The organism is Nocardia donostiensis (genome assembly GCF_002081715.1).
In the GTDB taxonomy this organism is placed as follows: domain Bacteria; phylum Actinomycetota; class Actinomycetes; order Mycobacteriales; family Mycobacteriaceae; genus Nocardia; species Nocardia donostiensis.
Genome location: NZ_MUKP01000021.1, coordinates 1 through 98,756, shown reverse-complemented (window position 1 = coordinate 98,756; position 98,756 = coordinate 1). Strand labels below are relative to the sequence as shown.

The following is a 98,756-nucleotide window of genomic DNA, read 5'->3' as shown; positions in this document are numbered from 1 at the left end:
GGCCGGTCGGCACGCCCCGGACGGCAGGCAGGGCTCGCCGGAGGCAATGGGTCACCGGGGCGGTTCCCGGCCGCAACCGAACAGCGGGTCGCTTCCCGCGGCTCCCGGTTCCGGCCGCGCCCCCGCGGGCCGGCCGCGGCAGCCGGAGACCGGTCCGGAAACCGTTGCTGTCGATACTTCCGCCAAGACCCGTCAACCCGCCCCGGAAGCGTCCCGGGCCGAATCCGCACAACATTCCGGCAGACCCGCGAAACGGTCCACTGAACGCAACCGGCAACCGGACAGCACACGGCGCGGGCGCACCTCCGGGCGGAAAACCGGAGCTTCCTCGTCGGCCGCCCCGGCCATCCCGCCAGCTGCCGCGGATCCGCGCGATATCGCCGAATCCCCGGATGCGGTCACCGATGTGCTCGCCCCGGTACACGATGCACCGCCGAAGGTCAGCGGAAAAACCAACACCAGCGGCTGGCCGACAACAGAGCCGGTTGCGGCGGAGCCGGCAGGCAAGACCCGCCGGACCCGGCTCGAGCAAAGTAAATCCCGGCGTAACCGCAGGCTGCGGGTGGCCGGGCGGGTGACGCTTGCCATATTCGCGGTGATCGCGCTGCTGATCACCGGCGGCGCCTGGAGCTACCTGCAGGCCACGAACAACGGATTCACCCAGGTCTCGGCACTGGACGATACGAGCGAGGACGTGATCGACGCGCACGCTCAGCTCGGTGACGAGAACTACCTGATCGTCGGCACCGACACCAGGGCGGGCGCGAACGGCGAAATCGGTGCGGGCACCGTCGAGGACGCCGAGGGCGCTCGCGCCGATACCACCATGCTGGTGCACATCCCGCAGAACCGGCAGCGCGTGGTCGTGGTGTCGTTCCCGCGCGACCTGGACGTGACCCGGCCCGAATGTAACGGCTGGGACAACCAGAAACCCGGTTATACCGAGGAGGTCTATCCCTCGGCGATGGGCGGCAAGCTCAACGCCGTCTACGCGTTGGGCGGGCCGAAATGCCTGGTTTCGACCATTCAGCGGCTCACCGGCAGCACGATCAACCACTTCATCGGTATCGATTTCGCCGGATTCGAGCAGATGGTCGACCAGGTCGGCGGCGTCGAGGTGTGCGCGACCAAACCGATTATCGACGGTGTGCTCGGCCCGGTGGTGGAACAGCCTGGCAGGCATCGGCTCAACGGCGCGACCGCGTTGAACTATGTGCGCGCCCGGCACGTCTACGGCGAGGAGCGCAGCGACTACGACCGGATCGCCCGGCAGCAGCGTTTTCTGGCGTCGCTGCTGCGCGGCGCGCTGTCCGGCAAGGTCCTGCTGGACCCGGGCAAGTTGAACGGCTTCATCAAGGCCTTCACCCAAGCCACCTTCGTCGACCGGGTCACCCCGAACGATCTGCTCATGCTCGGTCGTTCGCTGCAGGACGTGGATGCGGGCGCGGTCACCTTCCTGACCATTCCCACCGCGGGAACAACCTCCTACGGCAACGAGATCCCGCGCGAATCCGATATCAAGGCGATCTTCCGAGCGATCCGCGACGATCAGCCGCTACCCGGCGAAAAGACCGCCCCCGCTCCGACGGCGACATCGACACCGCCCCCACCGCCGCGGTACACCGCGGTCGATCCAGGCACGCTGTCCCTGCTGGTTTCCAACGGCTCCGGTATCAGCGGTCTGGCCGGGCGGACGGCCACCGAACTGGGCAGTGTGGGCTTCGGCATCTACAACACCGGCAACTACACCGAAGGCTCCGCTCCCGAGACGATGATCCGGTACGCGAGCGGCTACGAGAACGAGGCGGCGACTGTGGCGTCAGCCATCCCCGGCGCAACCATGCAGCTCGACGACGAGCTCGGCAGCATCGTCGAAGTCGTGCTGGGCGAGAACTATCAGGGGATAGTGAACAACCCGACTCCGGTCGGCGACGCGATCACCGATGTGGCCGCCGCAAGCACGGCGCCGGTGGAACTGCCGTCGGATCTGGAGCACGTCAACGCGGCCGAAGACCCCTGCGCGTAGCCGGTACTGCAATTCACCCGCTGTTCGTGACTTGGACAGCGGCGGGAACTAGTGTCGGGTCTCATGCGTGTCATCTACAACGAGCAAATGGCCGATCTCGCACACCTGTTGGGCGAGATGGCCGGTCTCGCGGGTTCGGCCATGGATCAGGCCACTCAATCGTTGCTCCAAGCCGACCTTGGGCTGGCCGAACAGGTGATCAGTGAACACGACCGGATCGCCGAGATGATCGCCGACGCCGAGGAGAAGGCATTCGCGCTGCTGGCTCTGCAGGCCCCGGTCGCGGGCGATCTGCGCCAGGTGGTGAGCGCGATCCAGATCGTCAACGACGTCAACCGGATGGGCACTCTCGCCCTGCACGTCGCCAAGGTGGCGCGCAGGCGTCACCCCAATCCCGCACTGCCTGATTCGGTCAACGGCTATTTCGCGGAGATGGGCCGGATCGCGGTGAGCATGGGCGCGGGCGCCAAAGAGGTTCTCGAAACCCGCGACCCGGAACGCGCGGCGCAGCTCAACCAGGACGACGAGGCGATGGATGATCTGCACCGTCACCTGTTCACCCTGCTGATGGATCGCGAATGGAAGCACGGTGTCGCCGCGGCCGTCGACGTCACGCTGCTCGGCCGCTACTACGAGCGGTTCGCCGACCACGCCGTCGAAATCGGCCGTAGGGTGATCTTCCTGGTCACCGGTGTGCTTCCGCCGGACCCGGATTCCGACTCCTGAATTGCACCGGGGTCGCGGTGCATCGCGAGCAGACGACAGAAAGACCCGCGGGATTCCGCGGGTCTTTTCGGTTTCTCGCCGGGGCCTGTCCGCTCAGCCGAAGCGGCCGGAAATATAGTCCTCGGTGGCCTTCTGCGCCGGGTTGGAGAAGATCTTCTCGGTATCGTCGATTTCCACCAGCCGGCCCGGTTTGCCCTGGGCCTCCAGGTTGAAGAAACCGGTCTGGTCGCTCACCCGTGCCGCCTGCTGCATATTGTGCGTGACGATGACGATCGTGTATTCCTTCTTCAACTCGGTGATCAAATCCTCGATCGCCAGGGTGGAGATCGGATCCAGCGCCGAGCACGGCTCGTCCATCAGCAACACATCGGGGGATACCGCGATGGCGCGGGCGATACACAGACGCTGCTGCTGACCGCCGGAAAGCCCGCCGCCCGGCTTGTCCAGCCGGTCCTTGACCTCGTTCCACAGGTTGGCGCCGCGCAGCGAGCGCTCGGCCACCTCATCGAGCTCGGATTTGCTGCGGACGCCCTGCAGTTTCAGCCCGGCCACCACATTGTCGCGAATGGACATAGTGGGGAATGGGTTCGGGCGCTGGAACACCATGCCGATGGTGCGGCGCACACCCACCGGATCCACCTGGGTGCCGTAGATGTCCTCGCCGTCGAGCATTACCGCACCCTCGACACGGGCGCCTGGGGTCACCTCATGCATGCGGTTGAGCGAACGCAGCACGGTGGACTTACCGCAACCGGACGGACCGATGAACGCGGTGACGCTGCGCGGCAGAACCGTCAGCGACACATCGGAGATCGCCTGGAATTTTCCGTAATAGATATTGAGGTCTTTGACGTCGATCCGCTTGGCCATATAAGTTTCCGTTTCGGTTTATCGGTTCCGCGTGAGCAGCCGGTTGACCAGGGCCGCGGCCAGATACAGCAGGGCGATGATCAGAATGAGCGTCAGCGCCGCGCCCCAGACACGCAGCTGGCCTGCGGCCTCGGGGTTGCTGAACTCCTGGTAGATCAACAGCGGCAGCGAAGCCATATTGCCGTCGAACATGTCGAAGTTGATCGACCGGCTGTAGCCGACCAGCACCAGCACCGGCGCGGTCTCCCCCATCACGCGGGCAACGGCGAGCAGGATGCCGCTGATCATGCCGGGCAGCGCCGTCGGCACCACGATCCGCAGGATCGTCTTCCATTTCGGGATACCGAGCGCATAGGAGGCTTCACGCAGCTCGTCGGGTACGAGCTTGAGCATTTCCTCCGTGCTGCGCACCACCACCGGCAGCATCAGCAGCACCAGCGCGAACGATACGGCCAGACCGCTCTGCGGCATGCCAAAGGTGGAGATCCACGCCGCGAAAACGAACAGCGCGGCCACGATCGAGGGCACACCGGCGAGGATGTCGACCATGAACGTTGTGGTGCGAGCCAGCCAGCCCCGGCCGTATTCGACCAGGTAGATGGCCGCCATCACCCCGAGCGGCACCGAGATGAGGGCCGCGATAGCCGCCTGGACCAGGGTGCCGTAGATCGCGTGGTACACACCACCTGCGACTTGTTCGGGCAGCACGCCGTTGAGCGACTTACCCCACCAGTCGGCCGAAACAATCGCTTCGAAGCCGCGGGCGAGCACCACCCACAGCACCCAGATCAGCGGCACCAGCGCGATGGCGAAGCACACCCAGACGACGCCGGTGGCGAGATGATTCTTCACCCGCCGGGCGGTGCTCACATGACGGAAGGTGGGTGCCTTGATCGGCCTGTCGAATTTCGTCGCGGTGGTCATCCTCCGCTGACCCTTCCTCCGGAGGCGGCGCGCGCCGCAGCGTTGACCACGAAGGTCAGGACGAAGAGCACGAAGCCTGCGGCGATATAGGCGCCGGTCGGCAACGGCTGACTGAATTCATGGGCGGCCGAAGCGATCTTGGACGCGAAGGTGTAGCCGCCGTCGAACAGCGACCAGGTGCCCGGGTCCGCCGCGGTCCGCAGCACGAGGAGCACGGCGATCGTCTCGCCGAGTGCCCGGCCGAGGCCGAGCATGGAACCGGCGATCATGCCGCTGCGCCCGTAGGGCAGCACCGTCATCCGCACGACTTCCCATTTGGTCGCGCCGAGTGCCTGGGCTGCCTCGATCTGCATCCGGGGGGTCAGATTGAAGACCTCGCGGGTAACCGAGGTGATGATCGGCAGGATCATCACGGCGAGCACGATGCCCGCGGTGAAGATGGTTCCGCCACCGGTGAGCGAGACGTTGCCGTCGTCGAACAGGAAGAACCAGCCGAGGTTGTCGTTGAGGAAGGTCGCCACCGGCTCCAATGTGGGAGCCAGCACGTAGATACCCCACAGACCGAACACGATCGACGGAACCGCCGCCAAGAGATCGATGAGCACCGCGAACGGTCTGGACAGTGCTTTCGGTGCGTAATGCGTCAGGAACAACGCGATACCGATACCGATCGGCACCGCGATGAGCAGCGCCAGCAGCGAGCTCAGCACCGTCACCATGAGCAGGTCGCGGATGCCGAACTGTAGGTGGTCGGCGTCCCCGGTCGAGAAGTCCGTGCTGGTCAGGAAGTTCGCCTCGTTGGCTGCCAGCGAGGGAACCGCCCGGATCAACAGGAACAGCCCGATCAGCGCGATCGCCGCCACGATGGTGGCGCCGGCCGCGGTGGCCAACGAACGGAAAATCGTCTCGGCCCGGTTGCTGTGCACACGGCTCCTCAGCGATTCGGGCTTCTGTTTCCTGACACCCGGTTCGATGCTGGTGGTGCGGGGCATCTGCGCAGTATCTCCGGCCGCGCGCTGGGCAGTCGACTCCGACTGCCCAGCGGTGGTCACATCATCGTGCAAAGTCATGAGGCCGCTATCAGGAGATGGCGTCGATCGCGGTGGTCAGCTTGGTCTTGAACTGCTCGGGGATCGGGATGTACCCGGCGTCCTCCAGTCCCGTCTGACCGTTGCTGATGGCCGAGTGCAGGAACGCCTTCACCGCGGTCGCGGTGGCGCCGTCCTTGTACTTCGAGCACACGATCTCGTAGGTGGGCAGGATGATCGGGTACGCGCCCGGGGTGGTCGGGTTGTAGAACGAGGTGGTGTCGAGGACCAGGTCGTTGCCCTCGCCCTTGATCTCGACGCCGTCGATGGCCTTACCGGCCGAGGCAACCGACAACTCGACCGGCTCCGGGCCCGCCGAGGTGACGATGCGCGCAATGCCGAGCTGCTGCTGCTTGGCGAACGACCACTCGTTGTAGGTGATCGAGTTCTTGGTGCTCTTCACCGCGGCCGAGGTGCCCTCGTTCCCCTTGGCGCCCTCGCCGACACCGCCGTTGAAGATTTTGCCCGCGCCCTTGCCCCAGGCGCCTTCGGAGGCTGCGTCCAGGTAGAGCTGGAAGTTGTCGGTGGTGCCCGACTCGTCACTGCGGAAGATCACGTTGATCGGTTCGGCTGGCAGCTGCGCGTCCGGGTTGAGCTCCTTGATCTCCGGCGCGTCCCAGGTCTTGATGGTGCCGTTGAAGATCTTGGCGATCGTGGGGCCGTCCAACGCGAGGTCGGCGATGCCGTCCAGGTTGTAGGTGACGGCGATCGGCCCGAAGACGGTGGGCAGGTTCCAGGCCGGGGCGCTGGCGCAGCGTTCGGTCGCGCGGGCGGCTTCCTCGGGCTTCAGCGGGGAGTCGGAGCCACCGAAATCGGTCTGGCCGCCGAGGAATTCCTTCACGCCCGCTCCGGAACCGCTGGAGGTGTAGTCGAGCTTCGCGTTTTCGCAGTTGGTCTGATAGGCGTTGATGAACCGGGTCATCGCGTTGGCCTGGGCAGACGAGCCGCTGGCTTTGAGGGCTTCCTTGCCGCCGCACTGCACGTCGGCGTTGGGGGTGATGTTTGTTGCGGACGTGTTGTCGTCGCTACCACACGCGGCGAGCGTCATGGCACCGGCGGCCAGCACACCAACGAGGGCGCTGCTGCGCACGAGCTTCACTAATTCCTCCGGGGTACGTCCTACTCACCCGGTCCCTCACCGGCCCGGGCGCATATTGTGGTGGCCGTTCGCGGGGGAACTCGCACACCAGGCGGACCAGCACCGCCCGTAATCAAACTAGGGGGGCTCGGTTGACAGCCGGACCTGAGAGAGTGAACGGAAAGTGAACAGCCCGGCGCGATTGCGTGGTCGTCAGGCCGCGCTGTAGGCCACGTCGATATGAGCGGGCGTGAAACCGAGCCGGGTATAGGTATGCACCGCGGCGGTGTTGTCGGCTTCGGTGTAGAGCAGGACCTCGCCCAAACCCCGGTCGCGGAGATGATGCAGCCCGGCCAGAGTCAGCAGGCGGCCGAGACCGCGACCCTGCGCGGCCGGATCGATACCTACTACATAAACCTCTCCGACCGGCGGGTTCTGGTCGGTGTGCACCTTGGTCCAGTGGAAGCCGAGCAGCCGGCCGGGGTCGTTGCGGTCGAAAGCAAGGAACAAACCCGCGGGGTCGAACCACGACTCGGCACGCCGTTGCTCCAGTTCACGTTCGGTCCAGCCGCCCTGTTCCGGGTGCCAGTCGAACGCGGCGTTGTTGACCCGCAGGAGTTCGGCATCGTCGGCCGGGCCCGCATAGGTGCGGACGACGAGTTCGGGCGACACCACCGGTTCGGGTAGCTCAGTTGATGCGCGACGCATCTGCCACAGCTCCCGCGCAACGGTGAGACCGAGCTTCGCCGCGACCGATCGGGCAGCGGGCAGGTTCCCGTGCGCCCACACCCGCGCACCGGTCCCGCCCTCGGCGAGCGCCGCTCGGACGAGTTCGGTTCCGATACCGTCACCCCTGGCCTCGGGATCGACGGCCGCCTCCGCCATCGCCGGATGTTCCCCATGTGCCGCAGCGAAGTTCGCGTAACCGCTCACAGTATCACCGCGGACCGCGAGCAGATGACGTGCGTCCCCGGTATCGCCCAGCGACAGCACGGCCTGTTCCGATACCGCCGCCACACCGTCGACGGACGCGGCCCGCTCCAGCAGCGCTCGCACGCGCCGCGCGGTGTCCGCGTCGAGTTCGTCCGCCCACCGCAATACCGAACCGGTCACGCCTACTCCTCTTGACTTCCTCCCCGTCTGAAGGACGGGGATTTCCTGCCTCGCGACAGGGTATTCCTGTTTCGTCGCTGCTTGCCTCCCTACATCAACTGTGAGGAGGTCTCACACCATCCCTACAGGTCAGGCTGCCAGCCCAGCGGCCGTAGGTTCTTCGCCGGATGCACATACCGCGAACATCGTGCACCGTGAGGCCGAACTCGAAGTTCGCCTATTCACTGGGCGGTGCCGTTGGCCGGGGCCAGCGACGTGTCGCCCGAACCACCGGCGGCACCGCCCTCCCCTGCATCATCGGCGGGCGCCACCTGCTCCCCCTTCGGTTGTGTTCGCGCGGGGCGCACAGCCTTGTAGCCGACATTGCGCACGGTTCCGATCAGCGATTCGTATTCGCTGCCCAGCTTGGCGCGCAACCGCCGCACGTGCACATCGACCGTCCTGGTGCCGCCGAAGAAGTCGTAGCCCCACACCTCCTGCAACAGTTGGGCACGGGTGAAAACCCGCCCCGCATGCTGGGCGAGATATTTCAGCAGCTCGAATTCCTTGTAGGTCAGATCGAGCGGGCGGCCCCGCAACCGGGCCGTATAGGTGCCCTCGTCGATGACCAGTTCACCGAGCGTGATCTTGTCGGTGTGCTCCGGGCCCGCGGTCCCGCCGTTGCGGCCCACCAGCAGCCGCAGCCGGGCGTCCAGCTCGGCGGGGCCGGTGCTGGGCAGCAGAATGTCATCGAGCCCCCAGTCTGCGTTCACCGCGACCAGCCCGCCCTCGGTGAGCACGGCAACGACCGGCACCGACGAGCCGGTACTGCCGAGCAGCCTGCACAGCCCGCGGGCAGCAGCCAGATCGGTGCGCGCGTCCACCAGCGCGATATCCGCGTTACCCGCCTCGAGCAGCGACGCCACCTCGGTCGGTGCGGGGCGCACGGTGTGCGCGAGCAACGCCAGCGAGGGCAGCACTGATTCGGGGTTGGGGTCGGAGGTAAGCAGGAGTAGCTCCACAAGCACTCCTCCCATCTCGTAGCGCCGCGGGGCAACAGCACACCGCTGCAGCCACGTCGCCAGTCACAGGTAATCGGATGCAAGATTAGCGCGTGAAAGCCGATGACCTCCGATTCCGCGTGCACCGGCCCCGGGCGGACCTTCGATATCGGCCGCCGGGCTCGGAGATAGGGTGCATCGCATGCGCAAGCTGATCATCGGGCTGCTCTGCCTCGCGGGATTGGCGGTGGTCATCGATTTCGGTGCCGCCGCCTATTCGGAGTACCGCGTATCCCGGTCACTGCGCGCGGGCGCCGACCTCAGCGCCGACCCCGAAGTGACCTTCCACGGCTTCCCGTTCCTCCGGCAGGCATTCAACGGCCGCTACGACAACATCGAGATCAATGCGCGTGGGATGCGCCCGGATATCCCCGGCGAAATCGCACTGGAGGCGACCCTGGTCGGGATGACGTTACCGCTGGGGCATCTGGTCGACGGCAGCGTGCGCAGCGTGCCGGTGGATTATGTCGACGTCCGGATGCGCGTGGAACCCACCGAACTGGGCCGCCTGTTCGATATCCCCGATCTGCAGGTTCACTCCCGCCCCGCGGACAAATCCGACGGGACCGGCGGCTCCGGAGGCTCAGGGATGACGACCGCGGGCGCGCTGGTATTGACCGGCACCGTGCCGACCACCCCGTTGGGCCAGCACAGCGCCCTTCAGCTGGGCGGGGAGCGGGTGAGCGTGCAGGCCGACCTGATCCTGGACGGCGACCAGGTGCGGATCGTGGCCACCGGCTTCTATCAGGGGCCGGGGCACGACACCCCCACCCCGAACATCTCCGTCGCCGAGCAGACCGCGGTACTGGCCAGGTTCACCCGTACCATCGATACGAAGGAACTACCGTTCGGTATCCAGCCCACGGAGGTCTCCGCACTCGGCGGGCAGATCGTCGTCGAGGGCCAGGGCCGGAACGTGACGATCGATTTGGACAGATTGCGCCGCCGATGATCGAAATCACCATTCTGCTGGTGGTACTGCTCGCCGGGTTCGCCGCCGGGGTGTACCTGCGCCGCCGGGAAGGCAGGGTGCGGGCCGCCGCGCCGACGCTCGACGCCGGTGCTGCCGAACGTGCCGAACTGCTCGCCGCCGCCGGTGTCACCGGCGCGGGCCCAGCAGTACTGCACTTCTCCGCCGAATGGTGCGGTCCGTGCGCCGCGGTGCGCCGGGTGGTGGCCGATGTCACCGGGGATCTGGCCGATTCGCCGCAACCGCCGGTAGACGTCGAGATCGATATCGATGCCGATCCCGCGCTGGCCAAGGCTCTGAACGTGCTGTCGCTGCCGACCACCTTCGTCTTCGATACCGAAGGTAGAGAATGGTTCCGGATCTCCGGCGTACCCAAGACCGGCGACCTGCGCAGCGCGCTCAGCCCGCTTACCGTCTGAGGACCGAAACCGGGCCCCGTCGTAGGGCCTACACCAGGCCCTACGGTGCCCTTCCCCACCCAGGGTCCTATTTCCCGGCCGCGTTGGGTAAACTACCCAACGTGCAAAACCACCGCGAGCTGATGCTCACCCGTCGTCGCACAGTTGACCTGTGTCGGCTCGGTGGTTGTTGCTGCCTGTGCCGCTGAGCGGTCGGCCTCTCCCTTTTTCTGACGCCGACCTGTGTTCGTCCGCGTGAGCGATCTGTAGATCCCCCGGCGAACCGGCAGATTTCCCGCTGCCCAGCACCTCGAGCGCAGGAGTTTCGCATCATGTCCACCAATACCCACAGCAGCCAGGCAGGCGACGTCGTCGATGTCCGGGGCCCGCGGTTCGTCGCATGGGCCACCACCGGCGTCCTCGTGCTGGTGCTGATCGCCGCCGCGTTTTCTACCGGCACCGCCACCGTGCTCATCGCGCTGCAGGCGCTGGTCTTCGGCGCAGGCGCGGCACTCGGCCCCCGACACCACCCCTACGGCCGGATCTACGCCGCGCTGGTCGCGCCACGACTGGGCCCGGTCACCGAGACCGAGCCGGTGGCGCCGCTGCGGTTCGCGCAGCTGCTCGGACTGGTTTTCGCCGCGATGAGCCTGCTCGGCTTCGCATTCGGCGCCACCCTGGCCGGCGCGGTATTCGCCGGCTTCGCACTGTTCGCGGCGCTGCTCAACGCCGCGTTCGGCATCTGCTTGGGTTGCCAGCTGTATCCGCTGGTCACCCGCCTACGGGCCGGACACCCGCACGCCGGGACACCGGTAACGAACTGAATCTGTAAGAGTCACCACCGAAAGGAACACAATGGGCCGCTCCGATGTCCTGGTCTCCGTTGACTGGGCTGAAGAAAACCTCGAAACCCCCGGCGTCGTCTTCGTCGAGGTCGACGAGGACACCTCCGCTTACGACAACGGGCACATCCAAGGCGCCGTCCGGCTCGACTGGAAGAAGGACCTACAGGATCCGGTTCGTCGCGACTTCGTGAACCAGGAGCAGTTCTCCGATCTGCTCTCGGCGCGCGGTATCAGCAACGACGACGAGGTCGTCCTCTACGGCGGCAACAACAACTGGTTCGCCGCATACGCCTACTGGTACTTCAAGCTGTACGGCCACAACAACGTGAAGCTGATGGACGGCGGCCGCAAGAAGTGGGAGCTCGACGGCCGTCCGCTGTCCACCGAACCGGTCAACCGGCCTGCCACCCAATACAAGGCGTCCGCGCCCGACCTGTCCATCCGTGCGTTCCGTGACGAAGTCATCGCGGCCATCGGCACCAAGAACCTGGTCGACGTCCGCTCGCCCGACGAGTTCACCGGCAAGATCCTGGCTCCCGCGCACCTGCCGCAGGAGCAGAGCCAGCGTCCCGGCCATATCCCCACCGCCATCAACGTCCCGTGGAGCAAGGCCGCGAACGAAGACGGCACCTTCAAGTCCGATGAAGAGCTGGCCAAGATCTACGGCGACGCGGGCCTGGACGGCGCCAAGGAAACCATCGCCTACTGCCGGATCGGTGAGCGTTCCTCGCACACCTGGTTCGTGCTGCAGGAACTGCTCGGACACCAGAATGTCAAGAACTACGACGGCAGCTGGACCGAATACGGTTCGCTGATCGGCGCTCCGATCGAGTTGGGAGAGTAAAAATATGTGCTCAGCACCTACCCAAGGTCAGGCCATCCCCGCCGGGGTCGACGTGGAGAAGGAAACGGTCATCACCGGCCGGGTCCTGAGCATCGACGGGCAGCCCGTCGGTGGCGCATTCGTCCGGCTTCTCGACGGCAACGGTGATTTCACCGCCGAGGTCGTCGCCTCCGGGACCGGAGATTTCCGGTTCTTCGCGGCGCCGGGTTCGTGGACGCTGCGGGCGCTGTCGTCGTCCGGTAACGGCTCGGCGGAGATCCGTCCGGAAGGCACAGGCATCCACAACGTGGACGTCGCCGTCGCCAAATAAGGCGCGATAAGGCAGGGCACGAGCGAACGGCCCCGGAAACCACTCCCGGCAAGGATCGGTCCGGGGCCGTTTGCGTGCCGGAGACCAGGCATCGTTAGACTCGAAGACGTGGTCCTCTTCTTCGAGATTCTGCTGGTGGCCGTGTCCATCCTGATCGGCTGGTTCGGTCTGTACGTCTTCTACCGGCTGTTCACCGAGTCATGAGCGAACTCGCGAGCGAAGGTTCCGATCCGGCCGAGCGAGCGAGCGAAAACATGAACGGAGACGCTCCGGCTGACCGGCGTACCCCCAGCGGCGACCAAGCGGTGGCCGATGCGGCCGAACGGGCGAAAACGACCGGCGGCCGCAATATCCCGGTGCTGCCGGACCTACCGCTGCCCGACGATACGGCGAATCTGCGCCTCGGCCCGGACCTGAGCTCGGCCATGCTGGCGCTGCTGCCGATGGTCGGTGTATGGCGCGGTACCGGTGAGGGCAACGACCCGGAGCGCGGCGACTACCACTTCGGCCAGCAGATCGTGGTGTCACACGACGGCGGGGACTATCTGGCCTGGGAGTCGCGGTCCTGGGTGATCGAATCCGACGGCAGCTACGGCGGCCCGGATCTGCGGGAGACCGGCTATTGGCGCGTCGGCACCGACGGCGACGACGAGGTCATCGAACTACTGCTCACCCACAGCTCGGGCGTTGTCGAGCTGTTCTACGGGCAGGCCCTCACTCAGGCATCGTGGGAATTGGCCACCGATGTGGTGATCCGCAGCCAGTCCGGCGCGGTGGTCGGCGGCGCCAAACGGCTCTACGGGATCGTCGAGGGGGGCGACCTGGCGTATGTGGAAGAGCGGGTTGTCGCTGACGGGCCGCTGCAGCCGCGCCTGTCCGCTCGTCTGCAGCGCTATATCGGCTGATTCGTTCCCCTCTGGAACCCGCCCGGTTTTCCCCGGAAACAGGACGACCCCCGAGCCGTAACGATGCGGGCTTACCTGCACCGATCTCGATCGGACAAGACCGAGGACTCGGGGGCCGGGTGACTGCCTGGGATTCGCTACGCGCTCCGCGAACGGAATCTCCAGCAGCGGTGGCGCTAGCGGACAGCCACCTCACGTGTCCTATAGGCGTAACAGCCATTCATATCTTGGACCACCTCCTTCCTTGTGTACTCACGAACTTAGTCAGCGGCAGCGCCGGTCGGCAACGGAATTTCCTGCACCGTCACGCCCACTGCCGATGGCTGCGGAAAGAAGGCCCTGACCTGGCCTGATCCGTCGACACGGAGGACCATGTCCGCCTTGTGGTTCACCGGGAGCTGATGGGTGACCACCACCACCTGCCGCTCCGGAGCGACCATGCCGCTGTCCGCGTCCAACAGAGCGCGCAGCAGCACCGCGCCCGTATCGGCCTCGAGATGTTCGGTGGGCTCGTCCAGCAGCAGCACCCGCGCAGGTGAAATCAGCGCCCGTGCGAGCAGGATCCGCCGCCGCTGCCCGCCGGACACCGCGGCCGCCCCGCCCACCAGATCGGTATGCACACCGTCGGGCAGCGAATCCAGCCACGCCCCCAGCCCCACCGCGCGCAGCGCCTGTTCGGCCTCCGCGGCGCCGAGGTCGCCGCGCGCGACCCGCAGGTTCTCCAGCACACTGGTGCCGAACAGGTGCGCGTCCTCGGCGAAGAACGTCACCCCGGGGACAGGTCGGTCGAACAGCCCAGCCCACGCCATCAGCAGGGTCGTCTTACCCGCACCACTCGGGCCGACGATCACGATGCGACGGGCGTCGGGCAGTTCCGGAATGCGCCATGGGCCCGAACCGACATTGCCGATGAGCGCCCCGTCGACGAGTGTGTCCGCCGTCCGCGGCACCGCGGGGACAGCATCAGGGCGGGGGTTCTCCGGCTCGACCTCATGCGCCGAGCGCGCGTCCGATGACACGGCATGGGTACGGGCGCCGTCTCGTTGGGTGTCGCGGGTCGGATGTGCGTCTGTTGACGAACGAAGCTCCGTCATGTTGTCCGCTGGGGCCTGGACCTCCTCGATGCGGTGCAGTGCGGCACGGGCGGTGGTGAGGGTTTGGGCGGCGGCGGGCAAGGTGCCGACTGCCTCGAAGGCCGAGAGCGGCAACAGCACCAGGACCGCCAAGGCCATCGGCGACATCGCGCCCGGATCGCCGCCGCTGGGGCCATACAGGGTGATCCCGATGAGCAGCGCGCCGAGCACGCTCGCCCCGATCGATAGCGGGATCGCGGCGGCCGAGGAGGCGCTGCGTGCGGCCGCGGCGTCCTCGGCGACGACAGCGCGGCGTCCGGCCGCAGCGGCAGCGACCAAGGCGCCGTCGAGCCTGCCCGCAACCCGTAGTTCCGCGGCATGGTCGAGCACGGTCATCGCCTGCGCGGTGAATTCGGCGCGGTCGGCGCGCACCGCGCGTTCGGCGTCGGCGGCGGCGCGCGCCGACAGCCAGGGCGCGGCGATACCGGAAACCGCGAGCGCCGCGGCGAGAATCACCGCCGCCGCGGGTGAGATAACGGCCAGCAGGGCAACCGCGGCCACCGCCAGCACCACCGCTACCGCGATCGGCACGAACGCGCGCACCACCACCGCACCGAGATCATCGATATCGCTGCCCATCCGCACCAGCACATCGCCGCGACGCAACCGCGCGGCATCGCTTGCCGACTCGTGCGGGGATGTTCCGTCGGCCGTATCAGAATGCCGGTCCCGCCGCGGCAGCCACAGCGGGGACCGGGCGAGCGCACGATAGGTCGAGGCGCGGGCCTCGGTCATCGCCCGCAGCGCGACATCATGGGTGGCGAGCCGCTCCAGATACCGGCACAGCCCGCGCGAAATACCCAGCGCCCGCACCGCCACTACGGCCACGGTCAGGTCCAGCACGGGCGGCATCTGCCAGGCCCGCGCGATCAACCACGCCGCGAGCGCGGCCAAACCGAGACCGCTGCCCAGCGCGAGCACACCCCAGCCGACCGACACTGCGACCCGCCATCTCGACAGCCGCAGCAAACGCCACATGCGGCCGATATCGGAAGTCATGGCCTTGCCTCCGTGGGGAGGGTTGCTCGGACGGTGACGACATGGTCGGCGGTGACCAGCAGGGACGGGCGGTGGGCTACGACGATCACGGTTGCGCCCGCTTTGGCGCGAGCGGTCAACGCGGAGGTGACCGCGAGCTCGCTGGCGGGGTCCAGGTGAGCGGTGGGTTCGTCCAGCAGCAGGATCGGACGGTCTGCGGCGAGCACCCGGGTCAAGGCCAATCGCTGGCGCTGACCGAGGGAAAGCCCCGCCCCACCCGGACCGACGACGGTGTCCCACCGGTCAGGTAGGGCGTCGAGCACCGCATCGAAGCCTGTGGCGGCGCACGCTTCCTCGAGTTCACTCAATACCCGGGCCGCACCACGCGCAGCGGGTCCGGACACCCGTGCACCGAGCAGCTCCAGATTTTCCCGCAGCGTCCCGGGAACCAGCACCGGCCGCTGCGGCAGCCACGCCACCCGCGACCACCACTGCTGCGAATCCAGTTCGCGCACATCGACGCCATCGACCCGCACCGAGCCCCCGTCCGGCTCGAGCAAACCCAAGATCGCCTGCAGCACCGTCGACTTCCCGCTGCCGTTGGGTCCGGTGAGCATCGTCACCGTGCCCGGACGCAGCACCGCCGACAAACCGTCCGGGGCGAAACCGTCCCTGGCGGCGAGCGTGAGATTCCGCAATTCGATCGTGCCGATGGCAGGTGTACCGGGTGCCGGAACCGCTCGCACGCTGTCGTCGTGCCCGTACCCAGCTCGCGGTTCCCGAGCCGGCGCTGCGACATCTGATCGCCGCACGCCGGGAGCGGTGCCGTTCACAGCGGTCTTATCAGGGAGCTCCACTCGGCTGCGGCTCCGCGCCCCTTCCGCGCTCGCGTTCTCCAGTCCTGTGAGGCCCAGCTCTTCCGCCGCGTCGTCATCAGCCGAACCTGTGCCGCCCTGAGCGAGCCCGGTGGCAGAGCCGGGAACACCGGCCGTGCGCCGCGGCGGATCCAGGACGGCGAAAGCCTTGTCGGCCGCCGCCATACCGTCTTCGGCAGCGTGGAAACGTTCGCCGACGGTTCGCAGCGGCAGGTACACCTCCGGTGCCAGCACCAGCGCGACGATGCCCGCGTACAGGCTCATCTCACCGAACACCAGCCGCAGGCCGATCGATACGGCGACCAGCGCGACCGACAGGGTCGCCAGCAGTTCCAGCACCATCGAGGACAGGAACGCGATCCGCAGCGCGCTCATGGTGCGCTCGCGCAGGGTGTCGCTGAGTTCGCGTACCCGTCCCTGCATGGTCGAGGTCGTCGAACCCAGGGTGGGGTCGGCGGATTCCCGGCCGAGGGCGCGCAGGGTCGGCATACCGGCGAAGAGGTCGAGCAGCTGATCCGATAGGCGGGTGGTGGCGTCGAGAGTTGCGCGGGCGCGGCCTTCGGTGAGCAGGCCGATCAGGATCATGAAGATCGGGATCAGCGGCAATGTGATGACGACGATGATGCCGGAGGTCAGGTCGTGCACCGCGATAACGGCCAGCACCACCGGCGGCACCGCGACCGCGAGCAGCAGCGCGGGCAGATACCCGGTGAGGTAGCCGCGCAGTCCGCTCAACCCGGTGCCCACCACGACCGCGAGTTCGGTACGGCGGCTGTCCAACTCTCGTGGCGGTAGTTGCGCGCCCGCCGCGAGCACCGACTGTTCCAGCTCGGCGACCACCGTCGCGCCCGCGCGGTGGGCGATTCTGGATTGCGTCCACGTGGCGAGGACGCGAATACCGATCGCGAGCGTGAGCACGATCAGCTCGACTGTCCAGGCGCTGATCTCGCGTCGAGACGGGTCGGTGATCACCCCGGCCAGCACCCGCCCGAGCGCTATTGCCGCGACGACGATCGCGACCGTGATGATCAGCGAAAGACCGACGCTGCCCACCAGATAGCGACGGGCCGAACGCGCATACCGCCACAGACGCGGGTCGACGGGCGGGCGGGCCATGGTGCTACTCCTCGACAGGACGGGGTGTAGGGCTGGGGCTGAGACCGATACCGGGCGGGATGTGGTCGACGGTAATGCGTTTACGGAACACCCAGTACGTCCAGCCCTGGTACCCGAGCACTACGGGTGTCACCAGCAGCGCAGCCCAGCTCATCACCTTCAGGGTGTAGGGCGTGGACGAGGCATTGGCGACGGTCAGGCTGAACGCCGCGTCGATCGTGGACGGCAGTACGTCCGGGAACAGCGAACCGAACAGCAGCGTCGATGCGGCGGCCACGGTCAGCGCGGTACCGGTGAACGCCCAGCCGTCCCGGTGTGCGAGGCAAGCCGCCGCGCCACCGACCAGACCGAGCACGGCGAGACCGAGCGGGATCCAGGTCCAGTCGGTGCCGTAGGCCAGCTGGGTCCACAACCCGAACCCGCCGACGACCAGCGCGGTCGGAGCCAGCAGCAGCCGTGCGGCGCGGTGTGCGTCGGCACGCACTTCGCCGCCGGTCTTCAAGCTCACGAATACTGCACCGTGCAGGACGAACAGCAGACCTGTTGTGAGCGCGCCGAGCAATGCGTACGGGCTGAGCAGATCCAGCACCGAGCCGACGATCTGTTTGTCTTCGTTCAACGGCACCCCGCGCACCAGGTTGGCGAATACCCAACCCCAAGCCATGGCGGGCACCCAGGAGCCGATACCGATACCGAGATCGCAGCGGGCCCGCCACACCGGGTCGTCGATCTTGCCCCGGTATTCGATGGCACACACCCGCAGGATCAACGCCACCAGCAGGATCAGCAGTGCGAAATAAAGCCCGGAGAACATGCTCGCGTACCACTCCGGGAAGGCGGCGAACATGGCACCGGCCGCGGTGATCAGCCACACCTCGTTGCCGTCCCATACCGGTCCGATGGTGTTGATGAGCACGCGCCGCCGGACGTCGGAACCCCTGCCGAGGATCGGCATCAGCATGCCGACGCCGAAGTCGAAGCCCTCCAGCACGAAGTAGCCGGTGAACAGGACGCCGATCAGAACGAACCAGAACTCTTGCAGATTCATCGTCGGCTCCTAGTAGGCGAACGAGAGTTGTTCGACGGCAGGCTTTTCCGCGCGGTTTTCGGTTCCGGGATCGTCATCCGGCCCGCGGTCGGGCACCGGTTCGGGTGGCCGCTCCGGTCCTTCGATCGTGTAGCGGCGGATCAGGTAGAACCAGACCACCGCGAGCAGGCCGTACACCACCGTGAAGGTGATCAGCGAGGCCACCACGGTTCCGGTCGCGTGATCGGAGACACCCTCCTGCACGGTGAGCCGCAGATTCGGGTCGCCGGTGGGATTGGGCACGACAACCCAGGGTTGGCGTCCCATTTCGGTGAACACCCAGCCCGCAGCATTGGCCAGGAACGGTGTCGGGATGGCGAGCAGGCTCAGCCATTGGAACCACCGCTGGTGCGGGACCCGGCCGCGGCGGGTCAGCCACAGTCCGATGAAGACCAGCAGTGCGGAACCGCCTGCCAGGCCGATCATCGCGCGGAACGACCAATAGGTGACGAACAGGTTGGGCCGGTAGTCTCCCGGCCCGAATTTCTCGTTGAACGCGGCCTGCAGATCGACCACGCCGTCGAGGGTGACATCGGTGAATTTGCCTTCGGCCAGCCACGGCAGTACGAACGGCACCTCGATCAGATGGGTGACGCTGTCGCAGTTGTTGTGGGTGCCGACGGTGAGCACCGAGAAACTGGGGTCGGTTGCGGTGTGGCACAGCGATTCCGCCGACGCCATCTTCATCGGCTGTTGTTCGAACATCAGCTTGCCCTGGACGTCGCCGGTGTAGACCAGGGCGAGCCCGGCGAGCACACAGATCAGCAGCGAGACCCGGGCGACCGGACGCCATACGGTGCGCGCCTCGGCGAGTTTCGCCTCGTCACCGCTGCGCGCGTTACGCACCATCCACCAGCCTGCGATACCGGCGACGAAGGTGGCCGCTGTGAGGAACGACCCCGCCACGACGTGCGGGAACGCCACGAGCGCTGTGTTGTTGGTGAGCAGTTCGACGATGCTGGTCAGCTCGGCGCGACCGGTTTCCGGGTTGTATCTGGCCCCGACCGGATGCTGCATGAACGAGTTGGCGGCGACGATGAAGTACGCCGAGGCGTTCACCCCGAGCGCGACTATCCAGATCGTGGCCAGATGCACCAGTTTCGGGAGTCTGGTCCAGCCGAAGATCCACAGTCCGATGAACGTCGACTCCATGAAGAAGGCGACCAGGCCCTCCAGGGCGAGTGGTGCACCGAACACGTCGCCGACGAAGCGGGAGTATTCGCTCCAGTTCATCCCGAACTGGAATTCCTGGACGATGCCGGTCGCGACGCCGAGGGCGAAGTTGATCAGGAACAGTTTGCCGAAGAATTTGGTCAGCCGGTACCAATGGTCCTTGCCGGTGACCACCCAGGCGGTCTGCATACCGGCAACCAGCGGCGCCAAACCGATCGTGAGCGGCACGAACAAGAAGTGGTAGACGGTCGTGATGCCGAACTGCCATCGCGAGACGTCCAAGGCGCTCACACCGACCTCCTGGGGATCTACGACGTATCGTAGTAAAGCCTACGCGGCCAGGGAGGACGGTCAACGTGTCGCGCGACACGAGACGCTCGGTCTCTTACCAGGATTCAGTTATGGGCGCGAGAACACAGCACACTCACCAGTCGCCGATAGCGCCTGCTCGCTCAATACCTCGATCAACCAGTTCGACGATCTCCTCGGCATTGTCCGGGGCCGACATCCGCAACCCGTCCAACGAGTTCACCCGCGCCGCCAGTGTGACGCTCGACAACATCCAGATGCTGTCACAGGTGAGCAGATCGGCGGTGAACAGCGGCTCGTACTTACAGTCGTAACCCGCCCGCTCCGCCTCGGCGAACAGAGCACGCTGGGTGACACCGGGCAGCACGCCGTTCTTGGCAGGCGGGGTGATCAGCTGCTTGTCCCGGGCGATGACCACCGTCGAACGCGGTCCCTCCAGTACCCGGTTCTCGGTGCTGGTGAAGATCACATCCTGGGCACCCATCCTGGCCGCGAAACGCAACGCCGCCATATTGGTCGCATATGACAGCGTCTTCGCGCCGAGCAACTGCCACGGCGCCGCCTGCGCGAGATCGATCGAGATACCGCGCGCGAGCGTCACCACCGAAATGCCCTCGGCCCTGGCCTTGGCCACCCGCTCGGACACGCCGGAGACCAGCACATATGAGGTCGGCACCGGCACGGTGTCGGACAGTTCGCCGGAGGTCACCGCCGAGCGCGGGTTGTCGGTCGCGGGTTCGCGGCCGCGGGTGAGCACCAGCCGCATCATGCCCTCGCGTTCGGCGCCCCATTCCTGCGCCGCCTGCTCGACGGCGTTGCGCCAGCGCCCCAGTTCGGGCTCGGGTAGATCGAGCGCCTGCGCGGAGCGGCGTAGCCGGGCCAGATGAAATTCGAGCGCGCATACCGTACCGTCGCGCACCAGCACCGTCTCGAAAACGCCGTCGCCGCGCAACACGCCGATATCGTCGGCAAACAACAACGGCGCGTCCGGGTTTCGGACCGTGCCGTCGAGTGTGACAAGAACTCGATCTACCATGCGTTTGAGACTAGGCCAACACGACGGTCGATGAAGGGCTACAACCCGCCCAGTTGTGGACAATCCCGCCCCCGCCCGTCGATACAGTCGAACCGTGGCGCGACGAACGACGATCGACCCGGGCGAGTTGCGGGCAGCGGTGTCAGCCCTGACCGAATGGCTACATGACGAAACGGCCCCCGCCCCGACCCGGACAGAACTCGCCGCCGCGGTGCGCGGCACGGCGCGGGCATTTGCCGCCGCGGCGCCCGGGCATTCGGTGGAGGTGCGGATACCACCGTTCGTTGCAGTGCAGTGCATAGCCGGTCCTCGCCATACCCGCGGCAACCCGCCCAACGTCGTCGAAACCGATCCGCGCACCTGGCTGCTGCTGGCAACCGGCCTGCTGGATTTTCCCACGGCCCACGAACGCGGCACGCTCACCGCATCAGGTAACCGGGCAGGTGATATCGCACGCTGGTTGCCGGTGCTGCGGGTTGACCCCGCTCACGAGGACTGAGCAGGCGCCTCCGCCGACTCGGCGGCCGAGTTCCGGCCCTGCCGGTACAGTCCCTTGCGGTCGTAGAACCGGGTGATCACCGCCCCGAACACCAGTCCGATCGCCAGGCCGAGCAATGCCATCCAGGTGCCGCGCCCGAGCCCGGCGTCGAACCCCGCATCGAAATACAGGATCGACCTGACACCGAGGAAAACCTGGTGCATCGGCTCGAACACGGCCAGCCAGTGGAAGTAGGCGGGCGTCGCCTCGATGGGCACCGTACCGCCCGATGACGGCAGGCCGAGCACGATGAACAGGATCAGGTTCACCAGCAGCCCGGCCGTACCGATGGCGGCGAGCACCGACAGCCCGGTCACACCCACCGCGATTATCGCCAGCGCGCTGTAGAGGAACAGCGCCGTCGGATGCGCAACCGGCATATTCAACAGTTTCGCCACCCCGAGGAATACCAGCGAAACGATATTCGCGCTGACCACCATCACACCCCACTTGATCAGCAAGGTACGAAACCGGGAGATCGGCGTCGGCGGGAAATGCACGTACCACGGCCCGTACTCGGTGGGCACGAAACCGAGCGCGGCATCGACCATGGTGTGGATCACCATCGCGCCGATCATGCCCGCCAATAGCAGCAACAGCGCGTAGAAGAAGGCGCTCAACCCTTGCCCGGTGCCGCCGGGCAGCGGGCGGTACTGGCTGACGACCACCTCGACCGGTTCGGCGAGCGCCAGCCGGGCCGCGCCACTCGGCTCCGGACTCGGCGCTGCCCCTGGCTCCGGCGCCAGCTGCTTGTTCACCTGATCGGTGAGCTGCCTGCCGACCTGCTTGTTCACCTCGTCCATCGCTTCGTCGGCGATCCGCAGCACGATCTGCGTCCCGTAGGTGCCCGCTCGTGGGTTGGTCTGCACGGTGATGATCGGGCGTTCGATATCTCCGGGTATGACGCTGCCCACTCCGAGGATGCCGAGACGTTTGCTGAAATCGCTCGGAATGATGATGGTGCCGTACACCTGACCGGTGCGCATCTGCCGCTCGGCCTCGTTGATGCCCACCAGCCGCAGATCGACCTTGCCCTCGGGCAGCCCATCAGCCAGCGCGTCGGCGAGCTGTGTGCCGTAGTTCACCTGTTCGCGAGCGTCCGGGGGGCCGGTGACGTCACCCACATCCTGATTGACCAGCGCAATCGGGAAATCGCGCAGGTTCTTCTCCGGATCGGCGACGTAATCGAGATACATCACCCCGAACAAGGCGGTGAGCAAGGTGAGTACGCCGACCGGGAGCCAGATACGTAACCGCAGGTGGCGCTGCGGCCCGCCTTTCACGGCACTATCGGTACTCGTCACGAAACGCACGGTAACAGCAGCGACGGCCTGTTCGGCCGCACCGACATGTGATTGCTGTCCGGATGCGGCAGCGGTGTTCGCTGCGGCGTCGGCACCCGTAGAATGGCTGCAGCCCCCAGCCCGCCCGATCAGGGAGCACACGGTGACCAACGCCGACCAACCGGTTGTCAGCATTCCCACCCCAATTCCCGCTAATTCCGACCTTCCGGCTTTCCCGAGCACCACGGATTCCGTCGAGAACGAACCACGCGAAGAGTGTGGCGTCTTCGGTGTCTGGGCCCCAGGGGAGGACGTGGCAAAGCTCACCTACTACGGCCTGTACGCACTGCAGCATCGCGGCCAGGAAGCCGCGGGCATCGCGGTCGCCGACGGTTCACAGGTACTGGTGTTCAAGGATCTCGGGCTGGTCAGCCAGGTCTTCGACGAGCAGACCCTCGCCGCGATGCCGGGCCATGTCGCCATCGGCCATTGCCGCTACTCCACCACCGGCGCCACCACGTGGGAGAACGCGCAGCCGATCTTCCGCACCACCGCCGTGGGTTCCGGACTCGCCCTCGGGCACAACGGGAACCTGGTCAACGCCGCCGAATTAGCCAACCGGGCAAGCGAACTCGGCCTGCTCAGCGGCCTGGCGCGGGAAGGAAGGCCCGGACCGGTCGCAGCGACCTCGGATTCGGATGTGATGACCGCGCTGCTGGCGCACGCCGCCGCCGATTCGAGTATCGAGCAGGCCGCGATGCAGCTGCTGCCCACCCTGCGGGGTGCGTTCTGCCTCACCTTCATGGACGAGCACACCCTCTATGCCGCGCGCGACCCGCACGGAGTCCGGCCGCTGTGCCTGGGCAGGCTGGACCGGGGCTGGGTGGTTGCCAGCGAAACCGCCGCGCTCGATATCGTCGGCGCCTCCTTCGTCCGGGAGATCGAGCCTGGTGAGCTGCTGGCCATCGACGCCGACGGCGTACGGTCGCTGCGGTTCGCCAACCCGGAGCCGAAGGGCTGTGTTTTCGAGTACGTGTACCTGGCCCGTCCGGACAGCACCATTTCCGGGCGTTCGGTACACGCCACCCGCGTCGAGATCGGCCGCAGGCTCGCCGACGAGCATCCCGTGGACGCCGACCTGGTGATCCCGGTACCGGAGTCTGGCACGCCCGCCGCCGTCGGTTACGCGCAGGGCTCCGGTGTGCCCTACGGCCAGGGCCTGATGAAAAACGCCTACGTCGGCCGCACCTTCATCCAGCCGAGTCAGACCATCCGCCAGCTGGGCATCCGCCTCAAACTCAACCCGCTGCGCGAGGTGATCCGCGGTAAACGGCTCATCGTGGTCGACGACTCCATCGTGCGCGGCAACACCCAGCGCGCGCTGATCCGGATGCTGCGCGAAGCAGGCGCGCTGGAAATCCATGTGCGCATCGCCTCACCTCCGGTGAAATGGCCGTGCTTCTACGGGATCGACTTCGCCTCCCGCGCCGAGTTGATCGCCAACGGCACGGGCTCCGACACCGACGAAACCGATCCGGATTCGCCCGCGGTACGGGAGATGGTGGAGGGTGTGCGCCGCTCGATCGGCGCCGACACCCTCGGCTATATCTCGATCGACGGCATGATCGCAGCCACCGAACAGCCGCGGACCCGGTTGTGCTGCGCCTGTTTCGACGGCAACTACCCCATCCCGCTCCCGTCGGAAACCGCGATCGGCAAGAACGTGCTGGAGGGGATGCTGCGTGGACGTTCCGAAGCCCAACTGCTGAGCGAGAACGCCAATGCCAGCGCGCTGAGCCGTCCCTGACCCACGGCCCGCCCCGGTCGGCCGCACGCCGCACCAGGTACCGGTGATAGCGAATCGGCACCGGTGTGTAGTCGTAATCCGGCTCCGGTAGCGTGATCAGGCAATCTATCCGCCGATTCGGTTTGGAGCTATCCCCGAAAATGACTGAGCAGACCCCCAGTGGCGCCGGTGCCTCGTATGCCGAGGCCGGCGTGGACATCGAGGCCGGTGACCGGGCAGTCGAATTGTTCGCCCCACTGGCACGCAAGGCCAGCCGTCCGGAGGTCCAGGGTGGGCTGGGCGGTTTCGCCGGGTTGTTCGCGTTGAAGGGGAACTACCGGGAGCCGCTGCTCGCCTCGTCCACCGACGGCGTCGGCACCAAGATCGCGGTCGCTCAGGCGCTGGACAAACACGACACCATCGGGCTGGACCTGGTCGCCATGGTCGTCGACGATCTCGTCGTATGCGGCGCCGAGCCACTGTTCCTGCAGGACTACATCGCGGTCGGCAAAGTTGTCCCGGAGCGAGTCGCCGAACTGGTCTCCGGTATCGCCGACGGCTGTGTGCAGGCGGGCTGCGCCCTGCTGGGCGGGGAAACCGCCGAACATCCAGGTCTCATGGACCCGGACAACTACGACCTGTCTGCGACGGGTATCGGCGTCGTCGAAGCCGAAGAAGTGCTCGGCCCCGATCGGGTGCGCCCCGGTGACGTGGTGATCGCCATGGGTTCCTCCGGCCTGCACTCCAATGGCTACAGCCTCGCCCGCAAAGTGCTGCTCGAGATCGACCGGATGTCGCTCACCGGGCATGTCGAGGAGTTCGGCCGCACCCTCGGCGAGGAACTGCTCGAACCCACCCGCATCTACGCCAAGGACTGCTTGGCGCTGGTCGCCGAAACCGATGTGCGCACCTTCGCCCATATCACCGGCGGCGGGTTGGCCTCGAACCTGGCGCGGGTACTGCCCGCGGGCCTGGTCGCCGAACTCGACCGGGGCACCTGGAACCCGGCGCCGGTGTTCAAGATGATCGCCCAGCGCGGCCGCGTCGAACGCGCCGAAATGGAGAAGACGTTCAACATGGGGGTCGGCATGGTTGCCGTGGTGGCGCCGGAGGACGTCGACCGGGCGCTGGCGGTGCTCACCGCCCGGCATATCGAATGCTGGACCCTCGGCAGCGTGAAGAAGGCCAAGGACGCGGGTGCCGAGCGGGTGTTACTGGTGGGCGACCACCCGCGATTCTGACGGGTAACGGGATTGTCGGCGGTCGAGCCTTCCGGGCTCGGCCGCCGAGTCCGTATCCGTGCGCTGACGACGGATTTCGATCGAAGAACAGATACCGGCCACCCGGCGTATCCGAGATACCGGCCCGGTGTCGGACACACAGCCGAAGATACGGTTACCGCCCTTAGTCTCGCCGACCCTCAGCACGGGTTCCCGCGATAAGCATCGGTTCGTCAGGCTTGCCGAACGCGGTCTACAGTCGGTTGATCGCACCGAACCTAGGACCGATCGGCAATAGCGAACACCAATCACAGGGCGGGGAGCGTCGCCCTGCCCGCTGCCGTCGAACGGCGGCGGCGCAGCGGCTGGGCACCCGGCCCGCAACGGCAACCGAGCACCGACCCGCACCCGATCACACCCACCGCTGCTACAGGCGGATGAGCCCGGGGACAGGTGGAGAACGGTAGGTACGCGAAGAGCGCCGATCATCGATCGGCGCTCGTCGCTTCTGCGAACCTCGCCGCCCGGCAGTGCAAACCCGGTGTACGAAGGAAGGGGGAGGCCGACGGCCTCCCCCTTCGACGTGTGTACACCGAGTCAGCGGCGCCAGTCGTCGTAGTCTTCGTCCTCGTTCCAGCGGGACAAAGAGTCGTCTGCGTCGTGCTCATCCGACAGAACGCCACTCCGTCGGGAGTTGGCGCTGCCGGACAGCTCGCGCTGAAGGCTCGCGAAGTCGGTCGTCGGCGAGCTGTACTTCAGCTCGCGAGCAACCTTGGTCTGCTTTGCCTTAGCCCGGCCACGACCCATGGCTGACCCCCTCGCGTCACAGCGGGGCGGCCTGGGGATTGGTGGCGGCCCCGTTCGAATTAATACTCTTCCTGACAGACACTCTAGCGCGTGTCGCGCAGTCGTGCCTCCAGGAGTCCTCGATCGGATACCGAAGCGAGGCCGTTTGCCGGTGTTTCGCCATGACCCTACCGTCCTACACCACCCCAGGTATGGCGCGTATCACACCAACGCGGGCGCCACCGCCCAGTACCGGGGGTGCCGCGAGGGCCGCAAGGGAATCGTTCCAATCCACCCCCATTCGATGCAGAATCGCCAGTGTCAACGGCATTCTCGCGCGCTCGGCGCCGTCGTCGATCTTGTACGCGAACGCCGTTCCGTCCGGCAGTGCTCCCGCGTGCACACCATCGGCGCCGATTTTGCAGACCAAACCCGGCACCGCGTCCATAGTCAGCAGGTCCACGCCATTCGTGCCCGAAATCACTCGCGGATGCGCCCGGATGGCGTCCGCGACTCGACGTGGCGGTGTCCCTGGTTCCGCGGTGGCCAGCAACGCGAAGGAACGAGCCAGGTTGACCAGGGCAACCGGGATGATGGGCAGCCCACATCCGTCGATCCCCAGATCGGTTTCCGGTTCCCCGGTGAGCTCGGCCACCGTCGCGCACACCGCCTGCTGCAAGGGGTGCGCACTGTCCAGATAACCGGACACCGGCCAACCGTTGATGGCGCAAGTGGCCAACATCGCCGCGTGTTTGCCCGAGCAGTTCATGTAGACCCGGCGCGGCTGCTGTTGCCGGTGCAGCGCCGCGGCCCGCGCTCGTTCGTCGGTCGGCAGATCCGGCGGGCAGCCCAGATCGTCTTCGGTAAATCCGAACCGGTCGAGCAACCGCTGAACCAGGGCGATATGGTCCGGCTCACCCGCATGAGAGGCGGTGGCGATGGCCAGTTCGGCGTCGTCGACAGGTTCGAAGCCGTGCCGCAGCAGGGTGAGCGCCTGCATCGGTTTGTTCGCCGAACGCGGATAGATCGGGAGGTGCACTTCGCCGACCTCGAACATGGGTTCACCGCCGGCGCCGATGATCACCACCGATCCGCGGTGCACGCATTCCCGGAAACCCGACCGCACCACCTCGACCAGTTCGACGCTCATGACTGCGCTCCCCGCGACGATTCCTCGGCCGGGACCGACCGACGGCTGCGGTGCCGGTCGATCAGTATCCGGATGGTGTCGGAGATAGTCGGCTCGTCGGTGAGCAGGCGCGTCAGCCGCTCGGAGTCGGCGCCGGTGAACACGTCACGGACGGTGACCCGGTGTTCCGGCACGTACACCACCTCGGCGGTGTCGCCTGCCGCGATCGTTCCCTCGGTGCGGACCCGGAAATAACATCCGGTGTTCGCGCGCAGGGTGAAGCGTTTCACCCACTGCCGTTCCCCTGACCAGTGCCCGAACGTGGCGCACGGCACCCGCGGCCCGCTCACCTCCAGCACGGTATCGCCGATGGCCAGCCGTGCACCGAGCACCGCGTCACTGATCGGCAGCCCTGCGATGCGCAGGTTCTCCCCGAACCACCCGTTCGCCAGCTCACGACCCAGTTCCCCGGTCCAGCGGCGCGCGTCTTCCTCGGCATAGGCGTAGACCGCCTGATTCACCCCGCCATGATATTTCGTATCGCAGACGTAATCGCCGTCGAGCCCGAGCCTGCCAACCCGCACCCGCCCAGCGACCGGCCGCTTATCGATCGCGGTACGCCCGACCCGCCCAGGAACCGTCAACTCCTCGTGCACCGTGCACACAGCCAGGACCCGACCGGTATCACCTACTCGCATCTACTGCCCTCCCACTCGATGTCCATAAGCGCACGGCCGGAGCGAAGACAGATGCCTGTCCCGGGGCGCAGGCGCAGGTACGCAAGCCACACGCCCAGAGCAAAGGCGGTAGCTAGGTAGACCCCGCCCAGCCGCACAAATACGGGAGGTACACATAAAAGCGCATGGCCGGAGCGAAGGCGGAGGTACGCGTACGCGCATGCGTCAGCGGCCGCGCAGGCGTTCGACGGCGAGACGACCGGCCTGCGGGGTGTCGTCGTGCTGATCGGAGTCTGGATCGATAGCGGCAGCCATGGGGCCCGCCTCGAGCTTCGCGTCGGCGGGTACGGCACGCTTGACCAGGGCCAGAGCAATCGGGCCGAGCTCGTAGTGGTCGATGATGGTGCCGAGCCTGCCGACCGCCCGGCCGCCCGCGGTGATCGGGTCGCCGGTAACGGGACGGTCGTCGGCGGAACCGTCGAGGTGCAGCAAGACCAGCCGGCGGGGCGGTTTACCGAGGTTGTGCACGCGGGCGACGGTTTCCTGGCCGCGGTAGCAGCCCTTGTCCAAATGAACCGCGCCGTGCTCGGCTGGTCCGCCGATCCAGCGGGCCTCATGTGGGATGGTGCGCTCGTCGGTGTCCATACCGATCCGAGGCCGCAGCGCGGCAACACGCAACGCTTCGAACGCCCACAATCCGGCGGCCTCAGCGCCCGCCTCGGTCAGCGCCGTCCACCAGCGCAGCAAATCGGCGCGCGGAACGATCAGATCGAACGAATCGGGGGTCGGCCACGGCATCCGGCGCAGGAATCCGCCGCCGGGCAGCGCGACCGCGCCATAGGTGTCCGGCAGCGCCTCGATCCCCAGGGCGGGCAGCAGCGTATCCGTCCGGGGGCCCAGCAGGCTCAGCACGGCGTAATCGGTGGCCTCCTGAGGTTTGGCATCGGCCCAGAAGACCATCTTGGTGAGGAAGTCCAGCAGCGCGGACCCACGATCGGCCTCGGTATCGACCCATACCGTGCCGTCCAACTCGGTGAGCACGAAATGGTGCTGCACCCGGCCGTTCAGATCGAGGTCCAGATTCTCCGCCGACTCGCCGTCGGCCAGCGCGGCCACATGCTGGCTGGAAACGGTGTGCAACCAGCTGAGCCGTTCCGCGCCGCTAATGGTGAACACGAAACGGTGCGACCGATCCACAATCGCAACCCGCTCCACCGCGGCCCGCTGTTCGGCAAAAGGATCACCGTAATGCCAGGCGACAGCGGCGTCGGGGGATTCGGGTACTGCGGCGACAGCTCCCGGAACACCAAGGACAGGACTGGGTGCAGCGACCACGGACACACCTCCACTGTAAGCGTGTCCACCGACAATCACCGGAACCGGGTTGCTGTGTTCATGGCCGCGACTCCATCACGGCGGGGTTTGCGACCCCCTTGTGGCTCGCGTTTCAGCCCTCACGACTCGCGCCCGCTGTGTTGATCGGCGTGCTGGCTCGCGCGGCGATGACGCCGCCCGCGTTTACGGCCCAGTGCAGGAGCGCGGGAGCGGTTGCGCTGTCGGTGTGTCTGCGCAACCAGCCGAACAGCAGGCCCGTGCAAGAGGTGAACGCGATGGTGGCTGTGACGCTGTCACCCGCGACCCGGGCGGGGTGGATATGCCACAAACCGAAGGCGACCGCGCCGGTCACCATGCCGAGCCGGGGGCCGAAGGCGCTGATCAGCAAGGGGTTCAGGGTGCCGCGGAAGATCAGTTCCTCGGAGTAGACGGTGCCGACGGGTATGTGCAGCGCGATCCATTCCGCGGCGCCGACCTCGGGCGCGCGGTTACCGAAGCCGCTGATGATGCGTCTGGTCGTCGGAAACGCCACCGCGGCCCCGTACCCGACGGCCACCGCACTGGCGCAGCCGAGCCCGTAGCGCAGCCCGCGTACTGATATCCAGTTCGGCCGAGCAGCGAAGGCGAACGCGTATACCGTTGCGGCGGACGCGTTCGCGACAGTGCGCCCGCGCACATCCAACCCGAGCCGCGGCAGTAATCCATTGCTCCACAGCAGCGGCGTGCCCAGCGCGGCGGCGACTCGGAGTGCGCGATTCACTTGACCTCTCGTTCGTATGCTTCGGACGCCTCGATCTCCAACCGGATACGTTCGCGCAGTTCGGCGTTCCAGTCCGGCGGCGGCGCGATGGCGGCCCAGCCGTCGAGCACCAGGCTGCCGTACCGGTGCCCGTGTCCGTCGTTGACTCCTTGGGCGTTGGTCAGATCGGCGGTCACCTGCCAGAACGTGACGAACGGCGCCCAGCGCATCTGCGGGGACACATCGGAGCCGCGCGGTTCGGACAGCCAATCCGGTTGGGAGAAGATCAGATCGGGCGACCACCAGACGATCGGATCAGAGGGATGTTGCAGGTAGGCGATCCGCGGGGCCCGCCATTCCGGGCCGGGATACGCGAGATCGGCCTTATCGGCGGCGAACCGGACCACCAGGCCGTCAGCGTACACCGGCTGCACCTCGCGGGAGCCCGGATCGCGGCGGGTGACGAACTGACGCCACAGCCGGTTCGAATTGGGCGGGCCAACCCATAGCGCGCCGTCCACTTCGGAACGCAGTTCGGCGAGCCCGTCGAACGCTGCCTCCGAACCCTGTGACCCGAGGCTTTCGCCGTACACGAGCAGTTTCGGCCGCTGCTGCGGCAGGCGCGCCGACCAGTGCCGGTGCACCGCGTCGAACAACTCCTTGCCCGCGGCCGCTGCCTTGCCGCGGTCGGCCAGGAACGACAGCACACTGGGCAGATACGAGTACTGGGTGGCGACGATCGCCGTATCGCCGCCGTACATGTATTCGATCGCGCCTGCCGCCATCCCGTTGACCCAACCGGTTCCGGTGGTGGTGACCACCACGAGCACTTTTCGGTCGAACGCGCCCGCGCGCTCCAATTCGGCGACGGCGAGTTCGGCCTGGGTCTGATCGCCCTTCGCCGATTCCAACCCGACATATGCGCGGATCGGTTCTACCGCGGGTTTCCCGGTGACCCAGGCGATACGTTCCGCGTCGGGGCCGTGCGAAACGAACCAGCGCCCCTCGAACCCGAGCGTGTCCCATTTCGCCAGTGACTCCGGGCTGCCCGACTTCTCCGGAAGCGTGGGCTGCACCGCGAACTCAGAGGTGTGGTCGTTGCGCACACTGAACGCTGAATTGGCCACGGCGAAGAACGCGCGCGAGGCCACACCGTTGAACAGTGTCACGACCAGCAGCACCAGCACCAGGAACCCGGCCGAGGGTGCGAGCTCACGTGGCACCCGCACCCAGCGGTTGAGCTGCCGGGCCAAGAACCGGACGATTTCGCGCACCGTCCGGTATCCGGCCACCACCAGAACACCGACAGCCAGGCTCAGCCCGCCGGTGCGCAGATAGGCAGGCGTCGTGGTGCCCTCCATGCCCATCAGCGTGGTGATCGCCCGCTGCCAGCGCGCCGACTGCACCAGCATGTAGGCGGCGCCGACCACAACGGTGAGCAGGATGGCGCTTTTGACCGCGTAGCGAGCCCAGGTGGGCGGCGCCGGGATACGGGTCAGCCGTGGACGGATCCACAGCCGGAACAACCATTCCAGCACGCATCCGACGCCGTAGCCGATCGCCGCGTTGATCCCACTGATCAGGCCCTGGAACATCCAGTCTCGCGGTACCAGCGACGGTGTCACCGACAGGACGAAGAACACCGTGGCGACCACGAGCCCGACATAGTTCAGGTCGATGATCTCCTCGGCCCGCCGCACCACGGCGACGCCGCGTTTACGCAGCCTCGTCAAGGTATCGGCGGTTTCCAGCATTACGACAGTATGGCCGTCGCAGCCGAACTGCGGGGGCGGCGGTGTTCGCGGTGCAGGTCCAGCGGTTCAGGCGGACACGTCGCCGAACAGCTTCGGCAAAGCGCCCTCATGGGCGGCGCGCAGTTCATCCAGGGGAACGGAGAACTGGCCCTGCACCTCGATCGAATCGGCGCCCTGGTCCACCACGCCGATCCTCACCCAGGGCAGCTCCCGAGCCGAGCACATGCGGGTGAACCGGGTCTCTTCCGACCGGGGCACCGCGACCAGCACCCGCCCTGCGGACTCGGAGAACAGCATCACGAACGGATCGCTGTCCTCGGGGAGCAGGATGCGGCAACCTGTTTCGCCGGCCAGCGCGGCTTCGACCACGGCTTGGGCGAGCCCGCCCTCGGACAGGTCGTGCGCCGCGTTGATCATGCCGTCGCGCGAACCTGCGGTGAGCACATCGGCGAGCAGCTTCTCCCGCTGGAAATCGACTTTCGGCGGTGTACCGCCGAGATGATCATGGGCGACCTGCGACCAGATCGAGCCGCCGAATTCGGCGGCGGTGTCGCCGAGCAGGATCAGCGTCTCGCCCGGTTCCAGCCCGAAACCGGTCGGGATGCGCCGGTGCACATCGTCGATGACGCCGAGCACGCCGACCACCGGGGTGGGCAGGATGGCGTCCTGTCCGGTCTGGTTGTAGAAGCTGACGTTACCGCCGGTCACCGGGATGCCCAGCGCCACACAGCCGTCGGCGAGACCGCGCACGGCCTGCTGGAACTGCCACATGACGCCCGGGTCTTCGGGGGAACCGAAGTTGAGGCAGTTGGTGACGGCCTTGGGAGTAGCGCCGGTGGTGGCAACGTTGCGGTAGGCCTCGGCCAGCGCCAGCTGCGCGCCGGTGTACGGGTCGAGTTTGGTGTAGCGGCCCGACGCGTCGGTGGCCAGCGCGATACCGCGGCCGGTCGCCTCGTCGATCCGGATGACGCCCGCGTCCGCGTATTCGGCGAGCACCGTGTTGCCGCGCACGTACCGGTCGTACTGCTCGGTGATCCATTTGCGGCTGCACAGCTGCGGGCTCGACACCATCGTCAGCAGCGTCTCGCGCAGTTCGTCAGCTGTTTTCGGCCGGGGCAGCCGGTCCGGGGTGTCCGCGATCAGCGCGTCCTGCTCTTCGGGGCGGCGTACGGGCCGCTCGTAGACCGGGCCCTCGTGCGCGACGGTGCGCGGCGGTACGTCCACCACGGTTTCGTCGTGCCACCGGATGATCAGCCGGTCGCCGTCGGTGACCTCACCGATCACGGTGGCCAGCACATCCCATTTACGGCAGACCTCGAGGAACGCGTCCACGTTGTCCGGGGTGACGACCGCGCACATACGTTCCTGCGATTCGCTGGCCAGTACCTCGGCGGGGGTCATGTTCGCGGCGCGCAGTGGTACCTGGTCCAGGTCGATGCGCATACCGCCGTCACCGGCGGCGGCGAGCTCGGAGGTGGCGCAGGCCAGGCCCGCGCCACCGAGGTCCTGGATGCCGACGACCAGCCCGGCCGAATACAGCTCCAAGCAGCATTCGATCAGCACCTTCTCGGTGAAGGGGTCGCCGACCTGCACGCTGGGCAGCTTTTTGCGGCCCGCGCCGGATTCGTCGCCGTCGAAGGTCTCCGACGCCAGCACGGAGACACCACCGATACCGTCCAGACCGGTGCGCGCCCCGAACAGGATGATCTTGTTACCGGCACCGGACGCGAACGCCAGATGCAGGTCCTCCACCCGCATTACACCCGCACACAGCGCATTGACCAGCGGGTTGCCCTGATATGAGGCGTCGAACACGGTTTCGCCGCCGATATTGGGCAGGCCGAGCGAATTTCCGTAACCGCCGATCCCGCGCACCACACCGTCGACCACGCGCCGGGTGTCCGGATGGTCGGGGGCGCCGAAGCGCAGCTGGTCCATCACCGCGATCGGTCGCGCGCCCATCGCCATGATGTCGCGCACGATACCGCCGACACCGGTGGCAGCGCCCTGATACGGCTCCACATAGGACGGATGGTTGTGGCTTTCCACCTTGAAGGTGACCGCCCAGCCGTCGCCTACATCGACCACGCCCGCGTTCTCGCCGATACCGGCCAGCATCGACGAACGCATCTCGTCGGTGGTCGTCTGGCCGAAATAGCGCAGATGCACCTTCGACGATTTATACGAGCAGTGCTCGCTCCACATCACCGAGTACATGGCCAGCTCGGCGTCGGTTGGCCTGCGCCCGAGGATCTCCTTGATCCGGGCGTACTCGTCGTCCTTGAGGCCGAGCTCCTTATACGGCTGCGACGTATCCGGAGTGGCTGCGGCGGTGGCGACCGTGTCGAGGAGCTCAGTCACGGGATTACCAGGGTCCTTTCGGCCAGGCATGCGAAGACAACCTGCGTAACCGGGCAGCGATGCGCCGGTGTTGCTGGATTGCCGCGAGATACGGCGGCAAGTCTACTGCCGGGGAAAACCCGGTCGCCCCTGGGCCGGGCAAGCACCGCTAATCTGTCCCGGTGGAAGATCGATCGGGGGTTTCGGAGTCGGCGCAGCAGCCGGTCATCGGCGCGGACCCGCGACCGGTCCCGCCGGACCCGGCTCTTGCCCGCCGCGGGGGCTGGCTTGCGGGCGCACTCGCCCTGTTCCTGGTGTCGGCCCTGGTCTCTTTCCTGGCCAACTGGTGGAACGGCTATATCGACCTACAGGTCTACCGAAACGGCGCCCAGGTGTGGCTGGACGGCGGCGAACTGTACGGGCCGATGCCGGAGGTCTTCGGTATCGGGCTGCCGTTCACCTATCCCCCGCTGGCCGCGCTGTTCTTCGCCCCGCTCGCGCTGATACCGCTCGGCCTGGCCGAGGCGGTGGTACTGGCTAGTTCGGTGCTCAGCCTCGGCATCACGCTGTGGCTGGTGCTCGCCCGACTGCGTCCCCAACTGGACCGCACCACGGTGCTGCCGCTGGTGATCGCGGCCGTCGCGCTGGCGCAGGTGTTCGAACCCGTGCGCCAGACCTTCGGATTCGGTCAGGTCAACCTGGTGCTGATGGCCGTGGTCGCCCTGGACTGCCTGGTCGCCAAACCATTCTGGCCACGCGGTCTGCTGATCGGCATCGCGGTGTCGGTGAAACTGATCCCCGCCGGATATCTGCTCTTCTTCCTGCTGCGCCGGGACTGGAAGGCGGCGGGCACGCTGGTCGCCGCCGCGTTCGGCGCGATCGGGCTGGGGTTCGTGCTGTTTCCGAGCGATTCGACCGAATACTGGTTCCACACACTGCCCGATACCGGCCGTATCGGGCCGCCGTATTACGCGGGCAACCAGTCCATCAAGGGCCTGGCGTTCCGCCTCGGTGTCTCCGATTCCCTGGCGACCATGATCTGGATTTCGCTCTCGCTGGTCGCGCTCGCGCTGGCAGCGGTGTGGATGCACCGGCTGCTCGCGGCGGACGCCACCGTCTCCGCGCTGCTGGTGAATGCGGCCGCGATCCTGCTGGTGTCGCCGGTGTCCTGGTCGCATCACTGGGTGTGGGTGGCCCCGATGTTGCTGGTGGCCGCCGAGGCGATCGCCACCGGGCGCCGCAACCGGCTGTTCGTCGGCTCGGTCGCGGCGCTGGGCATCATGTTCCTGATCGGCCCGCATTGGCTGCTGCCGCACCAGCGCGACCGGGAACTCGACTGGTCGTGGTGGGAGCAGATCGTCGGCAGCAGCTATGTGATCGCCACGTTCGCGGTGCTGGTGATCGCGGTAATCGCCTACCGACCGGCAGTTTCCGGGGTGAGGAACGCGGCGAGCGCGGCCGCGTAGTCGGCGATATCGGCAACACCCATCAGCTCGCGCGCCGAATGCATCGCCAGCTGCGGCGCGCCGACATCGACGGTCGGTATACCGGTGCGGGCGGCGGTCATCGGGCCGACGGTCGACCCGCACGGCAGATCCGCCCGGTGCACATAACGCTGCAGCCGCACCCCGGCCTGATCACAGGCAAGGGCGAACGCGCCCGCCCCGGTGGCGTCGGTGGCGTAGCGCAGATTCTGGTTCACCTTCAGCACCGGCCCACCGTTGATCTGAATGTGATGCGCGGGTTCGTGCCGGTCCGGATAGTTGGGGTGGGTCGCATGCGCCATATCGCCGGAGGCGCAGACCGAACCCGCCAGCGCGGCCAGGTAGTCGGCGCGGCCGCCGCCGCGGGCCAGCACGATCCGCTCCAGCACGGTCGGCAGCAGCTCGGATTGGGCGCCGCGGTCGGACTGGCTGCCCACTTCCTCATGGTCGAACATGGCCAGCACCGGCACCGCCGCGCCCGGGGTGTCGACGGCAGCCAGGAAGGCCCGCAGCCCTGCATAGCAGGTGCCCTGATTGTCCAGCCGGGGTGCACTGACCAGGTCCCGGTCGCGGCCGATGATGTGGCTGGGGGACAGATCGTGGGTCATCAGTTCCCAGCCGAGCACGCTGTCCGGGTCGATACCGGCATGTTCGGCGACGAACGCCAGGAATGAGCGCGGTTCGTCACCGACTCCCCAGATCGCATTGACATGCCGTTGCGGGTCCGGGCTGACCCCGCGCCGGTCCTCCGACAGGTGGATCGCGAGCTGCGGCACCCGCAGGATCGGCTCGTTGATCCGCACCAACCGCTCGCTGACGGTATCGCCCGCACGCACGCTGAGCCGCCCGGAGATGCCCAGGTCACGATCGAGCCAGGAGTTCAGCCAGGCACCGCCATAGGGTTCCAGCCCGACCAGCTGCCAGCCCGCCGACACCAGATCCGGGTGCTGTTTGACCCGCAGATTGGGGCTGTCGGTATGCGCCCCGACCACCCGGAACGGGGTGGCGCGATGAGCGTCGGCCCACGCCACCAGTGAGCCGCCGCGCACCACGTAATGCCTGCCGCGCCCGTTCTGCGGCCACGGCTGGGTCTCGTCGAGCCGGGTGAAACCGTGCTCGTCCAAGTCCTGCGCCACGGTGTGGCACACATGGAACGGTGACGGGGATTCATCGATGAACGCGCACAGCCCGACAGCGGAGGCCGCGGTGACAGAAACCGACATACCCCGATCCTAGGCAGCAGTACCCATCCGCCAGCCGACCCTCGCCGGACGGAATACGTCGCGGACCGGCTGAGGCTTCCTCGCTACCGCGATACACGAAAACCTGTTCTGGATGGCGAAACGACCGCCGGCACCGAGGTGGTGTCCATAACGCCCACGCACTGCGACGCGGTGCCCGGCGGGCGTGCTCCAGCGAGAATTGTTCGGCCCAGGGTTGCCCGGCCGGCGAACGTAAGTTTGCGGACGGGCTCGTGTCAGGCGGTTACGAGGGTGTCCAGCACCGAAAGGAACAGGCCGAGCCCGTCGTCGCTGGGACCGGTGAGCGGCTCGGTGGCGTGCTCCGGATGCGGCATCAGGCCGACGACGCGCCCGTTGGCGGAGGCGATACCGGCGATACCGCGCTGCGAGCCGTTGGGGTTGTCGCTTGCGTAGCGGAACACCACCCGGCCTTCGCTTTCCAGTTCGTCGAGCACCCGTTCGGACGCCTGGTAGCGGCCCTCACCGGATTTCAACGGCACCAGAATCTGGGCGCCGGGCTCATAACGCGACGTCCACGCGGTGCCCACCGACTCCACCCGCAGCCATTCGTCGCGACAGATGAAATGCAGGCCCTCATTGCGGGTGAGCGCACCCGGCAGCAGCCCTGCCTCACACAACACCTGGAATCCGTTGCAGATACCGAGCACCGGCATACCGTTGTCGGCGGCCCGCACGACCTCGCCCATCACGGGCGCGAAACGCGCGATCGCACCGGCGCGCAGATAGTCGCCGTAGGAGAAGCCTCCGGGCACGATCACCGCGTCGACTTTCTTCAGGTCGGCGTCGGCATGCCACAGGTTCACCGCTTCGGCGCCGGCCAGCCGCACCGCACGCGCGGCGTCCACGTCGTCGAGCGTGCCGGGAAAGGTGATGACCCCGATTCGTGCGCTCATGGGAGGCGAACCACCTTCCATTCCTCGATGACGGTGTTGGCCAGCAGCGATTCGGCAATCTGCTCTAGTTCGGCGTCGCTGATGTCTTCGGCGACCTCGAGCTCGAACCGCTTGCCCTGCCGCACGTCCGAGATGCCCTGGAATCCCAGGCGCGGCAGCGCGCCGACAATGGCCTGCCCCTGCGGATCCAGGATCTCGGCCTTCGGCATCACCTCGACCACGACTCGTGCCACGCTTTGCTCCTCATAAGGGTGAGCCGCGACGGACGCAGATGGCGTCCGAGCGTTGATGGGGGGTACCTGAGCAGCCTAGTCGGCGCGCGAGAACCACAAGAACACACCCCCGCGGCTAGCGTTGGCATATGCGCATAGCCCACTTCGGTCACTCCTGCATCCTGGTCGAATTGAACGGTGTCGAGGTCTTGTTCGACCCCGGCGTCTTCTCGCACGGTTTCGAGGGCATCACCGGGCTGGATGCGATCGCGATCACCCACCAGCATCCCGATCACATCGATCCCGGACGCATCGACGCCCTGATCGAGGCCAACCCGAACGCCAGACTGCTCAGCGATCCGCAGACCGCCCAGCAGCGCGGCGGCCGCTGGGAGGCGGTGCACGCGGGCAACGTCCTCGACATCGACGGCCTCCGCGTCACCGGTGGCGGTGGCAGGCACGCGGTGATCCACCCGGATATTCCGGTGATCGACAACACAGTCTTCCAGCTGGGCACCGCCGACCACCCCGCCCAGCTGGTGCACCCCGGCGATTCGCTCTGGGTACCGCCAACGCCGGTGGACGTCCTCGCCATTCCGGCCGTCGCACCGTGGATGAAGATCAGCGAAGCCGTCGACTACCTACGCGCGGTCGCCCCACGCACTGCCGTCCCGATCCATTACGGCATCGTCGCCGAGCAGGCGCGCGGGATCTACTTCGGCCGTCTGGACGAGATGGGCCCGGAAAATACCGAGTTCAGGGTGATCGAACCCGAGCAGCAGGCCGAGCTCTGAGGCGTTCTCATGCCGCCCGCGTGGGGGCGAACGGTTCCCAGCGGTACACCTCGCTACGCGCACCGTGGTAGCGGGCGAGGTCGATGGCGTCGAGCACGGCTCGACGCGGGCCGGGGCGGCTCAGCTGCACTCCGGAGACCGCCAGGCGCAGCATCCCGCCGCGGCGGGCGGTGCGGGCCGCGCCCATTACCAGGGCACGGCACCACCAGGGTTCGGCGCGGAAACCCTCCCCGATCCCATATACCCGCGCCTTCTGCGCGGTATCACGTTCCAGGTCGAGGATGGTGGTCAGACCGAGCGAGAGCCGGAAACCCGCCTCCGGCAGGGCGGTGAGCGCCCCGGCGGAGGCGTCCCAGCGGGGCGCGGCGAACAGCCGGGTGCGCAGGCCGACCTGTTCGAGCACTCGATCGGCGGCGGTGAGCCGCAGCAGTGCCTCATGCTTGGGCAGCGCCGAGAATTCGGCGCGCCGCCGTTTGGTCGCCGCCTGGTCGTAGCCGTGCAGCACGATGGCGTCGCCGTTGCTGCGCCTGCCGCGCAGCCACGCCTGCGTCGCCGGGTCATCGACCAGCCGGTATTTCCCTTTCAGCCGTGGCGCCACCAGCAGCGATAGCCGCACACCACGCTGATCCATCTGCTGGGCGAAGTCGATCACCGCATCCCGCGTGGTGTCCCGGATCCCGGAAACCGACACGATCAGCTCAGCGTTCATGCATCCACGTTCTCAGCCGCAGGTGTCTTCACCGTTCCATGCCGATGGCCACGCGCCGAACTCCGGCTAACGTCCGCCCAGCCCGACGGTGTCGAGAACCCAGGCGTACTCGAACGCCACTTCTTTCCACTTCTCGTAGCGTCCGCTGACACCACCGTGGCCCGCGCTCATCTCGGTTTTCAACAGCAGCGGGGCGTCGCCGGTTTTGGTGGCGCGCAGTTTCGCCACCCATTTGGCGGGTTCGACATAGAGCACCCGAGTGTCGTTGATGCTGGTGATGGCCAGGATCGCCGGATAGTCCTGTGCCGTGACGTTCTCGTACGGCGAATAGGATTTCATGTACTGGTAGACGTCCTTGTCTTCCAGCGGGTTCCCCCATTCGTCCCATTCGATAACCGTCAACGGCAGCGACGGGTCGAGGATCGAGGTGAGCGGGTCGACGAACGGGACATTGGCCAGGATGCCTGCGAACAGTTCCGGCGCGATATTGGCGACCGCGCCGACCAGCAGACCACCCGCGCTGCCGCCGTCGGCGATCATCCGATCCGGTGCGGTGACGCCGGTATCGACCAGATGCCGGGCGCAAGCGACGAAATCGGTGAAGGTGTTCTTCTTGGTGAGAGTTTTGCCGTTCTCATACCAGAGGCGACCCATCTCACCGCCGCCACGCACATGCGCCACCGCGAAAACCATGCCGCGGTCGAGCAGCGACAACCGCGACACCGAGAACCCGGGATCCACGCTGGCCTCATAGGAGCCGTAACCATAGAGCAGCAGCGGTTTCGGGCTGTCGGTGCCGTCGTCGCGGCGCTTGATCAGTGAGATCGGGATGCGGGTGCCGTCCTCGGCGACCGCCCAAACACGGTGCTGCTCATAATCGTTGGGGTCGTAGCCGCCGAGCACCGGTTGTTCCTTGCGCAGCAGCAGCGCACCGGTTTCCGGTACGTAGTCGAAAATCTGCATCGGCGTGATGAACGAGGTGAGGCCAAGCCGCAACGTCGGCTGCTCCCATTCGGGGCTCGAACCCACCCCGACGGCGAACAGCTCCAGGTCGAATTCCAGTTCGCGCAGTTCGCCGTAACCGTCGTCGCCGAGCGGCCAGACCGCGATCCTGGGCAGTGCCTCGCGCCGGTAGCTGAGCACCAGGTGGCCGGCGAACGCGTCGATATCCTCCAAGCGGACGTTGTCGCGGTGTCCGATCAGGATGGTCATATTCGCCGGGTCCGCGGCGGGCGCCTCGGCGAGGACGAAGTTCTGCGCCTTCACCCCGTCGACGACATCGTTGTGCAGGATGAGGAACCGGTCTTCACCGGCGACCACCGCATGCTCGGCGGCGTACTCGACACCCTCGCGGCGCGGCAGCAGCACCCGGAACTCACCCTCCGGGTTATCCGATTCCAGTACCCAGCCCTCGCTGGTGATCTTGGAGCCGACCCAGATCATCAGGTACTTCTCCGAGCGGGTAGCGCCGACACTCACCCAGTACCGTTCATCGGGCTCATGGAATACCCGCACGTCATCGGCTGCGGCAGTGCCGAGCCGATGCCGCCACACGGTATCGGGCCGCCAGGATTCGTCGACGGTCTGATAGAAGACGTGGGTTCCGTCCAGCGACCAGGTCGCGCCAGGCGCGGTGCGCGGGATCTCGTCGCCGAGCAACTCCCCGGTATTCAGATTCTTGAACCGCAGCGTGTAGCGCTCATCACCCGCCGTGTCCACCGAGTAGGCGAGCATATCGCCGTCGTGGCTGATCGAGAATGCGCCGAGGGCGAAGAAGTCGTGCCCTTCGGCGAGGGCGTTGCTGTCCAGCAGCACCTGTTCGCCGGGGATCTCGGTATCGGCTTCGAGCTGCGGCGGGGTCCAGGCGTCGATACCGTCGGCGGCCGCATCGATCGGGCAGCGGCAGTGCACACCGTACTGTTTGCCCTCGAAGCTGCGCGAGTAGTACCAGTAGTCGCCGAGCCGGGTGGGCACCGACAGATCGGTTTCCTGGGTGCGGGATTTGATCTCGTCGAAAATCTTGTCCCGCAGCGGCTGCAGCTGGGCGGTATGGGCCTCGGTATAGGCGTTCTCCGCCTCCAGGTATTCGATGACCTCCGGGTTCTCCTTATCCCGTAGCCACTCGTATTCATCGACGAATACCTCACCGTGGTGCATGCGCTCGAACGGCACGGTCCTCGCGACCGGCGGCGCAACCACAGTGTTCTCTGTTGTCCCGGTACCACCATCAGCAGCCATGCGCTCCACGGTAGCCGGGACCGGGGACCGCACCGCATTCCCCGGTCGCTCAGGCTCCGCTTACTCGCCCCAGGATGGTTTCAGCGTTCGAGTGCCCCGCGAATCGATCCGGCTAAATAGTCGAGGTCGGCCCGCGGGGGTGTGGTCGGCCTGCCACGCAGCCCGAAACCGTCGCCCGCCGTCCGCGGGATCACGTGTAGGTGCACGTGAAACACTTCCTGTCCCGCCGTCACCCCGTCGGCCAGGAAGAAGTTCACCCCGTCGCAGCCGACCTCACTGGCCCGCAGCGCCGCCGCCAGCCGCTGCCCCACCTGGAACAGCTTCCCGCCGATCGCGGGATCGAGCTCCGCCAGGTTCCGCGCCGCGACCTTCGGCACCACCAGCAGATGCCCCGGTGTCATGGGACGGATATCCATGAAGGCGAGCACATCGTCGTCTTCATACACCTTGCTGGCGGGTGCGCGGCCCGCGATGATATCGGCGAAAATCGTGTAGGGGTTCACGGATAACCACTATCGCGGCACTGCACCCCGGAAATCCAACTTCTGCTCCGCCAAGCTGTCGCCGTATCCGCCAGCACAGGTACCGGTGCCAGCCGCGCGGATAGACGGCGGCCGTGACCGCTGGGCGGCGGAGCAGAACCGGAAGGCTTCGAGCTCGCCGCTTCTCTACGCTGCGCAACCCCGCGACAACGGTCAACCGATGTGACAGCCCCAGCTGGTATTGCGGCTACAAGATCGGCGAAGGCGTATAGCGAGCGGCTTCGGGGTAGTCGGCGACGAGCTTGTCCACCTGGGCGACGACATCGCCCACTTGAGCAGCGGCGGCCCCGACGAACACCGACTTGTCCGCAAGCGCCTCGTCGAGGGCGGCCCGGTCCAGCGGGAGCCGGGAATCGACGGCGAGACGGTCCAGCAGATCGGGTTCGCGTCCCTGCTCGCGCATGGCGAGCGCGACGGCGACCGCATGCTCCTTGATCACCTCGTGCGCAGTTTCCCGCCCGACACCGGCGCGGACCGCCGCCATCAGGATCCGGGTGGTGGCCAGGAACGGCAGATAACGGTCGAGTTCGCGGGAGATGACAGCGGGGTAGGCGCCGAATTCGGCGAGCACCGTCAGGAAGGTCTCCATCATGCCGTCGATGGCGAAGAAAGCGTCCGGCAGCGCGACACGGCGTACCACCGAACAGAACACGTCACCCTCGTTCCACTGGGCGCCTGCGAGTTCGGCCGCCATCGATGCGTAACCGCGCAACACCACCTGCAGGCCGTTGACCCGTTCACAGGACCGGGTGTTCATCTTGTGCGGCATGGCCGAACTACCCACCTGCCCCGGCTGGAAGCCCTCGGTGACCAGCTCGTGCCCGGCCATCAGTCGGATGGTATGCGCCAGCGACGACATACCCGCACCCACCTGAACCAGCGCCGAAAGCACATCATGGTCCAGCGAACGCGGGTACACCTGCCCGACGCTGGTGAGCACATTCGCGAAACCCAGATGGCGAGCCACCTGCTGTTCCAGCTCGGCCAGCTTCGCGGCGTCCCCGCCGAGCAGATCCAGCATGTCCTGGGCGGTGCCCATCGGCCCCTTGATACCGCGCAGCGGGTAGCGGTCGATCAGCTCACGCAGGCGGGACAACGCGATGACCAGCTCGTCGGCGGCGGAGGCAAAACGTTTGCCCAGCGTGGTGGCCTGGGCGGCGACATTGTGCGAACGGCCCGCCATCACCAGCGTCTGGTATTCGGCGGCGCGTTCGGCGAGCCGGGCCGCGACGGCGACACCGTGGGCATGCACATGATCCAGCGACAGCCGGATCTGCAGCTGTTCCACATTTTCGGTGAGGTCGCGACTGGTCATGCCCTTGTGCACATGTTCATGCCCGGCCAGCGCGTTGAATTCCTCGATGCGGGCCTTCACGTCGTGGCGGGTGATGCGCTCGCGTTCGGCGATGGCGCTCAGATGCACCTGACCCAGTACCCGTTCGTAGTCGGCGATCACGCCGTCGGGTACGTCGATACCGAGCTCGGCCTGGGCCCGCAACACTTCCAGCCACAGCTTGCGCTCGAGCACGACCTTGTGTTCGGGCGACCACAGGTGCACCAACTGTGGGCTGGCATACCGGGTGGCGAGGACGTTGGGGATCTGGGCGGGAGCGGGGCTCGATCCATCAGGACTCACGTCCGGTCAGTCTAGTGACCGGAACCTGTCGAGGTGCTGCGGTGTCGCCGGAGCGACGATATCGATGACTTCCAGCAGTGCGCCGCGCGCCATCCGGCGTGGTTGGGGATCGGAATCGCTCAACGCGGCCACTACAGCGCCGTCGACCACCGCGACCAATCTGCGCAGCTGTTCCGGGCGCACCAGCCGATCGGAGCGGCGCAAGACATCGGCCAGTAGCTCGTCCAACTGCGCGCGTAGTCGTAGCTGGACCTCGCGTAGCTCGGGGTGCCGGGCGGAGGCGACGGTGCGCTCATAGCGGGCGATCAGCTGCCCCCGCGCGACCTCGTCCGGACCGTCGGAGCCGATCAGCAGGTCGAGCACCAGATCGACCGTCGCCTCGGCGCCGCGCCGCCGGTGACTGACCTCACTGATCCGGTCACGCATCGCCGCCAGCTCCGCGTTACCGCTGAACTCGACCGCACGCGCGATCAGATCCTCCAGCGATTCGAAGTAGTAGGTGGTCGACGCCAGCGGCAGCTCGGCCCGGGTGGCGACCGAACGGTGCCGCACCGCATCGAAACCGCCTTCGAGCAACAGCTCAGCGGCCGCGGCCACCAGAGCCTGGCGACGCCGTTCGCCTTTCGGGGTCGTCGCGGTTATCACCGTGCCATCGTGCCAGTCGTCATCAGTTCATCGGGATGGAATCAGAGAAAGAGAGCAGCCATCGATGTTTTTACCGTATCCGCGCTGCGCTGGTGACAGTCTGGGGCAAAGTTGTTGTGTGACAGCATGTTCAGTCACTCCGGCCGCTGTCGAGATAATCCCGCAGACGCACCAGCGCCTCTTCGAGTTCGGCCGTCACCCCGGCGAAGGAGAAACGGACGGTCCGGTGCCCGGCGGCGGTGTCGAAATCCAGGCCGGGCGCCAGCGCCACCCCGGTATGGGCGAGCACATCCGCACACCAGGTCAGCGAGTCGCTGGTGAGGTGCCCGATATCGGCGTAGGCGTAGAACGCGCCGTCGGCCGGAGCCAGATCGGTGATGCCGAGCGTGGGCAATCCGTCCAGCAGGATCCGCCGGTTCACCGCGTAACGGCGCACATGCCCGTCCAGCTCGGCTTTTGCCTCGTCATCGAAGGCGTGTATCGCCGCGTACTGGGAGATCGCGGGCGGGCAAACGGTCATATTGGACGCCAGCCGTTGCAATGCGGGACGGATACCGCGTGGCGCGAGCATCCAGCCCAACCGCCAGCCGGTCATGGAGAAGTACTTCGACACCGAACCGATCACCACCGTCTCGCGGGAGGTCTCCCACGCCGAGGCCGTGCGCTCACCGCCGTAGGTGATGCCGTGGTAGATCTCGTCGGAGATGAGCAGGGTGCCGTTGGTTTCGCACCAGCGCGCCAACGCGGCCAGCTCGTCCGGGTCGATCATGGTGCCGGTCGGATTCGCCGGACTCGCCACCACCAGACCACGCGGCGGTTCGGGGAGTTCCTCTAGCATCGCCACCGTCGGCTGGAAGCGGGTTTCGGACCGGCAGTCGAGTTCGACGACGCGGCAGCCGAGCGCGGTGAGGGTATTGCGGTAAGCCGGATAGCCGGGACGGGCAACCACGACCGTGTCGCCTGGGTCGAAAGCGGCAAGGAAGATCAGCGTGAACGCGCCGGACGAGCCGGTCGTCACCACCACATCGTCGGGTTCGACCGGGCAGCCGTAGGTACGGCGGTGATAGTCGGCGATCGTCTCACGTAAGGCGGACAGACCGAACGTTTCGGTGTAGCCGAACAGCTCGGAGTCGAGCGCGGCTCTGGTGGCGCGCAGCACCGGCGCGGGCGCTGGAGTCGATGGTTGCCCGGCGGCCAGCACCAGCACATCACCGTGTGTTCGGGCGCGTTCCGCAGCGGCTTTCCATACGTCCATAACGTAGAAAGGTGGAATGGTCGAGCGCCTGGATTCTGTGGACACCCGTCCGACGGTAGAGCACCCACTGCCGCCGGCCGGGCGATATGGTCGGCGCTGATGCTCGAGAAGGCCAGCCGGTCGGCCGCCGACCCGCAGCACACCGCAGCAGAGCCCCTCACCGAAAGCGTTCACCGCCACGGAGCCGGGCTCGACCAGCGCACAGACACCAATTGCCCGCGAGCCGACCATCTCCCCGCAGACCAGCCGAAACACGAACAACCCGAATCCGGACACACCGACCCCGGGGACCGCGCAATCGACCGGGCATCGACGCCGACGACCGAGCACTCGACACCCCATCTCGTCGCTGGCTCGCGCGCCGAATCCAGCGCCAACGGGCAGGCGACCGGAACCGCTGCGGGCACCGACGACGCCCTGCATCTCGACGCCACGACTTCGGCGCCAACCACCATCGCGGACGACGCGGCAGACGAGCGGGACGCGGCCACCCCTGCTGACAGGCCCGGAACGGACGGCGTTGCCGACGCGAGTATCGGCGAGTCACCCAGACTTGATGCTGGAACGCCGACCAGCGCCCTGGCCAGGGCGGGACGAGCAGGCGGGCTGATCATTGCACCGGGTTGGCGTGAGCGAGAAGCGCAGCGAAATACCGCAGCGGATGCGCGAGTCGCACTGCTCACCGGCGCGGCGGCCCTGCGTACGGTCGTGCGCAACCGGCCGACAGTCCACGATCTGCGTGCCGTACTCCACCGGCGGCCGAGCGCCGAAGAACTGGGCGCGCTACTGCGCAGGCACCGGCTGCTGATCGGCGGGCTGGCGGTGACGCTGCTGTTGTCGGCGGCCGACACCCAGTTCGGTTCGCTGATCACCGAGCGACCGCCGTGGCCAGGAGAGCAGCAGCGGGTGGCGGCCGCGTATCCGCTGCAGTTGCAGACACCGACACCGTCGGTGCGCCGCTACCTCGACGCCGTGGAAAACGGTGAGCGGCTCCGCGAGCAGGCGGTGGTCGCCGCCGCGGCCCGTGCCACCCTGCAACGCGCGAAGGCCGAGGCCGCGGCCGTGGTCGCCGGGGAACGGCTGCCGTGGATCGGGAGCATGCCCGCGCCGGTGCCGGTGCCGCCGGGTTCGATCACCCCGCATATCAGCGGCTATGTACTGCCCGCGCTCGGCGTCTTCACCTCCGGTTTCGGCCAGCGCTGGGGCACCTTCCACAACGGTATCGATATCGCGGGACCGATCGGCAGCCCGATCTACGCGGTCGCCGACGGAACCGTTATCGACGCGGGCCCGGCCTCCGGTTTCGGCCTGTGGGTTCGTATCAGGCACGACGACGGCACCGTCTCGGTGTACGGCCATATGTACGACTTCGTCGTCTCCCGCGGCGAACGTATCCGCGCGGGTATGCAGATCGCCCGCATGGGCAACCGCGGCGATTCCACCGGCCCGCACCTGCATTTCGAAATCATCGTCGGCGGCAGGCATATCGACCCGCAACGCTGGCTCGCTCTGCGCGGATTGACCTTCGAGAATTAGCTCTCACATCGCACCGGCCGAAACCGCATTGCCGGTACACAACGAAAACCGTTACCTCAGACGCTGATCCGGCTTTCGACGGCAGCCAGGCCGATATCGGTGCGGTAATGGCTGCCGGGGAGTTTGATGCCCCCGATGCGTTCGTAGGCGGCGGCTCGGGCTGCGGCCAGATCAGGGCCGACGCCGACGACATTCAGCACCCGTCCACCCGCCGACACCAGGGCGCCGTCGGCGCGGGTCGAGGTTCCGGCGTGCAGCACCGTCGCGGCTGTTTCGGTCTTGTCGGTCGCGCCCTCGCCCGCACCGGTGATGACATCGCCGACCCGCGGCCTGCCCGGATAGTTCTCGGCGGCAACCACCACAGTGACAGCGGACCCATCGCGCCAGCGCGGTTTCGCCACCTCGGCGAGGGTCCCGGTGGCGGTGGCGTACAGCAGTTCCGACAGCGGGCTGTCCAGCAGCGCGAGCACCGCCTGCGTCTCCGGGTCACCGAACCGGCAGTTGAACTCGACCACCGCGGGCCCTTCCGCGCCGATGGCGAGCCCCGCATACAGCAGGCCGGTGAACCCGCTGCCGCGGCGCACCAGCTCGGCGGCGACCGGTTCCACCACATCGGTGACGATTGCGTCCGCGGTCGATTCCGGCAGCCAGGGCAGCGGTGTGTAGGCGCCCATACCGCCGGTGTTGGGGCCGGTGTCGCCGTCACCGACGCGTTTATGGTCCTGCGCGGGCAGCAGCGGCACCACGGTCTCACCGTCCACCAGGCAGAACAGCGAAACCTCCGGCCCATCCAGGAACGACTCCATCAGCACCGGATGCCCCTGTTCCAGCAGGTCCGCGGCGTGCGTGCGAGCGGCGGCGCGGTCGGCGGTCACCACAACGCCCTTGCCCGCGGCGAGCCCGTCGTCCTTGACCACCCAGGTAGGTCCGAACCGGCCCAGGGCAGCATCGAGCTCGGCCGGGTTGTCGACGACCTCGCTGTGCGCGGTACGCACCCCGGCAGCGGCCATCACATCTTTGGCGAACGCCTTGGAACCCTCGATCCGCGCTGCGGCGGCCGAGGGACCGAAACAGGCGATACCGGCGGCCCGCACCGCATCGGCGATGCCGAGCACCAACGGCACTTCCGGACCGATCACCACCAGGTCGGCGGACATGTCCGCGGCCAGCGCGACCACCGCTTCGCCGGAGGTCGGATCAACCGGCCTGATCTGCGCATGCTGTGCGATACCCGCATTGCCCGGTGCGGCGACGATCGCGCTCACCGCCGGATCGCGGCGCAGGGCAAGGACGAGGGCGTGTTCACGGGCTCCGGAACCGATGACGAGTACTCGCACGGACACAGCTTATAGGTGCTGTTCCCCTCTCCGGCGGGCCAGGTTGGGCCCCGCATGGAACCTGTGGACCAGCGTGTCCGGCCACAACAGACGGTCCGGTCTGCGCGCGTTGTGGATGATGGATGGGACAACCGAACGGGGCAACCGGCCCTGCGTGAACTACCCGGAGGATGTGCGGCAATGGGTCTGATGGACGGAATCATGGGCAACGCCGGACGCCTCGATCCGGCCCAGGCGCAACAGGAGTACGGACGGCTCCTCGGCAACGGCGAACAAATCTATGCCGCCTATATCCTGGTCCGCGACGCGATGCTGTTCACCAACCGACGCCTGATACTGGTCGACAAACAGGGCCTGTCCGGACGCAAGGTGAGCTACCACAGCATCCCGTACCGTTCCATCACACATTTCTCGGTGGAGACCGCGGGCACTTTCGACCTGGACGCCGAGCTCGACATCTGGATCTCCGGCAACGACGAGCCGGTGCGGCAGAAGTTCAACCGGCAGGTCGATATCTACGAGGTGCAGGGCATTCTTTCCCACTTCGTCGCCGTGTAGGCGACAAATCACAGCCGTGTAGGCGACAAATCACAGCCGTGTAGGCGACAAAACACAACCGTGTAGGTGGCGTGCGCTGCTGCACCGGGCGCGTAACCTGCCCAGCATGGCTTCTGTTTTCAGTGCGATCATCGCCGGTGAGCTCCCGGGTCGGTTCGTCTGGGAAGACGACGAATTCGTCGGTTTCCTCACCATCGCCCCGGTGACCCCCGGCCACACCCTGGTGGTGCCGCGCAAGGAAATCGACCAGTGGCAAGACATCGATCCCGACACCTTCGCCCGCATCACCGGCGTCGCCCAGAAGATCGGCCGCGCCGTCCGCGCCGCCTGGGACGCCCCCCGCGCCGGTCTGCTCATCGCCGGCCTGGAAGTCCCCCACCTGCACGTCCACGTATTCCCCGCCTTCACCATGGGCAATTTCGATATCTCCGGCGCCGACCCCAACCCCTCCCCCGAGTCCCTCGACGAAGCGCAAGCCAAGATCAAGCAGGCGCTACGCGAGCTGGGTTACGGCGCGAACGTGCCCGAATAGTCCCCGTTCCGGGCCGCGCCACCTCTGGGCCCCGGAGCCAGGCCCGCTGCCCGGATTACACGCCGCCGTTCTCTACGACAACGAAGCGTTCAACGCGCTGATACTGAACGACGCCAGGTTCACCGATATCGACATCCACCACGCCGACTCGTTCAACAGCTATTACATGGCGCGCGAGGACTTAGTGGTCCATTGATCGCCGGAACAGACTTGGGCGACCTGTTCGACCACAACGGCGATCGCGACCGTGACGAGCACGATCAACGCGACGAACAGCTGCGGATCCAAGCCGAGGATCGGCGGGTTGCCTGCCCGATGCTCGGGGTCCTGGGCGGCGGTGCCGGGGAACAGCAGGGCGCCGAACATACCCACCCAGGTGATCGCGGCCAGCGCTGCCGCCCAGCGGAACTGGGCGCGCAGGTCACCGGCCCGGCGGCGGAGTATGACGGAACCGGTGAGGCCGAGCAGCGCCGACATCACGAGGTATTGGGCGTCGTGGAATTTGGCGTGCGGCGGCCAGGCCGGATTGTGCAGGTGCATTGCGGCGATATCCGGGATCACGAGATCGGCCAGCAGCGGTACGAACATCGTGACGAGCAGGACGAGCTGCACCAGGATCCGCGGAATCGTCCAGTGCCGGGCCGAGGTTGTCACGATGCTTCCTTTCGAGGTCCGGCGATCGAATCCGCTGTCCAGCCGACGATCGGGGCGAGGGATCTGGCCATGACCGATCGCGGCGCCAAGTTCATGGCCGCATCGCGAACCGGTGCGAACAGTGGGGTGAAGCCCCGCGCCATGGCCCCGATGCGTCGTGATCGGCGAACGACCATTTGTGTCCGCGGCCTGCGGACCCGGTCGTAGACTTCGAGCCCGGCGGGAACGGTGGCGTCTTCCACCGCCCCAGCCAGCACCACCGCGTCCTCCAGTGCCTGGCCCGCGCCCTGCCCGAGGTTGGGCGTCATCGCATGGGCGGCGTCACCGAGCAGCGCTACCCGGCCGGATACATACGTGCGCAGCTCCGGCAGTTCGAAGGTGTCGTGGTAGAGAGCCGTTGTTTCGTCGGCATCGGCGAGCAGGGCAGGAATCGGTGCGTGCCAATCCGTCAGGCTGCGGCGTAATTCGGCGAGGCTGCCGCGGTCGCCTTGTGCCGCGTCCACCATGATGTAGCAGTACACCCGGCCGTCTGGAAGTGGCGCGTACCCGAATCGGGCACGGCGGCCCCAGGTTTCGACACTTCCGTCCACTGCCCGCGGTGCGACGATCAGGCGCCAGGTGCCGAAACCGGCGTAGCGCGGTCCCGGCTCGTCCGGCCACAGGGACCGGCGGGTGACGCTGCGCAACCCGTCCGCACCGACCACGAGATCCGCCTGCGATATTCCGCCCGAATGGACGACGGTGCCGTCGGCGGACACTTCGGTCACTTCGATACTCGGCCGCAGGACCTCGGACGGTAATGCCGCCCGTAGCAGATCCAGCAGTTCCGTGCGCGGCAACATGATCCATTGGCCGTAGCGGCGACGCAGCTCCGGTAGATCGTTGCGAATGAGCCACCGGCCGCTCGCAGTGCGGATGCCGACGGGCGGGTCGGTCAGCCCACGATCCCGGACAGCGTCTCCGAGACCCAGGTGCTCCAGTGCGCTCAAAGCGTTGGGTTGGAGCGCCAACCCGGCGCCGACCTCGGCGAACTCGGGAGCTCGTTCCAGTACTTCGACTCCCCAACCACGCCGGTACAACGCCAGCGCCGCGGCGAGGCCGCCGATTCCCCCGCCGATGACAACTGCTTGACGTCCCATCTTGGCCCCCTAGAGGCTGTAGGTTTATTTATACCCTATAAGTATCCCTACGATGCCTATACTGTCAATCGGGTCAGAGAACAAAGGAGAGTGATGGCGGCACGCACCGGTGATCGACGAGCCATGCTGCGTCAGGCCACGATTGCCGAAATCCGGGCAACCGCACGCAGGCTGCTGGTCGACAAAGGCCCCGCCGCGGTGACGATCAACGCCATCGCCGCCCAGATGGGCATGAGCGGCCCCGCTGTGTACCACTACTTCGCCGGTCACGACGCCCTGGTCGGCGCGATGACCGCGGATTTCTTCGAGGAACTCGCCGCCGAAATAGAACGCGCACGGCAGACCGCCGCCGACACCCCCAGCCAGCGCCTCCTGGCCATCTGCCGCGCCATGCACAACTGGGCGACCGCGCATCCCGTCGAATGCCGCTGGATATTCGCGAGCCCCATCGCCCTACCGAACCGCGACCCCGAATCCCCCCGCCATCAGGCAGGCCGCCGCTTCGAACAGATCTTCCTTGAAGAATTCGCAGCCCTGTGGGAGACGCACCAATTCCCGACCCCAGACCTGAACGAGCTGTCCCCGAACCACCAGCAACAGCTCCGCAACTACGCCGCCACGACCCAACCCTCGCTACCCCCAGAAGTCGCACACGTCTTCCTGACCTGCTGGATCAGACTGCACGGCCTGTTGTGCCTGGAAGCACTACACCAACTCGACTTCGCCTACACCGACCTCACCCCGGTTTTCGAAGACTGCCTACGCGATATCTGGACCACGCTCGACCTCCCCTACGAACCACCGAACACCTGACCGAGGTTGTCGTGACGCTTCCTGGTATCGACACCAGTCACCCAGCCAACCAGTGTGCGGCGGGCTGAGGTGACCCCTAGCCTTGGGGTATGGACCTCGGGGAGCGGCTCCAAGCAGTTCGGAAGCGGCGCGGGCTCACTCAGCGAGAGCTAGCGGAGTTGTCCGGCGTCTCGCTGTCCCTGATGCGCAAGATCGAGCAGGGCGAGCGCGACGACACCCGCATGGACACCCTTCGCCGATTCGCTGTCGCGCTCAGGTGCCCCTTGACCGCGCTCCTCGGCCCCAACCCGAGCCCGCCGGACGATGACGGAAACGGCGAGCTGTGGCTACCGACCCGGGAAGCGCTCGCGTCGCTGCAGGACGCGGAAACATCCGAGCCGGTTCCCGCGCGCAGCCTCGAGGCTGCCCTGGCCCACGCAACGCGGCTCTATCACGACAACGAGTACGAACGCCTCGCCCGACTGCTACCCCGCCTGATCGAGGACGGAAACTCGGCCCCACCGCTGCTACGTTCGCGTGTCCTGCAACTCGCGGGTTCGGTGATGGTGCAGACCCGCCAGCTCGAGCCCGCGCGTGCTGCGCTGAATCAGTCCCTCGCCGATGCGGAGACGAACGGGAACATCCTCGATGCGGCCTCGGCGGTAGTCACGCTGTGCTGGCTGCTGATCGTCGAGCGGCAGTTCGAAACGGTGCGCCACCTCGCTACCGAGTGGGCCGACCGTGTCGAGCCACGCCTGTCTGTCGCGACCACCCGCGAGATATCCGCCTGGGGGTGGTTGCTGCTGCGCGGCTCGGCGGCGGCCGTGCGCGACAACCGGCCGGATGAGGCCGACAACATGATGCGGCTCGCCGCCGCCGGCGCGGTCGCAGTTCGGCAGCAGCCCGGCCCCTACCACCAGTATTGGACGACATTCGACCCCGCGACCGTCGCCATGAAGCGCGTCGAAAACGCCGTGATCGATGACCGGCCCGACCTCGCGTTGCGCCTCGCCCGCGATATCCCGCCAGACCTTCGACCGACATCGGACAACCGGAACCGCCATTTGCTCGACGTCGTCGCCGCGCATCTGGAACTACGCCGGTACGACGCCGCTTTCGACATATTGTCGAAGTTGTCGCGTGAGGCGCTGCCGTGGTTGGTCGAACAACGGTTGGCGCGCGATCTGCTCGGCCGCATCATTGCGAAGCGGCGGACGCTCACCGTTGAAATGCGGGAGCTGGCCGACGTGATTCGGCTCGAATACTAAGGCGCACCACGTTTATCGCTGTGGCACTTCAATGCCTGTGCGCTATGAAGTGCCATTGTCGGTGACCCTTGCCCGCTGTGAGGCTCAGTGCCAGCCCCGCCGCCGGGTGGACGACCGACGCCGATAACGTCCCCGGCGGCGGATGCTCACCACGAACCGAAACAACAGTGGCAGTGGATCATCCATGAGCACGGGGACAACGGGATATCGGCGGCCGAACGCAATCGGCCTGATAAGACGAGATATCCGCGGCGGCGAGCATACCGACCTGCACGCCCTGGCAGAACGGCACGGCTACCGGCTGGTGTTCACCCTCGCGGTGGACGTGCGCCCCTTCATCACCGCACTAGCGGTAACACAGCACCTGGCCGAACACGCAGCCACAGCCGTAGTGGTGCCCTGCTATGAACACGCGGAGGCAGTGCAGATCCCCATCACCGAACGCGCCGCCCTGATCACACCGGTACGGATCTATCCGCGCGGCTATCGGTGGCCCGTGATCGAAATCGATAACCGGCGGCGGTCATGAATGACGGTGCGGTGCTTATCGTCGTGGTGGTGGCGCTGCTCGGCCTGACGGCCTGGTTGTATCGACCGGAGCGCGACGAACAGCCGCCGACGGCCGAGGGCAGAAACCACGACCACGATCCGTAGGAGAGACCCAGACAGGGCGATCCGACGGCGGACACCGACGTTCCCGCCGTCAATCTGCCGACGATTCCGCCGTCCCTGTCGATGTTTGTAGGCCAGGAGCGCGGGAGACGGCGCCGAGGGTGGACACAGAAAATACTGCCCTGATTACACCAGGTGCGGGGTTCAACGGCGCGGCTTCCGGTGGGCGAAGACCGATGACAACCGACGGTAGATGAGTCGCGACGTCAGCGAGCCCCCACCGAGGGCAGTGACACGGCGAACAAGCCGCGCCAGTGGCGGCTGGAAACTGGAGCCCCCTGTCAGGATTGAACTGACGACCGCTCGCTTACAAGGCGAGTGCTCTACCACTGAGCTAAGGAGGCGGAAAGCGGAGTCATCATAACCGGGAATGCGCGCTGGGCGACACCGGGTTGTGGTGGCGCCCAGCGGCAGGTCGGTTATGGATGCTTCGCGGGGTGCGTCAGGATTGGCCCTGGCGCGCGGCTTCGTCGGCGGCCATGGCGTCGCGCAGGCTCTTGGGACGCATATCGGTCCAGTTCTTTTCGACGTATTCGACGCAGGCGGCGCGGCTGTCTTCGCCGAACACGACTCGCCACCCTGCCGGTACCTCCGCGAAGGCAGGCCACAGGGAGTGCTGTTCTTCGTCGTTGACCAGGACGAAGAAGCGGCCGTCTTCGTCGTCGAACGGGTTGGTGCTCATTTCACCTCACTGGATAGCTGGCGCGTGTAGGGGATGCAGCCGGGTCGGCCGGTGCCGCGTCACGCTCACCGCGGGCCGCCGGAATCCCGAGCGTTACTTCGACCCTAGCAAGGCATTCGTTACGTGCGGGGAGATACCTCAGGCGGCGAAGAAGTCGAGCAGGATCTTGTTGACCGCTTCCGGGCGTTCCAGATAGCCGTAGTGACCGGCATCGGGAACCTCCTGGTAACGCGCGCCGGGAATGACTTCGGCCACTTCACGCGACAGATAGGGCGGGATCATCCGGTCGTCGGCGAAGCCGACGGCCAGGCAGGGCACGGTAATGTCACGGTAGGCCTGGACCCGGTCGAAGTCGTGGTCCATCCGGCGCTGGGCACGGATTCCTGGGGTGACGGGTCCACCGGTGAATTCGAACAGATCGAGCCAGTCGCGGGCAGAATTGGCGTCGGCCATGGTGGCCGGCGAGAGGTTCATCACGGCCGTGATGGCGGCCTCGTATTTCGGCGGCAGCTTCGTTCCTGCGGTGTCGAGTTCGTGTTCGCCCAGCGACAGAGTCTTCTGGAACTGGTCGAGCCTGCCGTGCCCGGCGAGGAAGACGGCTTTGCGCACCAGTTCGGGTCGGGCGAGCGCCAACTCCTGGGCGACGCGCGCGCCCATCGAGGTGCCCGCGACGAGGGCGGGACCTTCGTCGAGCAGTTCGATCAGGCCGGCGGTGTCGGCAACCAGGTCGTCGATGGTCATCCCGGCGGCGGACTCGGACGACGGTGTGATTCCGCGGTTGTCGAAGGTGCATACCCGGTAGCCTGCGGCGACGAGGGCGGGCACCTGGTGCAGTTCCCAGACCCGGCCGGGGCTGCCGGTGCCCATGATCAGCACGACGAGCGGGCCCGCACCCTTGACATCGGTGCCTTTGGCCCGGTCGCCCTTGACCTGGTAGTTGAGTGAAATTCCGTTCACCGTGGCCAATGGCATCGGTCGTCCCTTTCCTTGTTTGTCCTGCGCTGACCACCGTATAGGCCTCACCTGCGGCCGGGTGCATCGATTGGTCTGCGGGCCGCACCGGGTGTCGCGCCGGGCAGATACCATTGACTATTCGCACGCACGAGCGCAACTTGCCGGGAGGACTGAAGATGGCCGCGAAAAGCAGCGCCAACGGTATCGCTGACGACGAACTGGAACCACTGGCCGACGAAACCGCTCGTCAGGCCCAGCGCGTCGTCGCCGCCTACGCCACCGACGCCGACGAATGCCGGATGCTGCTGTCGATGCTCGGGATCGGGCCGGGCGCCAGAGGCGAGTAAACGCCCGCCGGCGCCAACGGCGACGTCGGCGGGTATCGGACAACTACAGCGCAGAACAGCGACGCGCAAAGGATGCGTGAGTGGACCAGATGACTGATACGCCGTCCAACGATTCCGACCACGCCCTATCGGACCGAGACCTGCCGCGCGCTGCCGCCGCGGGGCCGGGCAACGCATCGGTGCCGGAAGAAACGACGGGCGCCCCGATCGATCCACCGGTGGCCGAGCCGGAGCCGGTCGACCCCCAGCCGATCGAGTACGGCAGCGCGGGCTCCGGATTCGTCGTCGTCGCCAACCGGCTGCCGGTCGACCTGGAACGCCTACCCGACGGCACCACCCGCTGGAAGCGCAGCCCGGGCGGGCTGGTCACCGCGCTGGAACCGGTGTTGCGCAACAACAAGGGGGCGTGGGTCGGCTGGGCCGGTGTGCCCGATGTCGAGGTCGACCCGATCAACGAGGACGGGCTGGAGTTGTATCCGGTGCCGTTGTCGACACAGGAGGTCACCGACTACTACGAGGGCTTCTCCAACGGCACACTGTGGCCGCTGTATCACGATGTGATCGTGCGCCCGGTGTACGACCGGAAATGGTGGGCCGCCTATGTGCAGGTGAACCGGCGTTTCGCGGAGGAGACCGCGAAAGTCGCCGCCGAGGGCGCCACCGTCTGGGTGCAGGACTACCAGTTGCAGTTGGTGCCGAAGATGCTGCGGATGCTGCGCCCGGACCTGACCATCGGTTTCTTCCTGCACATCCCGTTCCCGCCGGTCGAGTTGTTCATGCAGATGCCGTGGCGGACCGAGATCGTGGAGGGGCTGCTCGGCGCGGATCTGATCGGTTTCCACCTGCCCGGCGGCGCGCAGAACTTCCTGTATCTGGCCCGTCGTCTGGCCGGGCAACCCACCTCGCGCGGCACGGTGGGTGTGCGGTCGAAGATGGGTGTGGTGCAGGTGGGGTTCCGCAGCGTACGGGTCGGTGCGTTCCCCATTTCGATTACCTCCGCCGAACTCGACGAGCTGTCGCGCCGCCGGTCGGTGCGCGAACGCGCCGCCAATATCCGGGCCGAACTGGGCAGTCCGAAGAACATCCTGCTCGGCGTCGACCGGCTCGACTACACCAAGGGCATCGATATCCGGCTGAATGCGCTGGAGGAGCTGCTCGAGGAGAAACGGATCGATCCCGCCGAAACGGTGATGATCCAGTTGGCCACCCCGAGCCGGGAGCGGGTGCAAAGCTATATCCAGATGCGTGGCGATATCGAACGCCAGGTGGGCCGCATCAACGGCGAGTTCGCCCGGGTCGGCTATCCGGTGGTGCACTATCTGCACCGGCCGATCGTGCGGGAGGAGCTGATCTCGTTCTTCGTCGCGGCCGATGTCATGCTGGTGACGCCGCTGCGGGACGGGATGAACCTGGTCGCCAAGGAGTACGTGGCCTGCCACAGCGGTCTCAACGGCGCGCTGGTGCTGAGCGAGTTCACCGGCGCGGCGGCCGAGCTACGACAGTCGTATCTGTGCAACCCGCACGATCTGGACAGCGTGAAGGATGCGATCATCTCGGCGCTGTCCGACGACCGCGACACCCGCCGCCGCCGGATGCGTTCGCTGCGCCGCCAGGTGCTGGCCCATGACGTGGACCGCTGGGCGCGCGCCTTCCTCGATGCCCTGGCTCAGGGGCAGGTATCGGGCAGCGCGCTGGTCAGCGGGGACCAGGAGTACAACGAACCGCATCGCTGAGCCCGCGCCGGATACGGGAGTTCACCGCCCCGGCGGTCAGATCGGGGTGACCGAGGCGACCAGCCAACGGTCGTCGCTCTTGTCCAAGGTCACCCGGACACGGCTGCCGGTGGTGGTACCTTCCGGTTTTTCCTTGCTGGTGGTCACCTGGTTCAGGAACAGCAGCACCACCGCGTGCGCGCGGTCGGCGGAGACCACACCGCCCGCCTGGGTGGTCGCCTGCACCGACAGCTGTTTTTCTTTGGCGCCGGGAGCGATCGCCTTCTCGATGAGTTCGAGGTAGTCGCTGCGGAAGTCCGGGGCCAGATTGTCGGCGGTTTTCGGCAGTTCGGTGTCCACGGTCTGAAAGTCGTAACTGAACATTGCGGACACGGTGCGGGTCGCAGCGGCGACCGCGGCGGCGCGGGACTGTTCGGAGCGTTTGTCGTCCCAGTACCGGTAGCCGTTGATACCCGCGACGACCGCGGCCACGACCACGACGACGACGGTGATACCGAGCAGGATCTTGGTGCGCATCTGCTTCAGATTCATGCCACGAACTCCACGTCGGATACGGACAGGCTACCGTCGTCGGTGCGGGTCACCGTGACCCGGAAACGGTAGTACCGCTGCTGCGGCTCCTCCTGGCCCGCATTGGTCAGGGTCTGTTTGGCGGCGACCAGGATCTGGGCCGAATTCTCGTGCTCGTTCTCGATCGCGGCCTCGATGACCTCGCCGTTGGACACCACGTTGGCTTGTTTGATGATTTCGGTGAACGGGTCGACCCGGCCGTCGAATTCGGTTTTGAACTCACCGGAAGCCATGGTGAGGATGCGGTCGATATCCTCTTCGGCGCTGTCGGCGCGGATGGTGGTCAAGTTGATGATGGTCTGCCGCGCCGTCTGCAGGTATTCGGCCCGGTGGGCATCGCGCTCCTCGGCCGACTGCACCGCGAATACCGAGAGCACGGCGGCGGACACCAGTGCGAGCGCGATCACGGCGGCAGCGATGCTCGCCAGGATCCGACCCGTGGACTTGCCGCTCTTCGCAGTCTTGTCCGTGGTATCGGGCTCGGGTTCATCCGCAACCGTCTCGGTGACGACAACGCCGGTATCAGCAGCGTCGTCCGCGGAGCCTTTGCCTGCCTTCTTGCGTAGCAATCGCGACGGTGGACCACCACCTGGCTTGGCGGCGTTATCGGTGGCATTGCCGTGCTCGGCTGTCTTATCGGGACGGTCGCTCGCGGTGGTATCGCCACGTGTGACGTCGTCGTCGGCAGATACGATCTTGACGGTTTCAGCCTGTTCACCGCTCGCGAGACCGTTCGCCGGGATCGTCTTCTCGGACGCCGAACCGGATTCGGATGCCGACGGGGCCGCGGTCTTCGCGACGGACACGCGGGGAGCGGAAGCCGCAGAGGTAGCGCCGCTGCCTGCCTCATTCGCCGACCCCGAATCGGTCGTGACGGTGTCCGGCGGCGACGTGCCCGCCGCGGGCCCTTCACCGACCGGTGGCCCCGCGGACCGGCTGGCCCGCCTGCGGGAACGGCGCTGATCTGTGGTTTCGCTCATCGCTGCTGCTCCTCGAACATTGCCTGCCAATCCGCCGGGACAGTACCCGATCCATCAGGACCGATATTGCCTTGCCGGTAACTTCGTCCGTCGGTTCCGACGTATACACCGGTGGCCGGATCGTACGACCTGGCGGCAGCCGGTGTGCTCGCTCCGGAGAAGCTCGCCGGGGCGACCGGGACGCCGGGCAACGACTCCGGGGCGCTGGCGGGAGCATCGCCGGTGTTGTCGGGGCCGATGGGCTGCGGCGGGCCGAACGGCGGATTGGTGCCCAGCGGTGTGTAACCGGTGCGGCACAGTTCCGGTGTCGGCGCGCGTCGCCCGGGAAACTCCATGCACGGCGTGTTGCGGATACCGCGCACCGCGATCGGCGAGTCCTGTGGGACCTTGCAGTACAAACCCTTCGGAGTGTCGGGCGTGTCCAGCTCGCTGGGCGACCTGCGTTGATCGGGCGGCAAGAAGCCGGTGGTGCACGGCGGCGGATCGTTGAGCACGGTCATGAAGTCGACCAGCGCGCCGTATTCCATATTGCCGCGCACCGCGGTGAGCAGCGCCGCGATCAGCGGCGGGTAGACGACCAGGATCTGCTCCACACCCGGGTGATACGTGACGCCCACTTGGCCGAGGCTCACCAGGTTGGTCAACAACAGCGGCAGCGTCGGACGCAGATCCTCGAACTGGGTGGTTACCCGCTCTAGCGCGGCGGGCCCGGAGGCGAAGATATTGCGCAGCGCCGGATCGTGTTCGCGCAGTTGGTCGGTCACCGTCGCCAAGTCTCGGGTCCAGGAACGGATCGCGGCATCCGACCGGGTCTGGGTTTCCAGCAGCGGGCCGAGCTGGTCGAGCAGCTTCTTGGTCGGTTCGGCGTTGTCCTGGGCCTCCTGCACCAGCAGCGCCGCCGAATCGATGAACCGCTGCAGGTCCGGTCCTGCACCGTTGAACGCCCGGAATGCCTCGTCTATGACCTGCCGCAGCCGGGTGTCGGCGATGGTGGCCAGCAGCCGGTCGGCCTGATCGAGCAGTGCGCCGACGTCCTGGGGTAGTTCGGTGCGGTCCACCGGGATCACGCTGCCGTCGTACAGGTTGCTGCTGGCGGGATCCTCCGGGGGCACCAGATCGACATACTGCTCGCCGATCGCCGACACGCTGCGGACCAGCGCATCGACATCGGAGGGGATCTTGTAGTCGCTGTCGATGGAGAGTTTCGCATCGACCCCTTCCGTGGTGAGCCGGACTTCGGTCACCTTGCCGATATTGGTGCCCCGATAGGCCACATTGGCCTGTTCGTAGAGCCCACCTGTCGCGGCCAGCTGCACCGTGACCTCGTACTGGCCGATTCCGAGCATCGCGGGCAGGCGCACATAGGTGATCGACATGACGAGCAGACCGACAACGGTCAGCACGGAGAAGATGGTCAGCTGGGTTTTGACGAACTTGGTCAGTTTCACCGGCCCTGACCTCCTTGCGGCGCGCCGGGCAGCGGCACTGTCAGCCCGGGAATGGCGGGCAGGCCGGGGATCGGCGGCAGCCCGGGAATGGTTGGTTGCGGCTGTTCGGGTCCGCCCGGCGGCGGCTGCAACGGCGCGGTCAGCGGGTTGCCCTGCTGCCCGGCGGTATCCGGGGCGATCGCACCGAGCGCGCCTTCCACTCCGCCGAAGCGGCCGCCGAGCGGGGTGCCGGTGAGGAAGTTCGAGTCGAGCCGTCTGCCGGTGACGTCCACGGTCATGAACAGGTTCAGGTAGTCACCCTTGACCGCCTTGTCGAGGTTGGTCAGCGGGAACGGGAAGCTGGCGAGGATCTTCAACGATTCGGCGAGGTCACCGCCGGTGTCGGCGAGAGTCTGCAGCACCGGCGCCAAGCTGGCCAGGTTGGCCTTCAGATCGTCACCGCTTGCGGTGATGATCCGCTGGGTGACGTCGCTGAGTTCGCCGAGTTTGGTGATGGCGGTGGTGATGTTCTGCCTGCGGTCGGCGAGCATCGTCAACGCGGGATGGATGTCTTCGATGGCCGCGGCGACCACATCGCGTTCCTCGGCGAACTGACCGGCGAGCCGGTCGAGACCGCTCATCGCGGCGATGATGTCGTGACGCTGGCTGTCGAGATTGCCGATGAGATCGTTGAGTTGCGGCAGCAGATCCCGGATCTCGGTTTCCCGGCCGACCAGCGCGGCGTTCAACTCGCGGGTGATGTTCTCCAGCTGTGAGATTCCGCCGCCGTTGAGCACCACCGACAGCGACGACAGCACCTGTTCGGTGGTCGGGTACGCCCCGGCCCGGTCCAACGGGATCACATCACCGTCGCTCAGGCGTCCTTCCGGCGGCACATCAGTGGGCGGTGCCAGCTCCAGATGGTTGCTGCCGAGCAGACTGGTTTGGCCGATCTTGGCGGTCGCGTTCGCGGGCAGCACCACATCGCGTTCCAGTGAGACGGTGACCAGCGCATGCCAGCCCTCCACCTCGATATCGGACACTGTACCCACCGAGACATCGTCGACACGGACCGGCGAATTGCGGGTCAGCGTGGTCACATTCGGCATCTGGATCCGCACCTGGTACGACCCTTCGCCGGTGCCTTCGGTACCGGGCAGCGGCAGCGAGTTCAGTCCGTCCCATTCACAGCCGGTCGCGCCGAGTGTGACCACCGCACCGACCGCGATCGCGGCGACGCGGCGACGTGCGGTGACCCGGCGCATCATCGTCCTCCTCCGGGAATGGCCAGTCCGGCGATCCCGCTCGGCACCGAAATCGGTGCGGGCGCGGGGGCCTGCTGGGCGGGCACCTGCCCGGCCAGCGACGGCGGGCTGTATTTCAGCTGCTGCGGGAACGCGGTTACGCCGGTCGCCGGGTTGGTCATGATCGGCAGATAGTTCATCGCCAGCGATTCGATCACCGGAGCCAGATACTGCGCGCACAGGTCGGCGCTCTTATCGGATTCGTTGGCTTCCAGCGCGCGGACCGAACCGCACAGGAAGCTCAGCGGATCGGCGGCATTGTTGAACGCGATCGCGCCGGTCAGCGTGCCCTGGGCGGGTTTGTAGATCTGGTAGAAGTTCACCAGCGCGGTGGGGCCGGAATGCAACGCCTGCTCCAGTTGGGGGCGTTTGTCGACCAGGATCTGGGTGACGTCGGCCAACCGCTGTACGCCCTCGGTCAGTTCGCCGCCACTGCCGTCCAGGAAGCGCTGCACATCGGCGAGTGCGATGTCCAGATTGTCCAGGCCTGCACCCAGCTCCTCCGATACTCCGGCCAGCACCGACGACACCGACGCCAGCCGCCCGCCGAACTGCACGATCTGCTCGTTGCTGTTCGACAGCACCTCGACGAACTTCTGCAGATTACGGATCGTGCCGAACAAGTCGGTGCGTCCGTCGGACAGTGTTGTCAGCGTGGCCGACAGTTCGCGCAAGGTGTCCCGGAACCGTTCGCCGTTGCCGTCGAGGTTTTCCGCCGCAGTGTCGACGAAACGCCCGAACGAACCTTGCTTGTCGTCGCCGACCGGCCCGAGCGCGGTCGCCAGCCGGGACAGTTCGTTTTTGATGTCATCCCATTCCACCGGCACCGCGGTGCGTTCGATACCGATCTCGTCGCCGTCGGCCAGTTTCGGGCCGCCGGTGTAGGCGGGGGCGAGCTGGATGAACCTTGCCGAGACCAGGTTCGGCGCGATGATCACGGCGCGGGCGTCGGCGGGGATATCGACGCCACGGTCGATGGTCATCTCGACCTTCACCTTCTCCTTGCCCGGTTCGATCGATTCGATCCGGCCAACGGGAACACCGAGCACCCGCACATCGTCACCGGCGTACAAGCCGCTGGTCGAGGTGAAGTAGGCGGTGATGTCCTTCGTCCCGATCCGGTCCAGCGCGGTGTAGCCGCCGAGCGCGACCAACGCGACGGCAAGCACCCCGGCGATGGGCAACGCCCACCGCGGCAGTGTCTTCCTCCCGGCAATACTGCGAATGCTCATCGCGGCGGCTCCTGTGGGGACGGCTCGATCGACGGTGGCGGATCGAGCAGATAGGCGCGCAGCGATTCCGGCAGATGCTGCGGCCAGACCAGCGCGTCGACCAGCGGATGCAACATTTCACTGCTCGCGTTCACTACGTAGGCGTTGAAGTAGGGGCCACTGCCCACCTGCTCGCCCAGCGCGGCCGCGAACGGGCCGAGCCCGTCAAGGGCGCTGTTGATGTTGTCGCGGTTGCGTTCCAGCAGGTCCAGCACCGAGTTCAGTTTGTCCAGCGCGGGCTGCAGCTGCGCCTCGTTATCGGCGACCAGGCCGGATAGCTGCTGGGCCAGGCTGTTGACGTAGACGATCATCTGACTGATCGCGGTGCGCCGCCGGTCCAGTTCACCGAGCAGTTCGTTACCGTCGAGCAGCAGCGCGTTGATCTGGTTGCTGCGGTCGGCCAGGATCTTGGTGACGTTCTGGGCGCGGGCCAGCAGATCGACCAGCGCCTGATCGCGGGCGTTGATACTGCGCGACAACGCGGTCACGCCGTCGAGTGCCGCGCGCAGCGGCGCCGGGGTATCGGCGAAGGCGGCCGAAAGCGCGTCCAGCGTCTCGTTGACCCGCTGCAGGTCGAGGTCCTCGACCGTGCCAGCCAGATCGCCGAGCGCTTCGTTCAGCGAGTACGGCGAGGTGGTGCGCTCCAGCGGGATCGTGTCGTCGGTGCGCAGCGCGCCCGCTCCGTCAGGATGCACGGCCAGCGATTTGCGGCCGAGCACCGTGTTGGTCTTGATCTCCGCGGTCGTCTTGTCACCGAGCACGATCGATTCGTTCAGCTGAAAACGGACCAGCACCTTCGCCCCGTCCAAGCTGACATCCTCGACGGTGCCGGAACGCACCCCCGCCACCTCGACGTCGTTACCGGGCTCCAGCCCGCCGGCGTCGGCGAAATAGGCGGTGAAGGTGGCGCCGCCGCGGATGAACGGCAACCGCTCGAATTGCAGGGCCGCCAGGGCAATGGTGACCGTGAGTACCAGGCCAACGACCCCGATGGTCACCGTGCGTGATTGCTGGTCTTTCTTCACTCGCTCGCACACCTTCCGGTCGTCTGCGGACCGGGCAACTTCACATGCATCGTCTGACCGTTCGGGCCGTCCACCAGGAAGTTCGTCTGGCAGACGTAGAGCTGCAGGAACGAACCGTAGGAGCCGACCCGAATCAGTTTCCGGTAGGCGGCGGGCAGTTCGTCCAACACGTACTGGATGGTGTCGGAGCTGTTGTCGAGGTTGGTCGCCAATCGGCCGGTCTGTTCGATGGTCGATTTCAGGTCGGGGCGGGCCTGGGCGAGCAGATCGGTCAGCTCACCGGTGGCGCCCGCGATCCGGGGCAGCGCCGCACCGATCGGGTCGCGGTCCGCGGCCAGTCCGCTCACCAGCCGCTGCAGTTCGTCGATGGTGGTGGCGAACTGTTCGCCGCGGTCGTCGATGGTCTGCAGGACGGTGTTCAGATTGTTGATGACGCTGCCGATCAGCGCGTCCCGTTCGGCCAGGGTTGTGGCGAACGACCCGCTGCTGTTCAGCAGCGACACCAGCGTCCCGCCCTGCCCCTGGAAGATCTGCAGCAGTGCATTGGTCAGGTCGTTGACCTGCGCCGGGTCCAGCCCGCGCAGCAGCGGTTTGAACCCGCCGAGCAGCAGATCCAGATCGAGCGCGGGCGCGGTCTTGTCCAGGCCGATGGTGCCGCCCTCGGGCAGGGTTTCCGCCTCGCCGGGGCCTTCCAGCAGTTCCAGATACCGGTCGCCGACCAGGTTCTCGTACCGGATGGTGGCGCGGGTGCTGGTGAGCAGCCGGTGTTTGCGGTCGACGTCGAACTCGACGTGCGCCTTGTAGTCCTTGCCCACCTGCACCGAGGTCACCGATCCCACCGGAACACCGGCGATGCGCACCTTGTCACCGGGGAGCATGCCCGACGCGCTGGTGAACACGGCGTGATAGGCGTTCTCGCTGGCGAAGCGCATCTGGCTGAACACGATGGTGAGGCCGGCGAAGACGAGCGTCATCACCACGGTGAAGATGCCCAGCTTGACCATCGTCGCGGTGTTCTTCACAGCTGCCCCACCCCCGGCAGGCCGGCGAACAGCACCTGGAACACCTTCGGCGCGTTGAACTTCAACTGTGTCGACGGTGTGTAGGGCGCGCCTTCGGAGGTGTCGGTGACGACGTAGTCGGCGTGACTGCCCGGCACCCGGTCGAGCAGGCCCTCGCAGTGCGGTCCGCCGGTCGCGTTCACTTTCGGCAGGTCCTCCGGATAGGTGTAGGGGTCGTGGCCGTACATGAAGCTCGCGTTCAGCGCGACACCCGGCTGGCCGCCGCCGACCATCTGCTCACCCAGCGGCAGCGCTTTGGCCGAGCCGGCGATGAGGCAGTACAGGGCAGGTTTGTACTCGTCGAGCAGGCTGGTGGTCGGCCGCAGCAGATCCAGCGCTGTCACCACCTGCTGTTCGTTCTCGTGCAGTACCGCGCCGGTGGTGTCGGCCAGCCCTGACAGGTTCGCCAGCAGCGCGTCCACGCCTGCCTCTTCGGCCACCAGGGTGCGGCTGACGCCGGTGGCGTTGTCGACGGTGCGCAGCAGGTCGCCCGCGGTATCGGCGTAGAGGTTGGTGACCCCGGCGGCGGCGTTCAGGTCGCGGCGCAGCGCGGGCAGACTGGGGTTGATATCGCGCAGGTAGGCCTCGCTGCGCACCAGCAGATCGCCCAGTTTTTCGCCGCGGCCCTGCAGTGCGGTGCCGAGCGCGGTCAGGGTAGCGTTCAGCTTCTCCGGTTCCACCTGGGCCAGCACGTCGCTCAGATGTTGGAAGAGCGTGTTGAACTCGACGGTGACCTTGCTGGCCGCAAGCTCGGCGCCCGGCTGCAGCGATTGCGCCGATGGCTGTTCGGGGACGATGAAGTTCACGTATTTCGCGCCGAACACTGTGGTCGAGCGGATATCGACGGTCGCATTGGCGGGCACCAGTTTCAGCATTTCCGGGTCGAGTGCCAGCCGCAGCGTCGCGTGTTCGTCGCTGCGGTCGACCTCGGCTACCCGGCCGATCTGGACGCCGCGCACCTTCACCTTGGCGTCGGGGTCCAGCACCAGACCGCTGCGTGGGGCCGAGACGGTCACGGTGACCGTCGGGGTGAAGCCGCCGACGAACATGATCAGCGAGACGGCGATCACAGCGACCAGAGCCAGCACCATCGCCACACCGGCCAGTTTCAGGCCGAGCGGACCACGTAACGCTGCTACCACGCCGCCGCCTTCGTCTGCTCGTTTGGTTTCCGTCATATCGCTATCCGGAGAGGTTGAAGTTGCCGGAGGTGCCATAGATCGCCAGGGAGATCAGCAGTGTCACCGAGACCACCGCGATCAGGGAGGCGCGCACCGCGTTGCCCACCGCGATTCCCACCCCGACCGGCCCACCGGCGGCGGTGTAGCCGTAGTAGGTGTGGATCATCATCACCGCCAGTGCCATGACGATGGCCTGGGCAAAAGACCACATGATGTCGCTGGGAATCAGGAATGTGGAGAAGTAGTGGTCGTAGACGCCTGCGGACTGTCCGTAGATCACCACCGTGGCGAAGCGGCTCGCGATGAAGGAGGCGATTACCGCGAGAGCGTAGAGCGGCACGATCGCGATCATGCCTGCCAGCACTCGGGTGCCGACCAGATACGGCACCGGGCGAATCGCCATGGTTTCCAACGCGTCGATTTCCTCGGCGACGCGCATGGCGCCCAGCTGTGCGGTCGATCCAGCGCCGATGGTTGCCGCCAGTCCGATGCCGGAGATCACCGGTGCGGCGATGCGCACATTGAGGAAGGCGGCGAAGAAACCGGTCAGCGCCTCGACGCCGATATTGCCGAGTGAGCTGTAGCCCTGTACGGCGATGGTTCCGCCGGTGAACAGGGTCAGGAATCCGACGATCACCACGGTGCCGCCGATAACGGCGAGCGCACCGCTGCCCATGCTGATCTCGGCGATCAGCCGGATGGTCTCGGTGCGGTAGTGCAGCAGTGCTCGCGGCACGGAGCCGATGGCGCGCGCGTAGAACACTGCCTGACGCCCGAGTTCGTCCATCGAATTGGACAGCCGACGCACCCGCCGGACCGTTCGGGGAAATCGGGATTGGATCACGAAGGCCATCGGGTCACCGCACCGCGAACTTGATACCGACGGCGGTGACGACGACGTTCACCACGAACAGAGCCATGAAAGCGAAGACAACGGTCTGGTTCACCGCATCACCGACACTTTTGGGACCACCTTTGACGTTCAACCCCAGATAACAGGCGACCAGCCCGGCGATCAGCCCGAACAGCCCAGCCTTGACCTCGGAGATGACCAGCTCGGGCAGGTGGGTGAGCAGCGTGATCCCGTTGACGAAGGCGCCGGGGTTGACCCCCTGTAGCTGCACCGAGAAAAGGAAGCCTCCAACGATGCCGATAGTGCAGACCAGGCCGTTGAGCAGCAGCGCGACGAACGTGGATGCGATCACCCTTGGCACTACCAGCCGGTGGATCGGGTCGATGCCGAGCACCTTCATCGCGTCGATTTCTTCGCGGATGGTGCGGGCGCCCAGATCGGCGCAGATCGCGGTGGCGCCGGCACCGGCGACGATGAGCACGGTGACGATCGGCCCGACCTGGGTGACTGCGCCGAAGGCGGCGCCCGCGCCGCTGAGGTCGGCGGCGCCGATCTCTCGCAACAGAATGTTCAGGGTGAAGCTGACCAGCACCGTGAACGGGATCGCGACCAGCAGGGTGGGGATGAGCGAGACGCGCGCGACGAACCAGGACTGGTCGACGAACTCGCGGAATTGGAAGGGGCGGCGCAAGCTCGCTTGCGCCACACTCGAGCAGAGTTCGAAGAACCCGCCGACTGCCCGTAACGGCACGGCAAGGACTTCGTTCATCGCCGATCCTCCTTGCCCGACTGCTGGTCCCGCTGATGCGCGCGGCGGTTCAACTCGCACCACACGCTCGCCAAGTAGAACATGTTCACTTCGTTTCTGGGGGTATTTTGCAGCATTTGAACTGCATATTCACCCCAATCCCAGACAGAAATACTGGAACTGTGTTCATGCGTGTTGGGCATCACTGTTGTGAGGCTCAGCACATACGAACAACTGTCTACCAACTACTGGACTGCTGATCAACTCTTGTACGGTTGTTCAGGAAAATTGGAGCAGCGCCCACCAGAGCGCTGCTCGCCGACAGGTGAGCTATGTGGACTGTTTGCGCCCGTATCAACCCAGTTCGTTCAGCGACGATGCAGAAAAGGTACGACCTTCCGGACGCTGCGCGAAGTACCCGCCCAGCGTGGCGGCCAGATCACCGGTCGACCACTGCTCACCGGCCGCATCGAAGCGCTTCTCGACCTCCGGCGCGGCCATCAGGGCCACCATCGGGCCGTACACCACAAAGACCTGGCCGTTGACCGCCGCGGCCGCAGGCGAGGCCAGATAGGCCACCAGCCGCGCCACATGATCGGGCGACAGCGGGTCCACACCCTCCTCGGGCGCCGCACTGAAGACCTGCTCGGTCATCGCGGTCCGCGCCCGCGGGCAGATCGCATTGGCGCGCACCCCGAAGCGCGAAAGGGAACGCGACGCAGACAACGTCAACGCGGTGATCCCAGCTTTGGCGGCGCCGTAGTTGGCCTGCCCCGCCGGGCCGAGCAGTCCAGCTTCCGACGAAGTGTTGACGATACTGCCGTAGACCGGCGCGCCGGCTTCCTTGGATTTAGCTCGCCAGTAGGCGCCCGCATTGCGGGTGAGCAGGAAGTGTCCGCGCAGATGGACGCCGATCACCGCGTCCCAGTCCTCGTCGGACATATTGAACAGCATCTTGTCGCGAGTGATACCCGCGTTGTTGACGACAATATCGAGGCCGCCGAAAGATTCCTCGGCGGTACGGATGAGCGCGTCGGCGGTGGCCCGCTCGGCCACACTGCCCGCGACGAATTCCGCTTTTGCACCAAGCGCCCTGATCTGCGCCAGCGTTTCGGCAACTGCGTCGGATTCGGCGAGGTCGTTGACGACCACCGCAGCGCCCGCAGCAGCCAAGGCGAGGGCCTCGGCCCGGCCGAGTCCCGCGCCCGCACCCGTTACGATCGCCACCCGCCCGGCAAGGCTCACATCTGTTTCGCTCACCGGGCCGACTTTAGAACGTGTTCTTATTCACGGCAAGAGCCGGTCACTGCAACCGCAGCGCCGCCTTGGGACACTGCGACACCGCTTCCTCCACCTGCGCCACACGATCGGCGGGCACATCGGCCTCGACAATGTGCAGAATGTCGTCGTCGTCGAGTTCGAACACGTCGGGGGCGATTCCGACGCAAATTCCGTTCGCTTCGCACTGGTCGAGATCAACACTGACCTTCATGGGAACTCCTTTACCCCTACTTACGCGAAAGCCTAACAAGGCAGGCATGCCGCCCATACGGGCATCACGCGGTTTCACCCTCAATACTGGAACATGTTTCAGCCAATATGCAATGATCGAGGGGCCGGGATCTGCACCCGGACCCGCTTCCGGTCGCCGAATCTCCCACCCCGCCCCGAAGAACGAAGGCATGAGGTGCCCCATGCGCATTGCGTACACGCCGCAGCAGGAACAGCTACGCGCCGAGTTGCGCGACTACTTCGCGAAGCTGATCACCCCTGAGCGCAGGGAAGCGCTCAGCGCGCAAACCGGTGAGTACGGGCAGGGCAATGTGTACCGCGAGGTGGTCCAGGAAATGGGCCGCGACGGATGGCTGGCGCTGGGCTGGCCGAAGGAGTTCGGCGGGCAGGACCGCCCGATGCTGGACCAGCTGATCTTCACCGACGAAGCCGCCATCGCAGGCGCGCCCGTGCCGTTCCTGACCATCAACTCGGTCGCGCCGACGATCATGCACTACGGCAGCGAGGAGCAGAAGAAGTTCTTCCTGCCCAAGATCGCGGCCGGGGAACTGCACTTCGCCATCGGCTACTCCGAACCCGGCGCGGGCACCGACCTGGCCAGCCTGCGCACCAGCGCGGTCCGCGACGGCGACGAGTACGTCATCAACGGCCAGAAAATGTGGACCAGCTTGATCGCCTACGCCGACTATGTCTGGCTGGCCGTGCGCACCGACCCCAACGCCAAGAAGCACAAAGGCATCAGCATGCTCATCGTGCCCACCGATGTCGAGGGCTTCTCCTGGACGCCGGTGCACACCATGGCCGGTCCCGACACCAGCGCCACCTACTACCAGGACGTGCGAGTACCGGTCACCTCACTGGTCGGACAGGAGAACGGCGGCTGGCCGCTGGTCACCAACCAGCTCAACCACGAGCGGGTCGCGCTCACCTCGGCCGCGCCGCTGGCGCTCACGCTGCGGCAGGTTGTCGAATGGGCGCGCGACACCAAGACCGCCGACGGATCCCGGGTGATCGACCGGGAATGGGTGCAGCTGAACCTGGCTCGCGTGCACGCCAAGGTCGAGTACTTGAAGCTGATGAACTGGGAAATCGCCAGCCGCGCCGATGCCGGGGGCGAGGCGGCGCCGCGGCCGTGGGACGCCTCCGCGTGCAAGGTGTACGGCACCGAACTGGCCACCGAGGCATACCGCCTGCTGATGGAGGTGCTCGGCCCGCAGTCGTATCTGCGGCAGGACTCCCCCGGTTCGATTCTGCGCGGCCGGGTGGAACGGATGCACCGCGCCGCCCTGATCCTCACCTTCGGCGGCGGCACCAACGAGGTGCAGCGCGACATCATCGCCATGACCGCCCTGAAGCAGCCCGCCGCCGCGCGCTGAGCCCGCGCCGCACAAACCCAGAAAGCAGGTAGTCCCCATGGATTTCACTCCCACCGAGGCACAGCTGGATCTGGCCCGGCTGACCGGCGAGGTGTGCGGCAAGCTGGTCACCGCCGACCGGCTGCGGGAACTGGATAACGCCACCGAAAAGTTCGACGAGCCTCTGTGGCAGTCGCTGGCGGAAACCGGCGTACTCGCCGCCGCACTGCCGGAAACGGTGGGCGGCAGCGATTTCGGGGTGCTGGAACAAACCTCGATCCTGCGCGAACTCGGTAAACATCTGGCTGCCGTGCCGTACCTGTGGTCGATCGTGCTCGGTGCGGGCGCGATCGCCCGATTCGGCTCCGAGCAGCAGCGCGAGCTCGCGCAGTCGGCCGCCGCCGGTGCGTCGATCCTCACGGCCGCGCTGTCGGAAGAGCGAAACTGGGAGCCTGCCCAGCCGAACACCACCGCCGTCGACACCGGCAACGGCTGGCGGATCACGGGAGCCAAAACCACCGTCCCCGTCGCCGATCGGGCCGCGCGGATCCTGGTCCCCGCCAGCGTGTCCGGCGCACCCGCGGTGTTCCTGGTCGATCCGTCCGCCGATGCGGTGCAGCTGACCGCGCAGCAGGTCACCGACCGCAGCTCGGAATTCCTCGTCGAATTCACCGACGCCCCCGCCGAACTCCTCGGTTCCGTCGACGACGGCGCCCAGATCCTGGACTGGCTGCTGCTGCGCGCCTGGCTCGGCCTCAGCGCACTCCAGCTCGGCACCCTGGAACAGGCACTGCAACTGGTCGCCGACTACGCCCGCGAACGCGAACAGTTCGGCAAAGCCATCGGCAGCTTCCAAGCCGTCGCCCAGCGCCTCGCCGACGCCTACATCAACGTCGGCGGCCTGCGCCTATCGGTCACCCAAGCCGCCTGGCAGCTGTCGGAAGACCTACCCGCCGCCGCAGCCGTGCACACCGCCAAGTTCTGGGCCGCCGAAGCAGGCCACCACGTCGCCCACACCCTGGTCCACGTGCACGGCGGTGTCGGCATCGACCGCGACCACATCGTCCACAACTACTTCACCGCCGCCAAACACAACGAGTTCGCCCTCGGGCCTGCCCCCGACCACCTGATCCCGCTCGCCGGGTTGCTGGCCGAATCCGCCTGATCAGCTGGGGTTGCCGGTGACCCGCCTGCTCGGCTTGTCACCGGCGACTGGTCATTCGATAGCGTGCCCCACTGCCCGCGCGGTCGATGCCGCGGTGGGCTCGGTGTCCATGATGCCTCGCTCCCCGTTTTACGCTCGCACCTGAAGCCGGGCTTATCTAGGGTGACGGTGTGGCGACCATCGACGACGCCGAGCCCGACGCCCCAGCCCAGTCCCCACAGATGCGGGGACAACGTCTCGTCGAACAGATGCGCGGTATGGCGAAAAGCAGAGATATCGAAGGCATGACCACTGACCAGATCATGGAACTGCTGCGCGGCGACGGCTAGATCGAACGGTGATCTTCGTCAACTGTTATGAGGCCCTTGGACGTCATATCAGCGAGGTAGGTATTCACATCGGCGTGAGCGGCCACCCCATCGGCATCGAATGCCTGTTCGAGCAGTAGTGCCAGGTCGGCAGCGGTTTTCTCCTCGTCCAATGCCTCCCATAGAAGCGCTCCCACCAAATTCAGCTCGTACAGTTGGCCGTTGGCCGACAGCAGTACAGCCGCCTCGTGCCCTTCGAATTCGATGCCCGAATCTACGGCTTCGGCAACTGATCTATAGCTGAAAAGCCTGACATCCTGCTGGTCGAGCACTATCCGGTTTCGCGAATACATCATCATGAGTTGCTCCCGAGGAGGGGCGGGCTGCGCCGGTGACGCTCTGCTACAGCCCGCCTACAGGGTGGATCAGTTGGTCATCGGCGCTGTGGGGATCACGCGCACCTGCGGCCTCACGTAGGGCCGTTTCGGCTTGCGGGACATGGTGTCAACCTCCTTTCTTGCTACTGGGTCGGCGTCGGCGGAACACATAGTGATTGCCGGATTTCTCGTGCAGGTGCAGCCCGTATTTCCGGCCGTACCCCACTACGACTTCGTGCGGGAACACAACCCTTATGAGCGCGTGATGGGTCTGGTTGATCTGTCGGCCATTCAGGTCATAGTGCGTGGCTATGAGATGCAGCCGGTGCCGGTTCTCCGCAAGCGGCACCATCGCGGTATCCAACAACCAGACCCCCGGATCGGTGGACTCGATTCGCAGCACGTGCTCGAGTTCGAAGGGGCGGGGGTAGGTATCGGTCAGCAGGTCTAGGTAAAACCATCCGTCATCGTGCAGTGTGTCAGCGGCAATCTCGAACAGCGGCTGAAGTGTCCCGACCTCGTTCGCGGCGTTGTGCGCGCAGAGAATCCCGCGGCAAGTGGGCAAGGTCGCGATGCCGGGAGCGGCGAGGTCAGCGATATGGCAGGTGATCCGTGTCGGTGCGATCTGTTGGGTTGTGGCGAGCGCGGCCTCGTCGGCATCGATACAGACGACATTCCAGCCGTGTTGTAACGCCAGCGGGACCGTGCGACCTATGCCTGAGCACAGATCCAGCAGGATCGGCGGTGTGTCGGGGCTTCCGTGGTCCGCGAGCAGCCGGTCGATATGGTTGAGGTCGTCCACCTTGTGACGTTGCAGGGCACGGAACATCGACCACGCGTCGAGTATGTCGCCGCTCATGGATTCGCTCCGGCATCGTCAACCGCGAGTAGAATGAGACTCGTTCCCGTCTCCGGCTTGACGAACGGGCGGATGGTCATCTGTTCCTCGACGAGAACGCCGTTGTCGTCGTAGGTTGCTGTCCGGTGCATGAGTTCTGTCCGACCGGCAGACAACGAACCGAAGACGACGGTGCTCGCGCCGCCGGACTCCGAATGGGTGACGAGATACTGCCGACCCATGGGGATATCGTTGGCGGCATCCGCGACGATTGTGCCGGACTGCGACCGCAGCTCGTTGAGCCTCTCGAGGCACTGAGGTCGATGCTCTTCCCAGTCTTCGGTATCGCTCAGCCAAGGGCCTCCGGTCTGTAGGGTGCCGCCGGGCAGGAGGATCAGGTCGAACCAGGCCATCGGCTGATCCCGCAGTTCACTCCATGACGCATATCCGGCGATGGTTGCGGCTCCGCAGGGCGGAACGGACCAGCCGTCGCGATCGATGACCGTGATGTCCGCGCCTGCCGAGGCGAGTGAATCGATCAAGGGTTGGGAGGCGCCACCGACGAGCAAGGCGCGTTCGGTGTCTCGGCCCGCGATCACCGCCGCCAAGGCCGGCGAGACCGGCGTCGACCATCTAAGTGCGGGAGGAAGTAGCGAGCCACCTAAGACGAACATGCGGTACCTCCGTATACCGAAGATATGGACGGCTCAGCGAGCAGAACGCGGCGTGGGAACGGAGCGGTTCCCGTCCCGGACGGAGACGGACCACTGATCAACCCTTTACAGCCTGAGCCGCTGCGCATCGACCGCAACACGGGCGATTCGCGCCAGATGGCCCCGAGGTTGTCGGTGGTGAGGTTGCCGATAACACTGGCACCGTAGGCGCAGGGCGCGACATCTCCGTTCGGCCGCAATGTCAGCGATCGAACACCGCACGGACAACCCTGTTCCGCACCGTCACCGGGTTCGGCCTCAGCGTCGTAGAAGAGGGCGATATCGATCGGCGATTGCTTATCGGCTTGGTCGATGGCCTGGCGAAGAGTCTCCTCTTCCTGGCTTCGCAAGGTCAATTCCCCGACAGCGGTCTGACCGTTTCCAGTTGGCCGAAACCGCTTGAACTCGATACCGGCAACACCGCGCTCCTCGGCGAAACTGACGATGGCGCCGATGGCGTTCGCGTTCACGGTCGTGACCACTGTCGACAACTTCACCGTCAAGCCCGCGGCGACCGCGTTAGAGATCCCGTCGGCCGCTCTGTCATAGCTACCCTGTTTACGTCGAAAAATGTCGTGCACGGTCGAGTTGGCCGAGTCCAGGCTGACATACAGTGTGCCGAGCCCGGCATCCGCGAGGCGGGAGCATGTTCGGGCGTTGAGGAACCAGCCGTTCGTGGTGATGTTCGTGTCGATACGCCCTTCTGACATCAACCGCACCATCTCGAGGCAGTCACGCCGAATCAGCGGTTCCCCGCCACCCAAACCGACTTTGAGCACCCGGCACTCCACGAGCTGATCGACAATCCGCCGATACGCCTCGGTGTCGAGTTCCCGCGGGTAGCTGCCCGCGCGGCTGTAACAGTGGATGCAGTTGAAGTTGCAGGCATATGTGTAATTCCAACTCACATATATCGGTGCGGCGGTGAGCATCCGATTCGGCTTCATGTCACCCTCTTCTCTCGTGACAACTCGGTTGCGGGATACCCGCGCCGAGCATCGGTGCCGGGACTCGGCTTGCTGATGCGACGATGACTCAGTTCGGGTAATAGGAGCTCGGGCAATGACTCTGGCGTGAGCCACCGCTCCGTTGGAACTGATCACGAGGTTGCCCTCCGGCGATGCCACCCGACAGGCCCAACAAGCCCCCCTGGGCTCTCAGAGACGAACGGGGGGCCGAACGACGAAATCGGGGGGCGTCACGTTTTCTTCGGGCGCACTGGGAAATTCGGCTGTACGCTGCTATCCGCTTGGAACCATCACCCGGCCAAGGGGGACATTGTGGCGGTGCCCAATCTCGACCTGCAACGCCATATCAGCGCGTCCGGCCGCACCCAGCAGCAGGTAGCCGATGCGGTGAATAGGCTCGTCGCCGAAAGCACCGGTCAGCCTGGGCGTTACACCGACGAGACGATCCGTCGTTATCTGCGAGGCGAGCGGACTTGGCCGCATTCCGCTTACCGCACCGCGTTTCGGCAACTGTTCGATGTCGCCACCGATGCAGAACTTGGGTTCTTCGATCAGCGTGTTCCGCCTACGCTGGGAGGGGCGAACCCTGAGGAGGACCCATTGCGTCGTTCAGAGTTTCTTCGTGCCACCGCTGGCGCCGCGGTCTTAGCGACTCCCCTTGTTGATCTGATCGCCGTTACACAGCCCACCCCGATTCCGGCGATGGTCGGTAAGACCGAGATCCACGGCGTTCTAGCGACAGCGAAAGCATTCAGCACCTGGGACAACACCTACGGCGGCGGGCTCGTACGCGAGGCGGTCGCCGCACAGCTTCGTTACGCCGTCGGGCTTCTGCACGCGCGTTCCAACCCCACGAACAGAGGTGAGTTGTACTCCGCTGTGGGCTTTCTGAGCTTGACCGCTGGCTGGATGGCCTTCGATGCGTTCGCTCATGACGACGCTCGCCGCATGCTCCGGCTGGCGTTGACCTGCGCTGAAGAAGTCGGTGATGCTCATTTGCGTGCCGAGGTTTTGTCTCGGATGGCTCGCCAGGCCATCTGGTGCGGCGACCCCGACACCGGGTTGACGTTGGCTGAACTGGCACTGGTCCGGTCGGATCGCCTGACAGCCACCGAGCGGGCGAACCTCAACACGGTTCGTGCCCGCGCCTTTTCCGCCCTTCATCGCATCGAGGAAGCCGTCGGCGCTATAGGACAGGCCGACGAGGAATTCTCCAACTCATCTCGGGCTGACGATCCCGTCTGGATGGCCTACTACGATGCCGCGCAGCATTCCGGCGATACCGGCCACGCTCTGTACGACATCGCTCTGCAGGGGCGGTTCATCAGTGAGGCGAGGTGCCGCCTCCAGGCCGCGGCCGCAGGTCACGGCGATACTTACGCACGCTCGCGGGCTTTCTCCGCAGTCAAACATGCCTCCCTCACCATGGCCACCGGCGACCCAGCCGAAGCAACCGCTATCGCGCAGCGGGCACTCTCCGATGCCGAATCTCTGCGATCCAATCGCGCCCACGAGTACCTCCGTGAGCTCCGCGCAATCTCCGGACGACACGCTGCCCTCGGCGAAGTGGCGGATTTGCGCGCCCGGATAAACAAGATCACCGTGACTGTATGACCGACAGCGCCCCAGACTTCGCCGTACTCAAGACCGCAGGCTCGACAGCAGGTATCTCGTCTGAGGGCGCCGAGTTGATCCGAGCCGGGGAGAACATCATCTACCGGTTGCCCGGAGGGATCGTCGCGCGGATTTCACCACCCGGCCAGCAACACGCAGCACGTCGAGAAGTCGCGGTGTCACGGTGGCTGGAAGAGGCCGGCGTACCCGCTGTCCGTGTAGTGACGGGCTTCGAGCAGCCGGTCGACGTGGCGGGCAAGCCCGTCGTCTTCTGGCATGAGCTGCCACCGCACCGGCTTGGAACCACCACCGAGATAGCCGCCGCCTTACAGCGCCTCCACAGTCTGCCGCCACCGTCCGATATAGGTCTCACTCATGTCGAGCCGTTTGTTCGTCTTCCCGAACGCATCCAGGGCGCTCAGTGGCTCGACGCCGACGACCGTGCCTGGATGCTTCAGGAGTTGGAGCGTCTGCGGGCGAGGTGGAAAGAACTTCCCGAAGGTGAGCCCTGGAGCGTTATCCACGGTGATGCGCACGAAGGCAATATCGTTGCCGCCGAGGACGGGACGGTTCTGTTACTCGATCTCGAGCGTTCGAGTATCGGCCCGCCAGAATGGGATGTCGTGCAGACCGCTGTGAACGACTCGCTCGGCTGGCTCGAGCCCGGCGCTTATCAAGCGTTCTGCGAGGCATACGGGCACGATGTCACCGATTGGAGTGGGTTTCAGCTGTTGCGCGATATCCGAGAATTCCGCATGACCGCATGGCTGACCCGTCTCGCCACCGACACCCCCCCGGCTTCGCGAGCAATCCGCGCACCGCATCGCATGTCTACGCGGGAAGGCCGGTCCCAGGCCCTGGCGAGGATGGACCGCTGTGTACTGACAGCCAGGGCCGACTCGGTTCGTGCGTCGAGGTTACGCAGGCCGACATACGTAAACGAGCTGCACCTGTAGGGCCACCCGTGCCTTTAACGGGTGGCGTTGAAGTCGAATTCACCGTCCTTTACCCCTGCGGTGAACGCGGTCCACTCGGTGTCGTTGAACCTGAGTGCGACGTCGTTGCCGCTGAGGATCGTGTCGGCTCCGTCCTTGGTGATCGTGGGTGTGCCCGCGTCCGCGGTGCTGTTTCCGTTGCGGACATGGTTCAGGAAGGTGGACCACTGGGCTCGGGTGAAGGTGATGGTGCCGTGGTCGTGGTGTTTGGTGTGGCGGACAAACACGGCATCGCTGGTGGGCGCCACATCTACGCAGCCTTCCCCGTTACCGCTGTAGCTGGACTTGCGCCATGGGAGGTGGGAGGCGGTGCTCATCTTCAAACTCCTATTTATCGAGGGCCGCCAGCCTGCGTTCGATCGTGCGGGCCGAGTCGGTTTCCGACAGCGCCTTCGCGCAGAGCCGGTCTGTGGCCATTTTATAGAGCTCTACCTGGTCTTCCTCTTGGACGTAGAGGGCACCGGCGGGGTATTCGATGTACCCGATGCTGCGGGCCGACTCGAAGTTCAACACGATGAAGTCGCCGTCGAGGCCATCGTGGACGGGTACCGATACCGGCATGACATGCAGTTCAACGGTCGGCAGTTTCATCAGCGAGAGCAGGTGCTGAAGCTGGGCGGCCATTACGTCGGGACCACCGGCTATCCGGTCGAGGACGTATTCCTCGATGATGGCGCGAAGTCGAAGTGGCGGATCGCCGGTCAGTCGTTGACGGGCCATGCGCCCACGGACGACACCCGGGGCGTCGGCGGGTGAGACACGCAAATGACCGTCGAGCAAGGCAAGCGCGTACTCGGGGGTTTGCAGCTGGCCGGGCAGATGCATAGAGGTGTAGCACCACTGGCTTTCGGCAAGCCCTTCGAGACCGACGAACGTTTTGAACCAGTTCGGGAAGGCACCGCCGAAGGGCGCCCACCAGGTGGTCTGGTCGGCTTGTCCGGCGAGGGCTGCGATCCGCTCGACGTGGGCAGGGTCGGTGCCGTAGTACCTGAGCAGAACAGTGACCTCGGCGGGGTCTTGGGAGGACTTGCCGCTTTCGAGATAGTTGATCTTCGTGGGTGTGCAGTCCAGTTGTTGTCCGGCCTGGGTCTGGGAGACGCGAGCGCGCTCACGGGCGGTCTTCAGCTCGCGGCCGATGAGGAACCGCAAGGCATTGGGGTCTGCTCGTCTACCTGGCTCGGTCACCGCGTTCGACCTCCAAATCTACGTCGTCTCCTAGAACCCTATCCCGATGCGAAAGGCGCACCACGGCGCCTATTGCGCTATGTAAATTTACGCTCTATCTTACCCCTAAGGTTGTGATCGGAATTACATGCTCTGATACTCACTAGCTGCTCGGGCGTTGCTCGGGCCTTCCAGGGGTGATGTCCATGAAGCTCATGGGTGTGCAGGGGACGGCTGCGGATCTGGTGGCCGCACGAGGTCGAGCGCCGTCTATTGGCGTCGTAAACGGTGGTCCCCCAGGCGAATCAGCTGAAGATCGCTGTCAGCGCTATCGCGATCACTTGCTGATTCCCGCTGTGGTCGTATCCGGCTCCGAGAGGATCGTCGTGCGTCCCCTCCCTGCCTGGCTCGGTGTGGTGGTGATGCCGGAGCGTCTCAGTGCGCAAGTGATCGAACGGCTCGCTTCTTCCTGGCACCGGGGGCCGGTCATCGCTCATCCGCGGTCGAACCGGATGTCTTTCCTGACCGGGCCGTTGACCGGGTACGAACACGGGATCGAACGGAAGCTACTGAGCCTGAACACGGGAGTCGGCGCGAGCTGTGTGGTGCTGCCGTCACCGATGGACGAGCGAACCGGGTTCCGACGATGGGTATCGCAGCCTTGCTGCGGATACCTGCCTCCGATGCCCGCCGTGTTGCGCACATTGGTGGAGGTCGCACGGTGACCGCGATGCTCGCCTTCATGCAGATGCCTCAGAGCAGGAGATTGCCGCATACCACGGCCGAGCAGTTGGAAGCGTCTGCTCAGGCGATCGGCGGATCTGTGCGGGGTCGGGTGTATGTCCAGACTGGCTCGCCGACACGCGACTTGTGGGAACTGATAAGGGCGTTCGATCGGATTACCGGCGAGCAGTTGGTGGCGCGTTTGACGCGATTCGCCGAGCGGCGGCGGGTCGATCTGCGGCGGCTGGTGGACAGCCCGCCGCCGACCCCTGCGCTGTGGGCGCTACTCGACACGTTGGCCGCTTCCGATGTCGGCTATTTACTGGTGCCCTCTCCCGCGCATTTCGACGGCCTCGGAGTATCCAGGCATGCCGTGTTACGGGCGATTTCGGCGGTCGCGCCAGATGTTCGGATCATCTACGTCGACCCGAATCCGGGCGGCGTTCGAAGCGGTTTGCTGGTGGAAGTCGATGTGCCGGTCACTTCGTCGGCTGCGGATGCTGTTGCGTTGCGAGTGCATGAACGGCTGTCGCGTTCCGGGCTTTCCGATGCCGCCGAGCCCGTCCGTGCACTGGTACAGGTGATCGTTGCAGACGCGGCGCAGGCTACCGAGGCTCGTAGCCACGGCGTGGGATCGCCGGAACGTGTGCGGGTGGAGGTCCGGTGTCCACCCGACACAGGAACGGTGCTGGTCGAGTTCTTCCAGACACAGGAGTACACGAACGAACCGATGAGCTCCGCGCTGCAGCGGATATGCGCCACATTCCACGGCGTCACAGTTCGCCGGTTCTCCGGCGTGTGCGGTGGAACGGTGACACGGTGTGCTGTTTTGCGTTCACAGCACCAACAATCACCGGTTGTGGAATCGGGCATGGGCAAACTGGCCGATGCCGTACACCGGTATGTCTCCGCACGAGGTAGTTGTCCGCTACCAGCGTGGGTATCCGCTCTCCCGAGTGGACGGAGATCGCGATGAGCCCGCACGATGTACCGATCCCGAGGGACACCCGGTACGTACTTCTCCCTTCTCCTGATCGGTTGTTGTGTGCGATCCAAGGGCATCTCGACGACCGGACGGAGGTGGCGGGATGGGCGCGGCGACTCGGGTGCCTGTACCGGGCGTGGATCACCGATGCTGCCTCGGGCAAGCAAATTCGCGCCGAGATCGGCCAGGTAATCGGCACAATCGATGCGTGGATCAGCGGGCAGCTGCCACGACCGGTCCCTGGCTCGCCGCGCGGCGCGGACTCCGTTGGTGGGGTCATCGCGCGGGTCGCCGAAGCGTGGGCATGCGCATACTGGGCACTGCACGAAAACGATGACCCGCTACAACGGCACCGAGCCTGGGATCATCTTGCCGAAATGAGGGAAGGCTATGCCGATCTCGTGCGGCAGGTACAACATGGTGCGATCATCCTGCCGAAATCGTGGCCGAGTATTGGATGGCCAGGGCTGAAACCGAGCGGCAAGGACCTGCTGCGCAGGCGGGACAGCTCGTGAACCACAGCGAGTCAGAGCAGAGTCATTTCAGTGCTGTCGTCGGTCGGTGAGAGTCCTCGTCGCGGTTTTCGATCGTTGCGATTTGTGGGCCAGGAGACGCCCATTGTCGCCAGCTCCGTTCTGGTCAGCAGCGGCCCTTGGAGAATCTTGTCCAGGAGGTCCGCTTGTCGGGGTTCCAGTTCGACGAGACGGCCGAGCACGCTCAACAGGTCGAGAAGCTCCGATGTCCACTCGGCGGGCCACTGGTGCACATGGATATTGTCGAGCGGTGAGGTCTTCTTGCCCCCTGGGGACGCCTTGCGGTAGTTGAACCACGATTTCACGACGTTCTTTCCGCCGACATCATAAGCCCACACCGCAGGCGGCACCGGCCCGAACTCTCCGGCTCCTATTCGTAGGATTCGCCGATCCTCGTGGTAATCCATGGTCTCCGGCATCTCCGTGATCGGCGTCAGAGCCAGCGGACGCCTCTCGTCACCAGCCGGGTACCGCACATTCCCCTCCGGGCGATCGACACCAGGGACGGCCGTACCGTAGGTGTGCAACCACAACACCTGTTCACCCAGCTCGGCTGCTTCGGCGAACAATTCCGCATCGCTCGTCACCGGAACACGGATACCTGGGGTGGTGAGCTCATTGGTGAAGGTGCGGGTATAGGAGGGATGCGCGACGACGCCCGCGATATAGGCGAGGACCTGCGCGGCTGAGATACCACCTCCGAGAATAGAGCTCAGCGCGCTCAGAAAACCGGGTGCGAGGTTCGCGGAGCCGTCTGGATGCAGGAATGGCAGCGTTCGCCCACCTCGGTTGTTGAAGTGGTCCATGTCAGGTATCAAGGTCGTGAACAGCAGGCCAGGGCCGCTGCTGATGGGTTTGGAGTGCTGTTCGACCACGAAGACTTGACCCGGAAGCCGGGCCTCCCATAGTTGGGGGCGCTCCGTATCCATCAGTCGCGAATCGGGAATGATCCACTGCCGATCAAATGCGCGGTATGCAATTCGAAGCGCCGCTGGGGGTAGTCCTGTTTCAGCCGCGAACGGACCAGAAGACCGATGAGTTCCTGCACCGGGAAGCGGCTGCTTCACTCGATCGAGATGCGCATCGCGACCCTCTTTGAAGAGGTGCGCTTTCTCTTCCCGTGTCGAAGCTCCGATGATTTGTCTCCACCGCTCATCAAGGATTGATCGCGCTGGCGCGTACACCCATGTTCGATTCGGTTTGACACCCGGCGCAAGCCAAGGAAAAAGATCGTCCATGGCAGGATGCTGGTCCCACGCTCCGTCAGCGGCCGGTGTGAGCGGCGCAGTCCAGTCTGTACGGGCCGAATGCCAGCCGGCGCCGTCCAGCGTGATGGCTTTGAGCGCATCGAATTTCTGCGCCTGACGGCCGGCGACCGACCTGAACCGGATGGTGGCCGGTATATCGGCTGAGGTGTCAGCCTTCCGGACGAACAGGCCGATAGCCAACGGCTGCCGTACGCCCGGGAAAATCCGGGTCGGGACGTCAGGAGTCTGGCCTTCCGGCGTCACATCGATGATCCACCCTTCGGAAGCCCACTTCCGCAGGTAGCGGCGCATGCCTTTGAACCCTGGCCCGCGCAGGTACCCGGATGTAGTGATGAAGCAGACGATCCCCGCGTCGCCATCCGGGTCGGCTGGTGTGGATTCCCAGACCTTCCAGGTGGCCCACCGCCAGAAATACACATACAGGTTTTTGAGCGTGTACTCGAAGAGGCCGTTGTCTGCCTCCCGAAAGTCCTCAAGAATCGCGCGAGGTTTCTTCCCCTCCGCTTTACTGCCCGATTCGACCCAGCCACCCCGGCCTTCGGCTCGCTCTCGGTACGGCGGGTTGCCGATGACCACGGTTACGGCCGCCTTGGCCTTGATCTCGTTGGCCTTCTTACGCTGCTGGGCGATCAAACGCAGACCCGACGCGAGCTGCGTCTGCGCGGCGTACGGGTCGTCCAATGTATCGGTGACGTACAGGCGCATACCGTTCGGTGGCGGTACGGCCCGGTGCTTTTTGAGTAGATCGGCAGTGCGTAGCTCCGCGACCGCGTACGGACCCATCTGCAACTCGAACCCGACGAGCCGCTCGGCAGCGCGCTGAACTTCCCCGGGCACTGCGCCCGGCCCTTCGTGACCTTCGATCTCACTGGCGACGTGCTCGAGAATCGCGTGCAGGTACGTTCCCGTGCCCATCGCCGGGTCGATCGTGGTGACCTCGTCGTCACGGAAACCGTCGGCCTTGTCCAACCGCGTGACCAGCGCCTCTTCGGTCAGTCGCACCATGAAATCGACGACCTCACGGGGCGTGTAATACGAACCGGACAGTTTGCGCAGGTCGTTGTCGTACTCCTCGAGAAAATGCTCGTACAGGTGCAGGTACGTGTCACGTTGAGCGCGCCGCACCTGCGGCCAGTCCACCACATCGACCACTCGGGCGAGCAGATCGAGCGTCACGACGAAATCCGCTGCCACATCGGAAGTGAGCAGTTGCAGCGCGCGACCCATCAAAGAGTGCTCGGGACCGAGAGCCTTCCCGACCTCGTGGAGAGAGGAACCCGCGATAGCTATTCCTTCGGTCCGCGCGAGCAGCAACGCGAACGTAACCGTTTGCGCATATCCGTCGGCAAAGGTGGCGTCATCCGCCTGAGGGAACAGCAGCATCCGCCAGTCTTGCGCGAGCCCGAGGAACGGCTGGTCGTCTTTGTTGGCGCCGCCATCCACCGCGCGCTGTTCTGCTTTCAACTGGTCAAGTACTTCACCGCGCAGTAGCCTGGTCAATGGTGCGACGGCCCGGACGAGCGCCCCCACCGAAGTGATCGGGTTCGGCTTCCAACGTAGGAAGGTCGCCATCAAGAATTCGAATTGCGCAGGCGCTTCCAGCCCTGCCCCTGCAACAGCGAGACCGCCACCGGCGAAGTGCAGCGGCTCCCCCCATGGCTCGCCATCCTGGTACAAGCGCCACTCGGTGCCGTTCGTATACAGCAAGTTCGGCAGATCCTGCTGCCTCTCCCACTGCTGTTTGTCGTGGCTCCGCAGCCGGGCGGGATCAATCGGTTTGCCCGGTGCCTTGACTTCGATATATCCGATTACGGTCCCGCCGACGCTCACGCCGTAGTCCGGGCGCACCTGCCGCGCCGTGTCGCGCACCTCGTCGTGGAACACCGCCGGGATCTCGAGATGAGAACCAACTGCCCCCAGCAGGCCCTCGAGGGGAGACCGGATCGCCGCTTCCCGATCCCCCGGACCCGCCAGCTTGTTCCGGCAGGCCGAGCCGAACTCGGCTACCGCATCCGACAACCACCCCGGTGCTGCGCTGGTCATCCGCACCCTTCCATCCCGATAGCTCATCCGGGCGTGACACTACCCACCGACGCCGACACTCGGCGTCGCTTACGTCAGTTCCGGGCTACGCCGGTTCGCGTAGCTCCATCGGCAGTCCGAACAGGGGGAAGAGCCGTTCGGTGTCCAGGAAGAAGTTCAGCCCGGAAATCGCGCCCTCGGACATTTCCAGCACCGTGATCGACCACGGCACCCACAGGCCGTCTTCCCCGCTGGGCTTGTAGTGGCCGAAGGCGGGGTGCCCGTTGGCGCCGTCCAACCGGATCATCCGGGAGTCCCGGCAGGCCGATCCGGTGCTGAGCATGAACGAAGCGACGTTATCGGGCCCGCTGACCCATAGCTCGATCGGCGGCATGGACAGCGCCACATCGGCTTTCAGCAGTGCGGTGAGCGCGTCCATGTCATAGGACTCGAACGCGCTGACGAAATTGTCGATCAGCTCGCGCTGGTTGTCGTCGGTTTCGTCATACGCATCGGTTTCGGCGGGCTTGACCTTCGACATGGTTGCCCTGGCGCGTTGCAGTGCGCTGTTCACCGAGGCAGGCGACATGGTGAGCGCCGCGGCGGTTTCGTTGGCCGAGAAACGCAGCACCTCCCGCATGATCAGAATCGCGCGCTGGGTGGCGGGCAGATGCTGGCAGGCGGCGACGAAAGCCAGCCGCAGCGAATCCTTGGTGCTGGCGTATTCGGCCGGGTCGGCGCCGAAGGCGAGCGCGTTGGGAATCGGCTCCACCCAGACGTAGTCGGGTTGCGGCGCGGGCAGCGGCGAATCCGGTCGCGACGGCGCGGACAGGTCCATCGGCCTGGCCCGCCGCTGCGGCCCGTCCAGCATGTCCAGGCAGACGTTGGTGGCGATCCGGTACAGCCACGACCGTAGGCTCGCCCTGCCCTCGAAGGAGTCGTAGGCCTTCCAGGCTCGGGTGAAGGTTTCCTGGACCGCGTCCTCTGCCTCGAACGACGACCCCAGCATGCGATAGGTGTAGGCGCACAGTTCGCGACGATGCGCCTCGAAGGAATCCATGATGTCGGCGGTAACAGTGCCGGACAGCTCGCTCATGGCAGAAACAGTGGCATAGCCCACCGACAAGAAAGATAAGAAAACAGGTTTACATACCGACTTTTCGGCAAAGGTTGATCTCCAGAAACGACAGCCGTCCCACCAGCCTCTCCTGTAACCGGCTTACACCGCCCCGCATCCACCCAGCCTCGGTCCGATTCGGCCCGGCTCGCGTCTCAGCCTCCGCAGCGCACGCGCCGCAAGTCGCGAGGGCTGAAACGGCTAGCAGCCATGGGGCCGCAAACCCGCTGCGACGAAGTCGCGGCCGATAAACACACCACCGATGAGTTTGCGCGGGGGGCGGCGTCCTACCTGTGAAACCGGCAAACACCGAACGAAAGGCCCCTCGACATGAGCAGCAAGATGATCTTCGTCAACCTCCCGGTCAGCGATCTGAACCGCTCGAAGAACTTCTATGAAGCCCTCGGTTGGAAGGTCAACAACGACTTCACCGACGATAACGCCGCGTGCATTGTGGTCGACGACAACATCTGCCTGATGCTGTTGAGCATGGCGCATTTCACCACCTTCACCAAGCGTCCGATCGCCGATACTGCGGGGGCTATCGGGGCCGCCTACGCGCTGTCGCTCGGCAGTGCTCAGGAGGTGGATCAGATCACCGAGGCCGCGCTCGCCGCGGGTGGTACCGAGGAGGTCAATGAGGACAAGCGCGCTCAGGAGGCACAGGTCGGTATGCACGGCCGCACCTTCATCGATCCTGACGGCCATCAGTGGGAGCCGTTCTGGATGGATTATCCCGGAGCGTAGTAGCTGCACCTGCCCGCTTTGCCCCGATGCCTGTATGGCACCGGGGCTGCGGCGTATCAGGTGTATCAGTTGCCGGTGAAGTTCGGTTTACGTTTTTCGGCGAAGGCCTTCGGGCCTTCTTTGGCGTCGGCTGATTTGAAGACGTTCATGCCGAGTTCGGCGTCGATCTGGAAGGCTTCTTCCTCGGGCATGCATTCGGTTTCCCGGATGGTGCGCAGGATCGCCTGTACTGCGAGTGGGCCGTTGGCGGCGATCAGCTCTGCCAGTTCCAGCGCTTTGTCCAGGGCGGTGCCATCAGGGACCACGTGCCCGATCAGCCCGATTTCCTTGGCTTCGGCGGCGGTGATGTGGCGGCCGGTGAGCAGGATATCGGCGGCGACGGTATAGGGGACCTGACGCACCAGCCGCACCGCGGAACCGCCGAGCGGGAACAGACCCCAGCGTGCTTCCGACACCCCGAATTTCGCGCTTTCACCCGCGACCCGGATATCGGTGCCCTGCAGAATCTCGGTGCCGCCCGCGATGGCGGGGCCCTCGATGGCTGCGATGAGCGGTTTGGTGAGCCTGCGGCCTTTGAGCAGGGCTTCGATTTTGGACAGGTCCCAGCCGCCACCGCTGAACGAATCACCAGGATGCTGGGAGGTCATTGCTTTGAGGTCGGCACCTGCGCAGAACGCGCCGCCTGCGCCGGTCAGGATCGCGGTGCGGATATCGGGGTCGTTGTCGACCTGATCCCAGGCGTCCCGCATGATCGCCATCATTTCGCCTGAGAGCGCGTTGCGGGCCTCGGGGCGGTTCATTGTGACGATGAGGACGTGATCGCGCTTCTCGACGAGGCAGTGCGGCATCGTGGTTTCTCCTGTTTCTCGAACCCTTGCCAGAAACAGTAACACGTTCTATTTTTGTCCTTGTGACGTACAACATAGCCGACCTTGTCGAACACACTATCGATCTTGTGCCGGACCGGGTTGCGCTGGCGGACGACCACCGCACGGTAACCTTCGCCCAATTGGAGGACCGGGCCAACCGGCTGGCGCACTACCTGCTGGAACACGGGGTCCAGCCAGGTGACAAGGTCGGTATCTACTCGCGTAACACCATCGAGGCCGTCGAGGCGATGGTGGCGATCTTCAAAGCGCGGGCCGTTATGGTCAACGTCAACTTCCGCTACGTCGAGAACGAGTTGCAGTACATCTTCGAGAATTCGGACATGGTGGCGCTCATCCACGAGCGTCGCTACACCGACAAGGTGGCCAATGTCCGGCCGAAGGTTCCGCACTTGAAAACGGTGCTGGTTGTCGACGACGACACCGCTGCCGCCACGGCGGAAGGATCGGTGGAATACGAAGCGGCACTGGCGGAATCGTCCGGCGAGCGCGATTTCGGTGACCGTTCGAACGACGATATCTTCATGCTCTATACCGGTGGCACCACCGGTATGCCCAAGGGCGTCATGTGGCGGCATGAGGATTGGTGGCGAGTTCTCGGCGGCGGCATCAACTTCATGACCGGCGAGTACGTACAGGACGAATGGCAGCAGGCCAAGACGGGTGCCGCCGGCGGCCAGATGGTGCGCTACCCGATTCCGCCGCTGATCCACGGTGGTTCGCAGACAGCGGTCTTCCACGGTCTCTTCGATGGCGGCAAGACCATCATGGTGCCGGAGTTCGACGCCCACGGCGTCTGGCAGGCGGTGGACCGGCACGGGATCAACATGATCTTCATCACCGGTGATGCCATGGCCCGGCCGATGATGGACGCGCTAGAGGCCGGAAACCCGGAAACCGGTGAGCCCTACCAGCTTACGAACCTGTGGGCGATGGCCAGCAGCGCCGCCTTGTTCTCGCCCACGCTCAAAGACAAGTTCATCGACAAGCTGCCGAATACGGTGATCACCGATTCCATCGGGTCGTCGGAGACCGGATTCGGTGGTATCGCCATCGCAGCCAAGGGCGCGACCCACACCGGCGGCCCGCGAGTCAAGATCGATGCTTCCACCGCGGTGCTCGATGAGGACGGCAACCCCGTGACACCTGGCTCAGGTCAGGTCGGCGTCCTGGCCCGCAAGGGACATATCCCGGTCGGCTACTACAACGATCCAGTGAAGACCGCGGCGACCTTCAAGGAGTTCAACGGCGTCCGGTACTCCATCCCCGGCGACTATGCGCGGGTCGAGGAGGACGGCACCGTCACCATGCTCGGCCGTGGTTCGGTGAGCATCAACAGCGGCGGCGAGAAGATCTATCCGGAAGAGGTCGAGGGCGCACTGAAATGCCACCCGGAGATCTTCGACGCGCTCGTGGTCGGTGTAGCTGACGAGCGCTGGGGGCAGCGGGTGGCGGCTGTGGTGCAGTGCCGCGGCGCCAAGCGCCCCACCCTGGAGGAGCTGCGGCCGGTGCTGACCCAGGAGATCTCCTCCTACAAGCTGCCCCGCAGCCTGTGGTTCGTCGACGAGATCAAACGCTCACCGGCGGGCAAGCCCGACTACAAGTGGGCCAAGGCTCAGACCGAAGCGCGCGATGCCGACGAGCATGCCGAGGCGGGCACGGCATAGACCGAAACAGCGCGGGTCGTCGCGGCGTACACCGCGACGACCCGCGTGATCGGTTATGCACTTACTCCCAGCTGCGGCTACGTTGACGAGCCGCGTGAGCCGTGCCCAAGGACTTTTCTGAGCTGCTCGGCTATATCGGCCACCTCGTCGAGCTCGCTACTCGCCACTGCAATCATCATGTCGTAGGCGAGATCTTCGTCGAGGTCGGCTATATCGATGCCGTTACGTGCGAGGAAGATCATTCCGGCGGCAATGGCCAACCGCTTGTTGCCGTCTATGAGCGGGTGATTTTTCGCGTTCGAATGCAGCAACGCACCGGCCTTGTCCCATTCAGTCGAGTAGGCATCTGCGCCGAACACCGTCGTCTGCGGCCGAGCGACTGCGGAGGCAAGCAGCCCAGGGTCGCGAACGATATATTCACCGACGACATCGGAGGCGATCGCACGCAGATCCGCCATAGTCAAGTAGTAAATCGGCGTTGCGGTCATTCGGCCAACCTATCGAGGAGACTGCGGTGCCGCGAGGCGAATTGGCGTGAGAGCGCGCGGACTTGACTGTCGGCGGTCTCTGCCATTTCCTCGGGTACTACCGCGGCCACTCTCCGGCCGTGTCGGGTGAGATGAACTACCCGACCTGCCTCAGCCGCAGCGATGACCTCGGCCAACCGCTCCCTGGCTTCGCTGACAGGGAGTTCGTAGCTCTCGAAATCCGGTAGTGCAGTCATGCTGAAATCGTACGATTGACCCGCAGTTTTGTACAAAAGTTTTGTGCAAATCTAGCGTGTGCCACGTACAGGCTCTGTCCCACGCCGTGCCGAGCGGACGGAATCGGCAGGTTACGGACAGGACGAAATCGTTGGGCCCGCGCGCCTGCACAGCGAGATAGGAGCACCGCACCTTCACCTGCCGGAGAGTGTCGATCAGTTCTCGGTGGCGTGTCCTGCCCCTTCGAGGCTCTTGGAGTCGATCAAGTTCCGCGCCTTGGCGACAAAGTCGTCAATCGGCATCGACTCCTCATTACCGGAGCGGTACCGAACGGTGACGCTGCGCGATTCCGCTTCGCGTCGCCCGACAACGATGATGAGGGGGATCTTCCGTGTTACAGCCGCGCGTACCCGTCCCGGGAGCCTGCCGTCGTTCTCGTCCACATCGACGCGTATACCAGCGTCGAACAGGATGTCGCTCACCTCATGCGCGTACCCGGCGACTTCCGGCATGACGGGGATTAGCCGAGCCTGCTGCGGAGCCAGCCAGATCGGGAAGGCTCCGGCGAAGTGCTCGACAAGATAGGCAGTGAACCTCTCGTGCGACCCGAGCGGCGCCCGGTGGATAACCACCACCGGCTGATCCGTGCCATCTGACGCGGTGTACCGGAGTCCGAAACGCTGTGGCGTGTAGAGATCGACCTGATTGGTAGACGCCGCGAACTCCTTGCCGGTCACAGCCCGGATCATGAAGTCGACCTTCGGGCCGTAATGCGCCGCGCCCCCGATTTCCTCTATGTACGGGATGTTCGACTCCTCCATCGCCTCCCGAGTGATGCGTTCGGCGTCGGTCCACATCTGCTCGTCGTCGTGATACTTCGTGCGATTGTTCGGGTCACGCAGCGCGAGGACCATGTAGAAATCCTTGATCCCCAAGGTCCGGTAGTAGTCGTCATGCATCCGCATGACCTCGAGGAACTGATCCTTCGCCTGATCGAAGGTGCAGTAGATATGGGCGTCGTTCTGGGTGAAGCCGCGGGTCCGCATCATCCCGTGCAGTTGTCCCGAACGCTCGAACCGATACACGGTGCCGTACTCGGCAATCTTGAACGGAAGGTCCCGGTAACTGTGTGGCCTGGCCTTGTACACCATGTGGTGGTGCGGGCAGTTCATCGGCCTCAGGTAGTACTGGTCGCCCTCGATGTCGATAGGGGCGTAGAGGTCGTCTGTGTAGTACGGAAGGTGCCCCGACAGGTAGTACAAATCTTCGCGCGTGATGTGCGGGGTCACCACACGCTGATACTTCAACCGGCGTTCGGTTTCTCGAGCCCACTGCTCCAGCTCGTCACGAATGATCGCCCCATTCGGCAGCCAGAGCGGAAGCCCCTTGCCGATCTCCTTGGAGAAGTCGAACAGGTCGAGGTCTTCACCAATCCGGCGGTGATCCCGCTTCGCGGCTTCCTCGAGCTGCCGCAAATACTGTTTGAGCTGGTCACGGTCCGGCCATGCTGTGCCGTATATCCGCTGAAGCTGCGGGTTCTTCTCGTTGCCGCGCCAGTACGCCGCCGCATGTCGGGTCAGTTTGAACGCTCTGATCAGCTTGACTGTCGGGATGTGCGGGCCACGGCACAGGTCTGACCAGCACACCTCACCCGATTTCGCATCGATGTTGTCGTAGATGGTCAGATCGGCACCGCCGACTTCCATCACCTCGTTGTCATCGACCTCGCTCTTTACGTCGATGAGCTCCAACTTGTACGGTTCATCGGAAAGCTCCGATTTCGCGGCCTCGACATCCGGGAAGACGCGGCGCCGGAACAGCTGGCCCGATTTGATGATCTCCTGCATCCGGGCTTCGACCTTTTCGAGGTCGTCCGGTTGGAACGGGGTGGCAACGTCGAAGTCGTAGTAGAAGCCATTTTCGATCGGCGGGCCGATACCGAGCTTCGCTTCCGGGAAAACATCCTGCACAGCTTGCGCCAACACGTGAGCTGTCGAGTGTCGCAACACCTGAAGGCCCTCCGGGCTCGACAGCCGGACCGGCTCCACCTCCACATCGGTGTCCGGCGCCCAGGAGAGGTCACGCAGTCTGCCTTCAGGGTCACGCGCGACGACGACAGCATCGGCGCCGTAATGCGGTAATCCTTCCGCGAAGATCGCTTCACCGCACGTCGTGCCGGTCGAAACCAGGACACGGCGATCTGGTTCGACATACGGCACAACAGGCACGGGTTATCTCCTTCATTGATGGCATGACGGGGCTGATGATCTACGCAGCCCAGGACCGCTGGCGATAGTAACCAAGGCAGCCCCTCTGTTCGAGGTAGCTTGCTGAGCACCCCCCGTTTTGCCAACGGGGGGTGCTGCCGTGGTCGTTACGGCTCTGGAGCAATCCAGGCCAGTTTGCCTATCATCGGCGGCGCAGGATGCAATAGCGTCTTTGAAGTGAACCCGGCAGCCATCCGGACGGTTGGTGAGCCGGGTTTCGCGTGTGCGCGGCGATCGAGAACTCGAACTTATAACAAGTTCTATGCCGTGATGAGGGGAGCCTGACGGCGCAACTGATCGAGGGCGGCACCTCGGTGTGCCGCGACCTCGCTACCGCAGGTGGTCCGAGGCGGTCGACCGATGCCTCATACCCGTGCGGTCTGCAGCGTGGGATAGTCGGTGTAACCTTCGGCGCCGCCGCCGTAGACCAGGGCGCGGGCATGCTCGTTGAGCGGGGCGCCGGAGGCGAACCGGGCGGGCAGGTCGGGGTTGGCGATGAAGAGCCGCCCGAACGAGAAGATGTCGGCCAGTCCGGTGTCCAGCACTTTTTCGCCCGCTTCCTGCGTTGTGGGGGCTGGGCCGTTGAAGTTCGCGATGAGCGTGCTCGACCACCGCGGGCGCAGGTCGGCAAGGGCGGCGTACTTGCCGCGTTCGATCACATGGAGGTAGGCGAGGCCGAGCGGGTCGAGGGTGTCCACGAGGGCACGGTAGGTGCCTTGCGGATCCTGCTCGTCGATCTCGTTTTCCGGGTTGTCCGGTGAGATGCGCAGGCCGACCCGTTCGGCCCCGATTTCGGCCGCGACGGCTGTCACTATGTCGACGGCCAGTTGGAGCCGGCCGTTGCGTGAGCCGCCGTAGCGGTCGGTCCGCCGGTTGGTGTTCTCCGCCAAAAACTGCTGGATCAGGTAGCCGTTCGCACCGTGGACCTCCACTCCGTCGAATCCGGCCGCGATGGCGTTGCGTGCCTCGGCGGCGAAGTCCGCGACCGTGGCGTCGGCTTCGGCGGTCGTCATCGCTCGGGGCGTGACATGATCCACCGGTCCCTGATCGGTGAAGATCTGCGAGCCGGTGATCCGTACGGGCGAGGGCGCCAGCGGAGTCGCGCCACCCGGCAGAATCAGCGGGTGGGTCATCCGGCCGACGTGCCACAGCTGGGCGAAGATGCGACCACCCGCTGCGTGCACCGCATCGGTCACCTCGCGCCAGCCTGCGACCTGCGCGTCATCGACCAGGCCGGGGATACCGGGCCCGCCCTTGCCGAGGACGTTGGGATAGATGCCTTCGGTGACGATCAATCCAGCGCTTGCGCGCTGTGCGTAGTAGTCCTTGGTAAGCGGATTCGGGACGCCGGTGGAGTCGTCCGCGCGCCCCCTGGTCATAGGGGCCATCGCGATGCGGTTCGGCAGGTCGAGCGCGCCGCGCCGGTAGGGACGCAGCAAAGGGCTGTCGGACATTGTTTTTCCTTCAGGGGTGTGGACCGGGGAGTCAGTGGCGGGCGAGGGCGGTGGCTTCTACTTCGATCTGCCAGTCGGGCTGGGCGAGCGAGGACACCTCGAGCAAGGTGTCGGCGGGGTAGGGCTCGCTGAGGAACTCCCCGCGGAGCGCGATGACCTTGTCGAGGTTGGCGGCCATGTCGGTGACGAAGATGCCGACTTTCACCACGTCGTTCAGGTCGGCGCCTGCCTGCGCCAGCACCTGTTCGATGTTGGCGAACGCTTGACGTCCCTGTGTCAGGAAGTCGTCGGAGACCGTGCGCCCCTGCTCGTCGATGCCTGCCTGTCCGGACACGTGGATCAGGCCGTTCGCCTTGATGGCCTGTGAGATCTTGTACGGCTGGTACCAGTCGGGTGTGGTGGCGATCTTCTCTGCGCGCTGCGCGTCCATGGCGAACTTCCTTTCAGTACTTGCATGTGCATACAAATAATGACACTGCATGTAATCTGATGTCAACACGGGAAGGCGGAATCATGGACGCGACGATCTGGGATCAGGTAGTGACGCTGCACGGCATGGTGACCCAACGGCTGGCCAAGGAGATGCAGCGGCGTCACAGCATCGGGTTGTCGGAGTATCAGGCCCTGTGCCGGCTCGCGCGCGCCGAGGACGGCGAGTTGCGTATGCAGGAGTTGACCGAGCTGATCGGCCTCAACCAGAGCTCGGTCAGCCGACTGGCCGCCCGCCTGGAATCGGCGGGCCTCACCCATCGTGACCTGTGCCCTAAGGATCGCAGGGGCGTGTACCTCGTGATATCCGAGGAGGGGCGCGCCCTCCAGCAGAGGGCCGAACCGACCTACCAGGAAGTCCTGACCAAGGCCCTGGACGAGGCGTCCGCGGATGCCCGGGTAGGCGAACTCGTCGCCAAGCTCCGCGCCTGATCGACATCAGGGCAGCAAGCCACTGATTCGCCGCTGCGAACGCAACAGCAGCTAGGCAATGCCCGGATAAACCCGCAGACCCAACCGAGAACTCAGATCTATAACAAGTTCTATGTCGTGATGAGGGGTGCCAGCCGGCGCAACTGATCGAGGTCGGCGACCGACACCAACATCATGGTCACCCCGGCCGCCTCCCAGACGCCGATCTGCTTACGCACGTGGTCTTCGTCGCCGATGATCGTGGTGTCGAGGATCATCTCGTCCGGCACAACCGCCGCGGCCTCGGCCTTTTTCCCGGCCTGGAACAGCGTGCCGATCTCTTCGACTTCCCGCTCGTAGCCCATCCGGCGGTACACCTGGGCGTGGAAGTTCAGTTCCGGCGCGCCCATCCCGCCGATGTAGAGCGACATCACCCAGCGCATCCGTTCGATCTCGGCGGCGGGGTCGTCGGTGACGATCACCTGGGCGCTGGCGGCGATCTCGAAATCCTTACGCGAGCGCCGGGCACCCGGGCGAGCAAACCCCTCGTCGAGCCATTCGTCGTACATTCCGGCCAGGCGCGGCGCGTAATAGATGGCCAGCCAGCCGTCGGCGATCTCGGCGGTCAACGCGACATTCTTGGGCCCTTCCGCACCCAGCCAAATGGGCAGGTCAGCGCGTAGCGGATGGACGATCGGTTTCAGCGGTTTCCCGAGACCGGTGGCGCCCGGGCCGGTGTAGGGCAGCGGGTAGTGCGGTCCATCATTGGTCACCGGGGCTTCGCGTGCCAGTACCTTGCGGACGATATCGACGTATTCGCGGGTGCGCTGCAACGGTTTGGCGAACGGCTGCCCATACCAGCCTTCCACCACTTGCGGGCCGGAGACGCCGAGCCCGAGTATGGCTCGCCCGCCGCTCAGATGGTCGAGCGTCAGGGCGTGCATGGCGGTGGCGGCGGGGGTGCGTGCCGACATCTGCACTACCGAGGTGCCGAGGCGTACCCGCTCGGTCGATGAACCCCACCAGGTGAGCGGCCCGAAAGCATCCGAACCCCACGATTCGGCCGCGAACACCGCGTCGAATCCGGCCGCCTCGGCCGCCACCACCAATTCGCCCGCGTTCGTAGGCGGTGTGGCGCCCCAGTATCCGAGCTGCAGTCCGAAACGCATATCCGACCCCTTTCGATCTACTGCTTGCCAGCAGAATAAGAACCTGTTCTACTCGATATCGTGACTCTTGGGAATACTGCACCCACGGCAATCACGCAGGAACGCCCGCCCGGACTGAAACCGAGCGACGTACTCAGCGCGCCCTTGCGAATGGGCTTCGACTACACCCGCTCAGTGGGACCCATCATCGGCAAGTTTCTGACCGGGCTCCGCGATCGCCGCGTCTTCGGCATCCGTGGCTCCGATAATCGGGTGCTGGTGCCACCGGCCGAATACGACCCGGTGACCGCCGCACCGCTGTCGGAGTTCGTGCAAGTCGCCGACATCGGCACCGTCAAATCCTGGAGTTGGGTGCGCGACCCGCTGCCGGGCCAGCCGTTCGACCGGCCGTTCGCCTATGCCCTCATCCAACTCGACGGCGCGGATACCGCCCTACTGCATGCGGTGGATGTGCAGAGCCCGGACGAGATGAGCACCGGTATGCGCGTGGCCGCCCGCTGGGCCACCGAGACCACCGGCAGCATCCACGACATCGTCTGCTTCGAGCCCGGTGAGCAGTCGACCGCGCCGAACGCCCCGGAATCGGATGCCGAACCGGTCACGATGATCACCACCCCGATCCAGATGGACTACAAGCACACCGCCTCGCCCGAGGAGACCGCGTTCCTGCGCGGCCTGAAGGAAGGCAAGCTCATCGGTGGTCGCGCCGACGCCGACAGCAAGGTGTACTTCCCCCCGCGCGGCGCCGACCCGGTCGACGGGCGCCCCACCAAAGACATGGTGGAACTGCCCGATACCGGCATCGTCACCACCTTCTGCATCGTGAACGTGCCGTTCATGGGCCAGCGGCTCAAACCCCCGTACGTGGCGGCCTACATCCTCCTCGACGGCGCCGACATCCCCTTCCTGCATCTGGTGCTCGGCTGCGAGGCCAGCGAGGTGCGGATGGGTATGCGGGTCAAGGCGGTGTGGAAGCCCAGCGAGGAGTGGGACTACACCATGGCCAATATCGACCACTTCGCGCCGACCGGCGAGCCGGATGCCGACTACGACACCTACAAGCATCACCTGTGAGAGGGCTCCCCGCGTGACCATCACCGAGCGTTCCATCGATAACGCCACCGAGATCGCCGTCGTCGGCTTCGCGCACGCACCGCATGTGCCGGAGACCTACGGCACCACCAACGGCGTGGAAATGCTGGTGCCCTGCTTCCAGCAGCTCTACGACCAGCTCGGCATCAGCAAGTCCGATATCGACTTCTGGTGCTCGGGTTCTTCCGATTACTTGGCCGGACGATCCTTTTCGTTCATCTCCGCGATCGATTCGATCGGCGCCGTACCGCCGATCAACGAATCCCATGTGGAGATGGACGCCGCCTGGGCCCTGTACGAAGCGTGGGTGAAACTGCGCTCCGGGCAGGCGAAAACCGCCCTCGTGTACGGCTTCGGAAAATCCTCCGCCAGCACGCTGCGCCAGGTGCTGTCCACCCAGCTCGACCCCTATCTGGTCACTCCCCTGTGGCCGGATTCGCTGTCGATCGCGGGCCTGCAGGCCCGCGCCGGACTGGACGCAGGCCGCTGGACCGAACGCGATATGGCCGCGGTCTCGGCCGCACACACCATCGACGGGAAATCGGTCGACGACCTGCTGGCCACACCGTACGTCGCCGATCCGCTCCGGGAACACGACTGCGCACCCATCACCGACGGTGCGGCGGCGATCGTGCTTGCCGTCGGTGACCGCGCCCGCGAACTGTGCGAACGTCCCGCCTGGATCACAGGGATGGCGCACCGCATCGATTCCAGCGTCCTCGGCGCCCGCGACCTGACCGCATCCCCCTCGGCTGCGGCCGCAGGACAGGCGGTGACCGGCGGCGATACCAGCGGTATCGATATCGCCGAAGTGCATGCGCCGTTCAGCCACCAGCAGCTCATCCTCACCGAAGCGCTCGGGTTGAAACCGGAGACCTCGGTCAACCCGTCCGGCGGCGCGCTGGCAGGCAACCCCATGTTCGCCACCGGGCTGGAGCGCATCGGCTATGCCGCGCTGCCCATCATGGCGGGTACCGCAGGCCGCACCCTGGCCCATGCCACCAGCGGCCCGGCATTGCAGCAGAACCTTGTGACCGTTTTGAATTCGGAGGCCGGCCGATGAGTTTCCCCGCCGCGGTGCTGGGCACCGGACAAACCCATCACGTAGCGAAACGCACCGATGTTTCGATGGCCGGTATGTGCCGCGAAGCCATCGATCGGGCGCTCGCCGACGCCGAACTGACCATGGCGGATATCGACGCCATCGTCATCGGTAAAGCCCCGGACATGTTCGAGGGCATGATGATGCCCGAGCTGTACCTGGCCGACGCACTCGGCGCCCCAGGAAAACCGCTGCTGCGGGTGCACACCGCGGGGTCGGTGGGCGGTTCGACCGCCTGTGTGGCCACCAGCATGGTGCAGGGCGGTGTGCACGAGAAGGTGCTCGCCATCGCGTGGGAGAAACAGTCGGAATCGAATGCCATGTGGGCTCTGTCGATTCCGGTGCCGTTCACCATGCCGGTCGGCGCAGGCGCCGGTGGCTACTT

The 98,756-nt window shown here is 65.8% G+C and carries 96 protein-coding genes and 1 tRNA gene; 36 read left to right on the top strand and 61 right to left on the bottom strand.

All coding sequences use genetic code 11. The features are described 5' to 3' along the window. Positions 1 to 2,026, top strand: a 2,026-nt coding sequence (locus tag B0T44_RS15665) for an LCP family protein (protein WP_368026100.1), incomplete at its 5' end; no start/stop codon positions are given. Positions 2,027 to 2,089: 63 nt separating this feature from the next. Next, positions 2,090 to 2,752, top strand: coding sequence for a phosphate signaling complex protein PhoU (gene phoU / locus B0T44_RS15660; protein WP_077121881.1), 663 nt, complete (start codon positions 2,090 to 2,092; stop codon positions 2,750 to 2,752). A gap of 93 nt (positions 2,753 to 2,845) precedes the next feature. Here the strand turns inward: phoU and pstB are convergent, their stop codons facing one another. The 6 genes from pstB to B0T44_RS15630 form a co-directional block, all read right to left on the bottom strand. Beyond that, on the bottom strand, positions 2,846 to 3,622 hold the full coding sequence (pstB, locus tag B0T44_RS15655; RefSeq protein WP_077121879.1) for a phosphate ABC transporter ATP-binding protein PstB: 777 nt from the start codon (positions 3,620 to 3,622) through the stop codon (positions 2,846 to 2,848). An 18-nt stretch (positions 3,623 to 3,640) separates the two neighbouring features. Further along, complete coding sequence (gene pstA / locus B0T44_RS15650) at positions 3,641 to 4,546, bottom strand: phosphate ABC transporter permease PstA (protein WP_077121877.1); 906 nt, start codon at positions 4,544 to 4,546, stop codon at positions 3,641 to 3,643. Then, entirely contained in the window at positions 4,543 to 5,538 is a 996-nt protein-coding gene (pstC, locus tag B0T44_RS15645) for a phosphate ABC transporter permease subunit PstC (protein WP_077121885.1), read from the bottom strand. The genes pstA and pstC overlap by 4 nt, the downstream gene beginning before the upstream one ends. An 88-nt stretch (positions 5,539 to 5,626) precedes the next feature. Then, positions 5,627 to 6,733, bottom strand: coding sequence for a phosphate ABC transporter substrate-binding protein PstS (pstS, locus tag B0T44_RS15640; RefSeq protein ID WP_077121875.1), 1,107 nt, complete (start codon positions 6,731 to 6,733; stop codon positions 5,627 to 5,629). Positions 6,734 to 6,925: 192 nt separating this feature from the next. Continuing rightward, positions 6,926 to 7,825: a mycothiol synthase gene (gene mshD, locus B0T44_RS15635; RefSeq protein WP_077121874.1), complete on the bottom strand. Its 900-nt coding sequence runs from the start codon at positions 7,823 to 7,825 to the stop codon at positions 6,926 to 6,928. Between the two features lie 221 nt (positions 7,826 to 8,046). Then, positions 8,047 to 8,826 carry a winged helix-turn-helix transcriptional regulator gene (locus B0T44_RS15630; RefSeq protein WP_077121872.1) on the bottom strand — a complete coding sequence of 260 codons (780 nt, stop codon included), beginning with the start codon at positions 8,824 to 8,826 and terminating at the stop codon, positions 8,047 to 8,049. 181 nt (positions 8,827 to 9,007) lie between these two features. Here B0T44_RS15630 and B0T44_RS15625 point away from each other — a divergent pair, with 181 nt between their 5' ends. The 6 genes from B0T44_RS15625 (at position 9,008) to B0T44_RS15600 (ending at position 13,137) form a co-directional block, all read left to right on the top strand. After that, positions 9,008 to 9,817: an LmeA family phospholipid-binding protein gene (locus B0T44_RS15625; RefSeq protein ID WP_077121870.1), complete on the top strand. Its 810-nt coding sequence runs from the start codon at positions 9,008 to 9,010 to the stop codon at positions 9,815 to 9,817. Next, on the top strand, positions 9,814 to 10,254 hold the full coding sequence (locus B0T44_RS15620) for a thioredoxin family protein (protein WP_077121868.1): 441 nt from the start codon (positions 9,814 to 9,816) through the stop codon (positions 10,252 to 10,254). Before B0T44_RS15625 ends, B0T44_RS15620 begins: the two co-directional genes overlap by 4 nt. A 311-nt stretch (positions 10,255 to 10,565) precedes the next feature. After that, the gene (locus B0T44_RS15615) at positions 10,566 to 11,057 is read left to right on the top strand and encodes a DUF4395 domain-containing protein (RefSeq protein ID WP_077121866.1); all 492 of its coding nucleotides are present in this window, start codon (positions 10,566 to 10,568) and stop codon (positions 11,055 to 11,057) included. Positions 11,058 to 11,088: 31 nt separating this feature from the next. Continuing rightward, on the top strand, positions 11,089 to 11,922 hold the full coding sequence (locus B0T44_RS15610; protein ID WP_077121864.1) for a sulfurtransferase: 834 nt from the start codon (positions 11,089 to 11,091) through the stop codon (positions 11,920 to 11,922). Positions 11,923 to 11,926: 4 nt separating this feature from the next. After that, the gene (locus B0T44_RS15605) at positions 11,927 to 12,232 is read left to right on the top strand and encodes a DUF1416 domain-containing protein (protein ID WP_077121862.1); all 306 of its coding nucleotides are present in this window, start codon (positions 11,927 to 11,929) and stop codon (positions 12,230 to 12,232) included. Between the two features lie 200 nt (positions 12,233 to 12,432). After that, the gene (locus B0T44_RS15600) at positions 12,433 to 13,137 is read left to right on the top strand and encodes a heme-binding beta-barrel domain-containing protein (protein WP_077121860.1); all 705 of its coding nucleotides are present in this window, start codon (positions 12,433 to 12,435) and stop codon (positions 13,135 to 13,137) included. Between the two features lie 260 nt (positions 13,138 to 13,397). Here B0T44_RS15600 and B0T44_RS15595 read toward each other — a convergent pair whose 3' ends face one another. The 5 genes from B0T44_RS15595 to B0T44_RS15575 form a co-directional block, all read right to left on the bottom strand. Next, entirely contained in the window at positions 13,398 to 15,269 is a 1,872-nt protein-coding gene (locus B0T44_RS15595; RefSeq protein ID WP_081512187.1) for an ATP-binding cassette domain-containing protein, read from the bottom strand. Further along, the gene (locus tag B0T44_RS15590) at positions 15,266 to 17,239 is read right to left on the bottom strand and encodes an ABC transporter ATP-binding protein/permease (protein ID WP_077115685.1); all 1,974 of its coding nucleotides are present in this window, start codon (positions 17,237 to 17,239) and stop codon (positions 15,266 to 15,268) included. Before B0T44_RS15590 ends, B0T44_RS15595 begins: the two co-directional genes overlap by 4 nt. Positions 17,240 to 17,243: 4 nt before the next feature. Beyond that, entirely contained in the window at positions 17,244 to 18,287 is a 1,044-nt protein-coding gene (gene cydB, locus B0T44_RS15585) for a cytochrome d ubiquinol oxidase subunit II (RefSeq protein ID WP_077115684.1), read from the bottom strand. Positions 18,288 to 18,296: 9 nt separating this feature from the next. Beyond that, complete coding sequence (locus B0T44_RS15580) at positions 18,297 to 19,790, bottom strand: cytochrome ubiquinol oxidase subunit I (protein WP_077115683.1); 1,494 nt, start codon at positions 19,788 to 19,790, stop codon at positions 18,297 to 18,299. A 133-nt stretch (positions 19,791 to 19,923) separates the two neighbouring features. After that, entirely contained in the window at positions 19,924 to 20,844 is a 921-nt protein-coding gene (locus tag B0T44_RS15575; protein ID WP_077115682.1) for an aminodeoxychorismate lyase, read from the bottom strand. Between the two features lie 94 nt (positions 20,845 to 20,938). Between B0T44_RS15575 and B0T44_RS15570 the strand changes: the two genes are divergently transcribed. Then, entirely contained in the window at positions 20,939 to 21,343 is a 405-nt protein-coding gene (locus B0T44_RS15570) for a sterol carrier family protein (RefSeq protein ID WP_077115681.1), read from the top strand. On the opposite strand, the gene B0T44_RS15565 is transcribed toward B0T44_RS15570, so the two are convergent. Further along, positions 21,331 to 22,686 (bottom strand): YhgE/Pip domain-containing protein, encoded by a 1,356-nt coding sequence (locus B0T44_RS15565; RefSeq protein WP_254893684.1) that lies wholly within the window; start codon positions 22,684 to 22,686, stop codon positions 21,331 to 21,333. The two genes, B0T44_RS15570 and B0T44_RS15565, sit on opposite strands and share 13 nt — an antisense overlap. Before the next feature lie 142 nt (positions 22,687 to 22,828). On the opposite strand from B0T44_RS15565, the gene purF reads away from it, so the two are divergent. Both purF and purM read left to right on the top strand, forming a co-directional pair. After that, positions 22,829 to 24,472, top strand: coding sequence for an amidophosphoribosyltransferase (purF, locus tag B0T44_RS15560; protein ID WP_081512190.1), 1,644 nt, complete (start codon positions 22,829 to 22,831; stop codon positions 24,470 to 24,472). Positions 24,473 to 24,612: 140 nt separating this feature from the next. Continuing rightward, complete coding sequence (gene purM, locus B0T44_RS15555) at positions 24,613 to 25,692, top strand: phosphoribosylformylglycinamidine cyclo-ligase (RefSeq protein WP_077115680.1); 1,080 nt, start codon at positions 24,613 to 24,615, stop codon at positions 25,690 to 25,692. Between the two features lie 576 nt (positions 25,693 to 26,268). Here the strand turns inward: purM and B0T44_RS15550 are convergent. The 7 genes from B0T44_RS15550 to purL all read right to left on the bottom strand — a co-directional run bounded on the left by B0T44_RS15550 (position 26,269) and on the right by purL (position 34,482). Continuing rightward, positions 26,269 to 26,478, bottom strand: a complete 210-nt coding sequence (locus tag B0T44_RS15550; protein ID WP_077115679.1) for a DUF3073 domain-containing protein — start codon at positions 26,476 to 26,478, stop codon at positions 26,269 to 26,271. Positions 26,479 to 26,653: 175 nt separating this feature from the next. Beyond that, positions 26,654 to 27,607, bottom strand: a complete 954-nt coding sequence (locus tag B0T44_RS15545) for an asparaginase (protein WP_077115678.1) — start codon at positions 27,605 to 27,607, stop codon at positions 26,654 to 26,656. Further along, a complete protein-coding gene (locus B0T44_RS15540; RefSeq protein ID WP_077115677.1) occupies positions 27,604 to 28,284 on the bottom strand; it encodes an MOSC domain-containing protein in 681 nt (226 codons plus the stop codon). Before B0T44_RS15540 ends, B0T44_RS15545 begins: the two co-directional genes overlap by 4 nt. 204 nt (positions 28,285 to 28,488) lie before the next feature. Further along, on the bottom strand, positions 28,489 to 29,604 hold the full coding sequence (ygfZ, locus tag B0T44_RS15535; protein ID WP_077115676.1) for a CAF17-like 4Fe-4S cluster assembly/insertion protein YgfZ: 1,116 nt from the start codon (positions 29,602 to 29,604) through the stop codon (positions 28,489 to 28,491). Between the two features lie 106 nt (positions 29,605 to 29,710). Continuing rightward, positions 29,711 to 30,358, bottom strand: coding sequence for a CPBP family intramembrane glutamic endopeptidase (locus B0T44_RS15530; protein WP_077115675.1), 648 nt, complete (start codon positions 30,356 to 30,358; stop codon positions 29,711 to 29,713). Next, entirely contained in the window at positions 30,355 to 32,091 is a 1,737-nt protein-coding gene (locus B0T44_RS15525) for an alpha/beta hydrolase (RefSeq protein WP_077115674.1), read from the bottom strand. The genes B0T44_RS15530 and B0T44_RS15525 overlap by 4 nt, the downstream gene beginning before the upstream one ends. Before the next feature lie 66 nt (positions 32,092 to 32,157). Next, on the bottom strand, positions 32,158 to 34,482 hold the full coding sequence (purL, locus tag B0T44_RS15520; RefSeq protein WP_175647969.1) for a phosphoribosylformylglycinamidine synthase subunit PurL: 2,325 nt from the start codon (positions 34,480 to 34,482) through the stop codon (positions 32,158 to 32,160). 131 nt (positions 34,483 to 34,613) lie between these two features. On the opposite strand from purL, the gene B0T44_RS15515 reads away from it, so the two are divergent. Continuing rightward, positions 34,614 to 35,897, top strand: coding sequence for a glycosyltransferase 87 family protein (locus B0T44_RS15515; RefSeq protein ID WP_081512186.1), 1,284 nt, complete (start codon positions 34,614 to 34,616; stop codon positions 35,895 to 35,897). Here B0T44_RS15515 and B0T44_RS15510 read toward each other — a convergent pair. The 3 genes from B0T44_RS15510 to purS form a co-directional block, all read right to left on the bottom strand. Continuing rightward, positions 35,846 to 37,138, bottom strand: coding sequence for a M18 family aminopeptidase (locus B0T44_RS15510; RefSeq protein WP_077115672.1), 1,293 nt, complete (start codon positions 37,136 to 37,138; stop codon positions 35,846 to 35,848). The genes B0T44_RS15515 and B0T44_RS15510 overlap by 52 nt on opposite strands. A 254-nt stretch (positions 37,139 to 37,392) precedes the next feature. Then, positions 37,393 to 38,070 (bottom strand): phosphoribosylformylglycinamidine synthase subunit PurQ, encoded by a 678-nt coding sequence (gene purQ / locus B0T44_RS15505; RefSeq protein ID WP_077115671.1) that lies wholly within the window; start codon positions 38,068 to 38,070, stop codon positions 37,393 to 37,395. Beyond that, entirely contained in the window at positions 38,067 to 38,303 is a 237-nt protein-coding gene (gene purS / locus B0T44_RS15500) for a phosphoribosylformylglycinamidine synthase subunit PurS (protein WP_077115670.1), read from the bottom strand. Before purS ends, purQ begins: the two co-directional genes overlap by 4 nt. 128 nt (positions 38,304 to 38,431) lie before the next feature. On the opposite strand from purS, the gene B0T44_RS15495 reads away from it, so the two are divergent. Then, positions 38,432 to 39,076, top strand: a complete 645-nt coding sequence (locus tag B0T44_RS15495; RefSeq protein ID WP_077115669.1) for an MBL fold metallo-hydrolase — start codon at positions 38,432 to 38,434, stop codon at positions 39,074 to 39,076. Between the two features lie 7 nt (positions 39,077 to 39,083). On the opposite strand, the gene B0T44_RS15490 is transcribed toward B0T44_RS15495, so the two are convergent. The 6 genes from B0T44_RS15490 to B0T44_RS15465 form a co-directional block, all read right to left on the bottom strand. Beyond that, positions 39,084 to 39,785 carry a DUF2334 domain-containing protein gene (locus tag B0T44_RS15490; protein WP_077115668.1) on the bottom strand — a complete coding sequence of 234 codons (702 nt, stop codon included), beginning with the start codon at positions 39,783 to 39,785 and terminating at the stop codon, positions 39,084 to 39,086. Between the two features lie 66 nt (positions 39,786 to 39,851). Then, positions 39,852 to 42,023: a S9 family peptidase gene (locus B0T44_RS15485; RefSeq protein ID WP_077115667.1), complete on the bottom strand. Its 2,172-nt coding sequence runs from the start codon at positions 42,021 to 42,023 to the stop codon at positions 39,852 to 39,854. Between the two features lie 80 nt (positions 42,024 to 42,103). Then, entirely contained in the window at positions 42,104 to 42,526 is a 423-nt protein-coding gene (locus tag B0T44_RS15480; RefSeq protein WP_077115666.1) for an HIT family protein, read from the bottom strand. Between the two features lie 226 nt (positions 42,527 to 42,752). Beyond that, positions 42,753 to 44,201 carry an adenylosuccinate lyase gene (gene purB, locus B0T44_RS15475; RefSeq protein WP_077115665.1) on the bottom strand — a complete coding sequence of 483 codons (1,449 nt, stop codon included), beginning with the start codon at positions 44,199 to 44,201 and terminating at the stop codon, positions 42,753 to 42,755. A 6-nt stretch (positions 44,202 to 44,207) separates the two neighbouring features. Continuing rightward, positions 44,208 to 44,846, bottom strand: coding sequence for a TetR/AcrR family transcriptional regulator (locus tag B0T44_RS15470; RefSeq protein ID WP_077115664.1), 639 nt, complete (start codon positions 44,844 to 44,846; stop codon positions 44,208 to 44,210). 130 nt (positions 44,847 to 44,976) lie between these two features. Further along, positions 44,977 to 46,101, bottom strand: coding sequence for a pyridoxal phosphate-dependent aminotransferase (locus B0T44_RS15465; RefSeq protein WP_077115663.1), 1,125 nt, complete (start codon positions 46,099 to 46,101; stop codon positions 44,977 to 44,979). Between the two features lie 735 nt (positions 46,102 to 46,836). Here B0T44_RS15465 and B0T44_RS15460 point away from each other — a divergent pair. Next, on the top strand, positions 46,837 to 47,637 hold the full coding sequence (locus B0T44_RS15460) for a M23 family metallopeptidase (RefSeq protein ID WP_425436881.1): 801 nt from the start codon (positions 46,837 to 46,839) through the stop codon (positions 47,635 to 47,637). A 56-nt stretch (positions 47,638 to 47,693) separates the two neighbouring features. On the opposite strand, the gene purD is transcribed toward B0T44_RS15460, so the two are convergent. Then, complete coding sequence (gene purD, locus B0T44_RS15455) at positions 47,694 to 48,974, bottom strand: phosphoribosylamine--glycine ligase (protein ID WP_077115726.1); 1,281 nt, start codon at positions 48,972 to 48,974, stop codon at positions 47,694 to 47,696. A 180-nt stretch (positions 48,975 to 49,154) separates the two neighbouring features. Between purD and B0T44_RS15450 the strand changes: the two genes are divergently transcribed. Together B0T44_RS15450 and B0T44_RS15445 are read left to right on the top strand one after the other, a co-directional pair. Beyond that, entirely contained in the window at positions 49,155 to 49,532 is a 378-nt protein-coding gene (locus B0T44_RS15450; RefSeq protein ID WP_077115662.1) for a PH domain-containing protein, read from the top strand. A gap of 106 nt (positions 49,533 to 49,638) precedes the next feature. Continuing rightward, the gene (locus tag B0T44_RS15445) at positions 49,639 to 50,064 is read left to right on the top strand and encodes an HIT family protein (RefSeq protein ID WP_077115661.1); all 426 of its coding nucleotides are present in this window, start codon (positions 49,639 to 49,641) and stop codon (positions 50,062 to 50,064) included. Between the two features lie 162 nt (positions 50,065 to 50,226). Here B0T44_RS15445 and B0T44_RS15440 read toward each other — a convergent pair whose 3' ends face one another. Continuing rightward, on the bottom strand, positions 50,227 to 50,718 hold the full coding sequence (locus B0T44_RS15440) for a DUF6640 family protein (protein ID WP_077115660.1): 492 nt from the start codon (positions 50,716 to 50,718) through the stop codon (positions 50,227 to 50,229). Continuing rightward, the gene (locus B0T44_RS15435) at positions 50,715 to 51,857 is read right to left on the bottom strand and encodes an FAD-dependent monooxygenase (protein WP_077115659.1); all 1,143 of its coding nucleotides are present in this window, start codon (positions 51,855 to 51,857) and stop codon (positions 50,715 to 50,717) included. Before B0T44_RS15435 ends, B0T44_RS15440 begins: the two co-directional genes overlap by 4 nt. Before the next feature lie 93 nt (positions 51,858 to 51,950). Between B0T44_RS15435 and B0T44_RS15430 the strand changes: the two genes are divergently transcribed. From B0T44_RS15430 to B0T44_RS28060, 4 genes are all read left to right on the top strand, one after another. After that, positions 51,951 to 52,670: a TetR/AcrR family transcriptional regulator gene (locus B0T44_RS15430; protein ID WP_077115658.1), complete on the top strand. Its 720-nt coding sequence runs from the start codon at positions 51,951 to 51,953 to the stop codon at positions 52,668 to 52,670. An 89-nt stretch (positions 52,671 to 52,759) separates the two neighbouring features. Continuing rightward, on the top strand, positions 52,760 to 53,917 hold the full coding sequence (locus B0T44_RS15425; RefSeq protein WP_077115657.1) for a helix-turn-helix domain-containing protein: 1,158 nt from the start codon (positions 52,760 to 52,762) through the stop codon (positions 53,915 to 53,917). 184 nt (positions 53,918 to 54,101) lie between these two features. Beyond that, on the top strand, positions 54,102 to 54,446 hold the full coding sequence (locus B0T44_RS15420) for a hypothetical protein (protein ID WP_245839618.1): 345 nt from the start codon (positions 54,102 to 54,104) through the stop codon (positions 54,444 to 54,446). Next, positions 54,443 to 54,571: a hypothetical protein gene (locus B0T44_RS28060; RefSeq protein ID WP_254893683.1), complete on the top strand. Its 129-nt coding sequence runs from the start codon at positions 54,443 to 54,445 to the stop codon at positions 54,569 to 54,571. Before B0T44_RS15420 ends, B0T44_RS28060 begins: the two co-directional genes overlap by 4 nt. Before the next feature lie 287 nt (positions 54,572 to 54,858). On the opposite strand, the gene B0T44_RS15415 is transcribed toward B0T44_RS28060, so the two are convergent. The 3 genes from B0T44_RS15415 to B0T44_RS15405 form a co-directional block, all read right to left on the bottom strand. Next, positions 54,859 to 54,933, bottom strand: a tRNA-Thr gene (locus tag B0T44_RS15415). A 98-nt stretch (positions 54,934 to 55,031) separates the two neighbouring features. Then, positions 55,032 to 55,271 carry an MbtH family protein gene (locus B0T44_RS15410; protein ID WP_077115656.1) on the bottom strand — a complete coding sequence of 80 codons (240 nt, stop codon included), beginning with the start codon at positions 55,269 to 55,271 and terminating at the stop codon, positions 55,032 to 55,034. A 138-nt stretch (positions 55,272 to 55,409) separates the two neighbouring features. Next, positions 55,410 to 56,243, bottom strand: coding sequence for an alpha/beta fold hydrolase (locus tag B0T44_RS15405; protein ID WP_077115655.1), 834 nt, complete (start codon positions 56,241 to 56,243; stop codon positions 55,410 to 55,412). 158 nt (positions 56,244 to 56,401) lie between these two features. On the opposite strand from B0T44_RS15405, the gene B0T44_RS27180 reads away from it, so the two are divergent. Together B0T44_RS27180 and B0T44_RS15400 are read left to right on the top strand one after the other, a co-directional pair. Beyond that, positions 56,402 to 56,572, top strand: coding sequence for a hypothetical protein (locus tag B0T44_RS27180; protein WP_175647968.1), 171 nt, complete (start codon positions 56,402 to 56,404; stop codon positions 56,570 to 56,572). Positions 56,573 to 56,661: 89 nt separating this feature from the next. Then, complete coding sequence (locus B0T44_RS15400; protein ID WP_245839624.1) at positions 56,662 to 58,305, top strand: alpha,alpha-trehalose-phosphate synthase (UDP-forming); 1,644 nt, start codon at positions 56,662 to 56,664, stop codon at positions 58,303 to 58,305. Positions 58,306 to 58,341: 36 nt separating this feature from the next. On the opposite strand, the gene B0T44_RS15395 is transcribed toward B0T44_RS15400, so the two are convergent. From B0T44_RS15395 to B0T44_RS15340, 12 genes are all read right to left on the bottom strand, one after another. Next, the gene (locus B0T44_RS15395) at positions 58,342 to 58,836 is read right to left on the bottom strand and encodes an Rv1363c family protein (RefSeq protein WP_077115654.1); all 495 of its coding nucleotides are present in this window, start codon (positions 58,834 to 58,836) and stop codon (positions 58,342 to 58,344) included. Further along, on the bottom strand, positions 58,833 to 59,855 hold the full coding sequence (locus B0T44_RS15390; RefSeq protein ID WP_081512184.1) for an Rv1363c family protein: 1,023 nt from the start codon (positions 59,853 to 59,855) through the stop codon (positions 58,833 to 58,835). The genes B0T44_RS15395 and B0T44_RS15390 overlap by 4 nt, the downstream gene beginning before the upstream one ends. Next, positions 59,852 to 61,303 carry an MCE family protein gene (locus tag B0T44_RS15385; RefSeq protein WP_077115653.1) on the bottom strand — a complete coding sequence of 484 codons (1,452 nt, stop codon included), beginning with the start codon at positions 61,301 to 61,303 and terminating at the stop codon, positions 59,852 to 59,854. Before B0T44_RS15385 ends, B0T44_RS15390 begins: the two co-directional genes overlap by 4 nt. Next, a complete protein-coding gene (locus B0T44_RS15380; protein ID WP_139347734.1) occupies positions 61,300 to 62,547 on the bottom strand; it encodes an MCE family protein in 1,248 nt (415 codons plus the stop codon). Before B0T44_RS15380 ends, B0T44_RS15385 begins: the two co-directional genes overlap by 4 nt. Further along, a complete protein-coding gene (locus B0T44_RS15375) occupies positions 62,547 to 63,818 on the bottom strand; it encodes an MCE family protein (RefSeq protein ID WP_077115651.1) in 1,272 nt (423 codons plus the stop codon). Before B0T44_RS15375 ends, B0T44_RS15380 begins: the two co-directional genes overlap by 1 nt. Beyond that, positions 63,815 to 64,882, bottom strand: a complete 1,068-nt coding sequence (locus B0T44_RS15370; RefSeq protein WP_077115650.1) for an MCE family protein — start codon at positions 64,880 to 64,882, stop codon at positions 63,815 to 63,817. Before B0T44_RS15370 ends, B0T44_RS15375 begins: the two co-directional genes overlap by 4 nt. Continuing rightward, positions 64,879 to 65,886 carry an MCE family protein gene (locus tag B0T44_RS15365; RefSeq protein WP_077115722.1) on the bottom strand — a complete coding sequence of 336 codons (1,008 nt, stop codon included), beginning with the start codon at positions 65,884 to 65,886 and terminating at the stop codon, positions 64,879 to 64,881. Before B0T44_RS15365 ends, B0T44_RS15370 begins: the two co-directional genes overlap by 4 nt. Positions 65,887 to 65,900: 14 nt before the next feature. Beyond that, positions 65,901 to 67,034 (bottom strand): MCE family protein, encoded by a 1,134-nt coding sequence (locus tag B0T44_RS15360; RefSeq protein WP_077115721.1) that lies wholly within the window; start codon positions 67,032 to 67,034, stop codon positions 65,901 to 65,903. Positions 67,035 to 67,125: 91 nt separating this feature from the next. Beyond that, positions 67,126 to 67,977, bottom strand: coding sequence for an MlaE family ABC transporter permease (locus tag B0T44_RS15355; RefSeq protein WP_077115649.1), 852 nt, complete (start codon positions 67,975 to 67,977; stop codon positions 67,126 to 67,128). Positions 67,978 to 67,981: 4 nt separating this feature from the next. Beyond that, a complete protein-coding gene (locus B0T44_RS15350; RefSeq protein WP_077115648.1) occupies positions 67,982 to 68,746 on the bottom strand; it encodes an MlaE family ABC transporter permease in 765 nt (254 codons plus the stop codon). A gap of 333 nt (positions 68,747 to 69,079) precedes the next feature. Further along, positions 69,080 to 69,985 (bottom strand): 3-oxoacyl-ACP reductase, encoded by a 906-nt coding sequence (locus B0T44_RS15345; protein WP_077115647.1) that lies wholly within the window; start codon positions 69,983 to 69,985, stop codon positions 69,080 to 69,082. Between the two features lie 43 nt (positions 69,986 to 70,028). After that, positions 70,029 to 70,217: a ferredoxin gene (locus tag B0T44_RS15340; protein ID WP_077115646.1), complete on the bottom strand. Its 189-nt coding sequence runs from the start codon at positions 70,215 to 70,217 to the stop codon at positions 70,029 to 70,031. Between the two features lie 202 nt (positions 70,218 to 70,419). Here B0T44_RS15340 and B0T44_RS15335 point away from each other — a divergent pair, with 202 nt between their 5' ends. From B0T44_RS15335 to B0T44_RS27175, 3 genes are all read left to right on the top strand, one after another. After that, the gene (locus tag B0T44_RS15335; protein WP_077115645.1) at positions 70,420 to 71,613 is read left to right on the top strand and encodes an acyl-CoA dehydrogenase family protein; all 1,194 of its coding nucleotides are present in this window, start codon (positions 70,420 to 70,422) and stop codon (positions 71,611 to 71,613) included. Between the two features lie 37 nt (positions 71,614 to 71,650). Continuing rightward, complete coding sequence (locus B0T44_RS15330; RefSeq protein WP_077115644.1) at positions 71,651 to 72,757, top strand: acyl-CoA dehydrogenase family protein; 1,107 nt, start codon at positions 71,651 to 71,653, stop codon at positions 72,755 to 72,757. 170 nt (positions 72,758 to 72,927) lie between these two features. Beyond that, complete coding sequence (locus B0T44_RS27175; protein WP_175647966.1) at positions 72,928 to 73,086, top strand: hypothetical protein; 159 nt, start codon at positions 72,928 to 72,930, stop codon at positions 73,084 to 73,086. Here the strand turns inward: B0T44_RS27175 and B0T44_RS15325 are convergent. The 4 genes from B0T44_RS15325 to B0T44_RS15310 form a co-directional block, all read right to left on the bottom strand. Then, complete coding sequence (locus B0T44_RS15325; RefSeq protein ID WP_077115643.1) at positions 73,083 to 73,424, bottom strand: PqqD family protein; 342 nt, start codon at positions 73,422 to 73,424, stop codon at positions 73,083 to 73,085. The two genes, B0T44_RS27175 and B0T44_RS15325, sit on opposite strands and share 4 nt — an antisense overlap. A gap of 145 nt (positions 73,425 to 73,569) precedes the next feature. Further along, positions 73,570 to 74,244 carry a class I SAM-dependent methyltransferase gene (locus B0T44_RS15320; protein WP_139347728.1) on the bottom strand — a complete coding sequence of 225 codons (675 nt, stop codon included), beginning with the start codon at positions 74,242 to 74,244 and terminating at the stop codon, positions 73,570 to 73,572. A 53-nt stretch (positions 74,245 to 74,297) separates the two neighbouring features. Continuing rightward, positions 74,298 to 74,693 carry a hypothetical protein gene (locus tag B0T44_RS15315; RefSeq protein ID WP_139347727.1) on the bottom strand — a complete coding sequence of 132 codons (396 nt, stop codon included), beginning with the start codon at positions 74,691 to 74,693 and terminating at the stop codon, positions 74,298 to 74,300. A 248-nt stretch (positions 74,694 to 74,941) separates the two neighbouring features. Then, positions 74,942 to 75,940 carry a radical SAM protein gene (locus tag B0T44_RS15310; protein ID WP_077115640.1) on the bottom strand — a complete coding sequence of 333 codons (999 nt, stop codon included), beginning with the start codon at positions 75,938 to 75,940 and terminating at the stop codon, positions 74,942 to 74,944. Positions 75,941 to 76,066: 126 nt separating this feature from the next. Here B0T44_RS15310 and B0T44_RS15305 point away from each other — a divergent pair, with 126 nt between their 5' ends. Both B0T44_RS15305 and B0T44_RS15300 read left to right on the top strand, forming a co-directional pair. Continuing rightward, positions 76,067 to 77,575 (top strand): NsdA family TPR-like regulatory protein, encoded by a 1,509-nt coding sequence (locus B0T44_RS15305; protein ID WP_139347726.1) that lies wholly within the window; start codon positions 76,067 to 76,069, stop codon positions 77,573 to 77,575. Further along, positions 77,572 to 78,531: a phosphotransferase enzyme family protein gene (locus tag B0T44_RS15300; RefSeq protein WP_254854164.1), complete on the top strand. Its 960-nt coding sequence runs from the start codon at positions 77,572 to 77,574 to the stop codon at positions 78,529 to 78,531. Before B0T44_RS15305 ends, B0T44_RS15300 begins: the two co-directional genes overlap by 4 nt. Positions 78,532 to 78,545: 14 nt before the next feature. On the opposite strand, the gene B0T44_RS15295 is transcribed toward B0T44_RS15300, so the two are convergent. Then, positions 78,546 to 78,887 carry a DUF397 domain-containing protein gene (locus B0T44_RS15295; protein ID WP_077115639.1) on the bottom strand — a complete coding sequence of 114 codons (342 nt, stop codon included), beginning with the start codon at positions 78,885 to 78,887 and terminating at the stop codon, positions 78,546 to 78,548. A gap of 10 nt (positions 78,888 to 78,897) precedes the next feature. After that, positions 78,898 to 79,755 carry a helix-turn-helix domain-containing protein gene (locus tag B0T44_RS15290; protein ID WP_077115638.1) on the bottom strand — a complete coding sequence of 286 codons (858 nt, stop codon included), beginning with the start codon at positions 79,753 to 79,755 and terminating at the stop codon, positions 78,898 to 78,900. A 365-nt stretch (positions 79,756 to 80,120) separates the two neighbouring features. On the opposite strand from B0T44_RS15290, the gene B0T44_RS15285 reads away from it, so the two are divergent. The 3 genes from B0T44_RS15285 (at position 80,121) to B0T44_RS15275 (ending at position 81,957) form a co-directional block, all read left to right on the top strand. Continuing rightward, a complete protein-coding gene (locus tag B0T44_RS15285) occupies positions 80,121 to 80,459 on the top strand; it encodes a hypothetical protein (protein WP_139347725.1) in 339 nt (112 codons plus the stop codon). A 191-nt stretch (positions 80,460 to 80,650) separates the two neighbouring features. Beyond that, positions 80,651 to 81,433 (top strand): hypothetical protein, encoded by a 783-nt coding sequence (locus B0T44_RS15280; RefSeq protein ID WP_139347724.1) that lies wholly within the window; start codon positions 80,651 to 80,653, stop codon positions 81,431 to 81,433. Next, complete coding sequence (locus tag B0T44_RS15275) at positions 81,430 to 81,957, top strand: hypothetical protein (RefSeq protein ID WP_139347723.1); 528 nt, start codon at positions 81,430 to 81,432, stop codon at positions 81,955 to 81,957. Before B0T44_RS15280 ends, B0T44_RS15275 begins: the two co-directional genes overlap by 4 nt. An 11-nt stretch (positions 81,958 to 81,968) precedes the next feature. Here the strand turns inward: B0T44_RS15275 and B0T44_RS15270 are convergent, their stop codons facing one another. Beyond that, complete coding sequence (locus tag B0T44_RS15270; protein WP_077115635.1) at positions 81,969 to 85,286, bottom strand: type ISP restriction/modification enzyme; 3,318 nt, start codon at positions 85,284 to 85,286, stop codon at positions 81,969 to 81,971. An 85-nt stretch (positions 85,287 to 85,371) separates the two neighbouring features. Further along, a complete protein-coding gene (locus B0T44_RS15265; protein ID WP_077115634.1) occupies positions 85,372 to 86,361 on the bottom strand; it encodes a sigma-70 family RNA polymerase sigma factor in 990 nt (329 codons plus the stop codon). Positions 86,362 to 86,712: 351 nt separating this feature from the next. Between B0T44_RS15265 and B0T44_RS15260 the strand changes: the two genes are divergently transcribed. Further along, a complete protein-coding gene (locus tag B0T44_RS15260; protein ID WP_077115633.1) occupies positions 86,713 to 87,129 on the top strand; it encodes a VOC family protein in 417 nt (138 codons plus the stop codon). Between the two features lie 65 nt (positions 87,130 to 87,194). Here B0T44_RS15260 and B0T44_RS15255 read toward each other — a convergent pair whose 3' ends face one another. Next, positions 87,195 to 87,977, bottom strand: a complete 783-nt coding sequence (locus B0T44_RS15255) for a crotonase/enoyl-CoA hydratase family protein (protein WP_077115632.1) — start codon at positions 87,975 to 87,977, stop codon at positions 87,195 to 87,197. A gap of 62 nt (positions 87,978 to 88,039) precedes the next feature. Between B0T44_RS15255 and B0T44_RS15250 the strand changes: the two genes are divergently transcribed. Continuing rightward, positions 88,040 to 89,683 carry an acyl-CoA synthetase gene (locus B0T44_RS15250; RefSeq protein ID WP_077115631.1) on the top strand — a complete coding sequence of 548 codons (1,644 nt, stop codon included), beginning with the start codon at positions 88,040 to 88,042 and terminating at the stop codon, positions 89,681 to 89,683. Positions 89,684 to 89,760: 77 nt separating this feature from the next. Here B0T44_RS15250 and B0T44_RS15245 read toward each other — a convergent pair whose 3' ends face one another. The 5 genes from B0T44_RS15245 to B0T44_RS15225 form a co-directional block, all read right to left on the bottom strand. After that, entirely contained in the window at positions 89,761 to 90,141 is a 381-nt protein-coding gene (locus B0T44_RS15245; RefSeq protein ID WP_217697462.1) for a type II toxin-antitoxin system death-on-curing family toxin, read from the bottom strand. 26 nt (positions 90,142 to 90,167) lie between these two features. Then, complete coding sequence (locus B0T44_RS15240; RefSeq protein ID WP_077115629.1) at positions 90,168 to 90,407, bottom strand: type II toxin-antitoxin system Phd/YefM family antitoxin; 240 nt, start codon at positions 90,405 to 90,407, stop codon at positions 90,168 to 90,170. 195 nt (positions 90,408 to 90,602) lie between these two features. Beyond that, positions 90,603 to 92,441 carry a threonine--tRNA ligase gene (gene thrS, locus B0T44_RS15235; RefSeq protein ID WP_254854163.1) on the bottom strand — a complete coding sequence of 613 codons (1,839 nt, stop codon included), beginning with the start codon at positions 92,439 to 92,441 and terminating at the stop codon, positions 90,603 to 90,605. A 578-nt stretch (positions 92,442 to 93,019) separates the two neighbouring features. Beyond that, positions 93,020 to 94,108 carry an alkene reductase gene (locus B0T44_RS15230; RefSeq protein WP_077115627.1) on the bottom strand — a complete coding sequence of 363 codons (1,089 nt, stop codon included), beginning with the start codon at positions 94,106 to 94,108 and terminating at the stop codon, positions 93,020 to 93,022. A gap of 31 nt (positions 94,109 to 94,139) precedes the next feature. Further along, positions 94,140 to 94,538: a RidA family protein gene (locus B0T44_RS15225; RefSeq protein ID WP_077115626.1), complete on the bottom strand. Its 399-nt coding sequence runs from the start codon at positions 94,536 to 94,538 to the stop codon at positions 94,140 to 94,142. Positions 94,539 to 94,621: 83 nt separating this feature from the next. On the opposite strand from B0T44_RS15225, the gene B0T44_RS15220 reads away from it, so the two are divergent. After that, positions 94,622 to 95,029 carry a MarR family winged helix-turn-helix transcriptional regulator gene (locus B0T44_RS15220; protein ID WP_077115625.1) on the top strand — a complete coding sequence of 136 codons (408 nt, stop codon included), beginning with the start codon at positions 94,622 to 94,624 and terminating at the stop codon, positions 95,027 to 95,029. A gap of 110 nt (positions 95,030 to 95,139) precedes the next feature. On the opposite strand, the gene B0T44_RS15215 is transcribed toward B0T44_RS15220, so the two are convergent. After that, positions 95,140 to 96,177 carry an LLM class F420-dependent oxidoreductase gene (locus B0T44_RS15215; protein WP_077115624.1) on the bottom strand — a complete coding sequence of 346 codons (1,038 nt, stop codon included), beginning with the start codon at positions 96,175 to 96,177 and terminating at the stop codon, positions 95,140 to 95,142. A 60-nt stretch (positions 96,178 to 96,237) separates the two neighbouring features. Between B0T44_RS15215 and B0T44_RS15210 the strand changes: the two genes are divergently transcribed. The 3 genes from B0T44_RS15210 to B0T44_RS15200 all read left to right on the top strand — a co-directional run. Then, positions 96,238 to 97,251 carry a Zn-ribbon domain-containing OB-fold protein gene (locus B0T44_RS15210; RefSeq protein ID WP_425436880.1) on the top strand — a complete coding sequence of 338 codons (1,014 nt, stop codon included), beginning with the start codon at positions 96,238 to 96,240 and terminating at the stop codon, positions 97,249 to 97,251. 13 nt (positions 97,252 to 97,264) lie between these two features. Continuing rightward, entirely contained in the window at positions 97,265 to 98,332 is a 1,068-nt protein-coding gene (locus B0T44_RS15205; protein WP_254854162.1) for a thiolase family protein, read from the top strand. Next, on the top strand, positions 98,329 to 98,756 hold a 428-nt coding region (locus B0T44_RS15200), incomplete at its 3' end, for a thiolase family protein (protein ID WP_497006601.1). The genes B0T44_RS15205 and B0T44_RS15200, both read left to right, overlap by 4 nt.

Bases quoted from the DNA above. Each gene is read 5' to 3' on its own strand.
- B0T44_RS15510 (WP_077115672.1), bottom strand. From the start codon at position 37,138: ATGTCGGTTTCTGTCACCGCGGCCTCCGCTGTCGGGCTGTGCGCGTTC.
- B0T44_RS15525 (WP_077115674.1), bottom strand. From the start codon at position 32,091: ATGCTGGAAACCGCCGATACCTTGACGAGGCTGCGTAAACGCGGCGTC.
- B0T44_RS15610 (WP_077121864.1), top strand. From the start codon at position 11,089: ATGGGCCGCTCCGATGTCCTGGTCTCCGTTGACTGGGCTGAAGAAAAC.
- B0T44_RS15435 (WP_077115659.1), bottom strand. From the start codon at position 51,857: ATGGGACGTCAAGCAGTTGTCATCGGCGGGGGAATCGGCGGCCTCGCC.
- B0T44_RS15275 (WP_139347723.1), top strand. From the start codon at position 81,430: ATGAGCCCGCACGATGTACCGATCCCGAGGGACACCCGGTACGTACTT.
- B0T44_RS15265 (WP_077115634.1), bottom strand. From the start codon at position 86,361: ATGAGCGAGCTGTCCGGCACTGTTACCGCCGACATCATGGATTCCTTC.
- B0T44_RS15495 (WP_077115669.1), top strand. From the start codon at position 38,432: ATGCGCATAGCCCACTTCGGTCACTCCTGCATCCTGGTCGAATTGAAC.
- B0T44_RS15625 (WP_077121870.1), top strand. From the start codon at position 9,008: ATGCGCAAGCTGATCATCGGGCTGCTCTGCCTCGCGGGATTGGCGGTG.
- pstA (WP_077121877.1), bottom strand. From the start codon at position 4,546: ATGACCACCGCGACGAAATTCGACAGGCCGATCAAGGCACCCACCTTC.
- B0T44_RS27180 (WP_175647968.1), top strand. From the start codon at position 56,402: ATGGCCGCGAAAAGCAGCGCCAACGGTATCGCTGACGACGAACTGGAA.
- B0T44_RS15340 (WP_077115646.1), bottom strand. From the start codon at position 70,217: ATGAAGGTCAGTGTTGATCTCGACCAGTGCGAAGCGAACGGAATTTGC.
- phoU (WP_077121881.1), top strand. From the start codon at position 2,090: ATGCGTGTCATCTACAACGAGCAAATGGCCGATCTCGCACACCTGTTG.
- B0T44_RS15295 (WP_077115639.1), bottom strand. From the start codon at position 78,887: ATGAGCACCGCCTCCCACCTCCCATGGCGCAAGTCCAGCTACAGCGGT.
- B0T44_RS15365 (WP_077115722.1), bottom strand. From the start codon at position 65,886: ATGGTCAAGCTGGGCATCTTCACCGTGGTGATGACGCTCGTCTTCGCC.
- B0T44_RS15615 (WP_077121866.1), top strand. From the start codon at position 10,566: ATGTCCACCAATACCCACAGCAGCCAGGCAGGCGACGTCGTCGATGTC.
- B0T44_RS15220 (WP_077115625.1), top strand. From the start codon at position 94,622: ATGGACGCGACGATCTGGGATCAGGTAGTGACGCTGCACGGCATGGTG.
- purL (WP_175647969.1), bottom strand. From the start codon at position 34,482: ATGCCTGGCCGAAAGGACCCTGGTAATCCCGTGACTGAGCTCCTCGAC.
- B0T44_RS15375 (WP_077115651.1), bottom strand. From the start codon at position 63,818: ATGAGCATTCGCAGTATTGCCGGGAGGAAGACACTGCCGCGGTGGGCG.
- B0T44_RS15405 (WP_077115655.1), bottom strand. From the start codon at position 56,243: ATGCCATTGGCCACGGTGAACGGAATTTCACTCAACTACCAGGTCAAG.
- B0T44_RS15330 (WP_077115644.1), top strand. From the start codon at position 71,651: ATGGATTTCACTCCCACCGAGGCACAGCTGGATCTGGCCCGGCTGACC.
- B0T44_RS15605 (WP_077121862.1), top strand. From the start codon at position 11,927: ATGTGCTCAGCACCTACCCAAGGTCAGGCCATCCCCGCCGGGGTCGAC.
- B0T44_RS15575 (WP_077115682.1), bottom strand. From the start codon at position 20,844: ATGGTAGATCGAGTTCTTGTCACACTCGACGGCACGGTCCGAAACCCG.
- B0T44_RS15300 (WP_254854164.1), top strand. From the start codon at position 77,572: ATGACCGACAGCGCCCCAGACTTCGCCGTACTCAAGACCGCAGGCTCG.
- B0T44_RS15240 (WP_077115629.1), bottom strand. From the start codon at position 90,407: ATGACTGCACTACCGGATTTCGAGAGCTACGAACTCCCTGTCAGCGAA.
- B0T44_RS15215 (WP_077115624.1), bottom strand. From the start codon at position 96,177: ATGCGTTTCGGACTGCAGCTCGGATACTGGGGCGCCACACCGCCTACG.
- B0T44_RS15390 (WP_081512184.1), bottom strand. From the start codon at position 59,855: ATGAGCGAAACCACAGATCAGCGCCGTTCCCGCAGGCGGGCCAGCCGG.
- B0T44_RS15425 (WP_077115657.1), top strand. From the start codon at position 52,760: ATGGACCTCGGGGAGCGGCTCCAAGCAGTTCGGAAGCGGCGCGGGCTC.
- B0T44_RS28060 (WP_254893683.1), top strand. From the start codon at position 54,443: ATGAATGACGGTGCGGTGCTTATCGTCGTGGTGGTGGCGCTGCTCGGC.
- B0T44_RS15255 (WP_077115632.1), bottom strand. From the start codon at position 87,977: ATGCCGCACTGCCTCGTCGAGAAGCGCGATCACGTCCTCATCGTCACA.
- B0T44_RS15245 (WP_217697462.1), bottom strand. From the start codon at position 90,141: ATGGCGGATCTGCGTGCGATCGCCTCCGATGTCGTCGGTGAATATATC.
- B0T44_RS15445 (WP_077115661.1), top strand. From the start codon at position 49,639: ATGGCTTCTGTTTTCAGTGCGATCATCGCCGGTGAGCTCCCGGGTCGG.
- B0T44_RS15350 (WP_077115648.1), bottom strand. From the start codon at position 68,746: ATGAACGAAGTCCTTGCCGTGCCGTTACGGGCAGTCGGCGGGTTCTTC.
- B0T44_RS15485 (WP_077115667.1), bottom strand. From the start codon at position 42,023: ATGGCTGCTGATGGTGGTACCGGGACAACAGAGAACACTGTGGTTGCG.
- B0T44_RS15430 (WP_077115658.1), top strand. From the start codon at position 51,951: ATGGCGGCACGCACCGGTGATCGACGAGCCATGCTGCGTCAGGCCACG.
- B0T44_RS15545 (WP_077115678.1), bottom strand. From the start codon at position 27,607: ATGAGCGTCGAACTGGTCGAGGTGGTGCGGTCGGGTTTCCGGGAATGC.
- B0T44_RS15465 (WP_077115663.1), bottom strand. From the start codon at position 46,101: ATGGACGTATGGAAAGCCGCTGCGGAACGCGCCCGAACACACGGTGAT.
- B0T44_RS15600 (WP_077121860.1), top strand. From the start codon at position 12,433: ATGAGCGAACTCGCGAGCGAAGGTTCCGATCCGGCCGAGCGAGCGAGC.
- purM (WP_077115680.1), top strand. From the start codon at position 24,613: ATGACTGAGCAGACCCCCAGTGGCGCCGGTGCCTCGTATGCCGAGGCC.
- B0T44_RS15595 (WP_081512187.1), bottom strand. From the start codon at position 15,269: ATGACTTCCGATATCGGCCGCATGTGGCGTTTGCTGCGGCTGTCGAGA.
- B0T44_RS15420 (WP_245839618.1), top strand. From the start codon at position 54,102: ATGAGCACGGGGACAACGGGATATCGGCGGCCGAACGCAATCGGCCTG.
- B0T44_RS15230 (WP_077115627.1), bottom strand. From the start codon at position 94,108: ATGTCCGACAGCCCTTTGCTGCGTCCCTACCGGCGCGGCGCGCTCGAC.
- B0T44_RS15325 (WP_077115643.1), bottom strand. From the start codon at position 73,424: ATGATGATGTATTCGCGAAACCGGATAGTGCTCGACCAGCAGGATGTC.
- B0T44_RS15315 (WP_139347727.1), bottom strand. From the start codon at position 74,693: ATGGCCTGGTTCGACCTGATCCTCCTGCCCGGCGGCACCCTACAGACC.
- B0T44_RS15310 (WP_077115640.1), bottom strand. From the start codon at position 75,940: ATGAAGCCGAATCGGATGCTCACCGCCGCACCGATATATGTGAGTTGG.
- purQ (WP_077115671.1), bottom strand. From the start codon at position 38,070: ATGAGCGCACGAATCGGGGTCATCACCTTTCCCGGCACGCTCGACGAC.
- B0T44_RS15395 (WP_077115654.1), bottom strand. From the start codon at position 58,836: ATGAATCTGAAGCAGATGCGCACCAAGATCCTGCTCGGTATCACCGTC.
- B0T44_RS15410 (WP_077115656.1), bottom strand. From the start codon at position 55,271: ATGAGCACCAACCCGTTCGACGACGAAGACGGCCGCTTCTTCGTCCTG.
- B0T44_RS15490 (WP_077115668.1), bottom strand. From the start codon at position 39,785: ATGAACGCTGAGCTGATCGTGTCGGTTTCCGGGATCCGGGACACCACG.
- B0T44_RS15260 (WP_077115633.1), top strand. From the start codon at position 86,713: ATGAGCAGCAAGATGATCTTCGTCAACCTCCCGGTCAGCGATCTGAAC.
- B0T44_RS15620 (WP_077121868.1), top strand. From the start codon at position 9,814: ATGATCGAAATCACCATTCTGCTGGTGGTACTGCTCGCCGGGTTCGCC.
- B0T44_RS15450 (WP_077115662.1), top strand. From the start codon at position 49,155: ATGGGTCTGATGGACGGAATCATGGGCAACGCCGGACGCCTCGATCCG.
- B0T44_RS15550 (WP_077115679.1), bottom strand. From the start codon at position 26,478: ATGGGTCGTGGCCGGGCTAAGGCAAAGCAGACCAAGGTTGCTCGCGAG.
- B0T44_RS15225 (WP_077115626.1), bottom strand. From the start codon at position 94,538: ATGGACGCGCAGCGCGCAGAGAAGATCGCCACCACACCCGACTGGTAC.
- B0T44_RS15360 (WP_077115721.1), bottom strand. From the start codon at position 67,034: ATGGTGCTGGCTCTGGTCGCTGTGATCGCCGTCTCGCTGATCATGTTC.
- B0T44_RS15590 (WP_077115685.1), bottom strand. From the start codon at position 17,239: ATGGCCCGCCCGCCCGTCGACCCGCGTCTGTGGCGGTATGCGCGTTCG.
- B0T44_RS15400 (WP_245839624.1), top strand. From the start codon at position 56,662: ATGACTGATACGCCGTCCAACGATTCCGACCACGCCCTATCGGACCGA.
- pstB (WP_077121879.1), bottom strand. From the start codon at position 3,622: ATGGCCAAGCGGATCGACGTCAAAGACCTCAATATCTATTACGGAAAA.
- pstC (WP_077121885.1), bottom strand. From the start codon at position 5,538: ATGCCCCGCACCACCAGCATCGAACCGGGTGTCAGGAAACAGAAGCCC.
- B0T44_RS15270 (WP_077115635.1), bottom strand. From the start codon at position 85,286: ATGACCAGCGCAGCACCGGGGTGGTTGTCGGATGCGGTAGCCGAGTTC.
- B0T44_RS15335 (WP_077115645.1), top strand. From the start codon at position 70,420: ATGCGCATTGCGTACACGCCGCAGCAGGAACAGCTACGCGCCGAGTTG.
- cydB (WP_077115684.1), bottom strand. From the start codon at position 18,287: ATGAATCTGCAAGAGTTCTGGTTCGTTCTGATCGGCGTCCTGTTCACC.
- B0T44_RS15540 (WP_077115677.1), bottom strand. From the start codon at position 28,284: ATGCGAGTAGGTGATACCGGTCGGGTCCTGGCTGTGTGCACGGTGCAC.
- B0T44_RS15355 (WP_077115649.1), bottom strand. From the start codon at position 67,977: ATGGCCTTCGTGATCCAATCCCGATTTCCCCGAACGGTCCGGCGGGTG.
- B0T44_RS15380 (WP_139347734.1), bottom strand. From the start codon at position 62,547: ATGCGCCGGGTCACCGCACGTCGCCGCGTCGCCGCGATCGCGGTCGGT.